General features: G+C 60.4%; 103 protein-coding genes, 1 tRNA gene and 1 riboswitch (1 of these 105 running past the window's edge). Of the genes, 49 read left to right on the top strand and 55 right to left on the bottom strand.

Going from position 1 to position 115,343, the window contains the following annotated elements:
• The 9 genes from hutU to ftsY form a co-directional block, all read right to left on the bottom strand.
• Positions 1-868, bottom strand: the 5' portion of a protein-coding gene (gene hutU / locus G5137_RS06105; RefSeq protein ID WP_216952737.1) for a urocanate hydratase. 842 nt of this gene lie to the left of the window's left edge; the window shows 868 of its 1,710 coding nt (coding positions 1-868); the start codon lies at positions 866-868; the stop codon falls past the left edge of the window.
• A gap of 53 nt (positions 869-921) precedes the next feature.
• Entirely contained in the window at positions 922-1,866 is a 945-nt protein-coding gene (hutG, locus tag G5137_RS06100; protein ID WP_216952736.1) for a formimidoylglutamase, read from the bottom strand.
• On the bottom strand, positions 1,859-3,094 hold the full coding sequence (gene hutI, locus G5137_RS06095; protein WP_254204238.1) for an imidazolonepropionase: 1,236 nt from the start codon (positions 3,092-3,094) through the stop codon (positions 1,859-1,861). The genes hutG and hutI overlap by 8 nt, the downstream gene beginning before the upstream one ends.
• Before the next feature lie 154 nt (positions 3,095-3,248).
• The gene (gene hutC, locus G5137_RS06090; protein WP_041202413.1) at positions 3,249-3,953 is read right to left on the bottom strand and encodes a histidine utilization repressor; all 705 of its coding nucleotides are present in this window, start codon (positions 3,951-3,953) and stop codon (positions 3,249-3,251) included.
• Between the two features lie 11 nt (positions 3,954-3,964).
• Positions 3,965-4,624: a carbonate dehydratase gene (gene can, locus G5137_RS06085; RefSeq protein WP_005339998.1), complete on the bottom strand. Its 660-nt coding sequence runs from the start codon at positions 4,622-4,624 to the stop codon at positions 3,965-3,967.
• 125 nt (positions 4,625-4,749) lie between these two features.
• Positions 4,750-5,604 carry an RNA polymerase sigma factor RpoH gene (gene rpoH / locus G5137_RS06080; RefSeq protein ID WP_005339997.1) on the bottom strand — a complete coding sequence of 285 codons (855 nt, stop codon included), beginning with the start codon at positions 5,602-5,604 and terminating at the stop codon, positions 4,750-4,752.
• A 451-nt stretch (positions 5,605-6,055) separates the two neighbouring features.
• Complete coding sequence (gene ftsX, locus G5137_RS06075; RefSeq protein ID WP_005342860.1) at positions 6,056-7,009, bottom strand: permease-like cell division protein FtsX; 954 nt, start codon at positions 7,007-7,009, stop codon at positions 6,056-6,058.
• Entirely contained in the window at positions 7,009-7,677 is a 669-nt protein-coding gene (ftsE, locus tag G5137_RS06070; RefSeq protein ID WP_005339995.1) for a cell division ATP-binding protein FtsE, read from the bottom strand. Before ftsE ends, ftsX begins: the two co-directional genes overlap by 1 nt.
• Before the next feature lie 58 nt (positions 7,678-7,735).
• The gene (ftsY, locus tag G5137_RS06065) at positions 7,736-9,466 is read right to left on the bottom strand and encodes a signal recognition particle-docking protein FtsY (protein WP_421255069.1); all 1,731 of its coding nucleotides are present in this window, start codon (positions 9,464-9,466) and stop codon (positions 7,736-7,738) included.
• A 110-nt stretch (positions 9,467-9,576) separates the two neighbouring features.
• Between ftsY and rsmD the strand changes: the two genes are divergently transcribed.
• Both rsmD and G5137_RS06055 read left to right on the top strand, forming a co-directional pair.
• The gene (gene rsmD, locus G5137_RS06060) at positions 9,577-10,206 is read left to right on the top strand and encodes a 16S rRNA (guanine(966)-N(2))-methyltransferase RsmD (protein WP_124930360.1); all 630 of its coding nucleotides are present in this window, start codon (positions 9,577-9,579) and stop codon (positions 10,204-10,206) included.
• Complete coding sequence (locus G5137_RS06055; protein WP_042052536.1) at positions 10,190-10,501, top strand: DUF1145 domain-containing protein; 312 nt, start codon at positions 10,190-10,192, stop codon at positions 10,499-10,501. Before rsmD ends, G5137_RS06055 begins: the two co-directional genes overlap by 17 nt.
• 853 nt (positions 10,502-11,354) lie before the next feature.
• Here G5137_RS06055 and G5137_RS06050 read toward each other — a convergent pair.
• The 5 genes from G5137_RS06050 to G5137_RS06030 all read right to left on the bottom strand — a co-directional run bounded on the left by G5137_RS06050 (position 11,355) and on the right by G5137_RS06030 (position 16,479).
• Positions 11,355-12,341: a helix-turn-helix transcriptional regulator gene (locus tag G5137_RS06050; protein ID WP_005339987.1), complete on the bottom strand. Its 987-nt coding sequence runs from the start codon at positions 12,339-12,341 to the stop codon at positions 11,355-11,357.
• Positions 12,342-12,631: 290 nt separating this feature from the next.
• Positions 12,632-13,018 (bottom strand): SirB2 family protein, encoded by a 387-nt coding sequence (locus tag G5137_RS06045; RefSeq protein WP_421255068.1) that lies wholly within the window; start codon positions 13,016-13,018, stop codon positions 12,632-12,634.
• Entirely contained in the window at positions 13,015-14,871 is a 1,857-nt protein-coding gene (locus G5137_RS06040; RefSeq protein ID WP_421255067.1) for a monovalent cation:proton antiporter-2 (CPA2) family protein, read from the bottom strand. Before G5137_RS06040 ends, G5137_RS06045 begins: the two co-directional genes overlap by 4 nt.
• Positions 14,872-14,938: 67 nt before the next feature.
• Complete coding sequence (locus G5137_RS06035) at positions 14,939-15,535, bottom strand: NAD(P)H-dependent oxidoreductase (RefSeq protein WP_149153744.1); 597 nt, start codon at positions 15,533-15,535, stop codon at positions 14,939-14,941.
• Positions 15,536-15,636: 101 nt separating this feature from the next.
• On the bottom strand, positions 15,637-16,479 hold the full coding sequence (locus G5137_RS06030; RefSeq protein WP_236302354.1) for a LysR family transcriptional regulator: 843 nt from the start codon (positions 16,477-16,479) through the stop codon (positions 15,637-15,639).
• 142 nt (positions 16,480-16,621) lie between these two features.
• Here G5137_RS06030 and G5137_RS06025 point away from each other — a divergent pair, with 142 nt between their 5' ends.
• The 4 genes from G5137_RS06025 to G5137_RS06010 all read left to right on the top strand — a co-directional run bounded on the left by G5137_RS06025 (position 16,622) and on the right by G5137_RS06010 (position 20,622).
• Entirely contained in the window at positions 16,622-17,344 is a 723-nt protein-coding gene (locus G5137_RS06025; protein ID WP_064337502.1) for an SDR family oxidoreductase, read from the top strand.
• 88 nt (positions 17,345-17,432) lie between these two features.
• Entirely contained in the window at positions 17,433-17,756 is a 324-nt protein-coding gene (locus G5137_RS06020) for a hypothetical protein (protein ID WP_005357652.1), read from the top strand.
• 46 nt (positions 17,757-17,802) lie between these two features.
• On the top strand, positions 17,803-18,234 hold the full coding sequence (locus G5137_RS06015; RefSeq protein WP_005348551.1) for a DUF411 domain-containing protein: 432 nt from the start codon (positions 17,803-17,805) through the stop codon (positions 18,232-18,234).
• A gap of 234 nt (positions 18,235-18,468) precedes the next feature.
• Positions 18,469-20,622, top strand: a complete 2,154-nt coding sequence (locus G5137_RS06010; protein WP_203119388.1) for a S9 family peptidase — start codon at positions 18,469-18,471, stop codon at positions 20,620-20,622.
• Positions 20,623-20,709: 87 nt separating this feature from the next.
• Here the strand turns inward: G5137_RS06010 and G5137_RS06005 are convergent, their stop codons facing one another.
• Entirely contained in the window at positions 20,710-20,985 is a 276-nt protein-coding gene (locus G5137_RS06005) for a hypothetical protein (protein ID WP_421244869.1), read from the bottom strand.
• Positions 20,986-21,034: 49 nt separating this feature from the next.
• Here G5137_RS06005 and G5137_RS06000 point away from each other — a divergent pair, with 49 nt between their 5' ends.
• Positions 21,035-22,006 (top strand): TAXI family TRAP transporter solute-binding subunit, encoded by a 972-nt coding sequence (locus G5137_RS06000; RefSeq protein ID WP_005339950.1) that lies wholly within the window; start codon positions 21,035-21,037, stop codon positions 22,004-22,006.
• 103 nt (positions 22,007-22,109) lie between these two features.
• A complete protein-coding gene (locus G5137_RS05995) occupies positions 22,110-24,665 on the top strand; it encodes a TRAP transporter permease (protein ID WP_151287165.1) in 2,556 nt (851 codons plus the stop codon).
• Positions 24,666-24,740: 75 nt separating this feature from the next.
• Here G5137_RS05995 and pmbA read toward each other — a convergent pair whose 3' ends face one another.
• Complete coding sequence (gene pmbA / locus G5137_RS05990) at positions 24,741-26,084, bottom strand: metalloprotease PmbA (protein ID WP_337073099.1); 1,344 nt, start codon at positions 26,082-26,084, stop codon at positions 24,741-24,743.
• Between the two features lie 114 nt (positions 26,085-26,198).
• On the opposite strand from pmbA, the gene yjgA reads away from it, so the two are divergent.
• Positions 26,199-26,723, top strand: a complete 525-nt coding sequence (yjgA, locus tag G5137_RS05985) for a ribosome biogenesis factor YjgA (protein ID WP_019444852.1) — start codon at positions 26,199-26,201, stop codon at positions 26,721-26,723.
• A gap of 394 nt (positions 26,724-27,117) precedes the next feature.
• Complete coding sequence (locus tag G5137_RS05980; RefSeq protein WP_005342837.1) at positions 27,118-27,894, top strand: gamma-glutamyl-gamma-aminobutyrate hydrolase family protein; 777 nt, start codon at positions 27,118-27,120, stop codon at positions 27,892-27,894.
• 3 nt (positions 27,895-27,897) lie between these two features.
• Here the strand turns inward: G5137_RS05980 and G5137_RS05975 are convergent, their stop codons facing one another.
• Positions 27,898-28,281 carry a hypothetical protein gene (locus tag G5137_RS05975; RefSeq protein ID WP_041234382.1) on the bottom strand — a complete coding sequence of 128 codons (384 nt, stop codon included), beginning with the start codon at positions 28,279-28,281 and terminating at the stop codon, positions 27,898-27,900.
• Between the two features lie 145 nt (positions 28,282-28,426).
• Between G5137_RS05975 and G5137_RS05970 the strand changes: the two genes are divergently transcribed.
• Both G5137_RS05970 and G5137_RS05965 read left to right on the top strand, forming a co-directional pair.
• Complete coding sequence (locus G5137_RS05970; RefSeq protein ID WP_421255099.1) at positions 28,427-29,953, top strand: cyclic nucleotide-binding domain-containing protein; 1,527 nt, start codon at positions 28,427-28,429, stop codon at positions 29,951-29,953.
• Between the two features lie 45 nt (positions 29,954-29,998).
• Positions 29,999-30,397, top strand: a complete 399-nt coding sequence (locus tag G5137_RS05965) for an STY0301 family protein (RefSeq protein WP_421255066.1) — start codon at positions 29,999-30,001, stop codon at positions 30,395-30,397.
• Positions 30,398-30,473: 76 nt separating this feature from the next.
• On the opposite strand, the gene G5137_RS05960 is transcribed toward G5137_RS05965, so the two are convergent.
• The 6 genes from G5137_RS05960 to lptM all read right to left on the bottom strand — a co-directional run bounded on the left by G5137_RS05960 (position 30,474) and on the right by lptM (position 35,324).
• The gene (locus G5137_RS05960) at positions 30,474-31,184 is read right to left on the bottom strand and encodes an HAD-IA family hydrolase (protein ID WP_421223073.1); all 711 of its coding nucleotides are present in this window, start codon (positions 31,182-31,184) and stop codon (positions 30,474-30,476) included.
• Between the two features lie 32 nt (positions 31,185-31,216).
• Positions 31,217-32,194, bottom strand: a complete 978-nt coding sequence (gene xerC / locus G5137_RS05955) for a tyrosine recombinase XerC (RefSeq protein WP_421205631.1) — start codon at positions 32,192-32,194, stop codon at positions 31,217-31,219.
• A complete protein-coding gene (locus tag G5137_RS05950; RefSeq protein WP_421255065.1) occupies positions 32,187-32,867 on the bottom strand; it encodes a DUF484 family protein in 681 nt (226 codons plus the stop codon). The genes xerC and G5137_RS05950 overlap by 8 nt, the downstream gene beginning before the upstream one ends.
• Before the next feature lie 91 nt (positions 32,868-32,958).
• Positions 32,959-33,789 (bottom strand): diaminopimelate epimerase, encoded by an 831-nt coding sequence (gene dapF / locus G5137_RS05945; RefSeq protein ID WP_005336371.1) that lies wholly within the window; start codon positions 33,787-33,789, stop codon positions 32,959-32,961.
• Positions 33,790-33,864: 75 nt separating this feature from the next.
• Entirely contained in the window at positions 33,865-35,115 is a 1,251-nt protein-coding gene (lysA, locus tag G5137_RS05940; protein WP_421205633.1) for a diaminopimelate decarboxylase, read from the bottom strand.
• Between the two features lie 32 nt (positions 35,116-35,147).
• Positions 35,148-35,324 carry an LPS translocon maturation chaperone LptM gene (lptM, locus tag G5137_RS05935; protein WP_019444858.1) on the bottom strand — a complete coding sequence of 59 codons (177 nt, stop codon included), beginning with the start codon at positions 35,322-35,324 and terminating at the stop codon, positions 35,148-35,150.
• Positions 35,325-35,397: 73 nt separating this feature from the next.
• On the opposite strand from lptM, the gene cyaY reads away from it, so the two are divergent.
• Positions 35,398-35,712, top strand: coding sequence for an iron donor protein CyaY (cyaY, locus tag G5137_RS05930; protein WP_019444859.1), 315 nt, complete (start codon positions 35,398-35,400; stop codon positions 35,710-35,712).
• Positions 35,709-36,362, top strand: a complete 654-nt coding sequence (locus G5137_RS05925; protein ID WP_421205636.1) for an alpha/beta hydrolase — start codon at positions 35,709-35,711, stop codon at positions 36,360-36,362. Before cyaY ends, G5137_RS05925 begins: the two co-directional genes overlap by 4 nt.
• Positions 36,363-36,425: 63 nt before the next feature.
• Here the strand turns inward: G5137_RS05925 and G5137_RS05920 are convergent, their stop codons facing one another.
• Positions 36,426-38,945, bottom strand: a complete 2,520-nt coding sequence (locus tag G5137_RS05920) for a class I adenylate cyclase (protein WP_421205638.1) — start codon at positions 38,943-38,945, stop codon at positions 36,426-36,428.
• Between the two features lie 323 nt (positions 38,946-39,268).
• Between G5137_RS05920 and hemC the strand changes: the two genes are divergently transcribed.
• The 4 genes from hemC to G5137_RS05900 are packed head-to-tail and all read left to right on the top strand — an operon-like array spanning position 39,269 to position 43,149.
• The gene (hemC, locus tag G5137_RS05915; RefSeq protein WP_279497729.1) at positions 39,269-40,198 is read left to right on the top strand and encodes a hydroxymethylbilane synthase; all 930 of its coding nucleotides are present in this window, start codon (positions 39,269-39,271) and stop codon (positions 40,196-40,198) included.
• Positions 40,195-40,929 (top strand): uroporphyrinogen-III synthase, encoded by a 735-nt coding sequence (locus G5137_RS05910; protein ID WP_421212210.1) that lies wholly within the window; start codon positions 40,195-40,197, stop codon positions 40,927-40,929. Before hemC ends, G5137_RS05910 begins: the two co-directional genes overlap by 4 nt.
• Entirely contained in the window at positions 40,926-41,975 is a 1,050-nt protein-coding gene (locus G5137_RS05905) for a uroporphyrinogen-III C-methyltransferase (RefSeq protein ID WP_005355191.1), read from the top strand. The genes G5137_RS05910 and G5137_RS05905 overlap by 4 nt, the downstream gene beginning before the upstream one ends.
• A gap of 10 nt (positions 41,976-41,985) precedes the next feature.
• Complete coding sequence (locus G5137_RS05900) at positions 41,986-43,149, top strand: heme biosynthesis HemY N-terminal domain-containing protein (protein ID WP_100646922.1); 1,164 nt, start codon at positions 41,986-41,988, stop codon at positions 43,147-43,149.
• A 70-nt stretch (positions 43,150-43,219) separates the two neighbouring features.
• Here the strand turns inward: G5137_RS05900 and G5137_RS05895 are convergent, their stop codons facing one another.
• Together G5137_RS05895 and glpX are read right to left on the bottom strand one after the other, a co-directional pair.
• A complete protein-coding gene (locus G5137_RS05895) occupies positions 43,220-43,471 on the bottom strand; it encodes a YkgJ family cysteine cluster protein (protein ID WP_005336384.1) in 252 nt (83 codons plus the stop codon).
• Between the two features lie 134 nt (positions 43,472-43,605).
• Complete coding sequence (gene glpX, locus G5137_RS05890; RefSeq protein WP_005336386.1) at positions 43,606-44,616, bottom strand: class II fructose-bisphosphatase; 1,011 nt, start codon at positions 44,614-44,616, stop codon at positions 43,606-43,608.
• Between the two features lie 218 nt (positions 44,617-44,834).
• Here glpX and G5137_RS05885 point away from each other — a divergent pair, with 218 nt between their 5' ends.
• The 8 genes from G5137_RS05885 (at position 44,835) to G5137_RS05850 (ending at position 55,203) form a co-directional block, all read left to right on the top strand.
• Positions 44,835-45,896 carry a porin gene (locus tag G5137_RS05885; protein WP_216952723.1) on the top strand — a complete coding sequence of 354 codons (1,062 nt, stop codon included), beginning with the start codon at positions 44,835-44,837 and terminating at the stop codon, positions 45,894-45,896.
• A gap of 119 nt (positions 45,897-46,015) precedes the next feature.
• Positions 46,016-46,936: an ABC transporter substrate-binding protein gene (locus G5137_RS05880; RefSeq protein ID WP_421255064.1), complete on the top strand. Its 921-nt coding sequence runs from the start codon at positions 46,016-46,018 to the stop codon at positions 46,934-46,936.
• 33 nt (positions 46,937-46,969) lie between these two features.
• Positions 46,970-47,848 (top strand): EamA family transporter, encoded by an 879-nt coding sequence (locus tag G5137_RS05875; protein WP_421255063.1) that lies wholly within the window; start codon positions 46,970-46,972, stop codon positions 47,846-47,848.
• 436 nt (positions 47,849-48,284) lie between these two features.
• Positions 48,285-49,751 (top strand): glutamate/gamma-aminobutyrate family transporter YjeM, encoded by a 1,467-nt coding sequence (yjeM, locus tag G5137_RS05870; RefSeq protein ID WP_421255062.1) that lies wholly within the window; start codon positions 48,285-48,287, stop codon positions 49,749-49,751.
• 259 nt (positions 49,752-50,010) lie between these two features.
• The gene (pbpG, locus tag G5137_RS05865; protein ID WP_042053464.1) at positions 50,011-50,922 is read left to right on the top strand and encodes a D-alanyl-D-alanine endopeptidase; all 912 of its coding nucleotides are present in this window, start codon (positions 50,011-50,013) and stop codon (positions 50,920-50,922) included.
• A 222-nt stretch (positions 50,923-51,144) separates the two neighbouring features.
• Entirely contained in the window at positions 51,145-52,182 is a 1,038-nt protein-coding gene (locus G5137_RS05860) for an acyltransferase (RefSeq protein WP_227341551.1), read from the top strand.
• A 291-nt stretch (positions 52,183-52,473) separates the two neighbouring features.
• Positions 52,474-54,516 (top strand): TonB-dependent receptor, encoded by a 2,043-nt coding sequence (locus G5137_RS05855; RefSeq protein ID WP_421255061.1) that lies wholly within the window; start codon positions 52,474-52,476, stop codon positions 54,514-54,516.
• 21 nt (positions 54,517-54,537) lie between these two features.
• Positions 54,538-55,203 (top strand): PepSY-associated TM helix domain-containing protein, encoded by a 666-nt coding sequence (locus G5137_RS05850; RefSeq protein ID WP_421255098.1) that lies wholly within the window; start codon positions 54,538-54,540, stop codon positions 55,201-55,203.
• Positions 55,204-55,443: 240 nt separating this feature from the next.
• Here G5137_RS05850 and G5137_RS05845 read toward each other — a convergent pair.
• Positions 55,444-55,529, bottom strand: a tRNA-Leu gene (locus G5137_RS05845).
• 143 nt (positions 55,530-55,672) lie between these two features.
• On the opposite strand from G5137_RS05845, the gene G5137_RS05840 reads away from it, so the two are divergent.
• On the top strand, positions 55,673-56,206 hold the full coding sequence (locus G5137_RS05840) for an RDD family protein (RefSeq protein WP_042053459.1): 534 nt from the start codon (positions 55,673-55,675) through the stop codon (positions 56,204-56,206).
• Between the two features lie 74 nt (positions 56,207-56,280).
• Here G5137_RS05840 and lptG read toward each other — a convergent pair whose 3' ends face one another.
• Both lptG and lptF read right to left on the bottom strand, forming a co-directional pair.
• The gene (gene lptG / locus G5137_RS05835) at positions 56,281-57,351 is read right to left on the bottom strand and encodes an LPS export ABC transporter permease LptG (RefSeq protein ID WP_421255060.1); all 1,071 of its coding nucleotides are present in this window, start codon (positions 57,349-57,351) and stop codon (positions 56,281-56,283) included.
• 25 nt (positions 57,352-57,376) lie between these two features.
• Positions 57,377-58,489, bottom strand: coding sequence for an LPS export ABC transporter permease LptF (gene lptF, locus G5137_RS05830; RefSeq protein ID WP_005356742.1), 1,113 nt, complete (start codon positions 58,487-58,489; stop codon positions 57,377-57,379).
• A 172-nt stretch (positions 58,490-58,661) separates the two neighbouring features.
• Here lptF and pepA point away from each other — a divergent pair, with 172 nt between their 5' ends.
• The 3 genes from pepA (at position 58,662) to G5137_RS05815 (ending at position 63,718) form a co-directional block, all read left to right on the top strand.
• Positions 58,662-60,170 (top strand): leucyl aminopeptidase, encoded by a 1,509-nt coding sequence (gene pepA, locus G5137_RS05825; RefSeq protein ID WP_005336423.1) that lies wholly within the window; start codon positions 58,662-58,664, stop codon positions 60,168-60,170.
• 174 nt (positions 60,171-60,344) lie between these two features.
• Complete coding sequence (locus tag G5137_RS05820) at positions 60,345-60,800, top strand: DNA polymerase III subunit chi (protein ID WP_040068777.1); 456 nt, start codon at positions 60,345-60,347, stop codon at positions 60,798-60,800.
• 65 nt (positions 60,801-60,865) lie between these two features.
• Positions 60,866-63,718, top strand: coding sequence for a valine--tRNA ligase (locus G5137_RS05815; RefSeq protein WP_421255059.1), 2,853 nt, complete (start codon positions 60,866-60,868; stop codon positions 63,716-63,718).
• A 67-nt stretch (positions 63,719-63,785) separates the two neighbouring features.
• Here G5137_RS05815 and G5137_RS05810 read toward each other — a convergent pair whose 3' ends face one another.
• Positions 63,786-64,772 (bottom strand): sodium:calcium antiporter, encoded by a 987-nt coding sequence (locus G5137_RS05810; protein WP_421255058.1) that lies wholly within the window; start codon positions 64,770-64,772, stop codon positions 63,786-63,788.
• Positions 64,773-64,860: 88 nt separating this feature from the next.
• A riboswitch (yybP-ykoY riboswitch) is annotated at positions 64,861-64,967 on the bottom strand.
• Positions 64,968-65,136: 169 nt separating this feature from the next.
• On the opposite strand from G5137_RS05810, the gene G5137_RS05805 reads away from it, so the two are divergent.
• Complete coding sequence (locus G5137_RS05805; protein ID WP_005336432.1) at positions 65,137-65,724, top strand: superinfection exclusion B family protein; 588 nt, start codon at positions 65,137-65,139, stop codon at positions 65,722-65,724.
• A 96-nt stretch (positions 65,725-65,820) separates the two neighbouring features.
• Here the strand turns inward: G5137_RS05805 and G5137_RS05800 are convergent, their stop codons facing one another.
• A complete protein-coding gene (locus tag G5137_RS05800) occupies positions 65,821-66,675 on the bottom strand; it encodes an AraC family transcriptional regulator (RefSeq protein WP_216954490.1) in 855 nt (284 codons plus the stop codon).
• Positions 66,676-66,679: 4 nt separating this feature from the next.
• Positions 66,680-67,177 carry a GNAT family N-acetyltransferase gene (locus G5137_RS05795; protein WP_216952700.1) on the bottom strand — a complete coding sequence of 166 codons (498 nt, stop codon included), beginning with the start codon at positions 67,175-67,177 and terminating at the stop codon, positions 66,680-66,682.
• Between the two features lie 644 nt (positions 67,178-67,821).
• Between G5137_RS05795 and G5137_RS05790 the strand changes: the two genes are divergently transcribed.
• Both G5137_RS05790 and G5137_RS05785 read left to right on the top strand, forming a co-directional pair.
• Positions 67,822-69,054, top strand: a complete 1,233-nt coding sequence (locus tag G5137_RS05790; protein ID WP_421255057.1) for a hypothetical protein — start codon at positions 67,822-67,824, stop codon at positions 69,052-69,054.
• 109 nt (positions 69,055-69,163) lie between these two features.
• On the top strand, positions 69,164-69,943 hold the full coding sequence (locus tag G5137_RS05785; protein ID WP_216952698.1) for a substrate-binding periplasmic protein: 780 nt from the start codon (positions 69,164-69,166) through the stop codon (positions 69,941-69,943).
• A gap of 7 nt (positions 69,944-69,950) precedes the next feature.
• Here the strand turns inward: G5137_RS05785 and G5137_RS05780 are convergent, their stop codons facing one another.
• Entirely contained in the window at positions 69,951-70,760 is an 810-nt protein-coding gene (locus tag G5137_RS05780) for a helix-turn-helix transcriptional regulator (protein ID WP_216952697.1), read from the bottom strand.
• Positions 70,761-70,905: 145 nt separating this feature from the next.
• Between G5137_RS05780 and tyrS the strand changes: the two genes are divergently transcribed.
• The 3 genes from tyrS (at position 70,906) to G5137_RS05765 (ending at position 73,988) form a co-directional block, all read left to right on the top strand.
• The gene (gene tyrS / locus G5137_RS05775) at positions 70,906-72,171 is read left to right on the top strand and encodes a tyrosine--tRNA ligase (RefSeq protein WP_421255056.1); all 1,266 of its coding nucleotides are present in this window, start codon (positions 70,906-70,908) and stop codon (positions 72,169-72,171) included.
• A gap of 168 nt (positions 72,172-72,339) precedes the next feature.
• A complete protein-coding gene (locus G5137_RS05770; RefSeq protein WP_216954489.1) occupies positions 72,340-73,251 on the top strand; it encodes a lipase family alpha/beta hydrolase in 912 nt (303 codons plus the stop codon).
• Positions 73,248-73,988 carry a lipase secretion chaperone gene (locus G5137_RS05765; RefSeq protein ID WP_216952695.1) on the top strand — a complete coding sequence of 247 codons (741 nt, stop codon included), beginning with the start codon at positions 73,248-73,250 and terminating at the stop codon, positions 73,986-73,988. Before G5137_RS05770 ends, G5137_RS05765 begins: the two co-directional genes overlap by 4 nt.
• 44 nt (positions 73,989-74,032) lie before the next feature.
• On the opposite strand, the gene G5137_RS05760 is transcribed toward G5137_RS05765, so the two are convergent.
• Genes G5137_RS05760 through sgrR form a run of 3 tightly spaced genes read right to left on the bottom strand, consistent with a single transcriptional unit; the run spans position 74,033 to position 76,941 of the window.
• A complete protein-coding gene (locus tag G5137_RS05760; protein WP_216954488.1) occupies positions 74,033-74,734 on the bottom strand; it encodes a hypothetical protein in 702 nt (233 codons plus the stop codon).
• A gap of 44 nt (positions 74,735-74,778) precedes the next feature.
• Entirely contained in the window at positions 74,779-75,174 is a 396-nt protein-coding gene (locus G5137_RS05755; RefSeq protein WP_216952694.1) for an acyl-CoA thioesterase, read from the bottom strand.
• Positions 75,175-75,222: 48 nt separating this feature from the next.
• The gene (gene sgrR, locus G5137_RS05750; protein ID WP_421208923.1) at positions 75,223-76,941 is read right to left on the bottom strand and encodes an HTH-type transcriptional regulator SgrR; all 1,719 of its coding nucleotides are present in this window, start codon (positions 76,939-76,941) and stop codon (positions 75,223-75,225) included.
• A gap of 100 nt (positions 76,942-77,041) precedes the next feature.
• On the opposite strand from sgrR, the gene G5137_RS05745 reads away from it, so the two are divergent.
• The 3 genes from G5137_RS05745 to G5137_RS05735 all read left to right on the top strand — a co-directional run bounded on the left by G5137_RS05745 (position 77,042) and on the right by G5137_RS05735 (position 79,374).
• Positions 77,042-77,218 (top strand): hypothetical protein, encoded by a 177-nt coding sequence (locus G5137_RS05745; RefSeq protein ID WP_216952692.1) that lies wholly within the window; start codon positions 77,042-77,044, stop codon positions 77,216-77,218.
• A 152-nt stretch (positions 77,219-77,370) separates the two neighbouring features.
• On the top strand, positions 77,371-78,639 hold the full coding sequence (locus G5137_RS05740) for an O-acetylhomoserine aminocarboxypropyltransferase/cysteine synthase family protein (protein ID WP_042081222.1): 1,269 nt from the start codon (positions 77,371-77,373) through the stop codon (positions 78,637-78,639).
• Positions 78,640-78,747: 108 nt separating this feature from the next.
• Complete coding sequence (locus G5137_RS05735; protein ID WP_421255055.1) at positions 78,748-79,374, top strand: glutathione S-transferase family protein; 627 nt, start codon at positions 78,748-78,750, stop codon at positions 79,372-79,374.
• Between the two features lie 64 nt (positions 79,375-79,438).
• Here G5137_RS05735 and G5137_RS05730 read toward each other — a convergent pair whose 3' ends face one another.
• Both G5137_RS05730 and G5137_RS05725 read right to left on the bottom strand, forming a co-directional pair.
• Entirely contained in the window at positions 79,439-80,338 is a 900-nt protein-coding gene (locus tag G5137_RS05730; protein ID WP_216952690.1) for a DMT family transporter, read from the bottom strand.
• Positions 80,339-80,410: 72 nt separating this feature from the next.
• On the bottom strand, positions 80,411-80,851 hold the full coding sequence (locus G5137_RS05725; protein ID WP_421205725.1) for a DUF2214 family protein: 441 nt from the start codon (positions 80,849-80,851) through the stop codon (positions 80,411-80,413).
• An 83-nt stretch (positions 80,852-80,934) separates the two neighbouring features.
• Here G5137_RS05725 and G5137_RS05720 point away from each other — a divergent pair, with 83 nt between their 5' ends.
• Positions 80,935-82,533, top strand: coding sequence for a sensor domain-containing diguanylate cyclase (locus tag G5137_RS05720; RefSeq protein WP_421205727.1), 1,599 nt, complete (start codon positions 80,935-80,937; stop codon positions 82,531-82,533).
• 133 nt (positions 82,534-82,666) lie between these two features.
• On the opposite strand, the gene G5137_RS05715 is transcribed toward G5137_RS05720, so the two are convergent.
• Genes G5137_RS05715 through G5137_RS05690 form a run of 6 tightly spaced genes read right to left on the bottom strand, consistent with a single transcriptional unit; the run spans position 82,667 to position 87,946 of the window.
• Positions 82,667-83,320 carry an HAD family hydrolase gene (locus tag G5137_RS05715; protein WP_421255054.1) on the bottom strand — a complete coding sequence of 218 codons (654 nt, stop codon included), beginning with the start codon at positions 83,318-83,320 and terminating at the stop codon, positions 82,667-82,669.
• A 39-nt stretch (positions 83,321-83,359) separates the two neighbouring features.
• Positions 83,360-84,367: an ABC transporter ATP-binding protein gene (locus tag G5137_RS05710; RefSeq protein WP_421255053.1), complete on the bottom strand. Its 1,008-nt coding sequence runs from the start codon at positions 84,365-84,367 to the stop codon at positions 83,360-83,362.
• Between the two features lie 6 nt (positions 84,368-84,373).
• Positions 84,374-85,150: an ABC transporter permease gene (locus G5137_RS05705; protein ID WP_005355251.1), complete on the bottom strand. Its 777-nt coding sequence runs from the start codon at positions 85,148-85,150 to the stop codon at positions 84,374-84,376.
• A complete protein-coding gene (locus G5137_RS05700) occupies positions 85,143-86,042 on the bottom strand; it encodes an ABC transporter permease (RefSeq protein WP_216979680.1) in 900 nt (299 codons plus the stop codon). Before G5137_RS05700 ends, G5137_RS05705 begins: the two co-directional genes overlap by 8 nt.
• A complete protein-coding gene (locus tag G5137_RS05695; protein WP_216976266.1) occupies positions 86,042-86,875 on the bottom strand; it encodes an alkaline phosphatase family protein in 834 nt (277 codons plus the stop codon). Before G5137_RS05695 ends, G5137_RS05700 begins: the two co-directional genes overlap by 1 nt.
• 9 nt (positions 86,876-86,884) lie before the next feature.
• On the bottom strand, positions 86,885-87,946 hold the full coding sequence (locus G5137_RS05690) for an ABC transporter substrate-binding protein (RefSeq protein ID WP_031227932.1): 1,062 nt from the start codon (positions 87,944-87,946) through the stop codon (positions 86,885-86,887).
• Positions 87,947-88,210: 264 nt separating this feature from the next.
• On the opposite strand from G5137_RS05690, the gene G5137_RS05685 reads away from it, so the two are divergent.
• Positions 88,211-88,975 (top strand): UTRA domain-containing protein, encoded by a 765-nt coding sequence (locus G5137_RS05685; protein WP_419762089.1) that lies wholly within the window; start codon positions 88,211-88,213, stop codon positions 88,973-88,975.
• Between the two features lie 49 nt (positions 88,976-89,024).
• On the opposite strand, the gene G5137_RS05680 is transcribed toward G5137_RS05685, so the two are convergent.
• Entirely contained in the window at positions 89,025-89,789 is a 765-nt protein-coding gene (locus tag G5137_RS05680) for a helix-turn-helix domain-containing protein (protein WP_005336490.1), read from the bottom strand.
• Positions 89,790-91,065: 1,276 nt separating this feature from the next.
• Between G5137_RS05680 and G5137_RS05675 the strand changes: the two genes are divergently transcribed.
• Positions 91,066-91,692, top strand: a complete 627-nt coding sequence (locus G5137_RS05675) for a porin family protein (RefSeq protein ID WP_421255052.1) — start codon at positions 91,066-91,068, stop codon at positions 91,690-91,692.
• 75 nt (positions 91,693-91,767) lie between these two features.
• Here G5137_RS05675 and G5137_RS05670 read toward each other — a convergent pair whose 3' ends face one another.
• The gene (locus G5137_RS05670; protein WP_216952682.1) at positions 91,768-92,766 is read right to left on the bottom strand and encodes a sensor domain-containing diguanylate cyclase; all 999 of its coding nucleotides are present in this window, start codon (positions 92,764-92,766) and stop codon (positions 91,768-91,770) included.
• Positions 92,767-92,956: 190 nt separating this feature from the next.
• Positions 92,957-93,847: an AraC family transcriptional regulator gene (locus G5137_RS05665; protein ID WP_421255051.1), complete on the bottom strand. Its 891-nt coding sequence runs from the start codon at positions 93,845-93,847 to the stop codon at positions 92,957-92,959.
• Between the two features lie 75 nt (positions 93,848-93,922).
• Between G5137_RS05665 and G5137_RS05660 the strand changes: the two genes are divergently transcribed.
• Together G5137_RS05660 and G5137_RS05655 are read left to right on the top strand one after the other, a co-directional pair.
• Positions 93,923-94,321 (top strand): VOC family protein, encoded by a 399-nt coding sequence (locus G5137_RS05660; protein ID WP_421205737.1) that lies wholly within the window; start codon positions 93,923-93,925, stop codon positions 94,319-94,321.
• Between the two features lie 332 nt (positions 94,322-94,653).
• A complete protein-coding gene (locus G5137_RS05655) occupies positions 94,654-95,823 on the top strand; it encodes a helix-turn-helix domain-containing protein (RefSeq protein WP_421255050.1) in 1,170 nt (389 codons plus the stop codon).
• A gap of 41 nt (positions 95,824-95,864) precedes the next feature.
• Here G5137_RS05655 and recD read toward each other — a convergent pair whose 3' ends face one another.
• The 6 genes from recD to G5137_RS05625 form a co-directional block, all read right to left on the bottom strand.
• The gene (gene recD / locus G5137_RS05650; protein ID WP_421255049.1) at positions 95,865-97,928 is read right to left on the bottom strand and encodes an exodeoxyribonuclease V subunit alpha; all 2,064 of its coding nucleotides are present in this window, start codon (positions 97,926-97,928) and stop codon (positions 95,865-95,867) included.
• Positions 97,925-101,533, bottom strand: coding sequence for an exodeoxyribonuclease V subunit beta (gene recB / locus G5137_RS05645; protein ID WP_421255048.1), 3,609 nt, complete (start codon positions 101,531-101,533; stop codon positions 97,925-97,927). The genes recD and recB overlap by 4 nt, the downstream gene beginning before the upstream one ends.
• Entirely contained in the window at positions 101,533-104,886 is a 3,354-nt protein-coding gene (gene recC, locus G5137_RS05640; protein ID WP_421255047.1) for an exodeoxyribonuclease V subunit gamma, read from the bottom strand. Before recC ends, recB begins: the two co-directional genes overlap by 1 nt.
• Positions 104,887-105,143: 257 nt before the next feature.
• Positions 105,144-105,536 (bottom strand): DoxX family protein, encoded by a 393-nt coding sequence (locus G5137_RS05635; protein ID WP_005336513.1) that lies wholly within the window; start codon positions 105,534-105,536, stop codon positions 105,144-105,146.
• Between the two features lie 39 nt (positions 105,537-105,575).
• The gene (locus G5137_RS05630) at positions 105,576-106,262 is read right to left on the bottom strand and encodes a pirin family protein (RefSeq protein ID WP_005336514.1); all 687 of its coding nucleotides are present in this window, start codon (positions 106,260-106,262) and stop codon (positions 105,576-105,578) included.
• Between the two features lie 30 nt (positions 106,263-106,292).
• The gene (locus tag G5137_RS05625) at positions 106,293-106,625 is read right to left on the bottom strand and encodes a hypothetical protein (protein WP_013723379.1); all 333 of its coding nucleotides are present in this window, start codon (positions 106,623-106,625) and stop codon (positions 106,293-106,295) included.
• Positions 106,626-106,883: 258 nt separating this feature from the next.
• Between G5137_RS05625 and G5137_RS05620 the strand changes: the two genes are divergently transcribed.
• Together G5137_RS05620 and G5137_RS05615 are read left to right on the top strand one after the other, a co-directional pair.
• Positions 106,884-107,798, top strand: a complete 915-nt coding sequence (locus G5137_RS05620; protein WP_005336524.1) for a LysR family transcriptional regulator — start codon at positions 106,884-106,886, stop codon at positions 107,796-107,798.
• A gap of 99 nt (positions 107,799-107,897) precedes the next feature.
• The gene (locus tag G5137_RS05615; protein ID WP_139406620.1) at positions 107,898-108,317 is read left to right on the top strand and encodes a hypothetical protein; all 420 of its coding nucleotides are present in this window, start codon (positions 107,898-107,900) and stop codon (positions 108,315-108,317) included.
• 177 nt (positions 108,318-108,494) lie between these two features.
• On the opposite strand, the gene G5137_RS05610 is transcribed toward G5137_RS05615, so the two are convergent.
• The gene (locus tag G5137_RS05610; RefSeq protein ID WP_421255046.1) at positions 108,495-108,845 is read right to left on the bottom strand and encodes a hypothetical protein; all 351 of its coding nucleotides are present in this window, start codon (positions 108,843-108,845) and stop codon (positions 108,495-108,497) included.
• Positions 108,846-109,044: 199 nt separating this feature from the next.
• Here G5137_RS05610 and G5137_RS05605 point away from each other — a divergent pair, with 199 nt between their 5' ends.
• The 3 genes from G5137_RS05605 to G5137_RS05595 all read left to right on the top strand — a co-directional run bounded on the left by G5137_RS05605 (position 109,045) and on the right by G5137_RS05595 (position 112,694).
• Positions 109,045-109,767 (top strand): response regulator, encoded by a 723-nt coding sequence (locus tag G5137_RS05605; protein WP_216979694.1) that lies wholly within the window; start codon positions 109,045-109,047, stop codon positions 109,765-109,767.
• A gap of 33 nt (positions 109,768-109,800) precedes the next feature.
• Positions 109,801-111,165 (top strand): ATP-binding protein, encoded by a 1,365-nt coding sequence (locus tag G5137_RS05600; protein ID WP_421172997.1) that lies wholly within the window; start codon positions 109,801-109,803, stop codon positions 111,163-111,165.
• Positions 111,166-111,305: 140 nt separating this feature from the next.
• The gene (locus G5137_RS05595; RefSeq protein ID WP_421205747.1) at positions 111,306-112,694 is read left to right on the top strand and encodes a diguanylate cyclase domain-containing protein; all 1,389 of its coding nucleotides are present in this window, start codon (positions 111,306-111,308) and stop codon (positions 112,692-112,694) included.
• A gap of 67 nt (positions 112,695-112,761) precedes the next feature.
• Here the strand turns inward: G5137_RS05595 and G5137_RS05590 are convergent, their stop codons facing one another.
• Positions 112,762-114,714, bottom strand: coding sequence for a ligand-gated channel protein (locus tag G5137_RS05590; RefSeq protein WP_421205749.1), 1,953 nt, complete (start codon positions 114,712-114,714; stop codon positions 112,762-112,764).
• Positions 114,715-115,343: the final 629 nt, after the last annotated feature.

Raw genomic sequence — 115,343 nt, 5'->3', positions numbered from 1 at the left:
CGCGCCACTTTGCCACGCTCCAACCCTGCGGCAGGTAGCCGTGAACCGGGTCGTGGGCGGAGGTCTGGTCGGTCACCACATCCGGGGTGATGCCACGAGCCACCAGTTCGGCGAACACGTCAGCGGCGTTGCCGAGCAGGCCGATGGAGATGGCGCTGCCGCTCTGTTTGGCCTCCTCGACCATGGCCAGCGCCTCATCCAGACTGTGGGCCTTCTTGTCCACATAACGGGTGCGCAGACGAAAATCGATGCGGGTTTCGTCGCACTCCACTGCGATCATCGAGAAGCCGGCCATGGTGGCGGCCAGCGGCTGGGCGCCGCCCATGCCGCCGAGACCACCGGTCAGGATCCAGCGCCCTTTGGGTTCGCCGTTGAAGTGCTGGTTGGCCACCGCAAAGAAGGTCTCGTAGGTGCCCTGCACGATCCCCTGGGTGCCGATGTAGATCCACGAACCCGCAGTCATCTGGCCGTACATCATCAAGCCCTTCTTATCGAGCTCGTTGAAGTGCTCCCAGTTGGCCCAGTGCGGCACCAGGTTGGAGTTGGCGATCAGCACCCGCGGCGCATCCTTGTGGGTCTGGAACACCCCGACCGGCTTGCCGGATTGCACCAGCAGGGTCTGATCCTCCTCGAGCCGGGTCAGCACCTCGACGATCTTGTCAAAGCAGGCCCAGTTGCGGGCGGCGCGACCGATGCCGCCATAGACCACCAGTGACTGGGGATGCTCGGCCACCTCGGGATCCAGGTTGTTCATCAGCATCCGCAGCGGAGCTTCGGTGAGCCAGCTCTTGGCGGTCAGTTCGGTGCCGCGCGGGGCACGGATCACGCGGTTCGGATCATGACGGGGATCCTGCTGTTGCACAGACATACACACTCCTTGTTGTATCAATAGGGTGCCTTCGGCGATGGGTGGCCAAAGGGTTAACGGGTCAACAGATGAACCAGTCGCGCGGCCACGCGGGCACTGCGATTGTCCTGATCCAGCGTCGGGTTGTACTCGGCCAGATCGGCAAGCCTGAGCTTGCCGCTGGCCCGGATATGGGCGATCAGTGGTTCGATCACCGCCAGCTCCACACCACGGGCGGCGGGAGCACTCACTCCCGGCATCAGGTTGCCGGGCAGCACGTCGAGATCGATGGTCAGATAGAGGTGATCACAATCGGCGATAAAGGTATCCAGCCCGCTTAGCAAGGTGGGCAGAGCACGCTCGCTCATGGCTTCATCTTTCACATACCAGACCCCCAACTCGTCGGCCCGTGCAAACAGCGCCTGGGTATTGGCGGTCTCGGCCACCCCGAGGCAGGCGTAGCGAAACGGTGTGCCCTGAGCGGCGCACTGCTCGGCGATCTGGAAGAAGGGGGTGCCGGAGCTGGCCTGCTCTTGCTTCATGCGCAGGTCAAAGTGAGCATCGAGGTTGATAATGCCGACCTTGCCACTGCCACCCAGATGACGGTTAAGGCCGCTCCAGCTGCCGAAAGCCACCTCGTGGCCGCCCCCCAGCACCAGCGGGAAGTGGCCCAAATCGAGCGCAGCGGCGACCCGCTCGGCCAGATGGCCGTGGGCGGCGTCGAGATTGCCATCGGTACAGCTCACATCCCCACCATCATAGACGGGGCGACTCAGATGCCAGGCGGTGTTGGCCAGCAGCTTGCGCACCGCTTGCGGCGCACCGGCGGCGCCGACACGCCCCTTGTTGCGGCGAACCCCTTCATCGCAGGCAAAACCGAGCAGTACCACACCGGCAGCGTCTTGTGCTCCGGCGGTCCAGGGCTGCACCTTGTCGTGCCAACGCAGGGCCAATTCGCCATCTTCCGGATCCTGCCGCCCTTGCCAGAGCGACATATCGATCGGGTTGAACTTATCCATGTAGGGTCTCCTCGCCGTTGAAGATGCGGCCTGCCAGCTGATCGACGCCGACCATGTAACTCAGCTCGGCCGGATGGACGCAGTGCCAGATCAGGAAATCGGCTGCCATGCCGACCCTGAGCTGACCAAGGCGATCCTGCTCGCCAAGCGCTTTGGCGGCGTGACGGGTCACCCCGACCATGGCCTCCAGCGGGGTCAGGCCAAACAGGGTGCAGGCCATGTTCATCGCCATCCGCAACGAGACGATGGGTGCGGTACCCGGGTTGATGTCGGAGGAGACCGCCATCGCCACCCCCGCCTTGCGCAAGGCGGCAACCGGCGGCAGCTTGGTCTCTTTGAGGAAGTAGAAGGCGGTGGGCAGCAGGGTGGCGACCACGCCACGGTGGGCCAGCGCCAGGATCCCTTCCGGATCCAGATACTCCAGATGATCCACCGAGAGGGCGCCAAAGTTGGCTGCGAGGGTGCTGCCACCGAGATTGGAGAGCTGATCCATATGCCCCTTCACCGGCAGGCCATATTGATCCGCCGCCAGATAGACCTGCTCGGTTTGGGCCAACGAGAAGCCGATGTGCTCGCAGAAGACATCCACCGCATCGGCCAGACCCGCCTCGGCGGCGGCCGGGATAATCTCCTGACAGATGGTCTCGACCCAGCTGTCGGGATCGTCGCGATATTCAGGCGGCACCGCATGGGCCGCCAGCAGAGTGGTCTTGACCCGGATCGGCAACGCCTCTCCCAGTCGGCGGGCCACCCGCAGCATCTTGAGTTCGTCATCCAGCGTCAGGCCATAGCCGGACTTGATCTCCACCGTGGTGACCCCTTCCCGGATCAGGGATTTCACCCTCGGCAGCGCCAGCTCAAAGAGCTGATCCTCGCAGGCCTCGCGGGTGGCGCGCACCGTGCTGATGATGCCGCCGCCCCGACGGGCGATCTCGGCATAGGGCACTCCCTGCTGGCGCAGTTCGAACTCCTCGGCACGGCTGCCAGCAAAGACCAGATGGGTGTGACAATCGATAAGGCCGGGGGTGACCAGCTTGCCCTGCATATCCTGCCAGTGAGCGGGATACGGCCCCTTCAACTCGGCCATCGGCACCAGCGCATGGATCTTGCCATCCTTTACGCCAATGGCATGGAGCGGCAGCAGACCGTAGTCGGCCAGCTCATCATTCAGGGTAGCGGGCGTCACGTTGAGCCAGACCCGCTCGCAGTTCAACAGTTCCTTGTTCATAGCGACCTCAAATGTATATACATATTCTTATAGTCGATCTCTATGACGAAAGGAAGAGCGAAGTTCACATCCTGATAACAGCATCAAACTTAGAGTTTAAGCACAAAAAAGCCCACCAGGAGGTGGGCTTTGCAAAATCGAGTTGTATAGACATTTACTCCAGCTGAGTCTTGGAGCTGAGCTTGTAACGGGAACCGGGGGAGAGCAAACGGGCATAGGAGACCAGATGCCCCTCCGACCAGGTGCGTCTGTGCAACAACAGGCAAGGGGAATCTACGCGGATCTGCAACAATCCCGCCTCACCGGCGCTCGGCAACACGGCTTCCACCACGTGCTCCATCTCGGAGAGGGGGCAGACATCCATCAGATAGCGGTTGGGGGTCTGTTGGGTAAAATCCTGCTCGCCATAGCCCGGCAAGCGCCCGGCATCGACGAAGCGCTCCTCCAGCTGCAACGGCTCACCATCAGCCTGATGGACGATCAGGCTGTGAAAGATAGGGGCACCTACCCGCAGCCCCAGTTGTACCGCCACCTTCTCGTCGGCGGCCAGCCGCTGCAGCCGGATCACCCGGGCACTGTACTCGCCGCCACGCTCGGCGATCTCGTCAGCGATGTTGCGAATGGCCAGCAACGGCGATTCGGTTCGCCTGTCCGCCACGAAGCTGCCGGAACCGGCGGTACGCACCAGCCACCCCTCAGCCACCAGTTCCCGCAACGCCCGGTTGACCGTCATCCGGCTCACGGTGAACTGCTCGCACAGGGCCGCTTCGGTCGGGATCCTGTCCCCCGCCTGATAGTGGCGTTCGCGGATCCCGTCCAGAATGTGCTGCTTGATCTGCAGATAGAGGGCTGGCGCCACCATGAAGCTCCCTAGCGCCGACGGTGGGGCGGACGCATATCCGGCCAGGCGCGGTAGACGTCGGGGATCTGATCCGGGCCGCTGATGCAGAGATCGAGATCGTGCAGCAGACCATCCTTGATCCCGTAGATCCAGCCATGCACCGCCAGTTCCTGCCCCTTGCGCCAGGCGTTCTGGATGATGGTGGTGTGGCAGACGTTGGCGACCTGTTCGGCCACGTTCAGCTCGCACAGGTAGTCGAAGCGCTCGTGCTCATCCTCGATGGCCTCGAGCTCTTCACCATATTTGAAGTAGACATCCTTGATGTTGCGCAGCCAGTTGTCGATGAGACCCAGCTCCTGATTCTGCATCGCGGCCTTGACGCCGCCGCAGCCATAGTGACCGCAGACGATGATGTGCTTCACCTTGAGCACTTCTACCGCGTATTGCAGCACGGAGAGGCAGTTGAAATCGGTATGTACAACCAGATTGGCGACGTTGCGGTGGACGAAGACATCCCCCGGCAGCAACCCCATCAGCTGGTTGGCGGGGACCCGGCTGTCGGAACAACCGATCCAGAGGTATTCGGGGGCCTGCTGGGCAGAAAGGGTGGCAAAGAAAGCGGGATCTTCGGCTTTGATCCGTTCGGCCCACTCACGGTTGTTGGTAAACAGGTCGTTCAACAGTTTCACTTCTGCTCTCCCTAATGTGGCAGTGGCGGCAACATAACACACTCAAGGGTAACCAAAGCAAGGCCGACCAGATCCTTGCGAAACAAAAACAGGGCCATCAGGCCCTGTTTTTATGAGAGGAAGCATCAGGCTTCCATGGCATCTTTCAGCTTCTTGAGTGCGTTTTTCTCAAGCTGACGCACACGCTCGGCAGAGACGCCGTAGGTATCGGCCAGCTCCTGCAGAGTGGTCTTGCTGTCATCATCGAGCCAGCGGGCGCGGATGATGTGCTGACTGCGCTCATCCAGGGTGGCGAGGGCAGAGCTCAGACGACGGGTGGCATGATCGTCCCAGTTGTCATTCTCGATGGTCGCGGCCAGATCGGAGGATTTATCCTCCAGATAGTGAACCGGAGCGAAACCGCCCTCTTCTTCATCATCACCAACCAGATCGAACGCCTGATCGTAGTTGGCCATCCGCGCTTCCATCTCGGTCACGTCAGCGGCAGAGACGCCGAGATCGGCCGCCACGGCCTGAACCTCTTCGTGGTTCAGCCAGCCCAGACGTTTTTTGGATTTGCGCAGGTTGAAGAAGAGCTTGCGCTGGGCCTTGGTGGTCGCCACCTTGACCATGCGCCAGTTGCGCAGGACATATTCGTGGATTTCGGCTTTGATCCAGTGCACTGCAAAGGAGACCAGACGCACGCCGACCGTCGGGTCGAAGCGCTTGACCGCCTTCATCAGGCCGATGTTGCCTTCCTGAACCAGATCGGCCTGAGGCAGGCCGTAACCGGCATAACTCTTGGCGACATGAACGACAAAGCGCAGGTGCGACATAACCAGCTGACGAGCAGCCTCGAGATCGCCATCCTGCTGCAAACGCTCAGCCAGTTCACGCTCTTCCTCTGCGCTCAGCACAGGAATAGAGTTTACTGCCTGGATATAGCCTTCCAGACTACCTTGCGGAATCAGAGCCATAGTGCGCTGCAATGAAGTTCCCATCTGTTACCTCTTACTTTTCAATCAAATCAGTCTAACACCCTGAGAGGGTCTGTCTACTGACCGGATGCCATTCTGCGGCGTGTATCAAAGAACATGCCCAGTTTTAGACCGGCTTATCTTAAGCCTGCAGGATGAATCATGAATGAACAGTCAAAAAAAGGGGGTCACAATGAAGGACCCCCGAAAAGTAGCATGCTAAGTCCATTGTTGCGGAGCTCGCAACCTTCACATGCTTGCCAAGTCTGACGAGCAAGGCAGAGGGGCCACACCCGTATAAATGCTTCAGCTTTAATAGACTGCTTATAAATCAGAAGGTTCACTGGATCTAGCGAAGATCCGGAAGATCATTGTTATTCAGAATACTCTGACTATGGGGGCCAAGCCAGAAACGGAGCCTCTTTTACTTGATCCACCTCTCAAAATCCAGCGATTTACTTTGATAATAAATTAATCAGGATGGCTCTATATCTCGAATGTGACGATGAACCGAAAACCAGGAAGCAATCAGCCCCAGCAAGGCCCCCAGCAGGATCAGGTTCACCCCATCTACCAGACCCATGCCAACCAGCCGGAAGTTACTGTTATACAAGCCCGCAAGCTCCTTCACCACCCCTTCGCTCCAGATCACCATCACCTCGGTCAGCCACCATGCCAGCATGCCGCCGATCACCCCGAACCAGATGCCGGTATAGAGGAAAGGGCGATGGATGAAGGCATCGGTTGCCCCCACCAGCTTGAGCACCTCGATCTCTGAACGCTGGTTGAGGATGTTGAGACGCAGGGTGTTGCCGACGATCAGCAGCACGGCGGAGAGCAGCAGCACGGCGATACCGGTAATGGTGTGACGCAGCAGGTTCATGATCCCCTGCAGGCGGGTCAGCCACTGCAGATCCAGCTTGCCCTGCTCGACCCCATCCTCATTGTTTAGCTTGCCGAGCAACTCGGCGGCCCCTTCCGGATTCTGCCAGCGCGGATCCGGAATGACGCTCAGCACCGGCGGTAGCGGGTTGCTGTCCAGATAATCGAGGGCATCGCCGAAACCGGAGATCTCGCGAAACTCCCGCAACGCATCGTCACGGCTCAGGTAGGTGACCGAATCCACCTCGGGATAGAGCAGGATCCTGTGCTGCAGATCGAGAATGCTCTGCTCCGGCAGATCCTTGCGCAGATAGAGGGAGATCTGGGAGCTGTTCTGCCAGCTCCCCTCCACCACCTCGGCGTTTTTCAACAATACGTGGAAGCAGGAGGGCAACGCCAGACTGACACCGAGCACCGCCAGCGTCATCAGGGAGGCGAGCGGATTTCGCCACAGCTCCCCGAGACTGGCAAACGCCTGCCGCACATGGTCAACCCCGTACATCATCAGACGACGCAGCGGCGGCTGCTTGTGACGAACGATAGCCATCAGAGCTCCTCCCCGGCCGAATACATGCGACCCGCCTTGAGGGTCAGGGTGCGATAGCGCATGCGGGCGATCAGCCCCAGATCGTGAGTAGCAATCAGTACAGAGACCCCAAAATTGTTGAACTCCTGAAATAGCCGCATGATATCCATGGAGAGCTGGGGATCCAGGTTGCCGGTCGGTTCATCCGCCAGCAGCAGCGGCGGCTTGTTGACGATGGCACGGGCGATGCCGACCCGCTGCTGTTCACCCCCGGAGAGCATCCGCGGCTGGTAACGCTCCTTGCCGAGCAACCCTACCTTGTCCAATGCCGCCGCCACCCGCTTGTTGATGTCCGCATGGCTGTAACCATCGATCACCAGCGGCAGCGCTACGTTGTCGAACACGGTGCGGTCCATCAGCAGGCGGTGATCCTGAAAGATCATCCCGATCTGGCGGCGAACATAGGGGATCTGGCTGCGCTGGATATGGCTGACATCATCACCATGAAAGAAGACGCGACCATCGGTCGGACGCTCCATCACGCTGATCAGTTTGAGGAGGGTACTCTTGCCCGCCCCCGAGTGCCCGGTCAGAAAGGCCATCTCTCCCTTGCGCAGGTGAAAGCTGACCTTTTGCAGCGCCTGATGGCCGCCGCTGTATACCTTGCTGACCTTGTCAAAACGAATCATAACGGTTCCCTGACATTGACAAACCCCGACCGAAGTCGGGGTATGGAACACTTAATCATCACGGCTGAGCTGACTCATCGCGGCTGAAGAGCGCCTCGATGAAATCGTTGGCAACGAAGGGACGCAGATCGTCGATCCCCTCGCCCACCCCGATATAGCGGATCGGGATCTGGAACTTGTCGGCCACCGCGAAGATGACGCCGCCCTTGGCGGTGCCATCCAGCTTGGTGAGGGTGATGCCGGTCAGGCCAACCGCCTCGCTGAACAGCTTGGCCTGGCTCAGGGCGTTCTGGCCGGTGCCGGCATCCAGCGTCAGCATGATCTCGTGGGGGGCCTCTTCATCCAGCTTCTTCATCACCCGTACTACCTTCTTGAGCTCTTCCATCAGGTTGCTCTTGTTCTGCAGGCGACCGGCTGTGTCGGCGATCAGCACGTCAGCCCCGCGGGAGCGGGCGGCCTCGATGGCGTCATAAATAACGGAGGCGGAGTCGGCACCGGTATGCTGGGCAATCACTGGAATGTTGTTGCGCTGGCCCCATACCTGCAGCTGCTCGACCGCAGCGGCACGGAAGGTGTCACCCGCTGCCAGCATCACGCTCTTGCCTTCAGCCTGGAACTGCTTGGCCAGCTTGCCGATGGTGGTAGTCTTGCCGACGCCATTCACGCCGACCATCAGGATCACGTAAGGCTTCTTGCTGGTGTCGATCATCAGCGGCTGCTCGACCTTGGCCAGCATCTCGCCCATATCCTGTTTGAGCAAACCGTAGAGCGCCTCGGCATCCTTGAGCTGCTTGCGATCCGCGTGCTGCACCAGCCCCTCGATGATACGAGTGGTGGTATCCACACCGAGATCGGCGGTCAGCAGCTGGGTTTCCAGCTCTTCAAACAGCTCATCGTCGATCTTCTTGCCACGGAACAGGCCGAAGAAACCGGAACCGATATTCTCCTTGGTGCGAACCAGACTGCGTTTGAGGCGAGCAAAGAAGCCCTCCCGCTGCGGTTTGTCCTGGGTGTCGTCGTCCACCTTGGCGGCCAACGGCAGGGCAGCCAGTGCGGCAGCCTCAGCCTCCATCGCGGCGACCAGGCGCATATCTTCCGCTCGCTGGGCCTCTTTGGCGATACGGGCTTCTTCCGCAGCCTGAGCTTCAGCGGCAATGCGAGCTTCTTCCGCGGCGCGAGCTTCAGCAGCAATGCGAGCTTCTTCCGCAGCACGGGCTTCGGCAGCAATACGAGCCTCTTCCGCAGCGCGAGCTTCAGCAGCAATACGAGCCTCTTCAGCCGCACGGGCTTCAGCGGCAATACGAGCCTCTTCCGCAGCACGGGCTTCGGCGGCAATACGAGCCTCCTCTGCAGCGCGAGCCTCGGCGGCAATGCGAGATTCTTCCGCGACGCGAGCCTCGGCGGCAATGCGAGATTCTTCTGCGGCGCGAGCTTCGGCGGCAGAGCGAGCGGCTTCAGCGGCACGCTCCTCTTCGGCGATCAGCGCTTCGTTGACGATCACCGGCTCCAAATCGGAAGCGCACTCCTCCACCACCAGTGGGCCGTGGTCGTCCAGCTCGGTCGGCAGGCAGCAATCATCTTGCAAAACGGAATTCTGTGCGCTGGCAGGCACTTCGGGGGCAACGGCCGGCGTACTATCGGAAACAGTGGTATCGGAAACGGGAGCGGGGGTAGCAGTGACCTCGGGCTCAACGGTAACGGGGGTGGCTTGGGGTGTCTGTGGTTGGACAGCCTCAGCCTCTTCTTTCTTGCGGCCGAAACCCAGCCAGGAAAACAAACCTTTTGCCATCTAAAAATACTCACATCAAAGGCTGACTGCTAAGATAGCCGTCCCTTGGCGGGTCGGCATAAAAATGAACCGCCTTATACTACCACTTTATTTTCTGACGATGAAACGCGATGCCCAGAGTGAAATCCAGCCGTAGCAACCCGAGCAAGAGTCCTGCCCCGCAAGGAAAATCGGGCTTTGTAAGAATCATCAGCGGCCAGTGGCGAGGCCGCAAATTGCCGGTCAAGGATGTGGAGGGGCTCAGACCCACCACGGATCGCGTCAAGGAAACCATCTTCAACTGGCTGGCCCCCCATATTCGCGGCACCCGCTGCCTGGATCTGTTTGCCGGCAGCGGCGGACTCGGACTGGAGGCGCTGTCGCGCTATGCCGAGCAGGTGACCCTGATCGAAATGGACAAAGGGGCCGCCGACCAGATCAAGAAGAACCTGACCGCTCTCGGCAGCAGTCAGGGTCAGGTGATCCAGTCAGATGCAGTGAGCTGGCTGCAAGGCCCGGCCACGCCGTTTGATCTGGTGTTCCTCGATCCGCCGTTTCGCCGCGAGCTGCTGCCGCAAGTGTGCGAACTGCTGGAGCAGCGCGGCTGGCTGGCAGCGGACGCCCTCATCTATCTGGAGCGGGAGAAGGAGATGGCCGATCTGGCGCTGCCCGCCAGCTGGCAACTACTCAAGGACAAACAAGCCGGTCAGGTCTGCTATCAACTCTATCTAAGGGAGGTAAACAATGAAGCGAGTCTTTAATCTGTTGGCGATGGGGCTGATATTGTTCTTCTGGTTTGGTGTGCTGATGAGCCTGATTGCCCCGCTGCCCGGCAAACTCAACGGCTTTCTGCCGGTCTGCGGCGTGATCGTCGCCCTGCTGCACTGGCTGCAGGCCAGCATGATCAAGGCAGCTTGCAAACGCTACTTCGCTGTCACCAAGGCCGAGTTTGTCACTGTGCTGATATTTGGCGTGTTTGGCATGGTCGACATTCGTCAGCGCCTGCAAGAGATCGTCAACGCCGCCCAGCGCGGCAATCTCTCGGACAAACCATAAAGAAAAGGGGACGGCGGTAGCCGTCCCCTAGAGTCGTGTCGTCCTGTCCGTAGAACTGCAATGCTCCCTGCAATCCCTGACGTTATCCTAATCCTTTGGAATATCCCCTTTCCAATCCGTTGGCGTGTCCTGCGGCGTTCCTGGCCTGGCAATTCATCCTGAACTGCTTCCCTGTCTCCATCCTGGAGGTGTCCATTACCACGTCCTGTGGGGTTCCTTGCGTCTTCCTGACAGATAACCATCCGGGTTATCTCACTTCATCCTGAAGTATTCCTCTCGCATCCGGCGAGGTCCTGTTCATCCTGAAGAACGAGGTTCCGTTCGTTCTACTCCCATCCCGAGAGTGTCCTGCCGCATCCCGCGGTGTTCCTTTATTCATCCGTAACGATAATCATCCTGATTATCGAGCTCATCCTGAGGTGTTCCTTGTCCACATCCTGCGGACTATTCCATCTTTATGCGCTGCCCTGCATCCTGCCGGACCAGCTCCGTCCTTGTGAGACCAATACTAAGGAAATGCGCCCCCCGAACAAGGGCCATCCGATGATAAAGATCCGATGCAGCTCTCATCCCAAAAAACAAACTTAAAAACTAACCCTTTAATATCAGTTATTTATTTAGTTTCACGGGAAAGTTCGATCATTCTGGCATGGCTTCGCGTACGGCTCAAAGCGCCAGCCTCTTACAGTCGCTATGGCAGATCTCTTACACGGGTTTCGCCCCCAAAAACGGGGCAGGAAAACGGTTCAATCCTGACGTTAAGACTTAAAAATTAGTTGAATAAATATGCTTAAAAAAACCGCAAAAAAAGAGCCGAGACCAGGCTCGACTCTTCAACATTCCAATTTTTTAATCAGCTCAAGCGGTTGGCCGGATTGAGATAGGCCTTGCGCAACGATTCCGGTGCCAGCACCTCCAGTTCACCGCCGATGTTGTTCAACCAGCTGCGAAACTCCGGGGTGTCCTGCACTTCGGTCTCCACCACCACGCTGCGCTTGTCATAGCGGGTCATGCGCGGATTGTTGCCGGGGATCTGGTTATCCACCAGCGACTGGCTGTTGGCATCGATCCGGCCGACGAAGCGGATCGGGCCGCTCACATCCTGATAGCCCTGATCGCGGATCAGCTTCTGGATATTGAAATCCTTCGGCTGGGTGGCGCTGAAGTTGGTCAGCTCCACGTTCTTGATATGGTCAAACGGGATGCCGTAAACCTTGGGATCCAGCTCGGATAGTGTGCAGAGCAGGATCGGCCCGTCCGGCTGATTGAGAATGCCGAGCGGGTTGATACGGTCGTAGCAGAGCCACACGGTGCGCTCTTTGATCACGCGCTGGATCTCGGCACTGAACTTGCGACCACGCCAGAGCGCATCGCGGATCAGGGTGCTGCGACGGATCTCCGGGTTGCCGGCAAACGGGCGCGGTGACTGGTGGACACTCTCCAGCCAGCGTTCGGCCAGTTCACTCTGGCTGTCGCGGATCACCTGGCTCGCCTTGTCGACCAGCGGATTCAATTCAGTCAGTACACTCGCCGGCAACAGTTGGCTCGCCTGATCACTCCAGGTTTTCAGGGCCACCGCCAGCGAGAGCGGCATGATATTGGCAAAGTCGTTGAGGCCGTGGCGCTCGAAGCACCAGCCATGGGGTTTGCTGCGCTCATCCGAGGTGAGGTCGAACAGTCCCATGCCGGACATCTCCTCCAGGTCCCGTTGCACGGTACGCAGACTGACATGGATGCCTTCCTCTTCCAGTTTTACCTGAAGTTGGCTGGCGGTCAGCTTGTAAGGGCGGTGCGGGATGCAACGCGCCAAGGTCAGTTGTCGTAACAGCTTCTTACTCATGGTGCATGCCTTCACTGGTTTAGCGTTGACTGTATGCTAGTCGCAACTTGCGACAGTCTATGTCGTAAGTTTTGTAGCGACAACTGTCGCCATTTTCATACAAAACTACGTATATATATGATTGATAAGAAAAAATATGGATAAACACAGCTAACTTGACGTTTTCAGACAAGCTAAGCGTATCGAAGAAAACTAAGTGGAGAGGCAGGCTAACATAGAGGGGCGTAGGATTTTTCTGAATCTATTCTTTTGAGATAGCCGGAGGGAGGCAATCCTCCCTCCCAGCCAAATCACGTCAGCCACGACCAGGCTGACTTGGTGATGGCCGCACCGACCATGTAGCCAAACACCGCCAGCGCCGCCACACCGGCCATCAGCTTCTGACCGCGGGCCGGCCGCTTGAGCGCCATGACACCCAGACCGATATAGAGCACCAGTGCAATCAGCTTGGCCATCAGCCAGGGTTGTTGACCCGGGCTCAACTGCAAGGCCACCGCCAGCAACACACCAAACAGCAGCAGGAAGGTGTCGTTGATATGGGGCAGGATCTTCAGCCACTTCTGCTGCAACCGATCGCTGCCGGCCAGCGCCAGACTCCAGCGATAGATAAAGAGCAGCAGACTGACCAGCGCCAGCGTCATATGCAGGTGTTTGAACATGGGGTAATAGGCAATCATTTTGCTTCCTTGTCGTCGTCGGGTAGCCCGCTATTCCAGTTGTGGGCATGGATACGCTCCTGCCCCTCCTCGTCGTCTTGCAACAGATCGGAGAGTATCTCCCGGTATTGCAGGCTCTTGTTGATATAAGTGTGTTCGTCGTCCAGATAGTTGACCTGCTCACGCAACAGCCAGTTATCGTGCTGCTTGAAGGTCTGCCCCGCCCGCCAGGCCTGGTTGGCCCTAAACCCAAGCTGGGTCAGGGCTTCCACCCCCAGATCGACTGCCGAGCCCAGGGTTTCCCGGTGCACGCTCTCGACCCCGTGGCGCAGGATCTCGTGGGCATGGGGTCGATCCAGCGCTCGCGCCAGGATCTTCAGGTGCGGGAAGTGCTTCTGCACCATCTCGATCACCGCCAGCGAGGTGGCCGGATCATTGATGGAGAGCACCAGCAGCTTCGCCTTGTGCGCCCCTGCGGCATGGAGCAGATCGATCCGGCTGGCATCGCCATAGAAGACCTGATAGCCATACTTGCGAAGGGTCTCTATCTGGCTGGCATCCTGCTCGAGGATGGTGGTGCCGATGCCGTGACCATGAAGCAGACGCCCCACGATCTGACCGAAGCGGCCGAAGCCTGCGATAATCACCGGATGCTCCACCAGCTCAGGTTGCTCATGCTGCGGTGCGTCGCTCTGGTTACGGTAATCGAACCAGGGCTGGATCACCCGATCGTTGAGGATCAGCAGCAGCGGGGTCAGCGCCATGGAGAGCGCCACCACCAGCGTCAGCAGCGAGATGGTCTCACCGGGCAGCACCCGGTTTTGCGCGGCAAACGAAAAGAGCACGAAGGCAAACTCGCCCCCCTGCGCCAACGCCAGTGCGAAGGTCCAGCGTTGACTCGGCGAGATGCGGATGATGAAGCCGAGCGCCATCAACACCAGCCATTTGAGCACCATCAGGCCAACCACCAGAGTGGGTATCAGGAAGGGGTGCTCGGCAAACAGCCCGAAGTCGATCCCCGCCCCCACCGACATAAAGAACAGGCCGAGCAGCAAGCCCTTGAACGGCTCTATGTCGGCCTCCAGCTCGTGGCGATATTCGCTGTCGGCCAGCACCACACCGGCGAGAAAAGAGCCAAGAGCGGGCGAGAGCCCCACCGACTCCATCAGCACAGCGATGGCGATCACTAGCAGCAGAGCGGCGGCGACGAAGATCTCCCGCATATGGGACTGGGCGATGGCACGAAATACCGGCCGCATAAGGTAATGACCGCCCAGAACGATACCAGAGATGGCCGCGACCACCAGCAGACCATGTTGCCACCCCGCCAGCTCGGAGCCGCCATTGCTGGCGACCGGCGCCATGGCCAGCAGCGGCAGCAGCGCCAGGATCGGAATGACCGCAATATCCTGAAACAGCAGCACCGCAAAGGCGGAGCGACCGCTCTCGCTCTGCATCAGCTTGCGCTCCTGCAGGCTCTGCAACACGATGGCGGTGGAGGAGAGCGCCAGAATGAGGCCGATGGCCAGCCCCTGTTGCAGCGGCAGACCGATCAGGTACGCCACGCCGGTCAGCACCGCCGTGGTGAGCAGCACCTGCAGGCCACCGGTGCCGAGGATCGGCCCTTTCAGCTGCCACAAGAGGGCCGGACGCAATTCAAGACCGACCAGAAACAGCATCAGTACCACGCCAAACTCGGCGAAGTGCATCACATCCTTCTGTTCCCCCACCAGCCCCAGCAGAAAGGGGCCTATGATGATCCCCGCCAGCAGGTAGCCGAGCACCGAGCCCAGCCCCCAGCGTTTGGCCAGCGGCACCGCGATAACGGCGGCGGAGAGATAGATAAAGGCATCAAACAGGATACCGTGGCCCATCAGTCGGCCCTCCGTGTGAACATCAGATCCGGCTCATAAGCTCGGCCAACAAGCTGCCCGTGTTTCATCAGAGCACCTCCAGCAAGTCGCGCAGATAAGGTTGCCCGGCCAATTGCTCCGGGGTCAGCTGATCGTCACGCAGGGCGCAAAGCAGCTGACGATAATCCTGACCGCAGCGGCGCAGGGCGGCGGGATCCTTGATCTTGTGAAAGGAGTGCAGCACGAAAGGGGGCAGCCAGTTCATGCCGCACAAGGTGGCCGCCTGCTGAAATGGCAGCAGAAAATCGAGCAGCGGTCGGCTGTTGTAACCCTCGCTGCAGTAGGACTCCGGCGCCCCGCCGGTGGTGATGGCGCTCAGCCACTGCTTGCCCTTGAGGGCGTGGGCTTCGGGGCCGTAGGCGTAGCCATACTCCAATACCAGATCCATCCACTCTTTCATGATGGCCGGGCAGGAGTACCAGTAAAACGGGTGCTGAAAGACGATGATGTCGTGCTCACAGAGCAGCGCCTGCTCCCGCTTCACATCGATGAACATGTCGGGATAGTGCTGATAGAGGTCGTGAACCGTGACCCCCTCCAGCCCCTCAATCGCCTGCAACAGCTGCTTGTTGGCCCGCGAGCTCTGCAGCGCGGGATGGGAAAAAATAACCAGAATGCGTTTCATGACCACATCACCCGAACAAAGCCTTGCGGTGCAAGGCGAGGTAAACAGAAAAGGGGAGTCTGGGGAGCTGCATCGTAAAGGTGCACAGGAGAGCGACCTTATCAGGAAGCGCCATAGCCTGCCAACTCGGGGATCAGCTCCCGCAGCGCCGGATTGAGGGTCTGGTGGGCGGGATAGCAGAGCCCGATCCGGCGAAACATCCGCGGCCCGCTCACCGGCAGGGTACAGAGCCCCGCCTCATCCTCGACCAGCCCGTCCGGCAGAAAACTGATGCCGACCCCCGCCAGCACCAGCGCCATCACCAGCCCCTTGCTCTCGGCCTTGGCCACCAGATTGAGGGTAAGCCGGTCACAGGCCAGCAGGCCGATAGTCTGCTGATGGGCTTCGCAGGGCGGGCACTCAATAAAATCATAATGTTGCAGCTCGGCCAGCTCGATCCTTTCGCGACTGGCAAGGGGATGGTCGACCGGCACGCAGAGCACGTAATCCTCCTCCCAGAGCGGCAGAAAGATCTCGTCCTCCCGGCGCAAGGCATCCAGCGTCAAGCGGCAGTCGGCGGGCGTAGTGTAGTCGGAGAGGGTGAGATCCAGCTGCGGCAGCACACTCTGTACTTGCTGCAACAGCCCGGCCACCCGACGGCGACTCAAGTCCGGCATGATGGCGATATTGAGCCTCGCACGCGTCGCTTTCTGGCGAAACAGCTCCGGCAGACGGCGCGCCTCCTCCACCAGCTTGACCGCGTGGGGATAGAGATAGTGGGCCGGATCTTTCGCCACCACCCCCTTCTTGCCCCGGACAAACAGGCTGTCACCGAGCGCCTCTTCCAGCTGGCGCAGTCCCGCCGAGAGGGAGGGCTGGCTGACGTGGCAACGCTCGGCCGCCGCCGTGATGTTCTTCTCTTCATAAATGGCGATGAAGAAACGCAGCAATCTCAAGTCCAGCATAAACCAACCATAGTTTTTTCAGATGATAACCAGCGGAAAACAATATTTATCACTTATAGATGCAGTGACTATAGTGATTGGGTTCCGTGCTGGCCAGCCACCTGTTTGCTCAAACCGACTCTTGAATCAGAAGGAAAGACCCATGTCCAAATCTCTCGTCGTGATCACCGGTGCCTCCGCCGGGATCGGTGCCGCCATCGCCCGTGCCTTCTCTGCCGCCGGTCATCCGCTGCTGCTGCTGGCCCGCCGGGTCGAGCCGATGCAGGCACTGAACCTGCCCGATACCCTCTGCATCGGGGTCGATGTGACCGACACCGCCGCCATGAAGGCCGCCGTCCAGCAGGCAGAAGCCAAATTTGGCCCGGTCGGCTGCATGGTCAACAACGCCGGTGTCATGCTGCTTGGTCAGGCCGATGTGCAGAATCCCGCCGAATGGCAGCAGATGCTCAACATCAACGTGATGGGGGTGCTGAACGGCGTCCACGCAGTGCTGGCAGGCATGAAGGAGCGCCGCAGCGGCACCATCATCAACATCAGCTCCATCGCCGGTCGCAAGACCTTCCCGAACCATGCTGCCTACTGTGCCACCAAGTTCGCCGTGCACGCCCTGACCGAAAACATCCGGGAAGAGGTGGCCGATGTCGGCGTGCGGATGGTGACCATCGCCCCGGGTGCGGTCGAGACCGAGCTGCTCAGCCATACCACTGACGAGAGCATCAAGGCCGGTTACCACGACTGGAAAGATCAGATGGGTGGCGTCATTGCGCCAGAAGTGATCGCCGATGCCGTGCTCTACGCCTGGAACCAGCCTGCCAACGTCTGCGTGCGCGAGATCGTGCTGGCGGCGACCCGTCAGCAACCTTAATCCTGGCTGACTGACACCATGGGGAGGGCTTGACCCTCCCCCGGGGCACAGGGTTACCATGTGCCCCTTGTTATTTTCGAGTCATTCCATGGTTCTCACCCGTCGCCAACTCGCTCACGCCCGTCGCTGGCTCCCCCTGTGGAGTCTGGTGCTGGTGTTGATGTCGTTTGGCAGCCGGGCCGCAACCGACCTCTGTACCCTGACTACCCACTGCAGCCAGAGCGAGCGCACCCTGGAAAAAGCGATGCCCTGCGGCAGCTTTACCACCGCCCTCTCGATGACGCTGGTAGGCAGCGACAGCCTGACGGTCGCCGTGCTGGAACCGGATACCCCCGACTTCGCCTCCCCCTCTCTCTTTATGCCGGACGCCCCGTGCGAGCGGCTCGAACGTCCCCCACGCATCCAGATCTGAAACGCATCCCGTATCGGGCATCTTTTCTTTCAATCTGAGGTGAGTGATGTACAAACCCCTGTTACTGGCCATGCTGGCCGGTACCGTTAGCTTTTCGGCTCTCGCGGCCGAGAAGATGACCGTCTACAAATCCAAATATTGTGGTTGCTGCCAAAGCTGGAACGAGCACATGGAGCAGAATGGCTTCGAACTGGACGTTATCGAAACCGAACAGCTCGGCGCAGTGAAGCAGCAATACGGTATCGCGCCGGAACTGGCCTCTTGCCATACCGGTATCGTAAATGGCTATGTGATCGAGGGGCATGTCCCGGCCGCCGATGTACAAAAGCTGCTCAGGGAAAAACCGGCGATCCGTGGCCTGACCATTCCGGGCATGCCCCAGAGTGCACCGGGCATGGATATTCCGGGCCATCCCTATGAGGTACTGAGTATCAGCAACGAGGGCGCGACCAACCGCTGGTCGAGCTACCCCGGCTGACGACAACTGGCCATGAACCGGCACTCCCATATCATGTGAGGCACACCTGAGCTGACTCTTGCCGCTCATGGCCAGAAAGAGGGCCGCTATCGCGAGATAGCGGCTTTTTTTGATTACATTTCCTGCAATAACAAGGGATTGCTTGCAACCACCGGCAACAAGGGGCAGATTTAACGCCAATTCATGGAGCCGATGCTCAGGTCTACCAACCCTTTCCAGCGCCAAGGATGCGACATGTTTACCTTTTCCCGAGGAGTTCTGCTGCTAGCCTTTCTGACAGTTCTCCCCCCCACTTATGCCAATGAAGAGCCCGCCATGCTGACAAGCGAACATCCAATCCAGCCGCCCGTGGCCGCCAAACATCCCCGCACTCTGAAAAAACACGGGGATACCCGCATCGACAACTACTACTGGCTGCGTGACGACGAGCGGCAGAAGCCCGAGGTGTTGGACTATCTCAAGGCCGAGAACGCCTATACCGAGGCCATGCTCAAGCCGACCCAGCCCCTGCGCGAACAGCTTTACAAAGAGATGGTCGCCCGCATCCCCCAGCAGGATGAGTCGGTACCCTATGTGAAGAATGGCTACCGCTACCAGACCCGCTATGAGCCGGGCAAGGAGTACGGGATCTACTCGCGCACCAAGCTCGGTGAAGAGCAGGCGAGTCTGTTGCTCGACAGCAACCAGCGGGCAGAAGGGCACGAGTTCTATGCCCTCGGCGCCCTTGAGGTGAGCCGCAACAACCGCTGGCTGGCGGTGGCGGAAGATTTCCTCTCCCGTCGTCAGTACCAAATCCAGTTCCTCGATCTGGAGAGCGGCCAGTGGGCCACCGACAAACTGGAAAATACCTCCGGCAATCTGGTGTGGGCCAACGACAACAAGACCGTCTTCTATGTGCGCAAGCACCCGCAGACCCTGCTTCCCTATCAGGTCTATCGCCATACGCTCGGGACGGATCCGGCCACGGACAAGCTGGTCTACGAGGAGAAGGATGACTCCTTCTACATCAGCCTCTACGCCACCACCTCGGAAGATTTCATCGTTATCGCCCTCTCCAGCACCACCACCGGCGAAGCGCGGCTGATCGATGCCAACCAGCCGGAGCACGCCCCCCGCCTGTTCCTGCCCCGTCAGGTGGATCACGAATACAGCCTGGATCACTACCGCGGCCGCTTCTATGTGCGTTCCAACAAGGATGGCAAGAACTTCGGCCTCTACGAGACCAAGGAGAGCCCGGTCGATCGCTGGAAGGCGGTGATTGCCCCCAATCCGGAGGTACTGCTGGAGAGCTACGCCCTGTTCAAGGATTGGCTGGTACTGGAAGAGCGCAACAAGGGGCTGACCCGACTGCGCCAGATCAACTGGCAGAGCGGTGACGAGAAGGAGATCGCCTTCGATGATCCCGCCTATGTCACCTGGCTCGCCTACAACCCGGAGCCGGATACCAGCGCCCTGCGTTATGGCTACTCCTCCATGACCACCCCCGCCTCCACCTATGAGCTGGATATGGCGAGCGGCAAGCGCACCCTGCTCAAGCAGCAGCCGGTGGCCGGCTTCAAGGCCGACCAGTACGCCAGCGAGCGGCTCTGGGTGACCGCCCGCGACGGTGTATCGGTGCCGGTGTCGCTGGTCTATCGCAAGGACAAGTTCAAGAAAGAGCAGGCCGATGCGCCCAAGAATCCGCTGCTGGTCTATGGCTATGGATCCTACGGCGCCAGTATGGATCCCGATTTCAGCAGCTCGCGCCTGAGCCTGCTGGACAGAGGCTTCGTCTACGCCATCGCCCATATCCGGGGTGGCGAAGAGCTGGGCCGTCACTGGTACGAAGATGGCAAGTTGCTGAAAAAGCAGAACACATTCAATGACTTCATTGATGTCACCAAGGCGCTGGTTGAGCAAGGCTACGGTGCCAGGGATCAGGTCTACGCCATGGGCGGCAGCGCCGGCGGCCTGCTGATGGGGGCCGTCATCAATCAGGCACCCGAACTCTATCGCGGCGTGGTGGCACAGGTGCCGTTCGTCGATGTGGTCACCACCATGCTTGACGAGTCGATCCCCCTCACCACCGGGGAGTATGACGAGTGGGGCAACCCGAACCAGAAGCGCTACTACGACTACATGAAGAGCTACAGCCCCTACGATCAGGTCAAGGCGCAAGCCTACCCCAACCTGCTGGTCACCACCGGGCTGCACGACTCGCAAGTGCAGTATTGGGAGCCCGCCAAGTGGGTCGCCAAGCTGCGCGAGCTGAAAACAGATGATAACAAGTTGTTACTGAACACCGACATGGACGCCGGCCACGGCGGCAAGTCGGGCCGCTTCAAAGCCTACGAGGATATCGCGCTGGAATACGCCTTTATCCTGGATCTGGCCACCCCGGCCAACTGATCTCTCATGACTCCGGCCCTTGTCACGCAAGGGCCGCATAAGAATCCTCTCGTAGTTTTTCCCTCTTCCATTTCCCTTCATATCAAATTAATCTTCGGCAAGAAAATGAATGATCAAGGTCATGTTTCTCAAGATTAAACTCCGTGATTTTGCCATTTCGTTTGATTTATGTTGGGTGAATGTGCTTAATCGGAGTGCTTGCAACTTTTTATTTGGCCCCTCAGGGGCCAATTTATCTTCGACCGACAGGAGGTCGGTAGCCTCACCACAGGATGGGGTGACTGCCGGAAAGGGGGTAATCAACACCCCCGCTTTCGCGCAACGAGAAGAGCGGGCAAGCCCGGCGCAGAACGGGATTGCCATCAATTTATCCGGGGATCGGATAAACAAAATCAAAGAAAAGGGAGAAAAAATGAAAGGATTAACTTTGGCATGCGCCCTGTCGGCGGCTCTGGTCGGTGTCTCATTCGGTGGTCCGGTACAAGCGCAGGAGCGCTTCGTGACTATAGGCACCGGCGGTCAGACCGGCGTCTACTATGTCGCTGGCCAGTCCATCTGCCGCTTCCTCAATCGCGGCGCCGCCGATCACCAGATCAAGTGCAACGCCCCGGCCAGTGGCGGCGGTGTTGCCAACGTCAACGGCATCCGCAGCGGTGAATTCAACTTCGGCATCATGCAATCCGACCACCAGTTCAAGGCGATGAAGGGGCTGCCGCCGTTCCAGGCCGAAGGGGCCATGGACGATATGCGCGCCGTCTTCTCCCTGCAGAGCGAGGTGTTCACCATCCTGGCTCGCCGCGATGCCAAGATCGCCAGCTTCGACGATCTGAAGGGCAAGCGCGTCAACATCGGCAACCCGGGCTCCGGCCAGCGTGACACCATGGAAGAGATCATGGCGGTCAAAGGCTGGAAGAAGGGTGACTTCGGTCTGGTCTCCGAGCTGAAACCGGCCGAACAAGCCTCCGCCCTCGGTGACAACAACATCGATGCCATGAGCTACTTCGTGGGTCACCCGAACGGCGCCATTCAGGAAGCCTCCACCACCACAGATGCAGTTCTGGTACCTGTGACTGGCGCCGACATCGACAAGCTGCTGGCTGAGAAGAGCTACTACAGCAAGGCCGAGATCCCGGGCGGCATCTACAAGGGCAGCGACAAGCCGACCCCCTCCATCGGTGGCAAAGCGGTGCTCTCCACCAGCGCCAAAACCGATCCGGAAGTGGTCTATCAGCTGGTCAAGTCGGTGTTCGACAACCTGGATCGCTTCAAGCGCCTGCACCCTGCCTTTGCCGACCTGAAAGAGGCCGACATGATCAAGGTGGGTCTCTCTGCACCGCTGCATGAAGGGGCTGCCCGCTACTACAAAGAGCGCGGCTGGCTCTGATTGAAGGCCCCGGGGCCTTTGTCACTCTCTTCGACACCCGTCTGCCGCCTGATTGCGGGGGCGGGTGTCGCTCTTGTTGTACTCGTTGGCACAAGTTAACCCTATGCAAGATAAACAACTCTCTACCGAGGAACTGATCGCCCAGGATGTGGGCGCTCGCCTGCCGCTGGGCATCATGGGCTGGCTCATCACAGCTCTGGCGCTGGCCTGGTCCCTGTTCCAGCTCTGGATCGCCTCGCCACTCCCCTTCATGGTGGGGTTTGGCGTACTCAATGACACCGAAACCCGCTCCATTCACCTCACCTTTGCCCTGTTGCTCGCTTTTCTAGTGTTCCCGGCGTTTCGCTCCTCGCCGCGGGATCGAGTTCCCCTCGGTGATATCGCCCTCGGTCTGATCGCCGCTGGCGCCGCGTCTTACCTGTTCGTGATGTATGAAGCGCTGGCGCTGCGCCCCGGCACCCTCACCACCGCCGATCTGGTGACCGCCTGCATCGGCATTCCGCTGCTGCTGGAAGCGGCGCGCCGCGCCCTGGGGCCGGCACTGGCGGTCATCGCCATCGTCTTTCTGGTCTACAGCCTGGCGGGCCCCTGGATGCCGGGCCTGCTGGCACACCGCGGAGTAGGCTTTACCGCGCTGGCCAACCACCAGTGGATCACCACCGAAGGGGTGTTCGGCATCGCCCTTGGCGTCTCCACCAGCTTCGTGTTCCTGTTCGTGCTGTTCGGCGCCCTGCTGGAGCGGGCCGGTGCCGGTCACTACTTTATCCAGCTCGCCTTCAGCCTGCTCGGTCACCTTCGTGGCGGCCCGGCCAAGGCGGCAGTGGTCGCCTCCGGCCTCACCGGTCTGATTTCCGGCTCGTCGATTGCCAACGTGGTGACCACCGGCACCTTCACCATCCCGATGATGAAGAAGGTGGGCTTCAGTTCAGAGAAAGCGGGGGCGGTGGAAGTGGCCTCCTCGGTCAACGGCCAGATCATGCCGCCGGTGATGGGGGCTGCGGCTTTCCTGATGGTCGAATACGTGGGCATCCCCTATGTGGAGATCATCAAGCACGCATTCCTGCCTGCCGCCATCTCCTACATAGCGCTGCTCTACATCGTCCATCTGGAGGCACTGAAACTGGGCATGCAGCCCATCGGCAACCATCAACCCAAACCCTGGCTGCGTCGCCTGACCGGTTTTGCCTTTGGCGCGGCCCTCATCAGCGGCCTGTCACTGGCGGTCTACTATGGCCTCGGCTGGCTCAAACCTGCACTGGGTGACTACGCCCTGCCGGGGATCTCGGTACTGCTGGCTGCCACCTATGTGGCTCTGTTGAAGATCGCCGCCAGCAATGAACCACTGCCTGCCGAAGATCCCGACAAGCCGCTCACCGAGTTGCCCAACACCCGCGCCGTGCTGCTCTCCGGCCTGCACTTCCTGCTGCCGGTGGTAGTACTGGTATGGTGCCTGATGGTGGAACGCCTCTCGCCGGGGCTATCGGCCTTCTGGGGGACCGTGATGCTGGTGATCATCCTGCTGACCCAGCGCCCGCTGCTCAACTGGCTGCGCAAGGACGGCAAGCACGACTACGGCACGGTCGCTGATGGCGTGGTGGATCTGCGGGAAGGGCTGGTTGCCGGTGCCCGCAACATGATCGGTATCGGCATTGCCACCGCCACCGCGGGGATTATCGTGGGTGCGGTCTCCCAGACCGGGGTCGGTCTGGTGCTGGCGGATCTGGTGGAGTTCCTCTCCATGGGCAACCTGCTGCTGATGCTGCTGCTCACCGCCCTGTTGAGCCTGATCCTCGGCATGGGGCTGCCGACCACTGCCAACTACATCGTGGTGTCCAGCCTGCTGGCGCCGGTGGTGGTGACGCTGGGGCAGCAAAACGGGCTGATCGTGCCGCTGATCGCGGTGCACCTGTTCGTATTCTACTTCGGCATCATGGCGGATGTGACGCCACCGGTGGGGCTGGCCTCCTTCGCGGCAGCCGCTGTCTCCAAGGGCGATCCCATCAAGACCGGGATCACCGCCTTCTACTACAGCCTGCGTACCGCAGCGCTGCCGTTCCTGTTTATCTTCAACACCGATCTGCTGCTGATCGACGTGGACTTCGCCCACGGCGTGCTGATCTTCATCGTGGCGACCATCGCCATGCTGATCTTCGCCGCCGCCACTCAGGGGTGGTTCCTGGTGAAGAGCCGCTGGTACGAGAGCGTGCTGCTGTTGCTGGTCGCCTTTACCCTGTTCCGCCCGGGTTTCTGGATGGACATGGTGCACGACCCCTATCGCGAGACCCCGCCTGCACAGCTGGCCCAAACCATGGGTGAAGTGGAAGCAGAGAGCACCCTGCGGCTGCGGATCCTCGGTGAAGATGCAGTGGGCAAGCCACGCAAGTTCACCCTGCTGGTCGCCGTACCGGATGGGGCGAATGGCGAAGAGCGGCTGGCCAATCTGGGGCTGAGCCTCTATGAGCAGGATGGCAAGACGCTGATCGACAACGTCGCCTTTGGTAGCCCGGCCGCCACCATGGGGCTGGAGTTCGATCAGGAGATCCTCACCGTCAAGGCGCCGACCGAGCGCTGGACCAAGGAGTGGATGTGGATCCCGGGCTTCCTGCTGTTCGGGGTGATCGTCTGGCTGCAGCGTCGCCGCAGCGTCAAGGCCGGTTAATCCGCCAGGCAAATAAGACAGAGGGCCACGATTGCGGCCCTCTTTTTATGGATATCGATCTCGCTGCAGCGGCGATCAGTGACCCGCCAGCTTCATATTCTCTACCAGCACCGAGCCGGTCTTGAGACTGGAGCGCTCATCCTCGTCACGGCCCACCGCCACGATGTGGCTGAACATCTCGGCCAGATTGCCGGCGATGGTGATCTCCTCGACCGGATAGGCTATCTCGCCATTCTCGACCCAGAAACCGGCGGCGCCGCGGGAGTAGTCGCCATTGACGATATTGACCCCCTGTCCCATCAGCTCGGTCACCAGCAGGCCGGTGCCCATCTCTTTGAGCATGCCTTGAAAATCCTGGCCGGTATTGGAAACCTGCCAGTTGTGGATACCTCCAGCATGCCCCGTGGTGGTCAACCCCAGCTTGCGCGCAGAGTAGGAGGTGAGCAGCCAGCTCATCAGCTCGCCGTTACGGATGATATCCATATCGCGGGTACGCACCCCTTCCCCATCAAACGGGGTACTGGCGAGCCCGCCCAGCAGGTGGGGGAACTCCTGAATGGTGAGCCACTCGGGCAGGATCTGCTTGCCCAATTTGTCGAGCAGGAAGCTCGACTTGCGATAGAGGTTGCCCCCGCTGATGGCCATCACCAAATGGCCCCACAGGCCGGAGGCAGTGTCCGGGTGGAACAGCACAGGCGCATGGCGGGTGGAGATCTTGCGGGCGCCGAGGCGGGAGACGGTACGCTCAACGGCTTCGTCCGCAATGCGCTGCGGGCTCCAGAGCCCGTCGAGAGTACGGCTGGAGGAGTAGCCGTAATCACGCTGCATGTCGCCATCCTGCTCGCCGATCAGCACACAGCTCAGGGAGTTGCGCGACGCCGCGTAGCCTTTGACGAAGCCGTGGCTGTTGCCATAGACCTTGATGCCGAGATGGCTGGAGAAACCGGCACCGTCGGAGTGCTTGATGCGGGCATCGCGACCAAGCGCCAGCCGCTCGCACTCGATGGCCAGCTCGATGCCGCGCCGGGGATCCAGCTCGATTTGGTGACACAGTTGCAGATCGGGGGCATCCCAGGCCAGCAGCTCGGCGTCCGCCAGACCGGCGCAATCATCGGCCGAGGTGTGGCGGGCAATCTCGATGGCCGCTTCAACTGCGGCACGAATGGCGGGTTTGCTCAGATCGGTGGTCGAAGAAGAGCCCTTGCAACCATCGCGATAGACGGCGATGCCGAGGGCGCCATCCTTATTGAATTCAATGCTTTCCAGTTCACAACCCCGGGTGTTCACCGACAACCCGGTCTGCTTGCTGATGGAGACTTCGGCCAGCGAGGCGCCCAGTCCTTTGGCTATCTCCAGGGCTTCGGCAACCACGGCCTCGAGATGGGCTTGATCCTGGCGGATTTGGTCTTGCTGATCCATAACTCACATCTGTATGAAAGAAGGAAAGGGGGGTAAGCATATCAGACCCCTGCGCCCAGCGGGAGAAGCTGGTAACATATCCACCAAACGTGAATGACAGGAATCAAGAGACCGATGAGTCAATATCAAGACGACAACGAGTTCGAAGACTGGGGCCCCAGTAAGAGCCAGCTCAAGCGCGATGCCGAAGCATTGCAGAAAATGGGGGAAGAGATCGTCTCCCTCAGCCACAGCGAGCTGGAAAAAATCCCGTTGGATGAAGAGCTTGCAGAAGCTGTCGAGCTGGGTCGCAAGCTCAAGCCGAAGAAGGATGAGTCCTTCCGTCGCCATCTGCAGTTCATCGGCCGCCTGATGCGCAGCCGCGATATCGAGCCGATTGCCGAAGCGCTCTCCATCATCAAGAACCGTCACTCCACCGTGAATGCCCGTCTGCACCGCCTGGAGCAGTGGCGCGAACGCCTGATCACCGAAGGTGACAGCGCCCTCAACGAGCTGATGTCCCAGTTCCACGAACTGGATCGCCAGAAGCTGCGCCAGCTGATCCGCAACGCCAACAAGGAGCGGGAGCTAAACAAGCCGCCGGTTGCCTATCGCGAGATGTACCAGTATCTGCGCGGCGAGATCGAAGACCTGTTGTGATCCCCGAAGCACGCCTCCCCTCGCGGAGGCGTGTTTATCTTGATGCATTTACGCCTTCCCACCTCCACCACCCTGCGCGTTTAATATATCCACCACCATGGTGCTCCTGCTGTACATCTCTATCCAGTTTCTCCAGTAAAATCGCCACTCAAGAATCATCACAAACAAAATCGTTAACAATTCAGCATCATTTTGTTTGACATATTGAACGGCCTTGGCAGACTGGGGAGAGGATCCAGGCTGTCGCTGCCCAAGATGACTGACGATTCTGCCACCCGGTACGACGCGGGATCCCATGACCATGCCTTGAGGCATGCCCTTGCCCAGCCGATGTGCAAGGGTCTGCCCAAGGTGCAGGATGAGACTTTAACGCCAGGGATAATCAGGGTGTCCTATGCCAAATTCCGTACTCGCCACCAGCCGTAAACCCGTCGTGCTGATGACCATGGGGGCCCAGCCCCGTAACGGCCACGCCTATCAGGTAATGACCCACAAATACATCATGCCGCTGGTAGAGATCAGCGGCTGCGTCCCGCTGCTGGTACCCACCTGCTGCGGCACCGCCGATCTGGAGCAATATCTGGATCTGGCTGACGGCATCTATCTGAGCGGCGCCGGCTCCAACATCGATCCGGCGCTTTACGGGCAGGAGAACCTCACCCCGGAGAAACAGCAGGACAGGGATCGCGACCTGTTCGATCTGCCCCTCATCAAGGGAGCGCTCGCCCGTGGCTTGCCGATCCTCGGGATCTGTCGCGGCATGCAGGAGATCAACGTGGCACTGGGCGGCGATATCCACCAGAAGGTCTACACCGAACCGGGTTATGACGATCATCGGGAAGATGCCGACGACCCGGTCGACGAACAGTATGGGCCAAGCCATCAGATTGAGCTGCTGCCAGGCAGCTGGTTTGCCGAACTGATGGGGGCTGAACAGATACCGGTCAACTCCCTGCATGGACAGGGGCTAAACCGTCTTGGTGCTGGCCTGGAGCCGCTGGCACATGCCGAAGATGGGCTGGTCGAGGCCATCCATGCCCCGACCCTCTCCCCTTTCCTGCTGGCAGTACAGTGGCACCCGGAGTGGAAAGCCAGCGAAAATCCTCACTCCATCAAGATCTTCCAGGCCTTTGGTGACGCCTGCCGACGCCGTCAGAGAGATAGCCATTAACGCTTATTCACCAAATCCTCGCGCCTTGAGCTTGGGTAATCCGCCCCGCTCGGGGCGCAGGGTACGGCAGATATCCATCCCCTTCAGTCCACGCTGGATATGGTCAGGCGAGTGACCAAACACCATGCCGTTGCTGCGGTAGAGGTTGTTGTCATCCAGTTCGAACTTCTCGCCTCCGATCAGCAACTGCTCCCGGCCATTGATCTTGTCACCCCGTTTGATGGGTACCTTCATATCGCTCAGCACCTCACCGGTGGCACACCCCTCGCGCCAGTGCGCCTCACTGGAGAAGGGGGTGATGACGATCTCGCGCCAGGACCCATCCCGGAATTCGACCCGGTACTTGTCGACCAGCAGATCGCAGCCCGCCAATGGCAACATAACCATCAAACAGATGATTTTCTTTGAAAATTTCACTTAATCGCACTCCTTTGCCCGGTTCTGCACAGGATAAATAAATTGCAGCCCCAACGCACCATTTCCCCGTGCCGGAACGGCTATGCTGGAAATAAAACCATCACAAGGGGCCGCCATGTTCAGCGACAACCTCACTGCGCTACCCACACTGATATGGATCCGCGAACACCCGTTCTGGACCCTGCTCACCCTCTCTCTGATGCTGCTTCACTTCTGGCGCCGCCCCGGGCAACGACGAGAGCTGCTCTCCGAGCTCAGCTTCGTGATGATAAGCACTGTCGTGATCCTGCTGATCCAGTTGGAAGGGGGCTGGTTCAAACTACCTCTGCCCCATCAATTGCTGATCGAGATCTCCACCCTGCTGGCCGGCCTGATATTGGTAAAAGTGTGGGGGATACTGCTGTTCGAATTTCTTCTGCCCCTCTGCCAGATCCGCATCCCGCGGATCATCGCCGACATCGTCATCACCATCGGCTATATCGGCTGGGGTCTGTTTCGCCTCTACGCCTCCGGCATGGCGCTCGGGGAGATAGTCACCACCTCGGCGGTGATCACCGCGGTCATCGCCTTCGCCATGCAGGATACTTTGGGCAATCTGCTGGCCGGGGTCTCCATTCAGCTCGACAACTCCATCGCCATCGGGGACTGGCTGCAAGTGGACACCACCCAGGGCCGGGTAGTGGAGATCAACTGGCGTGCCACCACCATCGAGACCCGCAACTGGGAAACTGTGGTCATCCCCAACAGTCATCTGCTCAAACAGCGCTTCACCGTGCTCGGGCGTCGCCGTGGCGAGCCGCTGCAGTGGCGACGCTGGGTCTGGTTCGATCTGACCCTGGATACCCTGCCGACCCAGATCATCGCCCTGATCGAGAAATCCCTGCGAGAGACCAAGCTCCCCTGCGTCGCCAAGCATCCGCAACCGGACTGCCTGCTGATGAACGTCGAAGGGGGCATCGCCCGCTATGCAGTGCGCTACTGGCTGACCGACCTGGCTCGCGACGATCCGACCGACTCCATGGTGCGCAGCCTGATCGATGCCGCCCTGCGCCGCAACGATCGCCGCCTCACCCCACCGATCTTCAACGTCTTTATGGCCAAGGAGAAGCAGCATCTGGATGCCCGCCACAAGCGCCACACCGCCGAACGAACCGATACCCTGCGCAAGCTGCCGCTGTTTGCCATGTTGCAGGAGAACGAGCTGCTCCAGCTGGCCGATCAGGTGAAGTTCGCCCCCTTCGTCAGCGGCGACATCATGCTGGAGCAGGGGGATGTCTCCAGCTGGCTGTTCGTGCTGGTCAAAGGGGAGGCCGAGATGGTGGTCAATGTCGAAGGGCGAGAGCTGAAACTCGGTACGCTCAACGCGGGAGACTTTTTTGGCGAACTGAGCCTGCTCACCGGCGAGCCCAGCTCCTTCACGGTGCGGGCGGTGGCCACCGTCGAAACCTATCGCATCAATCAGGCAATGTTTCAGGAGTTGGTGATGCAGCGCGAGTCGCTGGTCGAGCCCCTCTACCGGGTGCTGAGCGACCGCCAGCAGGAGCAGCGGGCCCTGCTGGAGCGGGAGGCGGAAGCCATGAAGCAACCACCACAACAGCTTGATCTGCTTGATAAACTGATGAAGCTGTTCGGGGGCAGATGACGTAGCATGGCATCTTGTTGAGGACGTGAAGAGAAAACAGCAGCCATGTTACTGACAACCCTGGCCCTTGCCGCCAGCCTGCAATTTGATTGTCCTGCCACCATCGAGGCTCGCCAGCAGCTGCTGACCCCGCAGCAGGGCTGGCAGGCCGTGACCCGCAACGACAACGGCAAACCTGGCGAGCGCCTCACCCATCGGCTGGATCGTCTCTCCCTGTTTGACGGAAATCCCGATGAGCGGGTCCAGCTCAAACCGGATAATGGCGACAGCGACGAGCTCCACTACTGGAGCCAGCTCGATAGCAGCCTGCGCCCGCTCTATCTGGTCTGCCGCTATCAGAACAGCGCCATCACCCTGCAGCAGGCGCTGCCCGTCGGCATCAGCTACTGCCGCGTCAACCAGCGCGATCGCAACACCCTGCTCGGGTTGATTTGTCGCAAATAGCGGGCGTAACCCCTTGCCATATATCGCTATTCGCTGACAGCCATTACCGCCTGAGCGTGGCCACCCGCCAGCGCCATCAGAGCAGCAGCTCGGCCAGCTCCTCCAGTGCCGTCAGCTCCACGTCCGGCAACAGTTGCAGCTGTTGCCACGGTTGCTGCCGTTCGTTGAGCCAGGCGGCGCGAAAGCCATGCAGACGGGCACCCAGTACATCGGTCTCGGGATGATCCCCCACATGGAGGATCCGCTGCGCAGGCAGCTTGAGGGCACTGCGGGTCTGCTCAAACATATCCGGCGCCGGTTTCATCCTGGCGCCCGCCCCCGCCTTGCAGACCAGCGTGAAGTAGCGATCCAGCCCGGCCTGAAGCAGATCCAGATTGCCGTTGGTGATGACCACCAGCGGGTAGCGTTCGGCCAATCTGGCCAGCAGCTGATGAGTGGACTCGCTCACATCGATCTTCGAGCGCTCTGCCAGAAACGCAGCAAAGACCTGCTCCGCCTCGCGACTGGCCTGCTGGTCGGCCATCCCCCCCTCGACCATGGCGGCGCGGATGGTCTGCTGGCGCGCCAGGCTGACATCGTGGCGCAGCCCGGGGTTGGCCAGCAACACAGCGCGTTTTAGCTCCAGCCAGCGTGGCTTGTCGAGCATGGCTGTCGCCAGATATTCGCTGCGCAGATGGCTCAACATCCACTGCTCGGCCCGCACGATGGCGGGGCCGTTGTCATAGAGGGTGTCATCGAGGTCAAACGAGATGGCAGCAACCGGCTGCCAGCGGCGATAGAAGTGCATGGACTATCCTCTGCAACGGGGCTCAGGGCCCGTTATTCATCGTCCTGCGCATCCGGGTCACGCTTGGCCCTGGGGTGGGCGCTGTCGTAAACCTTGGCCAGATGCTGGAAGTCGAGGTGGGTATAGATCTGGGTGGTGGAGAGGTCGGCATGTCCCAGCAGCTCCTGAACCGCCCGGAGATCGCCGGAAGACTCCAGCATATGGGTGGCGAAGCTGTGGCGCAGCTTGTGGGGATGGACGTGGGAGTTAAGCGCCTGCTTGTTGCCCCAGCCATCGAGGCGGGCCTGCACCGAGCGCGCCGACAGCCGCTGCTTGCGGTTGGAGACAAACAGCGCCTCGCTCTCATCCCCGGCCAGCAGCGGGCGCACCTTGAGCCACTTCTGCAGCCACTCGACCGCCATCCGGCCGATGGGCAGCACCCGCTCCCGCGAGCCCTTGCCGGTCACCTTGAGCTGGCGGTCGTCGAGCTTCAGATCCACCAGATTGATCCCCACCAGCTCGGCCAGACGCAGCCCTGAAGAGTACATCAGCTCCATGATGGCGCGATCCCGCACCGCCAGCGGATCCTGCTCGTCGGTAATGTTGAGCAGCTGGTGCATCTCGTCCACATCGAGGTTTTTCGGCAGCGGCCGCCCCTGTTTGGGGGTGACGATACCGCGAGCCGGATTGGCGGTGAGCCGCCCCTGCCGCACCTGCCAGTCGCAAAAGCTGCGCAGGGCCGAGACCTTGGTGGAAAGGGAACGAGGAGCAAGGCCCCCCTTGTGCATCCGGGTCACCAGAGTGCGCACCTGACTCGCCTCGAGCCGACCCCAATCAGTGAGCCCGAGGGCCACCAGCTCGGCGGTCATCGCCTCCAGATGGGCTTGATAGTTATTGCGGGTATGAGGGCTGAGCTGACGCTCGACCCTCAGGTATTCGATAAAGGCCGCCAGCTCGTCCGCCAGTGCCGCAGGCAGTGGCGGTGCGATGACGGGTGCTTTGGCAGGCGCCTTGGCCGGTGTTCTAGCCATGAGTCAACTCGGGCAGACGCAGTTGCAGCAGGCGCCCCAGTTGGCCCAGCAGCAGGGTGTCGTTGTGGGGAGTAAAGTGGCCGGGATCCGAGCTGGCGAAGGCCAGCACACCGAGATCGCCGAGCCGCATCAGGGCCACCGAGTTGACCAGCACATCATGGCCAAACAGCGCCTGCTTCTCGCTCTGGCTCAGGCGGCCAAAGTAGTAATCCTGCCCCGGCAGACGCTGACCCAGCAGGGATTCGAGCTGCTTGCCCTGCGCCAGAAAGCGCTGCTCGGGCCCGCTCAGGGCAAACTTCTTGGGATTGAGCCAGAGCCGCAGCCCGGTCAGGCGCAGCCGCTGGACAAAGGCCTTGCCCATCACGGCACTTACCTCGAACAGGGTCTGGCAGCCGTACAGCTCGCCGTAGAGATCGGCATAGACCCGGAAGATCCGCTCGTTTTCGCTGGCGATCCCCATCAATTCGGTGATCTCCTGCTCCAGCTGTTCGATCCGCTCGCGCTGACGCTCCAGCTGGCGCTCGACCAGCGAGACCGACCCTTTGCGTTCATGGGGAATGCGGATCCGGTCCAGCACGGCGGCATGGCGTTGGAAAAACTCGGGATAACGGGCCAGGTACTCCAGCACAGTGGCTTCATTCACCGATTGCTCCTGCCGTTTGAGTTCGCTCATAAATTGGTTGATCCATCAGAGAAATGGGGCTCGCTGCCCCGACATCATGGGCAAAGGGGGCCAGCGCCCCCCGTACCTGAACCTTTATCGGCTAAACCTCTATCTGGCCGTCAAACACATGCTCGGCGGGGCCTGTCATGTAGACCGGCTGGCCCGGCCCCTTCCAGGCGATGGTCAGCTTGCCGCCCGGCAGACTGACGGTGACCCGCTCCTTGAGCTTGCCCTGACTGATGCCAATCACCGCCGCCGCACAGGCACCGGTGCCGCAGGCCAGGGTCTCGCCACAGCCCCGCTCGAATACACGCAGTTTGATCTCGGTGGCGTTGACCATCTCCATGAAGCCGACGTTGACCCGCTCGGGAAAACGCTCGTGGCGCTCCATGATGGCACCCAGCGTTTCGACCGGCGCATCGGCGACCGAAGGCACTTCGATGACGCAGTGGGGATTGCCCATGGAGACCACGCCACACATCACGGTATGCTCCTGCGCCCGCAACAGATAGGTTTTCTCTGCCTTCTGGGCCCGGAACGGGATCTTGCCCGGCTCAAACTGGGGAACACCCATGTTGACCGTGACCTGGTTCTCCCCCTCCAGCTGCAACACGATGCGACCCCGGGCGGTGCTGACCGCGATGCGATCCCGGTTTATCAGCCCCTTGAGACGCACGAAACGGGCAAAACAGCGGGCACCGTTGCCACACTGCTCCACCTCGCTGCCATCGGCATTGAAAATGCGATAGTGAAAGTCGAGTTCAGGGTCATAGGGCGGCTCCACCAGCAGCAGCTGGTCAAAGCCGATCCCGAAGTGGCGATCTGCCAGCTTCTTGATGACGTCATTGCTGAAAAATACCTTCTGGGTGACGCCATCCACCACCATGAAGTCGTTGCCCAAGCCATGCATCTTGGAAAAATCTATCAACATCGTGCATTCCTGTGCTGTTAGGGCTGTAAAAACTCACCGTCAACCGTTATGAAATCATTGTCCCAGCCTGCGCCATCAGGGCAGCAGGTGCTCACCGCGCCAGAGATCGGCCAACTGCTCACGCTCGCGGATCAGGTGCGCCTTGGCACCATCCACCAGCACTTCGGCTGCGCGCGGACGGGTGTTGTAGTTGGATGACATGGTAAAGCCGTAGGCTCCGGCCGAACGCACCGCCAGCAGGGAGCCCTCGGCAATGGCCAGGGTGCGCTCCTTGCCGAGGAAGTCGCCGGTCTCGCACACCGGGCCCACCACGTCATAGAGCGCGGGAGCATGGCCGGCACGGCTATCCACCTCGATGATGTTCATCCAGGCGCCGTAGAGCGAAGGGCGCAGCATGTCGTTCATGCCGGCATCGATCAGCGCGAAGTTGCGGGTCTCGCCCGGCTTCAGGTACTCGACCCGGGTCAGCAGCACGCCGGCATTGGCGACGATGGCGCGGCCCGGCTCGAACAGCAGGGTCAGATCCCGGCCCGCCAGCTTCTGCTTCAGCGCTTCGGCGTACTCGGTCGGATGGGGCGGCTGCTCGGAACCGTAGTTGACCCCCAGACCCCCCCCCACGTCCAGATGATGGATATGAATGCCTTCCGCTGCCAGACCGTCGATCAGCCGCAGCAACTTGTCAGCCGCTTCCATAAAGGGATTCAATTCAGTGAGTTGCGAGCCGATATGGCAATCCACCCCGACGATCTCGATGTTCGCCATCGCGGCCGCCTTGCGATAGATGGCTGGCGCCAGCTCGATGGGAATGCCGAACTTGTTCTGCTTGAGGCCGGTGGATATATAGGGGTGAGTACCGGCATCGATATCCGGATTGACCCGCACCGAGACGCGAGCCTTCTTGCCCATGCTGCCCGCCACCCGATTGAGGCGCTCCAGCTCGGCTTCCGACTCCAGATTGAAGCAGAGGATCTCTTTATCCAGCGCGAGGCGCATCTCCGCTTCACTCTTGGCGACCCCGGAGAAGACCACTTTGGCCGGATCACCGCCCGCCGCCAGTACCCGCGACAGCTCGCCACCGGAGACGATGTCAAACCCCGAGCCCAGACGGGCCAGCAGGTTGAGCAGCGCCAGGTTAGAGTTGGCCTTCACCGCATAGCAGATCAGATGGGGAATATCGCCAGCGGCCTTGTCGAAGGCGTGCCAGTGGCGCTCGAGGGTCGCACGGGAGTAGACGTAAAGCGGGGTACCGTACTGCTCGGCAAGCTGTTGCAGCGGGGTTTGCTCGGCCTGAAGCTGGCCGTCGGCGTCGTAGTTAAAGTGATCCAAGGGGGCGGTTCCTTCCTAGAATGGGTGCGGCATTAGTGCGGCGCGGCCTCGGTGGCAGCCTCAGTGGTCGCAGGCGGCGCTGCTTGCGGTGTACTCTGGCTCTGTGGCTGCTCGGGGGGCGGCATATAGAGCGGCCCCTTCAGACCGCACGCGGCCAACCCGAGGGACAGAAGAGTGGCAAGCAGACACTTGGTGAACTGGGTGATCATAATGGTTCGCTGCGAAAAAATTTTTGGCCCTCTATAATCGCACTCACATTGTTAAAAGCAACAGGATAAACCGATGAAGGATCACGAGTATCACGCCCTGACCGACGCCTTTTTCCAATATGTGGAAGACACGCTCGACGAGGGGTATCCGGATATCGACTGCGAACGCAGCGGCGGCGTATTGACCCTCTCTTTCGAGAACAAGACCAAGGTCATCATCAACAAGCAGGAGCCACTGCACCAGATTTGGGTCGCCACCCGCGAGAACGGCTTCCACTTCGAACTGCAGGGTGACACCTGGATCGACAACCGCTTCGGCCACGAGCTCAAGGCGCTGTTAAGCCAATCCTGCACCGCCCAGGCGGGCGAAGAGGTAGTGTTCCCATGATCGACCTGCACCCGCAGGGCGCCCGTCATGCGGTGATCTGGCTGCATGGGCTGGGTGATTCCGGCGCCGGTCTCGCCCCGCTGGTGGAGGCGCTGGATCTGCCCGCCGAGCTACCGGTGCGTCACCTGCTGCCGGATGCCCCCGAGCGCCCCATCACTATCAACATGGGCTACAAGATGCGCGGCTGGTACGACATCAAGAGCTTCGAGGATCCCGCCGAGCGGGCAGTGGAGTCCCATGTCCGTGAATCAGCCGACCAGATTGCCGCATTGCTGGATCAGCTGGTGGCCGACGGGTTTGCCCCCGAGCATATCGTGCTGGCAGGTTTCTCTCAGGGCGGGGTAATTGCCTCCTTCACCGCGCTGCGCTATCAGGCAACGCTGGCGGGCCTGCTCTGCATGTCTACCTATCTGGCAGCTCCCGACAAATTGCTCGGCGAGATGAGCGAGGCTGCTCGCACCCTGCCCATCTGCTACATGCACGGCATCTATGACGATGTGGTGAGCCTGTCGCTCGGTTGGGATGCCAAGAACCGGCTTGAAGCTGCCGGGCTCGCCCCCGAGTGGCACGAGTACCCGATGCGTCACGAGATCTGCCGCCCGCAGCTCGGCGACATTCGCAGCTGGCTGCTGGCCCGCCTCGGCGCCTGAGCAACCGCAAAAGCAAACGGCCTGCATCTGCAGGCCGTTTTTATGGCGACTTACCCTCGCGGGTCACCCGACATCACGAGTGGGTGACACCTGCTCACGCGGAGCTCCCTGGCTGCGATAGGGGATCACTGCCAGCTCGCTCCCCTGCTGCACTATCTCGTAGTACTGGGGCAGGTTGAAGTTGATGAACTGACCATCATCGCTGAACCGCTCGTGGTTGGAGGTGTAGAAGCGGTTGACCCCCGCCACCAGCTCATCCTTGTTGCCGGCAAAGTGCTGGTAGATCTCCACCCGGTTCGCCTCATCGAGGATGTAGATGTTGGTGCCCGCATCCCGGGTATCGAAGAAGAACTGCACCAACCCTTCGCTGGCGTAGGCATCAACGATGCTCGGCAGATGCTGGCTGTGGGTCTTGTCGAGCCGCAGCGGCAGGTGATCCAGCTTGTTGTGGGAGATGTGACGGTAAAAATCGATGGCGTTCTCCAGCTTCTTCACCGACACCCCGCGCCGCTCGAAGAAGATGCCGTACTTCTCGCGGCCAAGGGCCATGGTCTTGACCAGCTGCTGCTTGTCGCGGGCAAGGCGCAGATCGATACACTCCGCCACCAGCTTCTGGAAACGGGAGCGCACCAGAGATCGGAAGTGCTGGCTATAGCAGAACACCTCGATCATCTCGGGGGCGGCGGCATCCTGATGCATCTTGCCGAGGATGGTGGTGAGGGCATCGACCACAGCTTCATCCCCCTGGAAGTGCAGAGTACGGATCTCGCTCCAGGAGTTGCGATAGACCAGATCCACCGAACCGACCAGACACTCCTGATTGCGACCGAACGAGAAGACATCCACTGTATTGGCGTCAAATTCGATCACCTGACCGACCCAGTGGCTGGTCGGGTCCATCTCCAGGTTGAGGAAGATGGAGAGCTGACGGATCTCGCACGGCCGACTGAGCGCCAGGTTGGTGGCCAGCGGGTACTTCTCGGGGAAGCAGCCGGAGAGATCGCGGCAGAACTGGTGCAGATTGTCGATGTGCAGATCCGAGCCCTGATTGAACAGGTGCACCCGCGACTGGGGGGTCAGCAGATCGTTGAAGTAGGCCCAGGAGACCAGCTTGCTGATGTAGCCGTTGAACTCGAGCGGCGCGCGACCAATGATGTCCACCGGCTCCAGCGAATGTTTGTAGAGATACCAGCCGGCGCGGTTGAGGCGACCGTGGGGCACCTGCACGAAGCTAAGGTCGGGCTCGCTCAGATCCGGCGCGATCTTGAGGTTCACCCGCTGCACCTTGCCCGGCAGGCTCTCGAACGCGGCGTATAGTTTACGCGACAGGATGCCGATATCTTCCGGGTTGATCGACTCGCTGATGTTGTTGCGACGGGCGAACTGGATCAGGTTGCGGTAGCTCTGCATCAGGGCCTCCAGCAACTCGGCATGGGCGATCTTCACCTCCTCGACCTTCCACTCGTGGCGATGATCGAGGTGGTACAGTTTATCCTGGCTCCAACCCCAGTAGGAGACCAGTTGGCTCATCTGCTCGCGGCGCCACTCGGGAGAGTGATCATCCTTGGGATGACTGAGGCCATCGCACACCTTGAGGTAGAAGCAGCGGCGCACCAGATCGAGTCGCGCCATGTCGCCGATGGACTTGAGGTAATTGGTCACCTTGTCCAGCATCAGACAATAGTTGTCGAGCCGGTAGTGCATCCCCTCGTTGTGCTGAAACCAGTCGCGGCTGATCATCGATAGCAACCGGGTGTTGGGGTACTCGTGGGAATAAGCCTCCATCAGCACCGACTTGAGCACCGCCTTATAGGGGGAATCGATCCCCTTGTAGAGCTGCCACAGGGCAGAGCCGAAATACTCCTCCGCCGGAATCCGGTCAAAACTGCCGAGATCGAGCCAGTCATCCTGCCTGAGCTTGCCACTCTCGAACAACCCGTTCACATAGTCGTCGTAGTGATCATCACACTCGACAGGAACCAGATACCAGATGAGTCGCTTACCGGCGATGCGCATGGCGCTGCGGTAGAACTCGTCAAGCAGCAGCAGGTGCTGGGCGCTGCCACAGCTCTCTCCCTGCATCTCGGCATCGTTGGTCTGGCGGAACTTGTCTTCCGGGATCAGGAAGAAGTTGAGGTCGACCCCGCGCTGCTCCGCCCACTTGGAGAGCAACCGGCACTTCTGCTCCAGCAGGGCGAGCCGCTCCTGCGACAAGCCAGCCACGTGGCAAACCCAGATATCGAGATCGGAGTGACAGCACTGGCCGATGGAGGAGGTGCTGCCCATGGAGTAGAGCCCCTGAATGGCTCGATCATGGGTTGCTAGGCCGCTCTGACAGTTGGCGTTGCGACAGAGGTCATCGATAAAGGCTTGCTGCTCGGCGCTGGCGCTGAAGCTCCAGATGCCATGAGGAACATCACCGGAGACATAACCGGGGAGCAGGGGGTGATTGAAGTGCAGCATGACGGGCAGCAGTTGGAATACCTGCTGCCCGTAGCGACTCATGAGACCTAACGCCCGTTGCGTCTTGAGACGGGTAATGTCGTCATAACGCGCAACCAGCGTATCGATGTGTTCCTGCAATGCCCTGCCTATCACCTAAGTGAAAATGACGCACCAAAAGAGGGATACGTCAAAAAAGTGTGATCATGTTAACAATGCAAACAGCGGTGGTAAACAAGCCTTCAGCTAAACGTCAGATTATTTCTGGTATGACCACATCAAGTATCAGGGGAAATCATTAAATTCCAATGCATTCAATGAATTAATCAAGGCCGCTTGCTTAATGAAAATCATTTTCAGCATGCATTTTTGAGCTTGGCCCCGCTTTTGCCGGCTCCGCCATGAAAGCCCGGGCAAAGGGTGGTAATATCGATTTCCTTCTAAAAATGAAACAACTGATTGATATGGCAGCCCGAACCCTGAAAATTGCCACTCGCAAGAGCCCTCTGGCCCTGTGGCAGGCCAACTTTGTCAAAGACCGGCTCGAAGCCCTGCACCCGCAGTTGCAGGTCGAACTGGTGCCCATGAGCACTCAGGGTGACAAGATCCTCGATACCCCGCTGGCCAAGGTCGGTGGCAAGGGGTTGTTCGTCAAGGAGCTGGAGACCGCCATGCTGGAAGGGCGGGCCGATATCGCCGTTCACTCCATGAAAGACGTGCCGGTGGAGTTCCCCGAGGGACTTGGTCTGCACACTATCTGCGAGCGGGAAGATCCCCGCGACGCCTTCGTTTCCAACCGTTTCAAGGCTATTGCCGAACTGCCGCAAGGGGCCGTGGTCGGCACCTCCAGCCTGCGCCGCCAGTGCCAGTTGCGCGCGGCGCGCCCGGATTTGGTGATCCGCGACCTACGTGGCAACGTCAACACCCGCCTCGCCAAGCTGGATGCCGGTGAGTACGACGCCATCATCCTCGCCGCCGCCGGTCTGAAACGACTGGAGATGGCGCACCGCATCACCGCCTTTATCGAGCCGGAGCAGAGCCTGCCCGCCAACGGTCAGGGTGCCGTCGGTATCGAATGTCGCCTCGACGATGTTGAGCTTCACACCCTGCTGGCGCCGCTGGAGCACGCCGAGACCCGCGCCCGGGTGCTGACCGAACGCGCCATGAATCGCGCCCTGCAAGGGGGATGTCAGGTGCCTATCGGTGCCTACGCACTGGTCGAAGGCGAGCAGATCTGGCTGCGCGGTCTGGTGGGTAGCCCGGATGGCAGCCAGGTAATCCGTGACGAGATCCGCGGCCCGCTGGCCGATGGTGAGGCCCTCGGCGAGCAACTGGCCCAGCGCCTGCTGGCCGCCGGTGCCGACGAGATCCTCGCCGAGGTCTACCGCGCATGACCCCGCTGGTGGTGCGTCCGGCCGCCCAGGCCGCCGAACTGGTGCAGTTGTTGCGCCAGCACGGCCATGCACCACTCTGCTGCCCGCTGCTGGAAACCGTGGCGGGCAGTGAACTCCCCCGCTTGCCCAACCTGTTGCACAGCGCCGATATCGTTATCGCGGTCAGCATCCATGCCGTTCATTTTGCACACGATTTTCTGTTGCAAACTGGTCAGACCTGGCCACATATTGAGTACTTTGCGGTGGGTCAGGCCAGCGCAGATGCGTTTGCCGCTATCGGCATCACAGCAAGCTGCCCGGATGACCCGCGCAGCGAAGGGCTGCTGGCCCTGCCCGCCCTGCAGCAGGTAGCAGGCAAACGGGTACTGATCTTGCGCGGTAATGGCGGGCGGGATCTCATCGCCAGCACGCTGGCCTCACGCGGTGCTCTGGTGCACTATTGTGCGGCCTATGAACGCCACTACCCCGAGCTAGACGGGGAGACATTGACCCGCCACTGGCAGGCAGCGGGGCTGGACAGCCTGCTCATTACCAGTGGTGAACTGCTGCAACGGCTGCTGGAGCTGGTTCCCGACCACCAGCGGCCCTGGCTTTTTGACCGCCTGCTGGTGGTCCCCAGCCCGCGAGTGGCCGAGATGGCCCACTCCGCGGGCTTTATCCATATCACGATTGCCCAAGGTGCATCCAACCAGGCCCTGACGGCCGCACTGGAACTGAGGAAGATGGAATGACAGAACAACAAGAATCCCAGGTAAAACCCCAGCCGACCGCTGCGGTCAATGGCAGCAAGAGCCGCTCCGGTGCCGTACTGGGAGGGGTCGCCATCCTGCTGGCCCTTGGCCTGACCGGCGGTCTCTATCTGCACGGTCACAAGAATGCCGTGGCCCAGCAAGCCGAACTGGCCCAGCTCAAGCAGCAGCTGGCGAGCGCCCTGAGCAAGATCGACCAGACCAGCAGCAAGGATGCCGAGCAGCTGGCCGCGCTGGATCAAACCCAGCAGCGGCTGCAAGGGGAGATGCAGGGTCTGCAGAACCGGGTACTGGATCTCAACGATAAACGCCCCAACGACTGGATGCTGGCCGAATCCGAGTATCTGGTTCGGATGGCGGGTCGCAAACTGTGGCTGGAGCATGACCTCGTCTCCGCCATCACATTGCTCGGCAATGCCGACGAGCGGATCGCCGCCCTCAACGACCCCAGCCTGATGCCGATCCGCAAGGCGCTGGCCGAGGATATCGCCAAGCTCAAGGGGATGCCGCGCATCGACCGCGAGGGGCTGACCCTCAAGCTGGCCGCGCTCTCAGATCAGATCGAGCTGCTGCCCCTCTCCACCGTCAGCATGCCGGAAGCCAAGGCCGAGCCGGATCAGGCGGTCAGCGCCAATCCCGACGAGTGGGAGAGCAACCTGAAGAAGAACTGGGTCAAGTTCACCGAGAACTTCGTCACCATCCGTCGCCGCGATGGCGCGGTCGAGGCGCTGCTCTCGCCGCAGCAGGAGATCTTCCTGCGTGAAAACCTCAAAACCAAGCTGTTGCAGGCCCAGCTCTCCGTCTATCGCGAGCAGCAGGCGCTCTACGAAGACAGCCTGGACAAGGCCCAGCGCTGGCTGACCCAGTATTTCGACACCGACAACAGCGCCACCCGCTACATGCAGGGCGAGATCGACAAGCTCAAGGGTGAGCAGATCCAGATCGACTATCCGGCCCAGTTCAAGACCCAGGCGATGCTGGAGCAGGTGCTGACCGAACGCCTGCAACGCATTCTGGCCAGCAGCTGAGGAGGGCACCATGATCCGTATAATCATTCTGGTTGCCGTGATGGTCGCAGGGCTGATCTTTGGCCCGCAAGCCTCCGGTAACAAGGGCTATGTGCTGATTGCCCTTGGCAATTACACCATCGAATCCTCCGTCACCAGCGCGGTGATCCTGGCCGTGCTGTTCTACGGAGCCCTGCTGATCGTCGAATGGCTGCTGGGTCGGGTATTCGGCCTGCGCCGCAAGACCCTCGGCTGGTACGGCTCGCGCCGCCGCCGCAAGGCCAATCAACAGACCGTCGCCGCCACCCTGGCGATGGCCGAAGGGCACTACAGTCAGGCTGAAAAACTGATGATCAAGGGGGCCAGCAACAGCGATACCCCGCTGCTCAACTACCTGAGCGCCGCCAAGGCGGCACAGGCCCGTGGTGACGACGCCCGCCGGGATCAATACCTGCAAAAAGCGCAGGAAGAGAATCCCAAAGCCGAGCTGGCGCTCACCCTGACCCAAACCCAATTGCAAATCGAGCAGGGCCAGTACGATACCGCGCTGGCGATGCTGGAGTCGGTCTACGCCCTCAACCCGCGCCACCCCATGGTGCTGGATCAGCTGCGTCAGGTGCATCTGGCCCGTCAGGACTGGAGCGCCCTGTGCGACCTGATCCCGGCGCTGCACAAGGTGGGCAAGCTGACCCCGAAACAGGAAGAAGATCTGCTGCAACAAGCCTGGTGTGGTCGCCTGCAACAGGCTGCCGGCAGCCTCGAGACCCTCAAGGCGGTGTGGCAGGATCTGCCGCGCAAACTGCGCCTCGAGCCAGAACTGCTGGCCTGCTACGGCGATCTGCTGCGCCAGCTGGGCGCCGATGGCGAGGCCGCCACCCTGTGGCAGGAGGCGCTGCGCAAACAGCCGATGCCGCAGCTGCTGGCTCGCCTGCCCAAGCTGAAACTCGACAGCTACCAGCCGCTGTTGGCACTGCTGCAAAAACAGCAGGGGCAACCGGAGGTGGACACCGCACTGGCCCAGCTCTATCTACTGGCCGGTCAGCTGGACGATGCCCAGAAGCTGCTGGAGCAGGAGGTGGAGCGGGCGCCGAGCGCCGCCGCCTACCATGCTCTCGGCCAGCTGATGGACAAGCGCCGCCTTACCAACAAGGCCAACGAGTACTATCGTCAGGCACTGGAGCTGGCGGGGATCTGATCCCCGGCGAATAGAAACGCGAGAGGCCGCATGATGCGGCCTCTTTTTTTATATCTTCGCCCTGCTCTCGTCAGGTGGTGAGCCGCTCCAGCTCGCCGATCAGCCAGATGGCCTCGGCGCGATGGCTGCCGCACACATCCATCATGGGGCGAAAACCGCCACACACCGCCGGCCGCTCCGGTTGACCGAAAATCTTGCAGCCAAGGGCGCTATCGAGCTGGATACAGGGGACGCCAGCCGGTTTGCCATCTGGCATACCGGGAATGGCACTGCTGATACTGGGGGCGATGCAACAGGCAGCGCAGCCGCTACGACACTCCATAGACTCCACTCCTTTGGGATGGTCTGAGCCACCATAGCCGAAGCGGCGGCACAAACGTAGCTGGCGCACAACAAAAAGCCCGACCGCACGGGCGATCGGGCTTCAAACAACACAGCCGGTTCAGCGAGCCATCATCACAGGATGATGTCACGTACCACGCTGTCTTTGCGCTCCAGGTAATGGATCGACTTGATACGACGAATGGTACGGGATTTACCACGGATCAACAGAGTCTCGGTGGTCGCCATCACGCCATCGCTGGTGATGCCATCCAGCAGATCACCCTTGGTGATGCCGGTGGCGGAGAAGATGACGTTGTCATTCTTCGCCATATCTTCCAGCTTGAGCACCTTGTTGACGTCGATGCCCAGCGCTTCGCAGCGGGCAATTTCCTGCTCGCCCAGCGCACGCACTTCCGGGCTGTCGCCCTTGACCCGGTGACGCGGCACCAGACGGGCCTGCATGTCGCCATCCAGCGCGCGGATCACCGCCGCGGAGATCACCCCTTCCGGTGCGCCGCCGATGCCATAAAGCATGTCGACTTCACTGTCCGGCAGACAGGTGAGGATGGAGGCGGCAACGTCACCATCAGGAATGGCGAACACCCGCACGCCCAGACCCTGCATCTCCTTGATTGCCTTGTCATGACGCGGCTTGGCCAGGGTAATGACAGTCAAACGGGAGAGCGGCTTGCCCAGCGCCTTGGCCACGGACTTCAGGTTCAGCTCGAGAGCCTGATCCAGGTCGATGGCGCCTTTGGCCTTGGGCCCGACGATCAGCTTTTCCATGTACATGTCAGGTGCTTTCAGGAAAGAACCCTTGTCGCCCACCGCCAGCACGGCCAGCGCGTTGGCCTGACCCATGGCGGTCATGCGGGTACCCTCGATGGGATCGACCGCGATATCCACCGCGTCGCCGTGTCCGGTACCGACCTTCTCGCCGATATAGAGCATCGGCGCTTCATCAATTTCACCTTCGCCGATCACAATCTCACCATCGATCTCGATCTGGTTGAGAATGTGGCGCATGGCCGCTACGGCCGCCCCATCAGCGATATTCTTGTCACCACGTCCGAGCCACTTGTAGCCAGCCAGTGCAGCCGCTTCCGTCACTCGGGAAAACTCGATTGCCAGTTCACGTCTCATCGCATATCCAACCTATGGAGCTCGAAAACGGGCGGCATTCTACCACAAGGGCAAACCTTTGCGCACAAAAGTAGCTGCCAGGTGCATAAATGTAGCCAATTCATCCAATTGCAACCCAATTGCCATCGACTCTTCATCCAGTTGTCACCCCGCTGTCATGCATCTTCCCTAGGATGGCCCCGTCTTCAAAACAAAAGCTTGCAACACAAGGGATTAAGATGAAAAAGCTGACTGTAGTGGCACTGGCTCTGACCGCCGCCTTCCAGGCGCAAGCCGTTGAGGTGTATAAAAATGATACCGCCATGCTGGACCTGTATGGCCGCATCTACGCCGGTCAATTCTTCGGCGACAAGAAAGAAAACGTCGATACCGCCAACCCGAATGGCACCAAGGATTACAGCGCCAAGCAAGGGGCTAACCAGTTTGTCCGCTTCGGTGCCAAGGCTGAAACCCAGATCCAGAGCGGTCTGAAGGCGCTGGCCCAGTACGAAGTGCAGATGTACATCAACGACAGCGAGAAGACCATCAGCGAGAGCTCCGACAACCTGCGTACCCGTCTGGCCTTTGCCGGTGTGGGCGCTGACTGGGGTACAGTGACCTTCGGTCGCCAGAAAGGTGCCCCGGGTTTCCTGGCGGACTGGACTGATGTCTCCCTCTCCGACGGCTACGGTAACGAAGCGCTGGGTGCAAAGACCGACACCTTCGCCACCAACCGCGCCGGTTCCGTACTGAAATACTCCGGCCTGTTCAATGGCTTCCAGCTCGACACCAGCTACAAGTTCGACGGTGGTGACACCGAAGAGACTACCAGCAAGGATAGCGACGCGGCCTACGGAGCAGCCGTGGCCTATACCTTCCCTTTCAACCTGTCGCTGGGTACTGCCTATAACGTCGGCCTGCGCGACAAGAGCGGTGAAGAAGATGCAAAACTGTGGCTGATCTCCGCCAAGTTTGACAACAAGGCCGCCTACGCCGCCCTCAGTTATGCCGATGGCAGCGACTTCCTGGCGACCGGCACCGATCACACCGGTTGGGAAGCCGCGCTGGGCTACAACTTCGAGAATGGCTTCGGTCTGATGGCGCTGTGGAACAAACAGGAGCAGGACAAGGCTGGCACCAAGAAAGACAATGTGGATTACTACACCCTGGGAGCCCAGTACAAGTTCAACAAGAACCTGCGGGTGATCGGCGAGTACCGCATCAACAATCTGGACAGCGTTGCCGGCAAAGCGACCGCCAACAAGGATGACTTCCAGCTGGCTGCTCGCTACGACTTCTAATCGAGGTTTTCTGATACCCAAAGCGCGATGGCTTGCCATCGCGCTTTTTCGTCGCTGTTGCTCAGAAAACCACAAACTGGCCTAGGCTCAAGAGTAGATGTATCGCCGGAGAGATGATCATGGTCAGGCTGCTTTTCGTCCTGCTCTTGCTGCTGGCTCTTCCCGCTCACGCCCTCAATATCGCCATGGTACTGTGGCGTGGCGAAACCGCCGCCGAGGCGGGCTTTCGGGCCGAACTGACCCGACTTGGCTATCAGACCACCATCACCGTCTACAATGCCAATCAGGATCGCACGGCGCTGGCGACCATGCTACGTCAGCAGATGCTGCCGAAACTGGCCGAATACGACTACATCTACACCTTCGGTACCACAGCCACCACCATGGCAAAGAGTTTGGTCGCCAATCGCAAGCCCATGATATTCAATGTGGTTTCAGATCCTGTCGGGGCAGGTTTTCTCTCTGAGGACAAGGCTCAGAACAGCATGGTCGCCGGGGTAAGCAATATGGTGCCGATGGCGCTGCAACTGGCCAATGCCAGCAAGTACCTCCCATCGGATAAGCGGCTGCTGCTACCCTTCAACCCGCGGGAGCAAAACACCCTGCTGGTGGCCGACATGCTGATCAACGCGGCCAAAGGTTACCAATGGCAAGTCGCAACCTGGCGTATAGCACCGGATCCAAAGCGACTGGAGAACGAGTTGAAGCGGCTGCAACAGGATGCCAAAAACGACATCGTCTTTCTGGCCGCAGACAGCTATCTGCTCTCCATCGCCCCCCGTTTGCTGAATGCACTCAACGCAGCTGCTATCCCTACCATCTGCAGTGCAGAGCTGTTCGTCGAGCACGGCTGCAGCGTTGGCACCATCAGCAGCTACGAGGCGCTGGGCAAGATGGCCGCAGTAATCATCCATCGCCACCAGCAGGGAACGCAGTTGCAGGATATTCCGCTGCAGACCGATCCCCACCCCAAACTGGTGCTGGGGCAACTGGGCAGCACCACCAAGCAGGAGAAGAACCCCGAAAAACCGAAGCCTTGATAAAGATCTCGGCCAATCAGGCTCCAGGCGGGTATGCTGTTGACCCCCATAGCCCGAGAGCCTTTTCCCATGAGCACCACCGTCTTTTTTGCCGTTCTGCTGGCAGCCCTGCTTCACGCCAGCTGGAATGCGCTGGTCAAAATTGGCGAAGAGCGGCTGGTGGGGGTGTCACTGGTGGCGATCTTTTCAGGGCTTATCGCCGCCGTGGCGCTGCTGCCCATGGGGCTTCCCTCTGCTGCCGAGCTGCCCTGGCTCGGCCTCTCAGTCCTGCTCCATATCGGTTACTGCCTGTTTCTCAGCCATGCCTACAATCAGGGCGATTTTGGCCAGATCTATCCGCTGGCCCGTGGCAGTGCCCCGCTGCTCGCCATGGCGTTAAGTGCCATATTGCTGGGGGACTACCCCGGTTACGGCGGCATCATCGGCGCCTGCGTGCTGATCATGGGGGTCTTGCTGATGGCCAGGCGAGGTGGGCAGCAGCGCCTTGACAGCAAAGCGGTTCGGGCAGCACTGATCACGGCCATGTTCACGGCGACCTATACCCTCTCGGATGGGGCCGGCGCCCGTGCAGGGGGTGAACCGGTACGCTACACCCTCTGGCTCTTTGCCTGTACCGGGCTGGCGATGCTGCTGGTGTTGCTCGTCCACCAAAAGCGCAACGCATGGCGCCAGATCCGTCGCCATGCGATGGCGGGAATTGCAGGAGGTGCCATGTCACTGCTCGCCTACGGGATTGTTATCTGGGCCATGACCCAAGCCCCCATTGGCGTGGTCGCGGCTCTGCGCGAAAGCAGTGTGCTGTTTGCCATGCTGCTCTCGGTCTGGCTGCTGAAAGAGCCGCTCGGGCGCATGCGGCTGACGGCGGCGGCCATTATCACCGGCGGCGTGCTGCTGACCCGGCTGGGAGGATAAGCGCTGTCGCCATTGGTGCAGATTTATCTGACAGGATGGCGTAATTCACTCCGCCAAATATGCCGAATACCAACTAATGGAAATAAGTGTCGGCCCGGGCGTAAATGTTTACATCCGCAACGTATCAATTAACTGGCAGGTCTGTTTATTTCAACCACAGCTTCATTCGGGAAACTTACCTGCCAAGCAGCATTAATGATAAAATCGTTCACAGTTAATTTTCGGCAACGCTGACCAATACTGCGCATGGCACAGACCATGCCGCTCCGCCCATACATTCATTGACCGCCTGACGGGTAAGCCAGCCCGGTCAGAGATGACCCGATCGCGCCCGCCACAGCAGGATGGCATGGCGCTACCGCGTTATTAATGGGTCCGGTTTCGTCTGTTTAATTTTTGATTATTTTAAATCCAGCACCATCAGGGAGTTTTTAATATGTCGGCAAAAAAGCTGAAGTTGGGCGCCTTTATATTGATGATATTAACATCGGTATTTGGCGTCACTAATATCGGGATCGGTTTTTACCGAATGGGATATGCCGCCATTCCGATGTTCGTGATCGGCGGTCTGTTTTTCTTCATCCCGTTCATTTTGATGATGATTGAGTTTGGTACCGGCTTTCGCAAAGAGGCGGGCGGCATCTTTACCTGGATGCGCCACTCGGTCTCGACCCGATTCGCCTTTATCGGTCTGACCATGTGGTTCGCCTCCTACGTCATCTGGATGTTTGGCAAGGCGCTCTCTATGTGGGTGCCCCTCTCCTTCATGCTGTTTGGCCGCGACATCACCGTCATCCCGGTCACCCTGGGCACCAGCATCGACTTCGGCCCCTTTATTCTGGGAGTGGTCGCCATCGCGCTGGTTGCCACCGTCACCAAGCTCATCACCCTGGGTAGCGCCCGCTTCGCCAAAGTGGCGGCCATCGGCGGTCTCTCCGTGGTGGCACTCAACGTGCTGCTGCTGGTCGGTGGCGTCTTCACCTTCGCGGTGAGCGGCATGACTCTGCAGGAGCCCTTCACCCAGGCATCGCTGACTGCCTCTCCCAATGCCGCTTTCAACGACATCATCCCCTTCCTCGGCTTTATGGTGTTCGCCATCTTCGCCTACGGCGGGGTCGAGGCGATGGCCGGGGTGGCTGACGAGCTGGAAGACCCCGAGCGTGACCTCAAGCGCGACATCTTCCTCTCCGGCGCCTTCATCGTACTCTGCTACATCATCGGCTTTCTGGCGGTCGGCTCAATCATGCGCTGGAGCGACTTCCCGGCCGAGGGGATCACCTCTCTCTCCGCCCTCTTCATCATCATGTTGGAGCTGGGGCGCCATCTCGGTGGCGAGTGGCTGGGACAGGTGTTCATGCGCTTTGCTGGCCTTGGCATGTTCCTGAGCTATCTGGGCGCCTTTATCGCCCTCTCATACGCGCCGCTGCGCCAGTTCATCACCGGCACCCCGAGCTACTTCTGGCCGGAGCGTTTCCAGCGCGAAAACGAGAATGGCGTGCGGATTGAAGCCCTCAAGGTGCAAGCCTGGGTGGTCTGTCTGTTCATTGCCGCCAAGTCCATCTTTACCCTGATCAACCCGGAAGGGGCCGCCGCCCTCTATGAGCTGATCATCACCATGACCAACGTCGGCATGACCCTGCCCTACATGTTCCTCATCTACGCCTGGTATCGCTATCGCAACAACCCGGCGCTGGGCAAGGATCTGATCTTCTTCAAGAGCGCGGGCTCGGTGCTGCTGGCTACCATCATCAGCCTGATCCTGGTCGCCTTCGGCAACGTCTTTACCGTGGTCGCCCCCTTTATCTCCGGCGATATCTCCACCGGCGTCTGGACCATCATTGGCCCGCTGCTGTTCGTGGTGATCGCCATGCGCTTCAAGATCAAGCAGGAAGATGCCCACTAAACGGTAAGCAATGCTCCATGCCAATCGGGACCGTTCTGGTCCCGATTTTTTTAGCGCCGGCTCCCGCTCGCCATCACGGCCAGCCCATAGTTTCAATGCAAAAAAAAACTCCATTGAGACCTCTTTTACGCTCTCCTCGCCGTCAGAGCGCGCTCAACGCCGTAAATTATCAATATCAAGGTGAGAATGATTGTGAAGCGCCAGTTCACGACATATAACTTAGCGAGATATCCCTGTATTTCGTCCGGTAGAGCTGATCATGATGATGCGTTCCCTCCTTCCCCTGTTGCTTGGCGCAGTAATGCTGCCGGCTACTATGGACAGTGCCCATGCCAACCCCTTTTCCGCCAGCAGCAAGAGCAGCAGCGGCTTTCTCGAGCGACGGGATGTGCCTAACCTCAGCTCGGCTGCCTTCGTGGTGGCCAACCACAGAACCGGCGAGGTGATCTCCGAGCGTAACGGCAACCGGGTAATGCCCATCGCCTCACTCACCAAGCTGATGACGGCGCTGGTAGTGCTGGATGCCAACCTGCGCCTGAATGAAATGCTCACGGTGACCAATGCCGACATCGACCGCATCAAGGGAACCGGCTCGCGCCTGGCCATCGGTTCCAGGCTCAGCCGCGCCGAAATGCTCCATATCGCCCTGATGTCCTCTGAAAACCGCGCCGCCTCGGCGCTGGCCCGCCACTATCCCGGCGGCCAGCGTGCCTTCGTCGAGGCGATGAACGCCAAAGCCCGCATGCTGGGGATGTGGAATACCCACTATGCAGACAGCACCGGGCTCAACCCGCGCAATGTCTCCACCGCGCAGGATCTCGCCAAGCTCGCCGCCGCAGCGGCCTCCTATCCGCTGATCCGCCAGTACTCCACCGACGAGCAGAGTTATGTGCGCACCAACAAGCGTCAGCTGCACTACCTCAACTCCAACCGGCTGATCCGCGAAGGGCAATGGGAGTTCACCCTCTCCAAGACCGGCTATATCCGTGAAGCGGGCCGCTGTCTGGTGCTGGGCACCAAGGTCAATCGTGAGCCGGTGATCATGGTGTTGCTCAATGCCGAGACCACCAACGATCGGGTCGCCGACGCCAAGCGGATCAAAACCTGGCTGGAGAGCTCGGGCAGAACCACCCTGGCCGCCAACCAGAGCAGCATGCTGACTCACCAGTAAGCTCGAGATCCCCAACCAAGCGAGGCGCCCGCCTCGCTTTTTTATCTGCATGAGCGCGCCCAAAAAACGGGAGCCCGCTCCCGTTACAGGTAACACCTTCCACCATCCCGTTACAAAATGTAACTACTCAACAGCGTAATTCACACTAATAGAATCAATTGGTTGTAACCTAGCAGCGAGAATTTTAGCGTGCCATCACAACCCCTGTAACGACGAGCCACCATGCGTATTTCCAGTATCGAGTGCGGGCGGGTACTGGCCATTCTGGCCGTGATGACCATTCACGTATCCCCCTTCGCCAATCCGTTCAATCCCGCCCTGTGGGGAAGTGGATCCTGGCTCTGGCTGAGCGGCACCATCAACCAGTTATGCCGCTTTGCCGTGCCGCTGTTTTTCCTCTGTGCCGGTTACTTTCTGCAGCCGAGACTGAGCCGCGAAGCGCCGCTGACCGTGGCCTGGCGCTACTGCCACCCCTTGCTGCTGCTCTGGCTGGTATGGAGTCTGGTCTACCTGCTGGTGCCGTTCAATCCGCTGGATGCCGTACAGCAAGGCTATCTGGCCTCCCTGCGCGGGCAGTGGCAATTCCAGCTCGGCGACCCCCTCAATGGCTGGCTGGTGGGCGGCATGATCCACCTCTGGTTCCTGCCAGCCCTGGTCATGGCGGTAGCCCTGCTGGCACTCTGTTACCGGCTTGGCAGACCATCGCTCGCCATCTGGCTGGGTCTTGGCCTCTACCTGCTGGCGCTGCTGGGGGGCTCCTATGCCAAGCCGCTGCTGGGCGCCGAGTGGCCACTGCTCACCCGTAACGGCCCCTTCTTCTCCCTGCTGTTTGTGGCGCTCGGGGCCCTGTTGCGCCAGCGTCAGTGGCAGCCCGATGCCCGCACCGGCTGGCAACTGCTGCTGGCGGGCGTGACGCTCTATGGCTGTGAAGCCTGGGCGCTGCAGCACTTTGCCGCAGTGCCGCTCACCCGCCACGACTTCCTGCTCGGCTCCCTTCCCTGGGCTCTCGGCCTGTTTGGACTGCTGCTGGCCAACCCCGAGTGGGGCAAGGGCAGCTGGCTTGAACGTCAGGCCCCCAAAGTGCTCGGGATCTACTGCCTGCACATGATGCTGGTGGTCTGGCTCTTCGTGTTTGGCCCGCAGGCCGCATCCATCCTGTGGGAGATCGCCAAGGTGCCGCTGCTGCTGGGATCGTCTCTGCTGGTCTATCGCCTGCTGGCGACTATCCCCCTCACCCGCCGACTGCTGAGCACTCGCTGAGTCCGATATCCGGCCCGTCCTATCGGGCTGGATATCGCTTCACATTTCGCACCTTTTTCTTCCGCTACGCCCTTTTCCCTCGCTTCGTTCTCGCGGTTTGCTGTAATGGCTCTGCTTTTCAGCCGAGCTCTGCCGACCACACAACACGCACCCAAAGCCCCCTCCATTTTCACCTTGCCAGACAAATGAAAATCAATATCATTGGCATCCCGCTTAAGCGGGTCAGGCTAATTATAATTAAATCAATATGTTCGAGCCGTCAGGTCGACATCCAAAGAGTCAATATTGAATATGCAGCACCCTCACTTTCGCAGAACGCTGGTCTCGCTGGCACTGCTGGGCACCGGCTTCACTGCCCAGGCCACCGATGAAACCATGACTGTGGTTGGCAAACGCTCCCAGCATCAGGAAGTTGCCACCGCAACCCGTACCAATACGCCAGCCAAGCTGGTTCCCCAGACCATCGACAGCGTCAAGGTCAGCGAGCTGACCGCCTTCGGCCAACCTACGCTGAGTGAAGCCCTGAGCGGCATTCCCGGGGTCAACGCAAGCGGTGATACCCGCTTCGACGGGGTCAATATCCGCGGCTTCAGCGCCAGCAACGACTTCTATCTCGACGGATTCCGCGACGACATGCAGTACACCCGGGATCTCGGCAACATCGAGCGGGTGGAAGTGCTCAAGGGCCCGGCTGCCGTGCTCTACGGCCGCGGTAGCACGGGGGGCATCGTCAACCGGGTCAGCAAGAAGCCGCAAAAAGGGCAGGAGTCCAGCGTCACCGCCCGGGTCGGCAGCTTTGACAGTCAGCGACTGGCCGCCGACCTCAATGGCGAGGCGAGTGAGCAGGTGCAACTGCGCCTCAACATGGCGCAAGAGGACAAAGATAGCTTCCGCAACGGCGTGAAGAGCAAGCGCACCCTGCTGGCCCCCTCCGCCAACTGGGAGATCAGCGACAACCTCAACTGGCTGGTGCAGTACGAGCGCAACGAACATGACCGCACCCCGGATCGCGGCATTCCCGGGGTCAATGGCCGTCCGGCCGATGTGCCGCGAGAGTATGTCTACAGCGATACCAGCCGCGACTTCATCGATGACGTGGCACAATCCACCCGCTCACGCCTCTCCTGGGATATCAACGATCAGTGGCAGTTGCGCCAGCAGCTCGGTTACTCCACCCTCGACAGCCAGTTTGACAACACCTATGTCACCAGCGTCAAAGGGGATCAGGTGACCCGCTCCCGCTGGCAGCAGGATCTGAAAGCGAAGAACCTGATCAGCAACACCGAGGCAGAAGGTCTGTTCCAGACCGGCCCGGTGGAACATCGCCTGCTGGCCGGCTTCGAGCAGAACTGGCAGGAGCGCACACCCAAGCTCTACCAGAACGCCACCGCCATCCCGTCCGGCAACCTCTACGACCCGGGCTCACTGCCTACCTACAATGGCGCCATGAAGCTCTCCAGCGACGCCAAACACAAGGTGCGCGGCAATGGCCTCTATCTGCAGGATCAGCTCAGCCTGGGTGACTGGCATCTGGTGGGCGGGCTGCGCCGTGACGACTTCACCGTCACCAGTCGCCGCTACGACCTCAACAAGGAGGAGAGCGTCTCGGTCAACAGCCTGAGCCCGCGCCTCGGTCTGGTGTGGAATCCCCTCGAGGATCACGCCTTCTACACCTCCTACAGCAAGACCTTCACTCCGGTGGGCGGCGAGCTGATCGGCATCACCCCGGGCGACAAAAACAACGGGCTGGAACCCCAGCACACCCGCCTCTACGAAGGTGGGGTGAAGAGTGACTGGCTGAACGGCAAGCTGGCGACCACTCTCTCCCTCTATCGACTGGAGATGTACAACAAGCGCACCAAGGATCCGCTGGATCCCACCAAGGTGATCCTCACCGGCCTGCAGCGTACCGAAGGGGTCGAACTGAGCGCCCGCGCCGAGCTGACCGACGAGATCTATCTGCGTGGCGGCTTCGCCATTCAGGATGCGGAGCAGGTCAAGGCGGATGCGGATCTGCAGGGCAAGCGCCCGATGAACGTCTCCCGCCAGAATGGCCAGTTCTATCTCGGCTACAAGAGTGGTGAGCAGGGCTGGTTCGGTGAAACCGGCGTGACGGCGGTGGGCGATCGCTTTGCCGACAACGCCAACACCACCACACTGCCCGGTTACGCCCGCTTCGATGCGCGCGCCGGTTATCGCTGGCAACAGTGGGAAGCCGAGCTGAGCGCCGAGAACCTGACCGACCACGAGTACTTCGTCAGCGCCACCAGTGCCAACCAGATCATGCCGGGTACACCCCGTCAGCTGAGCCTGACCGGTACCTACCGTTTCTGAACTTTGTGACAACCACCCCGACTGGCCAGCTCTTGCTGGCCAGTTTTTTATGAAGCAACCACGATGAAACGCAGAAGAGTTCCCCTTCACAACAACAAATGGGTACGCCGCCTCCATGCCTGGGCCGGCTTTTTTACCCTCGCCCTGATGCTGATGTACGGCATCACCGGTCTCTGGCTGCAACACCGTGCCGTGTTGCCCATTCCCGGCCCCCACACCGACAAATCGAGTGAAGAGATAGTGCTCAAGGCGCCGCTCGCCAGCCCGGAGCAGCTGAAAAGCCTGCTGCAACAGCGCTATCCCGATACCTTTGCCGACGGGCGAACCATGATCACCCCGGCCCAGACACTGCCCACCCCGAACGGCCAGCTCACCCTACCCGCCAAGTGGGAGATGCGCGGCGTCACCCTCAGCCAGAGCGTGGCCGCCAGCTATGTCGAGGGCACTCTGCTGGTACATACCGACCTGCAGCAAGCCAACTTTGCCGCCAGCCTCAACCGGCTGCACCGCGGCATGGGTACCGGCCTCGGCTGGCAGCTGTTTGGCGATATCGCCGCCCTGGCCCTGCTGCTGCTGGCCCTCACCAGCCTGTTTATGTGGACCAAGCTGCACGGCACACCTAGAGCCATCATAGCACTGACGCTCGCAGGTGCCCTCGGTACCCTGCTGTTTGCCCTGCTGGGATAGCACGGCAACCATGTTCTGATGCAGCAAGGTTTGGAAAAAAAACGCAATAGAAACAGACCGCTGGCGGTGATGCTGTCAGCGGCTATATCAAGGAAAGGAAATAACGGAGAGCGGGAAAAGAGAAGGGATACCAAGAGGTAACGGGAAGTACTGCCTGCTCAGCAGCAACGCTGCCAATGCGCAGAAACGCCAAAAAAACAAAAGGCCATCATTGCTGATGGCCTTTTGTCATGAATTTGATGGTGCCCGGGGTCGGACTCGAACCGACACGGTTATTCACCGGCGGATTTTGAATCCGCTGCGTCTACCGATTTCGCCACCCGGGCAACTGCGAGGGATTATACGAATGGCGCGATGCCATGCAAGGTGTTTTTCGATTGAACACTCCCGTTTGTTCATTTATTCAACGCCTTGCCGATGCGGGGCCAGTTACATAGAATGCCGCCATCATCTTAATGGAATAAAAACGATGGCCAAGCCTAAAAAAGTCCAACAAAAATCCCCCTCTCCCGCCACTCAGCCATACCCGTCAGCGGGTCTGATGCGTCGCCTCGGCGCCCTCATCTATGATGCGCTGGTGGTGACTTCGCTGCTGATCATCGCTGGCTTCATCGGCATGGGTGTCGCCAAGCTGTTGCTGGTCACCGGCATGGCCAGCGTACCAGCGGGTGAAGATACCGTCTGGTTGCTGACCCGCCACCACCTGAGCCTGATCTACACCCTGTGGCTTGCCTTCGTCATCTGCGGTTTCTACACCTGGTTCTGGACCCGTGCTGGCCAGACCGTCGGCATGCGCGCCTGGCGGCTGCGCATTCAGAACGAAGATGGCAGCCACATCCGCGTTACCCAGGCGTTGATCCGTCTCGCTACCGCCGCCTTTGGTCTGGGCAACCTGATGTGCCTGTTCAACCGCCAGCGCCCACGGGCGTTTCAGGATATCTGGGCCGAGTGCGAAGTGATCGTGCTGAGCAAGCAGGAAAATCTGGAATTGTTGAACAAGTAATCCCGGATCAATGCAGCAACGAAAGAGGGCACCAACAGGTGCCCTCTTTGCATTTCCTCATAATCTCGTGCGGATTACTGCTTGCGGCTGAGGATGTAGAAGGAGATGCCGCCAAACAGCAAGCTGGGCGCGATAGCCGCCAGAATCGGCGGTACCGCATAGACCAGACTGATGGGGCCAAACACCCGATCGCTCACATAGACGGCGAAGCCGGTCATGATCCCCATCAGCATCCGCGCCCCCATGCTCACCGAGCGTAGCGGGCCGAAGATGAAGGAGGATGCCAGCAGGATCATCGCCACCACCGAGAGCGGTGACAGCAGTTTGCGCCACATCTCCAACTTGTATCGACCGGCATCCTGCTTGTTGGCATCGAGATAGCCGATGTAGTCGAGCAGACCGGAGACCGAGAGGTTCTCGGGGTCGATACTCACCACCCCCAGCTGTTTGGGCGTCAACTCTGAGCTCCACTCCATCTTGTCGTGCTCTTCACTGCGGATCTGAGCCGGGTCGTCGAAGCGGGTAACCTGCGTCTGCTTGAGCAGCCAGTGATGCCTTTCAAATACCCCCTCCCGTGCCTGCACCACGTCGATCAGCTTGCGCTCGGGGGTGAAGCGATAGAGGGTGATGCCGGTGAGGGCGCCATCGTTACGCACCCCGTTGATATTGACGAAGTTATTGCCATCGCGAGCCCACACCCCGTAGGCGGAAACCGTCAGACGACCTTCGGACAGCGCCCCCGCCTTGATGTCATCTGCCATCCGCTTGGCGATGGGGGCCACATACTCCCCCATCAGCCCCACCATGATCATCAGCGGGATCGCCGTCTTGAGCGCCGCCATTACAATACTGATCTTGGAGCGACCCGCTGCCTGCATCACCACCAGCTCGGAGCTGGTCGCCAGCTGACCCAGACCAATCAGGCCACCCAGCAGCGCGGCCAGCGGGAAGAAGAGCACCGCCTCCTTGGGCATGGAGAGCAGCACATAGTAGAGGGCGTTGATCATGTCGTAATTGCCGTCACCGACCGACTTGAGCTGCTCCACATACTTGATGAGCGCCGCCAGGCCAACCAGCGTGATTTCACACAGCAGGATCGACATGAAAATGACCCTACCGATATATCTATCGAGAATGCCAAACATCAGCAGAAGTTCCTATGTTGCAGCATCATGCTGATTTTCTGTTGAAATAGCGCCCTTTCACCCCGTTCCACCAGCTGGTGCCCTGCAGATTGAGGGGCAGGCCGATAAACAGCAGGTAACCGAGCGGCACCAGGAACATCCCCGGCCAGTAGGGCAGCCGACCGCTGTCAATGGCCGAACGGGCGGCGCTGAGCAGCAGGAAGTAGGAGAGATAGAGCATGATGGCCGGCAACAGCTTGGCGTAGCGCCCCTGACGGGGATTGACCCGCGCCAGCGGTACCACCAGCAGGGTCAGCACCGGAATGGAGAGGGGCAGCGAGATACGCCACTGCAATTCCGCCATCATGGCGTTGTCCTGGGTACCGAACAGTTCCATGGTCGGCTTGGCCGCCGCCTTGCGGTTGGAACGCTCCATCTCCTGCTGGCGGATCACCAGACCATATTCGCGAAAATCGGAGATCTGGAACTGTTTGCCGGAGAAGTTCCCTTCGTAGCGGGAACCATCCATCAGAGTCAGCCACTGCAGGCCGTTCTCATCGACCGTCACCACCCCTTCGGTCGCCACCACCACCGAGGGAGGATTGTTCCCCTCCGCCCGCTGCAGCACGAAGATCTTTTGCAGTTTTGAACCGTTGTCGTTCAAATCCTGGATATAGGCAACCAGACGCCCCTTGTCGAGCTCCATAAAGCGGCCCGCCTGCAGGAAGGAGATACCCGGATCCGACTTGAACTCGTCGATCACCTGATACTCGCGCTCCTTGGCTTGCGGGGCGATCCAACCGGTGTTGAACGCCGCGACCACCGCCGTCAGCAAGGCCAGCAACATGGCGCTGCGCATCACGAAACGGTGGCTGAAGCCGACCGCATGCATCACCGTCATCTCGCTTTCGGCGTAGAGGCGACCATGGGCAAACAAAATGGCTAAAAAGAGACTGATAGGCAGCATCAACAACGCCATATTGGGCAAGTTGAGCAGCAGCAGGGTGGAGACCAGACGTGTCGGCACCTCGCCATCGGCGGCGTCACCGATGATCTTGATAAATTGTTGGCTGACAAAGATAAGCAGCAATACGAATAACACTGCCAGCTGGGTTTTCAGGGTTTCCCTGAACAAATATCGGAAAACGATCACAGTCATTCCCAAGTAAACTTGTGTTTTTAGTCGAATGCCTGAAAAATAGGGCCGTATATTGGATTTTTACCAGTTTGAACTGCGGAGCCTGTGGCTGTTCGCTCCGCCTCTGATACCCCAACAAGCACCGCATTATTCAATAAAAGGTGCCTTTTGTCTTTAGGATGTAGGAGATTCCATGGAGTTCAGTGTAAAGAGTGGCAGTCCAGAGAAGCAACGGAGCGCCTGCGTCGTAGTCGGCGTATTTGAGCCTCGTCGCCTCTCTCCGGTTGCCGAACAACTGGACAAGATCAGCGATGGCTATATCAGTTCGCTGCTGCGCCGTGGCGACCTGGAAGGGAAACCAGGCCAGATGCTGCTGCTGCATCAAGTACCGGGCGTGCTCAGCGAGCGCGTACTGCTGGTCGGATGCGGCAAGGAGCGGGAACTCGACGAACGCCAGTACAAGCAGATCATCAACAAGACCATCACCACCCTGAACGAAACCGGCTCCATGGAAGCGGTCTGCTTCCTCACCGAGCTGCACGTCAAGGGTCGGGATACCTATTGGAAGGTGCGCCAGGCGGTAGAAACCACCAAGGCGGGCCTCTACAGCTTCGATCAGTTCAAGACCAACAAGGCCGAGCCACGTCGCCCGCTGCGCAAGCTGGTATTCAACGTGCCGACGCGTCGGGAACTGACCATTGGTGAAAAAGCCATCGCTCACGGTCTGGCCGTGGCCAAGGGTGTGCGGGTCTGCCGCGACGTGGCGAACATGCCGCCCAACGTCTGCAACCCGGCCTATCTGGCTTCCCAGGCCCGTCGTCTGGCCGATGCCTACGACAACATCACCACCAAGGTGGTGGGCGAGCAGGAGATGGCCGAACTCGGCATGAACTCCTATCTGGCGGTGGCCCGCGGCTCCGATAACGAAGCCATGATGGCCATCATCGAATACAAGGGTCATCCGGATGCCAAGCCCATCGTGCTGGTCGGCAAGGGTCTGACCTTCGACTCCGGCGGCATCTCCATCAAGCCGGCTGACGGCATGGACGAGATGAAGTACGACATGGGTGGCGCCGCCTCCGTGCTCGGTACCATGCATGCGCTGGCACAGCTGCAACTGCCGATCAACGTCATCGGCGTACTGGCTGGCTGTGAAAACATGCCGGGTGGCAACGCCTATCGTCCGGGTGACATCCTCACCTCCATGTCCGGCCAGACCATCGAAGTGCTCAACACCGATGCGGAAGGTCGTCTGGTGCTGTGTGATGCGCTGACCTATGTGGACCGCTTCGATCCGGAAACCGTCATCGACGTGGCGACCCTGACCGGTGCCTGCGTCATCGCGTTGGGTCACCACACCTCGGGTCTGCTGGCCAACCACAACCCGCTGGCCCACGAGCTGCTCAACGCCTCCGAACAGGCGGGTGATCGCGCCTGGCGTCTGCCGCTGTTTGACGAGTATCAGGAGCAGATCGACAGCCCGTTCGCCGACATGGCCAACATCGGCGGTCGTCCGGCCGGCACCATCACCGCAGCCGCCTTCCTGTCACGCTTCACCAAGAAGTACAACTGGGCCCACCTGGATATCGCCGGGACTGCCTGGAAGAGTGGCAAGGACAAAGGCTCTACCGGTCGTCCGGTGCCCCTGCTGACCCAGTTCCTGCTGAACCGGGCTGGCGTGGATATCGAAGAGAAAGAGTAACTCTCCGGCCCCTGCCGATGGCTGCATCGGAAGGGTTGGCGTTACCCTGAACAACAAGGAAGAGGCCCGCCTCTTCCTTGTTTCATTCTTGAATCAGTGAGCTGCGGACGGGAAACGCCCCGTCAGCCTCATGAGGCGGTCAACAGTCCGTCACCGCAAAACGGGATCAACCTGATGAGCCAAGTGACCTTTTACCTGATGAGCGAACAGGATGACGCGCAGGCCTCTGCGGTCGAGCGACTGGCCTGCACTCTTGCGGCCGAGTCGTGGGGTGCGGGCCATATCTACCTGTTCTGCAACGATGAGGCCCAGGCTCTGCGTCTGGACGAGCTGTTGTGGCAACTGCCGCCGGAGCGCTTCGTGCCGCACCAGCTGCAAGGCGAAAGCGGCATGGCCCCGGTGGAGATCGGCTATCAGCCACCGAAACGGCGCTACGCCCGCCTCATCAATCTGGCCACTGCGACACCTTTGTTTGCAGGACACTTCGCTCAAGTGGTAGATTTTGTCCCCACTGACGAAACACAAAAGCAGCAAGCCCGCGAGCGCTACAAGCACTATCGCCAGGCAGGCCATACCCTCGAAATGAGGGATCAGCCCGTCCTTGCCGCACCGGATCCGGCGCAGCCCTGACTGCGCCGCCTGTGATCCACGACGAATCAACACCAGAATCCATCCATCCAGATTACGGCGAGACCATGGAAAAGACTTTTAATCACAACGCCATCGAACAGGCGCTCTATCAGCACTGGGAAGCCCAGGGTTACTTCAAGCCCCACGGCGACACCAGCAAAGACTCCTTCTGCATCATGATCCCGCCGCCGAACGTCACCGGCAGCCTGCACATGGGTCACGCCTTCCAGCAAACCCTGATGGATACCCTGATCCGCTACAACCGCATGCAGGGCAAGAACACCCTGTGGCAGGCAGGTACCGACCACGCCGGTATCGCCACCCAGATGGTGGTTGAGCGCAAGATCGCCGCAGAAGAGGGCAAGACTCGCCACGATTACGGCCGTGATGCCTTCATCGACAAGATTTGGCAGTGGAAGGAAGAGTCCGGTGGCACCATCACCCGCCAGATGCGCCGTCTGGGCGACTCCGTAGATTGGGAGCGCGAGCGCTTCACCATGGATGAGGGTCTCTCCGCCGCCGTGCAGGAAGTGTTCGTTCGTCTTTACGAAGATGGCCTGATGTACCGCGGCAAGCGTCTGGTGAACTGGGATCCGAAACTCAACACCGCCATCTCCGATCTGGAAGTGGAAAACCGCGAGATCAAGGGCCACATGTGGCACCTGCGCTATCCGCTTGCCAATGGAGCCAAGACTGCCGAAGGCAAGGATTACCTGATCGTCGCCACCACCCGTCCGGAGACCATGCTGGGCGATACCGCCGTGGCCGTGAACCCGGAAGACCCGCGCTACAAGGCGCTGATCGGCCAGCACATCCTGCTGCCGCTGGTGAACCGTCTGATCCCCATCGTTGCCGACGAACACGCCGACATGGAGAAGGGCACCGGTTGCGTGAAGATCACCCCTGCCCACGACTTCAACGATAACGAAGTGGGCAAGCGCCACAGCCTGCCGATGATCAACATCTTCACTCTGGACGCCCACGTGCGTGCCGAGGCCGAAGTGGTCGATACCCACGGCAACCCGAGCACCGCCTATGACGCTGCCCTGCCGGCCGAGTTCGCCGGTCTGGAGCGCTTCGCCGCCCGCAAGGCGATTCTGGCCAAGCTCGAAGAGCTGGGTCTGCTGGACGAGATCAAGGATCACATACTGCAACAGCCGTACGGCGATCGCGGTGGCGTGCCCATCGAGCCGATGCTGACCGACCAGTGGTACGTGCGCGTGGCTCCGATGGCCAAGACCGCCATCGAGGCGGTGGAAGATGGCCGCATCCAGTTCGTGCCGAAGCAGTACGAAAACATGTACTTCTCCTGGATGCGCGACATTCAGGACTGGTGCGTCTCCCGTCAGCTGTGGTGGGGTCACCGCATCCCGGCATGGTATGACGACGCCGGCAACGTCTACGTTGGCCGCAGCGAAGATGAAGTGCGCGCCAAGCACAGCATCCCGACCGTAACCGTACTGCGTCAGGACGAAGATGTGCTCGACACCTGGTTCAGCTCCGCTCTGTGGACCTTCTCCACCTTGGGCTGGCCGAACAACACCGAGGCACTCAAGACCTTCCACCCGACCGACGTGCTGATGAGCGGCTTCGACATCATCTTCTTCTGGATTGCCCGGATGATCATGATGACCATGCACTTCATCAAGGACGAAAACGGCCAGCCGCAAGTCCCGTTCAAGACCGTCTACATCACCGGCCTTATCCGTGACGAAGAAGGCCAGAAGATGTCCAAGTCCAAGGGCAACGTGCTGGACCCCCTCGACATGATCGATGGCATCTCGCTGGAAGATCTGCTGGAGAAGCGCACCGGCAACATGATGCAGCCGCAGATGGCCGAGAAGATTGCCAAGCGTACCGCCAAGCAGTTCCCGGAAGGGATCGATGCCCACGGTACCGACGCCCTGCGCTTCACGCTGGCAGCGCTGGCCTCTACCGGTCGTGACATCAACTGGGACATGAAGCGCCTGGATGGCTACAACAACTTCTGCAACAAGTTGTGGAACGCCTCCCGCTATGTGCTGATGAACACCGAAGATCAGGATTGCGGCTTCAACGGCGGCGAGATGCAGTTCAGTCTGGCGGACCGCTGGATCCAGTCCCAGCTGCAAGTGGCCATCCGTGACTTCCGCACCGCCCTCGATACCTATCGCTTCGATATCGCGGCTGGCGTGCTGTACGAATTTATCTGGAACCAGTTCTGTGACTGGTATCTGGAGCTGACTAAGCCAGTGCTGACCAAGGGTTCCGAGGCCGATCAACGCGCTGCACGCCACACCCTCGTCAGCGTCCTCGAGACCCTGCTGCGTCTGGCGCACCCGATCATCCCGTTCATCACCGAGACCATCTGGAAATCGGTCGCCCCGCTGGCCGGCGTACACGCCGACACCATCATGATTCAGGCCTTCCCGGAGTTCGACGCCGCCAAGGTGGACGAAGCCGCGATGGCGGATCAGGAGTGGGTGAAGGAGTTCATCGTCAGCATCCGCAACATCCGTGCCGAGATGAACGTGGCCCCGAGCGTGCCCCTCAACGTGCTGCTCCAGTGCGATGCCAAGGATGCCCAGCGCGCCGCTGACAATGAGGCCTTCCTCAAGTCGCTGGCCCGTCTGGAGTCCATCCGCGTACTGGCGGACGGTGAAACCGCCCCGCTGTCAGTGAAGAAGCTGATCGGTGCCACCGAGCTGATGATCCCGATGGCTGGTCTCATCGACAAGGATGCCGAGCTGGCCCGTCTGGCCAAAGAGGTTGCCCGCCTGGTGGGCGAGTGCGGCCGTATCGAAGGCAAGCTTGGCAACGAAGCCTTCGTCGCCAAGGCGCCGGAAGCGGTCATCGCCAAAGAGCGTGAGAAGCTGGAAGATTACCGTCTCCAGCTGACCAAGCTGGAAGCCCAGCAGGCCGAAATCGCCGCGCTGTAAGCACCGCCCCAACCGATACAACAAAGCCCCCTGCCAAGGGGGCTTTTTCATATCCGCGCTTCCCGTTTCAGCTCACCAGCAGCCAACTGCAAAAACCGAGATAGAGCAGACCGACCAGCGCCAGCCGTCCGGCGGTCATGGTTCCCTTTCTGAACCCCCACCAGAGCAACCCCACCGCCAACAGCGTCACCAGCGAGGAGGCCATCATTGCGCCATCCAGCAACCAAGGGGTAAAGAGCAAGCAGAACGCCTTGGGGATAGTGCCCTGGATCATCATGGCCCCGGAGATATTGGCCAGTGCCAGCCGGTTCTTGCCCTGCCGCACCCAGATCAGCACGTTCATCAGCTCCGGCATCTCGGTCGCCACCGGACTCAACAGCAGGGCCGCGAGCACCGGCGAGAGGCCAAAAAGCTCGCCCATGCTCTCCAGCTGATGGACAAACAGCTGGGCCGCCAGCGCCACCACCACCAGTGCAGCCAGTGTCTGCAGCAGCACCTTGCCAAGGGGCGGGATCCCGGCATTTGGAGCCAGCTTGAGGGGCTCCGGCAGCTCGACCTCATGGCTGTCACTCTGTTTCAGCTCGCGCCTTACATAGACGAGGTAGACCAGCAGGAAGAGCGGGGCCAGCCAGCTCTTGCCGGTGAAGGCGACCAGCCCCAGCGCGGTCGCCACCAGAAAGATCCCCATAAACCAGCGCTGATCCCGCCCAATCTCGCGCTGCACCTCGCCATCGATGGCCCGTTCGGTACGCCCCATGCAAAGCAGCAGGGTGAGGCCGACTGCCGCATAGCCGATGGTCGCCAACACCAGCGGCCCGCCAAGGGCGGCGCCAATGCCGATCTCCTGCTGGGCGGTTGTGTTGCCCATCAGCAGAGCTGTCAGGGTCACGATACACTCGGGCAGCGCCGTACCCAGTGCAGCCAGCAGGGAGCCGGTAGCGCTTTGGGAGAGTTTGAAGTGGTGGCCGGTCCACTCGATGCCGTTGACGAAGTATTCGCAGGCAAGGTAGATGGTGACCGCAGAGACGAGAAATAACAGCAGGGTAATCAACATAATAGATACCGCCAGGCGAGCAGAGTAAGCAATGGACCCGACATGGCTCGCCCGGCTGGCGTGCATATCGAGGCCAAAGGTCTTGCAGAGCGATAGTGCCTATCGCCGCCCATGCCATGGATACGAGGATCCAAGAGTGTTGACATGGGCCCGGCCCGGAATGCGGGCGGGTTGCTACTCCCCAATGACTGAGGGGACGTTTTAGCAACTCGACCGCCGCCTCACAAGGCAAATTACTGATAACTCATTCAATAAGTTGTAAGGAAATGTATCGCCAGCCTCCCCTCCCCGGCGCCATTACGCTGTTGGCACACCGATTGCTGTAGGTAGTTCACTATCCACAACAGTTTGGGAAGGATGAACAATGAAACGGTGGATCCAACATTTCTATCAACTGAACCGCCTCAATTGGCTAATGGTCTGGTTGTTGCTCTGTTGCAGCATCATTTTGCTGTTTCCGGCCGGGCTGATGAAAGGGGCCGTCAGCCAGTGGGCTGCGGATCATGCGGCCTGGCTGGGGGTCGGCATGCTGATCGCCATCTCCTACTTCTGCAGTCAAGGCTTCCTGATCGCCTGGGAGTGGGCGTGCGAAGAGTGGCAGGCGCGCCGTCAGCAGGACCAGCTGGCCCAGATGATCGGCTTCCTCGACTTCAACGAGAAGGCGGTGCTGCGCGAGTTCGTGCTGCAGCGTAAAAGCGTCATAAACTTGCCGATCACCGAGCCCGCCGTCAAAAACCTGATGGATGCCGGCGTCCTCACCTATGCCTACGGCAAGCCGACCCGGGAGAAGGATGACGAGAACCAGATCCGTGCCCTGATGATTGCCCTGCCCGCCCGGCCGCTGCTCACCTACAAGGTGCTCGGGTTGTCGCGTGGCAAGATGAGCGACGAACAGGTGGAGCAGATCATGAACGCCCGCCCCAAGTTCGCCCAGAAGGGGTTCCAGCGCTAACCGCCGCCCAACCGCCAGATGCAAAAGAGCCGGACACTGTCCGGCTCTCTAATTTCTGCGCGATGCTCTGTACCATCCCTTACGTCTTGTTGTGCCCTAACCCTTTAGGCTGGAGCAAAAGCTCACATCCGCAACCTTGGTCACCGGATCGAAGCTGTGATAGAGCTCGAAACAGGGTCGATCATCAAATTCGAAACCGGCCGCTACCACCTCACCGATATGTTGCTGCCAGAGTGCGGGGTACTGGGCCGGGTCGGTCACGGTAAAACGTGACTGGCCATAGCGGCCGCCCGCCAGCTGCTGGATCTCCACATTGCCACTTCCCCTGGTGCCCGCCGGCACGGTGACGCAAATATCGGTGCGGCACTGCTGGGGAGCCGTCACTTCGGGGTTGTCGTGGTAGATGAAGATCCACTCCCCTTCGGCCAAGCCCAACCCGACAGCCCATTGATAGAGCTGGTCACACACCGGCTCATAGCCTATGCCGTAAGGGCCGGTGACCCGGATATAGGCCAGAGTGCGCGCAGCCATCTGTTCGGTTTTCATCTGTAGCCTCCTTTCACTGGAACGGCCTTCAGCATAATCAGAGACCCGGGCAGCCGCGTGTCCATTCTTGCTCAGTTGCAAGAGTGACGGCTGGCGGCGCAACATCCCCGGTGCCATGGCAAACTGCTTGCGAAACGCCTTGGCAAAGGCCTGTGAGCTGGCAAAACCGGCCGAGAAGGCAATCTCGGTGATCGGGTCGCGACTGTAGCAGAGAGAGCGAGCAGCCCGCTCCAACCGCAGGCGGCGCTGCATCTCGGTCGGGGTTTCACCGGTGACGGCGGTAAAGACCCGATGAAAGTGATAGCTGGAGAGCGCCGCAAGACTGGCCGCCTCACTGAGGCAGAGCTCGGGATTCTGCTCCAGCGCCCGGATCACCGGGCGCAATCTGGCCTGATAATCGACCATGCCGTTAGCGACTGACGCCCCCCGCAACTCTGGCCATATAGAACACATCCACATAGCGCCCTTGCCGGAAGGCATAGTCACGAGCCAGCCCCTCCTGCGTGAAACCGAACTTGCGATAGAGCGCCTGTGCGGCCTCATTGTCGGTATAGACGGTCAGCTCAATCCGGTGCAGGTTGAGCCAGTTATCGGCCAGATCCAGCGCCGCAGCCATCAGGGCAGAGCCCACCCCCTTGCCTGCCCAGTCATCCCGTACCCCCATACCGATACAGGCCACATGCTTGCGTCTCGGATTGGGCTCAACCAGCAGCGAGAGCTGGCCTACCAGCAAGCCGTCAACATCGGCGACCAGTGCCACCACGCTGTCACTCTCCAACCGCTTCTGCCACTGGCTAAGGGGAGACATAGGCAAGTGCAAAGTGCCCGCCTGGGCATTGGGCATGGCATAGAGATCCCGCAAGGCGGGGGCATCGGCGGATTCGGCATGACGGATGGTAATCTGCATATGAGGCTCCTTCTCGAAACGTCCATCATGCATCATCCATCGCATCACTCCATACAACCGGCACGGTCAGAGTGATTTATTGTCGGCAGACAGGGCTGCACACTGAGCCATTCAGCCAGTTTCATAGGTGAAAAAAAACGGAGCAAACGCTCCGTTTTTCAATGCTTTATCAATCCCGGACGGAACGCGCTTCGCGCTCTTGCCGCTCCCTTGCCAACAGGCGTTTGTACCACCAGCTACTGCGACGACGTTGTGCATTGGAAGAGCGACGAGCCATTTCTTAGGTTCCAGCCAAGAGTAGAAAGGAGCTGCATTATGCGACAGGGATCACGTCCATGTCTTTAGCTGGATCAAGAAAAGCCTCACTGGCCCCCTGAAATCCTCTTCTGGTTTTGCTGCCATGTGGCCACTGGCAGCACCATCGCAGGGGAACGCCAGACTCTCAGGCCCACTCCAGCAATCAACCCGGCCCCGAGTTTACTTGACGGATAATCATACAGCCTGCTGGCATTGTGGAACCAATATGGTAGCCTGCCAGCGCCTGCGGGCAGTCTCTCGCTGCCACGCGCAAACTCCCGGTGAATTTGTCACGTCCTGACAAAATATAACCTTATTTATCAAATCGTTATTTGGATATTATCCCAATGCGTATCATGCCGTTGCTCAAGGCTGCCTGCCTGAGCCTGATGTTGTCCGCCTGCGTTGCTCCATTGCTGATGATGAGCCCCACCAGCCAGCTGATGTGGGCCCTGCTCAAGCCGCTGGTCGGCTTTGACCCGAACGAGGTCAATCTGTTCGAACAACCCCTGATCAAGGATCGGATGACCGCCATCCTTGGCCCCAATTACGACAGCACCATGCAGTTGCTCAAGACGGCCGACAAGTTACAGCAGGAGGGGCCGCTTTTCTATGTGGTCTCCGAGTATGCGCCCGTGCCGGATATCGCCAAGCAGGCGGGGATGGTGTGGAACTCGCAAACCAACCAGATGTCTGTATTGCTGCAAAAAGGGGATGGCACCACCCTGACCTTCGGCGAAAATCTGGCGGGCACGGCACCGACCTGGCCAACCGCCATGCAGGGCTGGCAGACCCCCACCAGCCAGCTCACCCCGGCGGCCAATGCCCTGACCGGGGCGGCGACCAGTCAGAGTGGCGCCTCCCCCTTCTCCCTTGGCAGCGCTCTGGGCACAGTGACCCGCGGCGTCACCGGCTCGCTGACCAACAGTGCAAGTCAGGCTATCAGCGGCGCAGCCGCCAACGCCACAGGGCAGGCCACCCAAGCGGTAAGCCAAAGCGCGACCGATCTGACCCGTAGTGCAACCACCGCAGTCACTGCACCCGCCAAACAGGCGGTGAGCAGCGCCACTGCGACCGCAACGCAAGAAGCCACCAAGGCCGTTGCCACTCCTGCCAAACAAGCCGTCAGCACCGCCGCCGCAACCGTGACGCAAGAAGCCACCAAGGCAGTTGCCGCTCCTGCCAAACAGGCCGTCAGCAGCGCCGCTGCGACCGCAACGCAAGAAGCCACCAAGGCCGTTGCCGTTCCTGCCAAACAAGCCGTCAGCAGCGCAGCTGCGACCGCGACGCAAGAAGCCACCAAGGCCGTTGCCGCTCCTGCCAAGCAAGCCGTCAGCAGCGCCGCTGCGACCGCGACGCAAGAGGCCACCAAGGCTGTTGTCGTTCCTGCCAAACAGGCAGTCAGCACCGCCGCAGCTACTGTGACACAGGAAGCCACCAAGGCTGTTGCCGCGCCAGCCAAACAGGCCGTCAGTGCCGCCCCCCATACGGCCGGAGAGAGCGCCACCGATGCCGCCATAGCAGCAGAAGCCGAGGCTCGCGCCAAGGCAGAGGCGGAGATGGAGGCCCTGCTAAAATAAACCGACAGGTCACCGCAAGGTGGCCTGTCGCGGTATCCGCGACCCGACTATGAACTTCCGGCCAAGGACACATAGACTGATAGGTAATTCCCTGCACAAGGAGTGCGCCATGCGATCCCTGCTCGCGGCCCTTATCGCCCTGCTCCTGCTGACCAGCTTCCCCGCACGGTCCGCCTTTATCTATTACTCGGAGCAGAACATGCCCCTCAACGGGCTGGACAAGGAGGGCAAGCCCATCGGGCTGGCAGTTGAGCTGCTGCGGCTGATGTGGCGCGAGCTGGGGGAGCCGGAGCAACCGATCCAATTTCTGCCATGGGCCCGCGGTTGGTATCTGCTGACCCAGCAACCGGAGGCCGTTCTTTTTACCACCGCCAGAACCAAAGAGCGTGATCCCCATTTCCTATGGGTTTGCCCCATCAGCCACTCGCGAGTGACGCTGGTCGGACGAAAACAGGATGCCCCCAGAGTGACCGGCAAGGGGGATCTGGCCAAACTGCAGGTAGGGGTAATGCAGGCTGACGTGGGGGAGCAGTTACTGCTCAACCGCGGCATCAGCCCGGGCAACATGATGGCGGTGGAGCGCATGGAGCAGGTGGTACGCCAGCTCATCATGGCCCGTACAGATCTGGTAGCAGGCAACGAGGTGATGTTATTCCATCAACTGAAAGCTCTGGGATTTGCCGCGGAAGATTTCATCTCTGTCGCAGTGCTGGAGGAACAGGACAACTGCTTTGCTTTCAACCCGCGGGCGGATCGGCAGCAGGTCGCCCGGTTGCAACAAGCCCTCGATCAGGTTCGTCTCGGTAGCGAATACCGGCAGTTGATGGAACGCTACCAGCGGCTCAGTAACCTTCCCCAAAGCGATAAGCCGCTACCGAAGATCGAGTAACCCCGGTTCATCCTCTTCCCTCTGTGGTGATCAGATGGTTGAGGAAGAGATGAAACAGCTCTGCCCGCGAGCCGAGCCGCAGCTTGCCATAGAGATGCTTGCGGTGATTCTTCACCGTACCGCTGCCAATCCCGAGCTCCGCGGCAATCGCCTCGGTATCCAGCCCCTGCAGCAACAACTCCGCCACCTGCCGCTCGCGCCGGGTGAGCAGATCCCCCCCGACACTCGCCATCGCCTGCTCCACCGCACTCCGGAGGCTGGCGCTGTCTGGCAGCGCAGTGCTCTGGGCCAACAGCGGCTGGCTCTGCCGCCACTGCTGACGACAGAGCGAATGCACCAGCGGGAACAGCTGCTCCAGCCTTGCCTGCTCGTCACGGCTGAGGGTACTGCGCTTGTCGAGTCGCCCGAGAAACAGCATCAGTGTCAGTCCGTCCCGCACCGGCAGGATCAGCCCCACCTCCTCCTGCCAGCCGGTGGCCTGATAGAAGTGGTGGCGATATTCGGGATCGAGCCGCCCTTGGGAGACCTGCGCCAGGGTCCAGACGCCGGCAGGCAAGCCCTGCTCCAGCGCCTGCATAAAGGGATCCTGACTGAAGTGGCTGGTGAGGTAGCGATCAAACAGCAGAGCCCGCTGATGGTTGAGGTTGTCGTAGAGGTAGACGGGCCGCTGCCCCACCCCGAGCAGCAGGGCACAATCAAACGCCACCTGCTGCTGGATCAGCCGCACCAGCGCCGCCGCAAAGGCGCTGCTGTGCAGGGCATCGACTACCTCGGTCATGCTGCGGGTCAAGGCATCTGTGGTGAATGGCTGGGTCATGGTGGCACGTTTCCGGTGACGGGGAGCGATTCCCCGCTATGGCTGAATGCTAGCACGAGAGTGGCAAAACTGTCCCTGAGGGGACATATCCGCCACCAGCCAGAACGGCGAGGATGACGGCTTTCCCCCTGCTGTTGGAGAACCCATGATCAACCCCCACCTGCTCGATGAGCTGACCGAGCGCGGCCTTGTGGCCCAGAATTCCGACCCGGCAGCCCTGGCCGATCATCTTGCCACCCCGCGCACCGTCTATTGCGGGTTCGATCCCACTGCCGGCAGCCTGCATATCGGCCATCTGGTGCCACTGCTGATGCTGCGCCGCTTCCAGCTGGCTGGGCACACCCCGGTGGCACTGGTGGGCGGGGCAACCGGCCTTATCGGCGATCCCAGCTTCAAGGCGACCGAGCGCAGCCTCAACAGTGCCGATAACGTGCAGGGTTGGGTCGCCAGCCTGTCGGCCCAAATCAGGGCGCTGCTGCCCGCCGATGATGGCCTGTCGGCCCCGCAACTGGTCAACAATGGCGACTGGATGGGGCAGATGTCCGCCCTCGATTTTCTGCGGGATATCGGCAAGCACTTCTCGGTCAACGCCATGCTGGCGCGGGAGTCGGTGCGTCAGCGGCTGGCTCGCCCGGATCAGGGCATCTCGTTCACCGAGTTCTCCTACGCTCTGCTGCAATCCTACGACTTTGCGGTGCTGCACCAGCGGCTCGGTTGCACCCTGCAGATTGGCGGCAACGACCAGTGGGGCAATATCACCAGCGGCATGGATCTGACCCGTCGCCTCCATCAGGCGCAGGTGCACGGCATGACCCTGCCCCTCATCACCAAGGCAGACGGCACCAAGTTCGGCAAGACCGAAGGGGGCGCGGTCTGGCTCGATCCGGCGCTCACCTCCCCTTACGCCTTCTACCAGTTCTGGCTCGGCACGGCGGACGAGGATGTCTACCGCTTCCTGCGCTACTACAGCTTTATGCCGCTGGCCGAGATTGAGGCGCTGGAGGCGGAAGACGCGAAGCGGCAGGGGCGCAAGCAGGCCCAGCAGGTGTTGGCGAACGAGCTGACCGAGCTGGTGCACGGCAAGGCGGCGCTGGCTGCGGTGCAGCGCATCAACGAGCTGCTGTTTAGCGGCGACGTGACCCGCCTCGGCGAGAGCGATCTGGCACAGCTGGCGCAGGATGGCATGCCGTGTAGCACCGTCAGCGGCGAGACGGATCTGGTCAGCCTGCTGGTCAGCTGCGGTCTGGCGAACTCCAGGCGTATCGCCCGTGAGCTGCTGGCGGCGGGCGCCATCAGTCTCAATGGTGTGCTCAAGCAAGATGATCAGCTGAGCGCCACTGATCGGCTGTTTGGTCGCTACTTGCTGCTGCGCCGGGGCAAGAAGCAGTATCACCTGGTGGAGTGGCAATAAGCCACAGGGCGGGGAGCACAGCCTCCCCGCCCGCACCCTGAATCCCTTTTGAATCCCGAGTTGCGATCCCCCTCACAGCCTCTCCCGTCAGCAGCCACCATACTGGCACCGGCGAACATGGAGTACGCCACACAATCTGTTCCTCACGATTCAACAAGGATGCTGATGATGAAGAGATGGCTTCTGGTGCTGCTCTGCACCCTGCCCATGCTGGCACACGCCAGCGGATACACCCAGACCCGCTACCCCATAGTGCTGGTGCACGGCCTGTTCGGCTTCGACAAGCTGCTCGGGGTCGATTACTTCTACGGCATTCCGCAAGCCCTGAGCCGCGATGGCGCCAAGGTCTACGTGGCTCAGGTATCTGCTACCGCCAGCTCCGAGCAGCGGGGGGAGCAGTTGCTCGCCCAGATTGAACTGCTGCTGGCCGCCACCGGCGCCGAGAAGGTCAACCTGATCGGCCACTCCCATGGCGGCCCGACCATCCGCTATGTCGCTTCGGTCGCCCCCGAGCTGGTCGCCTCCGCCACCAGCGTCGGCGGGGTCAACTACGGCTCCGAGATTGCCGATCTGGTGCGGGCCAATGCCGCCCCCGGCTCGGCCGCTGAGAAGCTGGCGGCCGCCGCAGCCCACGCCCTCTCCGACATGATTTCGCTGCTCTCGGGCGGGAGCCAGCTGCCGCAAGATCCGGTCGCCGCCCTCGATGCCCTCACTAGCAAGGGGGCCAGCCAGTTCAACCAGCGCTACCCGGAGGGGCTGCCCAGCCGCTATTGCGGCGAGGGGCCGATGCAGGCCAGCAACGGCGTCTACTACTTCTCCTGGAGCGGGCGCGGCAACCTGACCAATCTGCTGGATCCGGTGGATCCTGCGCTGGCGCTGACCGGCGCCTTCTTCAAGGAGCCCAATGACGGGCTGGTCGGAGTCTGCAGCAGTCACCTCGGCAAGGTGATCGGCACCGACTACCGGATGAACCATCTGGACGAAGTGAACCAGTCATTCGGCATCCACCATCTGTTCGAGACCGATCCGGTCACCCTCTATCGCCAGCATGCCAACCGTCTCAAGGAGCTGGGACTATGAAGATCGCCACCCTGCTCGTCGTGCCCTGCGCCATCACCCTGCTGCTTGGCGGGGTGTTGCTCTGGCCCACAGCACCGACGGCAGACTCATCACAGGCTCAAACCAATCAGCATGCACAGAGCCACCCGCACGATCCCGAGCAGGAGGCCGCCGATGCCCTGCAGGCGCGCTATCGCACCTTTGTCTCCGCCCAGAGCAGCCTGACGGTGCCCACCGAAATCTCCCTCGCCAGCTTGCAGATCCTGTTTGACGAGCGGGAGCAGCTGCGCCAGCAGAGCTTTACCCCGGCCGAGCAGGCCCAGCTGTTTGCCGAGGATCGACTGATGGAGCAGCTGACCCTGCGCCGCAGGGCGCTGGCGGAAGCAAGAGACAGCGACAAGTCGCAGCTGGCCAGCGAGCTGGATCTCTGGCTGGCGGAGCAACCGGGCTGGTTTCGCGAGGCGGAGGCCAACAGCCGCCTGCTTGAAGAGTTGCAAGAGCTGGCACAGATGGAGCCAGCCAAACGGGATGCCCTGCTGCTGGAGACGGGGGGGCCGGAAGCAGTGGATCGGATGCGCCAGCTGGAGCAGAACCGGCAAGGGTTCGAGGAGCAGCTCAGCGGCTTTCTGGCCGAACTCAGGCAACTGCCGAACGAGGCCCGGGCCGAACAGCAACAGGAGCTGCTGGCCCGCTGGTTCGAACCCGGACAGTGGCGCCGGGTCGAGGCGCTCACCCGGCTCAAGCTGGGGGAACAATGAGCCAATGACAAGGGGCCCACGATGGGCCCCTTGCTGTGGTGCACTTATTGCGGCTTGTTGGTTGCCGGTAAAGATTGCCAGGTGAGGCGGGTCACCTGAGTGCCCTGCACCTCGCACTTGAGGCTCAACTCCTGCCACCCCTTATCCTGACGCAGGGAGACCTCCCCCTCGATCCCCTGCTCGCCAATCTTCAGCTTATCCTGCTCGAAGATCACCTTGTCGCCATGGGCAAGATCCATCAGTTTGCCGTTGCAGAGCCAGTGAGCGAGATCCGCCCCCTTCAGCTTGACGCCACCCTTGGCCGCCCTCTGCTCGGCCGCGCTCGGCGCGAACAACTTGCTCAGCTCGGCGGCCCGCTTGGTGAGCCACTCCTGACGCTGCTGCATGCTCATCTTGCTGACAAACTCGGCGGGCTGGCCCTTCTCGTCCAGCCATTGGGTCAGCTTGCCGCTGTCGTCAAAGGCGAACTGGGCGGCGGGCTCTTTGACCCCGAACAGCTTGCCGCCCTTGAAGTAGTAGCGGCTCTCCCCTTCCAGCTTGCCCAGCTCGTTCATGATGGGCACGGCGATGATGACGGGGGCGCCATCGATCCAGGCCTTGATATCGACGCCGTCATGGCTGAATTGACGGATATCGAGGGCGCTCTCGGCCCCCTTCTCCATCAGGGTAAACTGCTCGGCGAGAGAAGCGGCCAGAGAAGGGAGGGAGCAGAATCCCAGGGTCAGCGCGATCGCTGTGTTGCGCATTGAGTTGTACATAACACTCCTGTGATGGGCCATCCGGCCCGTGGTTAACTCTCTGTCAGCCAGGCCCGCAGCCCTTCCCGGTGAACATCGCTCAGGGGCAGGGATTGGCGGGTCCGGTAGTCAAAATGGATCAGGGTCGTTTCGGCGGTGACGGCCAGTTCGCCGCCCTGCCAGGCCTCCTGCCAGACCGTAAATGAGCTGGTGCCGATGCGGCGCACGCCGGTCTTGATGGTGACCGGCTGGCCGTAGAACAGCTCCCGTTTGAACTGCACCGTATAGCCCGCGATGATCAGATGCCAGTTATGCACATCCAGATCGGGGGAAAAGATCCGGAACAGGGGATCCCGCGCCGATTCGAACCAGACCGCCGGCACCGTATTGTTGATATGGCCGAGGGCATCCGTCTCCTGAAAGCGGGGTTGGATCTGCATTTCCAGCATGGGTTGACTCCTTGTCATTGAACCGTGCTCAGGCTAACGCGCCCCGCATCAGGACTCAAGCCTCCCCGTCTTATCCCAAGTGCTGACAGCCAGTTCCGGCCGCAACCAGGCGCTGCGAAAATCGAACCAGCCGAGCGCCGTCATCCGCACCCCGTGCACGCCGACCCGGCTCTCCAGCTCCAGCCAGTGGTGGAACAGCGGCACAAACCAGCTCTGCTGCTGCACAGTTGCCAGCAGGGCGCGGGGGCCAGGCTCCTCACCGCTGGCGCGCCACTGCATCAACCCTTGCCACAACTCATGCTGACTGCTCCACACCTTGCGCAGTAACGGGGTGCCCTGCAACCAGGCGTAGGGGGCAAAGGGGCCGGCATGTTCGAGGTTGAGGGTGCCGAGCCAGAGATCCACGTCTTCATCCTCGCCACTCACCCAACGACCGTAATCGAGGGTGCGCACCTCGAGTCGGATCCCCTGTTCGGCCAGCAGGCTGCTCATGGCGTTGGCGCACTCGTTGAACTCCAGATGCTGGTTGAAACAGGCCAGCACCAAGGTCGTCGGCAACTGCGCCGGTGTGGGCAAGGGGGCGGGCAGTGCTTCGCGCCAGTGGGGCAGCAGACCGAGGGCGCTGGTCCAGCCCCGTTGCAACTCGGGGGCGACCCGCCCCATCAGGGCTACCGGATTGAGCAGCTGGCCGAGCCACTGGCGCAGCGAGGGATCCTGCAAGGATCCGGAACGATCGTCCTGCAGCAGGAAGTAGCAGCCCGACTCCAGCTCCGATTCGCCGCGCATGGTACCGAGCTCAGGGCTGTCGCGCCCCAGCTGCAGGTGGGTCTCCAGTCGCTCCGCAAGCTCAGGCAGCATCCAGATATCGATCTCGTCGAGCAGGGCGCGCAGGCCGAAGTAGTCGTCAAACGCCGCAAGGCAAAGATGCAGGGGATCGTTGGCGGCCACCCGGTATGGGCCTGTGCCCACCGGTTGCAGGGCAAAGCCCGCCTCCCCCTTGAGCTCCCGTGGCAAAATGGTCGCCACCGGCTCCGCCAGCAGGTGGGGCAGCCAGGGATCCGGGCTGTCGAGATAGAGATCCAGCGTGCGCGGCCAAGGGCTCTCCAGCCGATCCAGATGGGCGAACAGCGGGCGATCCCGCAGGGCCAGCAGACTCTCCATCACATCCTCCACCACCAGCTCGCGGCCGTGGTGAAAGCGCACCGCCGGGCGCAGATAGAAGCGCCAGTGACAGGGGCCCAGACACTCCCAGTGGTGGGCCAGATCCCCTTCGATTTCCCCATTTTCCTCATTTCGCCGGGTGAGGCCGTTGAAGATCTGGCGGCTCAGGTGAATTTCGGAGCGGCGCATCGGGCCGGTGGGCAGCAACTGCGGCAGCGGCCGGTAGTAGGGCACCCGCAGGATCTGGCGCCCCTCACGGGTGGCCTGACCGAGCTGTTCGATCAGCAGCGGGGTGAGCAGATCGAGGCGATCCTCGGCCAGCCGCACCGCCTGTGCCAGCTGGCCCTGACTGAGCAGATCTCGCAAGCGGCGCCGGGTCAGGCTCTCCTGACTATCGAGCAGGGTGAGCCGGGAGCGCCGCCCCCGCCCCGCTTCCGCCGACCAGCTGAGCCAGCCCTGATCCTGCATCCGCCGCAGCAGCAGGCGGGCGTTGCGCGGGGTGCAGCAGAGCAGATCCGCCACCTCGGCGAGGCTGATCTCCCGCTCGTCGCTGCCAAGCAGCTGGGCGAGTCGTTGAAATTGCTGGTAAAGGCGACCGGTCGGCATAAAAGAGGAAATCCTGTTGCTATAAGTCATCAGTTTTTACTTCCGCATTTTAGCTCAATACTGCTGATGAACGTGAGAACCACAGTAGAGGAGCACCATCATGAGCCACGCCAACCCCCTCAAACCGAACCGGGTCCAGCAGACCTTGCGCCGTTACTTCAAGCGGATCCTGCCGCGCCCGCTGGCGCTCATCGAGGATCCCATGCAGCAGCTCAACCGCCTGATGCAGTGGGATATGAACCAGATCGATGACAAGGAGTATCGCCGTCGCCTCTGAGCACGGCAGGCCTGCCCGCCACTCGGGACGCGCATCCCCTGCGGGCGACATTGCTTTGCCGGATCTTGCTGTTTACATCGGCCACGGGCCTGATAGATTGGACGTCTATCCATCTATAAATGCCATAAGCAACATCCAACAAGGAGTGTGTGATGAAAGATGCGACCCTGGCCCTGCACCACGGCTTTTCCAACGACCCCACCACCAAGGCGGTCGCCGTGCCCATCTACCAGACGGTGGCCTACGAGTTCGAGAGCGCCCAGCACGGGGCGGATCTGTTCAATCTGGCGGTGCCGGGCAATATCTACACCCGCATCATGAACCCCACCAATGATGTGCTGGAGCAGCGGATGGCCGCGCTGGAAGGGGGGATCGCCGCACTGGTGGTCTCGGCAGGTTCCGCCGCCATCACCTACGCCATTCAGGCGCTGACCGCAGCCGGTGACAACATCGTCTCCACGCCCCAGCTCTATGGCGGCACCTACACCTTGTTCGCCCACATGCTGCCGAGTTTCGGGGTCGAGGTGCGCTTCGCCAAGGATGACAGCGCCGAAGCCATCGCCGCCCTTATCGACGACAAGACCAAGGCGGTCTACTGCGAGAGCATCGGCAACCCGGCGGGCAACATCGTCGATCTGGCCGCGCTGGCCAAGGCAGCCCACGCCCGTGGCGTGCCGCTTATCGTCGACAACACGGTCGCCACCCCAGTGCTGTGCAAGCCCATCGAACACGGCGCTGACATCGTGGTGCACAGCCTGACCAAATATGTAGGCGGCCACGGCAACTCGCTGGGTGGCGTCATCGTCGACTCGGGCAAGTTCCCCTGGGCGGATCACGCCGAACGCTTCCCCCAGCTGACCAAACCCGAGCCCTCCTACCACGGGGTGGTCTACACCGAGGCCTTTGGCCCGGCTGCCTTTATCGGGCGGGTGCGTACCGTGCCGCTGCGCAATACCGGCGCGGCGCTGGCGCCGATGAACGCCTTCCTGCTGCTGCAGGGGCTGGAGACCCTGAGCCTGCGCATGGAGCGCCACGTCGACAACGCCCTGCGGGTCGCCAACCACCTCAAGCATCACCCCAAGGTGGCATGGGTCAGCTACGCCGGTCTGCCGGGTCACCCGCACTATCTGCTGGCAGAGAAGTACATGGCCGGTCGCCCCTCGGCGATTCTCTCGTTCGGGCTGAAAGATGGCTACGAGGCGGGCGTGCGTTTCTACGATGCGTTGAAGATCTTCAAGCGGCTGGTCAACATCGGCGATGCCAAGTCGCTGGCCTGCCACCCCGCCTCCACCACCCATCGCCAGTTGAGCGAGGAGGAGCAGGCCAAGGCTGGAGTCAAACCCGAGATGATCCGTCTGTCGGTCGGGATCGAGGCGATCGAGGACATTCTGGCGGATCTGGATCAGGCGCTGGAGGCATAAGTCAGTCAATGAGAGAGAGCGGGCATAAGCCCGCTCTTTTTTTACTGCCGGTGAACCACACCCCTCGCCCGCTCGTATACCCCACCCTGCCACCGAATCGAGGTCGTTATGATAGTCCTGCACCACCTGAACAAATCCCGCTCCCAACGCATCATCTGGCTGCTCGAAGAGCTGGGTCAGCCCTATGAAATCAAGGCGTATCAGCGCGATGCCACCACCTTTCTGGCACCGCCCGAGCTAAAAGCCATCCATCCACTCGGCAAGTCGCCGGTCATCGAGTTCGACGGCCGGGTGCTGGCAGAATCGGGCGCCATCACCGAGTACCTGATTGCCCGCTACGCCCCAGATCGGCTGGCACCGGCATCAGATAGCCCCGACTATCCCGAATACCTGCAGTGGCTTCACTTTGCCGAGAGCTCGGGCATCCTGCCGCTGCTGCTGGATATGTTTGTGCGCAAGGATGGCAGCCCGATGCGCTTCCTGCCGGACTACGCCAAAGCAGAGTGTGCCAAGGTGCTGGGCTACCTCAATGAGGTACTGGCGAGTCGCCACTATCTGGTGGGGGATCGCCTCTCCGGCGCCGACATCATGAACTCCTTCCTGGTGGATCTGCTGGCGCAAAGCGGTCAGCTGGCCCACTTCCCGCACCTGCAAGCCTATTGGGAACGCCTCAATACCCATCCGGCCCGTCAGAAGGCGGTAGAGCTGGAGCACGAGCTGGATCAGCGCCCCTGACCCAACAGCCGCCATGCAAAACGCCCCGATAGTCGGGGCGTTTTTGTTATGCAGCGAGCGCGGTTTACTTGGTCGCAGGCACCTTGTCCCGGCGCGACTTCCACCACCAGCGCAGCCGGATCTGGGAGATCAGCATCCCCGCCAGCATCAGGGCGCAACCGGCAATGGCACGCTCGTCCAGCGTTTCATCCAGCAGCAATACGCCCCCCACGGCGGCAAAGACGGTCTCCAGACTGAGGATGATGGCGGCGTGGGCCGGATGGGCGCCCCGCTGCCCCAGCACCTGCAGGGTATAACCCACCCCGACCGACACCAGCCCGGCATAGAGCAGCGCCTGCCAGCCAGCTACTGCGCCAGCCACGGTCGGAGTTTCGATGACAAAGGCGGTGGCGAGACTGAGCAGGCCGCACACCACAAACTGCACACAAGCCAGCTTGATGGGGGCCACCCGGTTGGAGTAGTGATCCACCAGCAGCAGATGGATCGCCCAGAACAGGGCGCCAATCACCTGCAGCAGATCGCCAAAACCGATGGTGAACTCGTCGGTCACGCTCAACACATAGAGCCCGCTCAGGGCAATGAGGGCTCCAATCCAGGTATTGGTACCCGTCTTGTGCCGCAGCAGCAGCCCCAGTACCGGCACCAGAATGATGTAGAGCCCGGTGATGAAACCGGCCTTGGCGGCAGTGGTATAGAGCAGCCCCACCTGCTGCAGGGATGCGGCACAGAACAGCACCAGTCCGGCCAGCACACCACCGGTCAGCAATTGGCGATGGTCGCCAGTGGCGACCACTGGTTGACGGGATTTGAGCCACCAGAGCAGCGGCAGCAGGGAGAAGGCACCGAGCAGAAAGCGCAGGCCATTGAAGGTATAGGGCCCCATATGATCCATCCCGAGGCGCTGGGCGACAAAGCCCATACCCCAGATGGTGGCAGCCATCAGCAACATCAGATTGGAGCGCATGGCGATTCTTCCTTAAATCGGCGCGTGACGGGTTATCCAATCCAAGATACCTGCCTCCCTACCCTCTTGTCTTTAGAGCGATAGCTGTTTTGTCAGCACGGCCAGCAGGGCGACCATTACCAGATTGCCCCGCAGGATCCACACCACCCGGAAGTACTGCTGGATCGAGATCATCGGCGCCTTGCCCAGACGCAGGGCACGACGCCAGCGATAGAAGAGGCGACTGGGATAGTCGAGGGAGCCGACAATCAGCAGAAACAACCCCACTTTGAGACCGTGGGCAGGATGAGCAAAGAGCTGCGCCACCGAGCTGGCGTGTTCGAGGGCCAGCAGGCAACCGCTGGCAAAGATGGAGAAGAGCGCCAGCGCCGCCACCCCATCTGCCAGCAGCAGACGGTGCACCCGCAACATATTCAGGCCGCGACGAAAGATCAGATACTCGACACAGAGCGCCAGGATCAACAGCATGATGCCGCCGTAGTGAGCCATCAGGAGCAACGTGGGGTTCAGCATTGAACGGATCTCATTTTCTGCCTTTAGACGGGCGGGACGGCATCATATATGCTGGTGACACCCGAGCTGAAAAGGATCTGTGCATGTCCCCCGCCAAGCCCAAGCACACTTGGTCTTTAATCACCCGCATGCGGCTGGGCCTCCTCCTGCTCTTTATTCCCGTAGTGTTGCTCGGCAGCATCTACTACCTGCATATGGAACGTACCCTGCGCCTCGAGCAGCAACAAAACCTGATTGCCCGCAACACCCAATATCTCCATACCCTGCTCGAACCCTATCTGGAGACCCTCAAACGCCAGTTTACGCTTATTTATCAGCAGGTAAATTATCAGGATTTCAGCAGCCCAGCGATCAGTAACGGCGAGCGCTACCTGCAACAGTGGCAGGCCTATCACGAGGTGATGGAGCTCGACTACGTCTATGTAGGAACCGAGCATCGCCAGATGCTGATCCACCCCACCTGGCAGGCGGACGAGAAGTTCGATCCCAGAACTCGCCCCTGGTATCTGCTGGCAGCCAGCCACCCGAACCGGATCGTCTGGACCGATCCCTATTACGACTACACCTTGGGTACCCTCACCATGGCGCTGGCTCGGGTAATTCAAGACCCTGACGGCAAGCGAGTGGGGGTGCTCTCCCTCGATACCCAGCTCACCCCGCTCGCCAACTGGCTCAACAACCGGCATGAACAGAGCCATCATCTGGGCAAGGGCTATCAGATCCTGATCAACCATGACGGGCTGGTGCTGGCTCACCCGGATCGCGAACAGGTATTCAAACCGCTCACCCACCCTGAATGGCTGACACACATGCAACAGCCGCAAGGTTTCTTCCTCGACGATGCCAGCGGCATGATGGTCTCCTACTACCGTGTCCCCGAGCAGCGCTGGTTCCTGCTCAGTGTCGAGCCCACCGCCAGCATGCAGCAGGTGATCGACAGCGTCTCCATCAACGTGCAGCTGATGATTGCCGTTGCCTGCTTTTTCTATCTGCTGCTAGCCCTGCTTTGGGCCCGCTACTTCCGCCGCATGCTGGGGGAGATTACCCTGCTGATCCGCACCAGCCGCTCTGGCGGGATTGCCTATCATGGCAGCCGCATGCTGGAGCTGGCCAAGGTCTATGAAGAGATGGATGCCGCCAGTCAGGACTTTGCCCAGATCCGCCAGCAAGCCAATCAGGACAAACTCACCGGTCTCTACAACCGCCGCTTCTTCGACGAGTGCCTGCAGAGACAGCTCAGCAGCGGTGCCCCCTTCCTAGTAGTGATGTTCGATCTCGATAACTTCAAACAGGTCAACGACACCTTTGGCCACCAAACAGGGGATATAGTGCTCAAACGGGTGAGCAAGCTGGGCATGAAAATGTTTGACCAGTGGGGCTGGCTCTGTCGTTACGGTGGCGAGGAGCTGGTGCTGATCTTGCGCCTGGAGATGCAAATGAGTGAGGCCACCTCGCTGCTGGAGAGCTTCAGACTTGCGGTCACTCAACTGGAGTGGCGAGAGCCGGAACTGACCATTACCCTCAGCGGCGGGGTGGCCTTGAGCCACTCCGGGCTCTCGACCAAGGAGCTGATAGAACTGGCCGACAGCGGGGTTTATCAGGCCAAGCGGGAGGGGAAAAATCGCATCTGCTTCCCCCAGCGTCGTGGCAACGGTCAGATGGAAGAGGCCTCCTCACCTTGAGCCAACTCGGCGGTCATCGTGGCGGGAGACAGAATGAACGCAACCAGGAAAGGAAGACAGGAGAGAGGCAACGGCCTCTCTGTTGTTTATATCGCTATTTTTGCCGTGTATTGAGCCTGTTTAAGCGCACAACTCAGCGCTGCCACACCCACACCGGCCAGCCCAGCTCCTCGGCCTGCTGACGCAGCGCGGGGGCCGGATTGACCGCATGGGGATGGCTCACCGCCCGCAGCATGGGCAGATCGTTGTGAGAGTCGCTATAACCAAAGCTCCCCTGCCAGAGATGGTCCCTGCCGGCAAAGAGCTGGTTGATGCGGGCCACCTTGCCTTCGCGAAAACTCAGGGTGCCGCGGGTCTGGCCGGTCAGCATGCCGGCTTCCTCGTCGAGCAGGATGGCCACGCAGTGATCCATCCCCAGCATCTGCGCCATGGGGGCCACCAGATGCTCGCCGGAGGCGGAGATGAGCACCAGCTCGTCGCCACGCTGGCGGTGCCACTCGATGCGGGCCAGCCCCTCCGGGTAGAGGCGCTCCCGCAGCACCTGTTCGGCAAAGCGGGTGCAGAGGGAGTCGAGCCACTGGCGCGTCTTGCCCACCAGCGGTTGCAGGGTGAAAGCCATGTACTGGTGCATATCCATCTTGCCCTGATGGTAGAGGGACATCATCGCCTGCTCCTCGGCGATCATGCTGGCAGGGGCCAGCTCCTCGGCCACCATGTACTCCAGCCAGAGGCTGGCGGAATCCCCGGCAATCAGGGTCTCGTCCAGATCAAACAGTGCCAGTGCCATGAGGGCTCCTTGCGGTAACAACGAAAATGAAACGAGGCGTCATGCTACCTCACAGAGTTGATCCCGGGCCACCGCCAGGGTCACGGCACTGCCGGTGGCCAGCAGATCGCCAACCGAGCGGTTGAGGCAATCCACCGTCAACAGCCCCGCCTCGCACTCCACCTGATAGCGGATCACGTTGCCGAGCAGCTGTTGCTGGCGAACGATGCCGGGCAGGCTGGGTTCGCTGCTGGTCGCCCCGGCGGGCAGCAGGGTGATGGACTCCGGCCGCAGCGCCAGCTTGCCCTGAAAACGGGGGCCGAACAGCGACTTGCCCTGCTCGGCGCCGAGCAGGTTGTAGTTGCCGATAAAGCCCGCCACAAACTCGCTGGCGGGGCGGGTATAGATCTCCTCCGGCGTACCGCTCTGGACGATGGATCCCTTGTTCATCAGGAAGATCCGATCCGACATGGTGAGCGCCTCCTCCTGATCGTGGGTCACGAAGATGGTGGTGAGCTCGAGGCGCTGCTGGATCTCGCGGATCTGCTGGCGCAGGCTGCGGCGGATGCGGGCATCCAGCGCCGAGAGCGGCTCGTCCAGCAGCAGGATCCGCGGCTGCACCACCAGTGCCCGGGCCAGCGCCACCCGCTGGCGCTGGCCGCCGGAGAGCTCGGCCGGATAGCGGCGCTCGAAACCGGTCAGCTCCACCAGCGCCAGCGCCTCTTTCACGCTGGCCGCCAGCTCCCGCCCCGGCTGGGGTTTCATCTTGAGGCCGAAGGCGACGTTGTCCCACACCGTCATGTTGGGGAACAGCGCATAACTCTGGAACACCATGCCAATGCCCCGCTTCTGGGGTTCCTGCCAGGTGATATCTTCACCGGCCACCCGCACCTGACCGCCATCCACCGGAGTGAGCCCGGCCAGCGCCCTCAGCAAGGTGGACTTGCCACAGCCGGAGGGGCCGAGCAGGGTCACCAGCTCCCCCTTGCGAATGCCGAATTCGATCCCCTCGAACACCGGCGTATCGCCGTAGGATTTGTGCAACTGATTGACTTCTAAATGAAACATCTTGGATCACCGATGAAATCTGTTGGCCGCCCAGGTGAGCAGCAGGGTCAGCAGGAAGTAGCTCATCACCAGCGCACTGGTGAAGTGGCCAGAAGTGGCGCGCATGTTGTAGAGGTAGACCTGCAGGGTCTCGTAACGGGTGCCAACCAGCATGTTGGCAAACACGAACTCGCCGAGCAGGAAGGAGAGGGAGAGAAACAGGGCAGCCAGCAGCCCCTTGCGCAGACAAGGGATCACCACCAACAGAAAGGCGCGCCGACTACTTGCCCCCAGCAGATGGGCAGCATCCATCAAATCCCTGAGCGGTACCCCTTGCAGGCTGTTGGCCAGCGCCCGATACATAAAGGGGAGCACCACGGTGAACCAGGTGCCGATCAGGATCCACGGCGTGCCGATAATCGGCAGGACACCATCGGCGTAGATCTGCAGCAGCCCCACTGACGAGACCACAGGTGGCACCGCGAAGGGGAGCAGGATCAGCAGGTTCATCCAGGGATCCAGCTTTGGGAAGTAGTAGGCCACCACCAGCACGGTCGGCACCAGCACCAGCGTCCCCAGCAGCAGAGTGGCGAAGCAGACCAGGAGGCTGCGGCCAAACGCCGCCAGAAAGCGCGGATCGCCCCACAGCTTGAGATACCAGTCGAGGGTGAAGCCATCCGGCAGCAGGGTCGCCCCCCAGCGGGTGGAGATGGAGTAGAGAAACGTGGCCAACAGCGGCAGCAGCAGGGTGGCGACCAGCCCACCCAGCACCCACTTGGGCCAGCGCGGCGTCAAATCATGCATGGGATTGCCCCTTGTTCACATAGCTCTTTTTCAGCAACCACTGGTTGGCAGCCGTCACCACTCCCAGCAGCACCATCAGGATCACCGCCAGCGCCGCCGCCATATTGGGTTCGAGGAAGATATCGCCGGAGACCAGACTGGCCACCCGGATGGTCACCAGATTGAAGTTGCCGGTGGTGAGGGCGTAGGCGGAGGCATAAGCCCCCACCGCGTTGGCAAACAGGATGATCAGGGTGCCGAGCAGCGCAGGTGTCAGCACCGGCAGTGCCACGTGCCACACATATTGTCCCTTGCTCGCGCCGAGCAGCGCGGCAGCCTGTGGCCACTCATCCTGCAGCGCATCGAACGCCGGATAGAGCAGTAGCAGAGCGAGCGGGATCTGGAAGTAGGTGTAGATGAGGATAAGGCCGCTACCCGAGTAGAGGTTGAAGCCGTCGATCAATCCCCAGGATTTCAGCAGCAGGGTCACCGCACCGTTGATGCCGAGAATGATGATAAAGGCGAATGCCAGCGGCACCCCGCTGAAGTTGCCAGTCATGGTGACGAAGGCCAACAGTACCCGCTTGACCCGCTCGCCGCTGTGGCGCAGCGCCGCCGCCCCGAGGGTGCCGATGGCAAGCCCCGCCAGACTGGCGATACCGGCAATGCGCAACGAGTTGCCGAACGATTGCAGGTAGAAGGGGGAGCTCAAAATCTCCCGGTAGTAGTCAAGGCCCCAACCATCTGGGGTCTGAAAGCTGCCCACCAGCACCCACACCATGGGAGCGAGCTGGAACAGGATCATCAAGAGGATAAACGGCAGCAGCACCAGCGCGGGCAGCCAGTGGCGGCGCACCTTCTGCTTGGTTGCCACAGGTTGATCCGCGAGGATCTCGGTGGTTGCAGGCATCATCAGTGCACCTCACGCATAAAGGCCGCCTTGAGCAGCGGTGGCGCTGCCGGCTTGTCGTGGGAAACCCCCAGCAGATCGGCCATCAGGGCGCAGAGCTGGGTCTGGGCGATCACCACCCCATCCGGCCAGCGCTCGATAAAGGCATCGCCAAACAGCCAGAGTGGCACGGTGCGCTCTTCCGGCAGGGTGCCGCCGTGGCTCAGATCGTTGTTCATGCCGTGATCCGAGGTGATCACCACCTGATATCCCTCAGCCAGCCACTGGGGCAGCAGATCGGCCAGCAGGCTGTCCATGCGGCGCGCCTGATTGCGGTACTGGCGGGAATCGAGGCCAAACTTGTGGCCCGCATCGTCCACCCCCATCGGGTGGATCAGCAGAAAATCGGGATCGTACTGGCTGCGCAGCCATTCCCCATCCATCAGCAGATGGCTGTCGGGATAGTTGTCATCCCAGTAGAAGCAGCCGTGCTGGATGGGCAACTGCTCGTCATGAGTAAAGCGATCACGGGCAGCCAGCCAGGGGCTGCGGTTGTAGAGTTCGCTCACCCAATGGTAGGCCGCCGCTGCGGTGCGTTTACCCGCGGCGCGGGCCAGATGGAAGATGGAGTCATGCAGACTGAGGCGACTCACCCCGTTGTGGGTGATGCCGCTCACCACCGGCGGCACGCCGGTCAGGATGCACTCGTAGAGAGGCCGAGAGAGAGACGGCAGGGCAGCATTCAGGGTCGTATGCAGGCCCCGCCCCGCCTCCACCATGCCACCGAGGTAGCCCATGGTGTGGGCTACCTCGGCTGCCAGACCATCCACAAGTACCACTATCACCTTGTGTTGCACTGGATTCCCTTACTGCATGTTGATCATGACGGTTTCTTGCCACTGGCGCGGCAGGGCTTTGGAGCTCTGCTCCCAGGCGGCGTGATCCTGCACCGGCTTGGCATTGGCGTACTGCTCGGCTGGCAGCAGCTTGGCCTTCACATCATCCGGCAGGGTCACGTTGCTGCGGATCGGGCGGGCGTAGCCGCGGGCCAGATTGATTTGACCGGCATCGGAGAGGATGTATTCACGGGCCAGCTTGGCGGCGTTGGGGTTCTTGGCCCACTTGTTGATGATGGTGGTGTAACCGGCGATGACGGAGCCGTCGCTCGGGATCACCACCTCAAACTTCTTGGGGTCGATCTGGTCGCGGTAGTTGAGGGCGTTGAAGTCCCACAGCACACCCACTTCCACCTCACCCTTCTCGATGTTGGCGATGGTGGGATCGTTCAGGGAGAGACGACCCTGCTTGGCCAGCTGACCGAACAGCTCCAGTGCAGGTTTCAGATTCTTCTCGCTGCCGCCGGTGGCATAGGCCGCCGCCAGCACGCCGTTGTTGGCCTGGGAGGCAACGCCCACATCACCCAGGGTCACCTTGTAGTCGCCACCCAGCAGGGATTGCCAGCTGGTGGGGGCGGCCTTGACCAGATCCTTGTTGATAAGGAAGGCGATGGTGCCGGTATAGGCCAGCATCCAGTGACCGTCGGCGTCCTTGGCCCAGTTGGGAATATCGGCCCAGGTGGAGGGTTTGTAGGGTTGGGTAACACCCTGCTTGACCGCAACCGGACCGAAGGCGCCGCCCACGTCACCGATATCGGCGGTGGCATTGGCCTTCTCGGCGGCGAACTTGGCGATCTCCTGCGCCGAGCTCATGTCGGTATCCTGGTGCTTGATGCCGTAGATGCTGCCCAGCTGCTGCCAGGTATCCTTCCAGTTGGCCCAGCTGTCGGGCATGCCGATGCTGTGGAGCTGGCCTTCGCCACGGGCGGCCTTTTCGAGATCCGCGATATTTTCGGCTGCATAGCTATTTGTGGCAAACAACGGTTGGCTGATGGCCACCATGGCCAGTGCACTTGCGATCACGCTTTTCATCATCCCATCCCTCTGGACTAGGTCAGTTAAGGTTCGAGAGGGATGCTAGAGGGGAATTGTGACGGTGGCGGGGCGCTTTAATGGCAGTTTGATGACAATCACCCTGTCATGGCGCTGTCATCCACAGCAGTTACAACTCTGAACCCGAGTGAGGCTGGACTATTCCAGTAAGGGATTGGCCAGCCACCCGCCTTCTGAATAAGCAACAGGGACAAGAGTGTGACCGAGCCGAGATTGAGCGAGCAGAGAGTGAACGAACAGAGCATGGCCGATGGCCGCGTCTCCTCCAAGTGCGAACAGATTTGCCAGACTCTGCGCCGCTATATCGGCAGCGGCCAGTTGGGGGCCGGGCAGCAGCTACCCGCCGAGCGGGCCCTGAGCGAGCGCTTTGCCACCACCCGCATCACCATCAAGGAGGCGCTCTCCAGCCTCGAAGCAGACGGCCTTATCTACCGGGCCGAGCGGCGCGGCTGGTTTGTGGCGCCACCCCGCCTCACCTACGATCCCGCCATCCACACCCACTTTCACCAGTGGATCGGCGAGCAGCAACGCACCGCCGAAACCCGGGTGCTGGCCCACGGCAGCGAGCTTGCCAGCAGCGAGCTGTGCCGCTGGATGGGGTTGGAACCCTTCACTCCACTTTATGAGATCCGCCGCCAGCGGCTGATCGACGGCCGCCCGGTGCTGCATGTCAGCCACCACCTGCTGGCGAGCCGCTTTCCCGATATCGCCAGCGCGCCGCTGGCCAGCTCCCTCACCGAGCTCTATCAGCAGCGCTATGGCATAGGCCAGGGTGGGGCGAGTCTCGAGATCACCCCCTCGGCGGCGCGCGGCGCCATCGCCCGCGCCCTCAATCTGGCAGAGGGGAGCGCGGTGCTGCGGCTGGTGCGGGTCAATTACGACGAGCGGGGCGGTCTGGTGGATTGCGATATCGAGCACTGGCGGCAGGATGCCATTCGTATCTGTCTCGATACCCGGGCGCTGCAACCCATGATTGCCAAAGCGCAGCCCATGCAACTGGCAGAGTAACCACTCTCAGACTCACGAGCAGACACGGATCCCGCAGGATCCGCCGGGATCAGTTGTCGATATTGGGGATCATGTCGTCAAAGCTCTGGTAGCCGCAGTCGGCCAGTTGCAGCGACATGGTGTAGGTCTTGGCATGCTCCTGCTGCCCGATGGCGGGGCGGTTGAGCTTGATCTCCTGATGCCAGTACTCCTTCATCCGGTCGATCAGCGCCATCGCCTCCCCCTCGTTGAGGTGCAGCTGACAGAGCGCCATATAGTTGTTCGACTTGTGCATGTTCTCCACCAGATACTCCCCCAGCACCGACATCGCCTGCCGCGCCTGCTGGCGGGCGAAACGGCTGTGCTGCTCGAAGCTGATCCGCTCGCTGATGAGGAAGTGGTAGCTGTTGTCGATACCAAGCTGCAAAATGCCGAGCTTCTCCAGCTTGCGCAGATAGAGGTAGCAGGAGGCATCGGTCAGGCCGTACTCCCGCTTGAGATCGATCAGCGTCTTGTCGCGCCAGAAGATATTGGCGAGAAAGGCGTAGAGCCCCGGCTCGTTGTGAAACGCCTCATCCTGCTCCTGAGTGAAGACGGCGCGGCGGCTCTGGGCGTCCTGAGTGCGATCCAGCAACTCCTCGAACGAGAGCCCCACCAAATGGCAGATCTCCAGCAGAGTATCGAACGGCAGCGAGGGCTTGTTCATCATCCGTTTCACGGTCGCGATGGAGACACCCATGGCTTCTGCCAGGGTCTGATAGCGGATCCCCTTGTCGGTCAGGGTCTTCTTCAGGGTGTCGAGAATATTGTTGGCCAGGGTCTGGCTGTAGGTCATGCCACTCTTCCTTGTTATCGCACTTTCATTGCATGGTTATGCCGAGTCAGCTTCTGACCTGTTTTTACCTTCAAGGCTCAGATATTGACACCGAAAAAACAGCCCAGAGAAAAAATCGCCTATAACACCCATCAGGACAGACCAGTTGAACGATGAGGTCGCAAAATCTGACACCAGACAGTGCATATCTTTCAACCCGCAAACATTTTGCTAGTGCTGCATAGAACATCGCGCATAATCGAAACGTATCGAATTCAAGACCCTTCCTGGTTGAGAAATCGATTGTTTGCTTCCAAATTTTTATCTTTTAAACCGTAAGGTTTTTTCTCTTTCCTGGCATTGGGCGGCGCTGATAGCACCGCCCTTTTCTTTTCCCTGAATTCGCAGGTCAGGTCAAGGGCCCCGGCAAGGGGAAGTGTCACAGGCCACCCGCCGCCCACTGATGCGCCAGCCACTACGACCTCTCTGGCAAGGTATCCTAAACGATCCTTAATACCGTCTCATTGCCATTAAATATATTTAAATGGCTTACTTGGAAAGCTTCACTCAATATAAAAACAAATATAATCAAGTAATTTAAAACATCAAAAACTTATCTTTTAAATGGCTTGCATATATAAGCAAACAAAATTAATCGGGCCGCACGCCCCATATCTGCTTATCACACCCCATGCCCACCCCAACAACTGCTACCGGGTGAAGAGAAAAGCCACCCACAAGCGCCCATTCGCGTATCTGGTGGGTAGCATAGCTCACGCAAAAACAGCCTCAAAAGACCACCAAAAGTTACAATGGGAACAATCCCAAACCTCAAAAAGAGCAAAAAACAGGCAAAGAGAGAAATTTTTTTCTCACGGTTTCACCTTGTGATGCGTTCAAAAAATCATCGAAAAGAACCTGATGCCAATCAGTGACATCTGAGATGCCAATTTTTAGACGGCTCATCATGGCCACGCTCGAATGAAAATTCAATGCTGATAAAAATCAATCACATAGAATCAAAATAGAACTCGCAGCCGGTCATTTGCCTCACCAGTTAATTATTTAAACCTCAATAAAGCTAAAACTCTAATAACACCATTTATTAAACAAAATGGCCCTGCTTGCAGCCAGTCATATTTATAATGATGGGGAAACCACTCTCTTGTTATTCAGAAATGTGCTGACTATACTGCGGCCCCTCTGTGAAAGCAGAGCGATGACGGAAATATAAAAAGCTTCATGGATTGAGCAATATAAATTACACGCAGTTCACGCAACACAAGGTTATTTATCCATGAACAAGTTTAATAAAATTGCCGCTTTCTCCCTGCTTGCTCTGGCCATGAATGGCGGCGCCCATGCCGAAGGCTGGTATGCAGGTCTGGATCTGACCACCTCCAAGATGGATCTCGACGGTGACCTCCAGCGCGCCTATAACGCCAAAGTGATCGACGACCAGCTCGACGGCGGCAGCCTGATCGTCGGTTACAGCTTCAAACCCTGGCTGGCCATTGAAGGTGGCCTGCACGCCCAACAGATGGAGCAGCTGATCTGGGTGACCTCTCAGGGGGCAACCGGCTTTGCCGACACCACCATCGACACCCGCAGCATCAGCCTGGCCGCCAAGCTGAGCCATCCGCTGGCCTGGGGCTTCAGCGCCTATGCCAAACCGGGTATCGCTTACACTCGCACCGAAGTGGAAGTTGTCGGCAATGCCACCATCCTCGGTATGAGCGGTCAGGTAAGTGGCAGCGAAACCAAGAGCAAGGTACACCCCAATCTGGAAGTGGGTCTGGACTACGCCTTCAACGACAGCTTCTCTGCCGGTATCGGTTACGAGCGCCAGTTCAACGCCCTGAGCCTGGGTGATGAGCACTACTCTCTGGATACCCTCAAGCTGGGTCTGCGCTACCACTTCTAAGTCGCGCCGCGTCAGTAACAATGCAAAAGGGCCACAGGTTTCACGCCTGCGGCCCTTCTATTGGCTGATGTGCCATCAGCAGATCTGATTCTTGCCCTGCTGCTTGGCCTGATAGAGCGCCCGATCGGCACGCACCATCAGACTCTCCTTCTGCTCACCCTGCTGATACTCCGCCACTCCGAAGCTCATGGTGGTAACACCGCGGGGACAGATGGGGTTCGTCACCATCAACGCCTGAAACTTGTTCGCCACCACCAACGCATCTTCACGGCCGGTATTGGGCAGCAGCACCATAAACTCGTCGCCACCCCAACGAGCCAGCAGATCAATCTCGCGGATATGGTCGCGCACCAGCGCCACTATGTTGATCAGGGTCTGATCCCCGATATTGTGGCCATAGCTGTCATTGATCTGCTTGAAGTTGTCCACATCCATGGCAATCACGGTAAAAGGCAAGTGAAAGCGGCGCGCCCGTTCGCACTCCAGCTGCAACGCCCGCTCCAGCCGATAGCGGCTGGCGGCACCGGTCAGGGCATCAGTCTCCGCCAGCTGACGATTCTCCTCCACCCTCTGTTGCAGTGCCTCGTTGACTCGCACCAGCTCGGCGGTGCGCTCCGCCACCAGTTGCTCCAGCGACTGATTGCGCAGCTCCAGCTGCTCCAGCAGCAACTTGCTGGCGTGGATATTGCGATGGGCGCCGATCATCCGCGCCACAGACCCATCGGGATTGCGCTCTATGATGCGGCCGCAATCCTCGATCCAGATATAGTCTCCGCCGCGACTGCGGCAGCGATACTCGACACGGTAGTCGGGGGCGGCGCCGCTCAGATAGGCATCGAAGCTCGCCATCACCCGATCCATGTCGTCGGGGTGGATCACACTCTCCCAGGTGAAGACATTGTTGCCTAGAGTATGGGGCTCGTAGCCCAGCATCCGGTACCAGCCCGGGTTGCGATAGACGAAACCGGTGTTGGCATTCCAGTCCCAGATGCCATCGCTGATCACCTCGAGAATGCCATGTACCACGGCTTCGCTGACATCCGAGATCCTGATCGTGTCGCTGTCCTGCAGCATGGGAGACCATCCTTGTATTGCCGCCCCGCTGGGGCGCGGGGCATTCCAGCCTGATGTTGAGAAATGATAGCGGCAGACGGCTGCACAGTCCGCTATCCGTTGATCGATGAAAACCGCCACTACTTGTTCCGGTTATCGGCCGCCATCGGGTTCGTCTGAATAACATTAGCAACCAGTGTGGCTCAATATTTCACCCTTGTCCGGTTTTAAAGGCAGGATGATGCAGGTTGCGATAGTGGCTGGGCGCCAGGCCATGCTGGCGTTTGAAGGCGGTGGAGAAGTGGTACTCGTTCTTGAAGCCGCACTGCTCGGCCAGCAGCTTCACCGGGTCGGCCCGGCTGGCCAGCAAGAGCGCCGCCCGCTGCAGCCGCAGCCGTTGCAGCAGCGCCATGGGCGCCAGCGCGAAGTGCTGCTGGCAGAGCCGGTAGAGCTGGCGCTCGGAGAGATGCAGGGCGCCAGCCATGCGCGCTATGTCCCACGGCTCGGTCAGCGCCTCTTTGAGCAGCAATTCGAGGCGCAGCGCCAGCCGCTCGCCACGCCGCTGCCCCTTTTGCAACAGACGGCGCAGGTAAAAGCCGAGCTGCTCAACCAGCAGGGCGCTGAGCAGCGGGTCCTGATGGCGCTCCTGCTCCGCATAGAGGTTCTCGAGCGTGCGCAGCACGGTAGCCTGCTGGGAGGTACAACCGAGCCGGGGGTGGCTGGCGAAGGCATCCCAGGGGGAATCCTTGTGCAGCAGCAGCCACACCAGCTCCCACTCACTCCCCTTATTCACCTGCTGGTTCAACGGCTCACTCAACTGATAGCAGAGTGGCTCCCCGGCTGGGATCAGCGCCCACTCCCCGGCCTGCAACCGCTCGCGGCGATCGCCCACCTGCACCTCCCCCTCACCGCCCAGGGTCAGCAGAAAACAGTGCATATCGGCAAAGCGGCGCGCGATGCGGTAGCGGGTCTTGAGACGGGAATAGCCCGCCAGCCACACCTGCTCCTGTGCGAGGGCCGGCAGCAGACTGTCGCAACAGATCTGCTCGCGGCAGTCGGGGGAGACATCGATAATCTCGGTGTTGGCAGTTTCAGACATCATCAGGACGGGCTCAGCCATGTCGAAGGGACAGGCCCCAGCATAGCATTAAGGGCATCGAGTCACAGGAGACCAGCCATGCATATCCATCACGTCGCCATCTGGGCGCAGGATCTGGAGGCACTCAAGGCATTCTACTGCACCCTGTTTGGCGGGCAGGCCAATGAGCGCTATCACAACCCGAGCAAACAGTTCAGCTCTTACTTCGTGCGTTTCGAAGGGGGCGCCAGCCTGGAGCTGATGCACATCCCCATACTGTTTCCGGCAGATCTCACTCTGCCACACCCGTTGCAGGGGCTGGCCCACCTCGCCTTCTCCCTCGGCAGCGTGGAGGAAGTGGACAAGATGACCGCCCGCCTCAAGCTGCTCAAGGGCGCCGAAGTGAAACACCTGGACGGCCCCCGCTGGACCGGCGACGGCTATTACGAGAGCACCTTCCTCGACCCGGAAGGCAACCGGCTGGAGCTGACCATCTAATACCTGAATGCTCCCCTCACCCTGGCCCTCTCGTAAGTTCGATTAGCGAAGCGTAATCGGACAACGGTAACGGCATTGCTCCCTTCTCCCGTTTATTAAAAAAGGAGGAGAAGGGCTGGGGATAAGGGAAAGGAAAAAGAGATTTCGCGGTAAACGTTGGGCTTCGCTACGCTCGCCACAACCTACACGATCGGTAGTTTGGTGCTGAGCCTGCGAAGCCCAACATGCGAGTTCAGCTTATAAGCATGTAAATAGTTCCATTGCGACCATATTTGAAGGTAAACTGACGACAATTACAAAATACAATTTACATTACTTCATGGTTTTATTTAATGAACAGCATCATTAATGACTTACTCTCAAAAGGTAAAGAAGGTCTCTGGTGGGACTTCAAACAAAAATTCCACAACAATATTGTTGCAATGGTCCATGATATTCTATGTATGGCTAATGTAATTCACAATGGGAATAGATACATAGCTTTCGGAATATCTGATTCATTAGAAGTAGTTGGATTAAACGAGAGTGATAAAAAATATACTCAAGCAGATATTATAACTGCGCTTAGAAGACTACGTTTTAGTGAAGATAACATCCCAAACATTCAGCTTGATTTTTTACAATTTAATGAAGCCAAGTTAGCAATCCTAACAATATTTAATGAGCCTTTAAAACCATATTACCTGACAAAAGAATACAGTTATCAAGGTAAATCCATACGAGCTGGTGTTGTTTATTCACGGACAAATGATGCTAATACACCATTAGATTCATGTGCCAATCCAATTGATGTCAGAACGATGTGGAGTGAAAGATTCGGCCTCAACCTAAAAGTCCCTGATAGATTCTCCATTCTTTTAGAAGATGCCAAATGTTGGGACTATGACGGTATTAGCCAAGCCTTCTATTCTAATGATCCTGATTTCACTATTGAGATTGGAAGTGTAGAACATGAGGGGGGTAATTACTGGTGGCAAAACTTATATTTTGAGAATGCAAGACAGTTTGACTACCACTTAAAATATAAGAACAGAATTATTAAAACCTTGCCTGTTGTTAATTACTACAACGAGGGTTTGACTATACCATTCCCAAACATTGAGTTTATTACCTATCCAGAAGCTCAAGATGGGTCAAATGCAGAATTTTACTGTGAGATTTACTATTATAAAAAAGGAACTATTGAATATAGTTTATTTCAACACATAAGAAAAATTGAAGTGCATTGTGATACATATCAAACACTGTCTACACCAATCACAACTCAACTGAAACCACCCATAATAAAATTGCCATTTCTTATAATTAACAGTGACAGTGAACTAAATGAACTGTCCAAGAAATTCATGGAAAAATATCATGAGTTTAATTCCTGTAAGTCAGATTTGATGAGAAAACGTTACCCTGACGAAAATTATAATAGATGGGATGTTGAAAAAGTTTTTTCGGAGTGGGTTTTTGAGCAAATAAATCCTCCCTCTGAATTTTCAATTAGTGAATGACATTAAAACGGCGGCAAATCCCTTTACCGCCATCCAATCAATCACTCCCCCAACCTCTGTGCCAATCCGGAATAACGCTCGGTCTTTTTCCGCACCGCCTGTGCCAGCAGGGCGCGATCGCCGTAGAGATCGAGCCGTGCCTTGGCGCGGGTGATGCCGGTATAGACCAGCTCGCGGGTCAGCAGCGGGCTGGGGCTGTCGGGCAGCACCAGCACGGTATGGGCAAACTCGGAGCCCTGGGATTTGTGGATGGTCATGGCGTAGACGGTCTCGTGGGGCGGCAGCCGGCTGGGCAGCAGAGCGCGCAAGGTGCCGTCCGGCTGCTCAAACCATACCTTGAGGCGGCCAGTTTCATCGGGCAGGCAGAGCCCCATATCGCCGTTGTAGAGGCCGACGCCGTGGTCGTTGCGCACCACCATCACCGGGCGACCGGCATACCAGTCGCCATCGCGGGCGATCAGGCCAGCCCGTGACAGGGCCAGTTCGAGCCGCTCGTTTAGCCCCAGCACCCCGAACGGGCCATCGCGCAGGGCGCAGAGGATTTGGAAGCTGTTGAATGCCTTGAACACGGCGGCGGGCGCCTCCCCGGCGCGGGCCGCCTTCAGATAGCTGCCGTAACCGGCCACCCCTTGTGCAATCAGGGCGTCGTAGGCCTCCCCAGCCCAGGGGTGCAAGCTGATATCGGCGAATCCTGCGCCCCAGACTGATTCCACCGCCGTGGCATCGCCGCTGTTGCAGGCGCGTGCCAACTGGCCGATGCCCGAATGCTGATCAAAGCGCCAGCTCTTGGCCAGCAAACAGAGGCTGTCGCGCACCGGCGCCCCCGCGGGCGTACCCTGCAAACGGTAGCTGGTCTGGCGGGAGAGCCAATCCGCCTGCTCCGGGCTGATGCCCTGTTCGATAAAGCTGCAGATATCGCCGAGCACGGCACCCGCCTCTACCGAGGCGAGCTGATCCTTGTCGCCTAGCAGGATCAGGCGGGCGTGGCTTGGCAACGCATCGAGCAGCCGCGCCATCATCGGCAAGTCGACCATGGAGGCCTCATCCACCACCAGCAGGTCGAGGTGCAGCGGGTTGCCCGCGTGGTGGCGGAACTGACTGCGCCCCGGAATGACCCCGAGCAGTCGATGCAGGGTGCCCGCCTCGGTGGGGATCGCCTCCACCCACTCGGGGGGCAGATCGAGGGCCTGCAGGGCAGAGCCGATACTCTCGGTCAGGCGCGCCGCCGCCTTGCCGGTGGGGGCCACCAGCCGGATCGCCGGGGCCTTGCCCGCTTGCAGGCCGGTCTCCACCAGAATGGCGAGCAGTTTCGCCACAGTCGTGGTCTTGCCGGTGCCGGGGCCGCCGGAGATCACCGCAAAGGGGCGCGCCGCCGCGGTGGCCGCCGCCAGCTTCTGGCCGTTGCAGCAGAGCGCCTCGGGCACCAGCGCATCCAGCTTGCTCAAATCGCTCGCCGCCTGGGCGCTGGCGAGCAGCCCTTCGATGGCGGGCCAATCCACTTCATTGGGGAACACCAGATCGAGATACTTCAGGGTAAAGTGGCGGGCAGAGAAGTCAGGGGCTAGGCGGGCCTTGAGCAGCGCCGCGAACACCAGCCCGTAGTCGCGGGCAAACAGCCGCGACAGGGCCGGGGCGATCTCCGGCCATTCGGCACGCTCGCTCAGGGCGCGCAGATGGCGGGCCACCCCCAGTTCAAAATCGTGGTAGCGGGTGAGGTAGAGCCGCCCGTGCCACAGCCGCAGCGGCCAGCGCGGGGTTAGCCCGTCATCCTGCTCGGTTCCAACCAAGGGACTCTCTGCAAACAGGGCGGGCCAGCGGGCAGGATCAGCCAGATCCAGCAGCAGATCCCGGCTCTGCTGGGGATCCAGCCCGAACGGCCGTAAAGCTCCACTCGCCAACATATCAAGGGGCAGACAGACATGGCCGCGCCCCAGCTCGAAGCAGGTGAGCGCCGCCCCCAGCACCAGCTCGGGGTTGCCGCCAAGGTCAGCCACCAGCCGGGCGAATTGCAGATCCAGCTGGCGGATGCGGCCAGCCAGCGCCAGTGTTTTCAACCGTTCAACCATCATTGCGCTGGTCGCGGTGCTGATCATGGTGCCGCTCATGCCTCTACCTCGTTCAATGCTTGGGATCCCGCTGCTGGCAGCTCACTGCCTTCGCGAAACAACTTATCCAGCCCCAGCACCAGTTCACGGCTCGGGCGGGTATGGAAAATGCCCCCCTGCGGCATGCCGCGCAGGAACAGATAGAAGACCCCGCCAAAGTGCTGCTCGAAGTCGTAGCCCGGCAGGCGCAGGGTGAGCAGCCGGTGCAGCGCCAGCGAGTAGAGCTGGTATTGCAGGTCGTAGCGGTGCTCGGCCATCGCCCGCTCCAGCGCCGGACGGCTGTAATCGGCGGGGCTCATGCCGAGGTGGTTCGATTTGTAGTCGAGCAGATACCAGCGCCCCTGCCACTCGAACACCAGATCGATAAAGCCCTTGAGCATCCCCTGCACCGTGGCAAAGCTGAGCGGCTTGTTGCCCCGCGACAGCGGGTCGTGCTGCTGGCAGAGCGCAGTCAGCGCCGATGCCGTCACCCGCCCCATGGGCAGGAAGAACTCCAGCTCCACCTGCTTGCGCTCGGGCGCCAGATCCCGCAGCCGCACCGGCTCGCCAAAGCCTGTCTCCAGCGGGGTATCCAGCACCGCCTCCACCTGCTGTTGCAGCACCGGGGCCCAGCTCTCGTCGAAACCATCCTGCGCCAACAGGGTGGCGATATGCTCTGCCAACGGCTCGCCCGCGGCGCTTTGAAAATCGATGGTCTCGAACAGGCTGTGCAGCAAGGTGCCGGGGCGCGCCCCTTTCGGGAAGGTGAAGATGGAGGGCTGGGGCGCCTCGTCCGGTTGTTCCGCAGCCAGCGCGGCCGCCTCGGTGACGACCTCGTCATCGAAGCCGGGATTGGCGAGTACACCCTTGCTGTGACCGTGACCCTGCGCCGCCAGCCCCGAGTAGGAGCTGATCCACCAGTCCCGCTCAAGGGAACCTGTAAAGTGGCGCACCTGCGGCTCGCCCAACTGCTCCTCCTCTGGCGGCAGCGGGGTCGGACGGGTGAGCGAGGGCTCACCGACAGCCACCCCGGGCAGCGCCTGTGCCAGCTCGGTCAGCGCGGTCGCCAGCGTCTGCGCATCCCCCTCTTCACCCTTTTGCAGCAGGTAGCCGATGGCGGTGTGGTGCAGGTCGGTCTTCTCCGACTTGCCCGCTCCCGCCCGCACCGGCGCCAGCCCCAGCCAGGTGGCGTAGACGCCCCGGGTCAGCGCCACATAGAGCAGCCGCAAATCTTCGGCAAGCCGCTCCCTGTCCGCTTCGGCGAGCGACGAGTCGGCGCCGGTCAGATCGAGAATGGTGCGATTGCCCGACTCATCCGCCTCGTGATAGAGCGGGGTCTCGGCGGTTCTGTGGCTGCAGATAAAGGGCAGGAACACCAGCGGGTACTCCAGCCCCTTGGATTTGTGGATGGTGACGATCTGCACCAGCTTGCGCTCGGATTCGAGGCGTAGTACCTGCTCAGCATCCTGCCCGTTGGGGCGACTCACCGCCTCCCCCAGCCAGCGCAGCAGGGCGTACTCCCCGTCCAGCTCGCTGCTCACCTGTTGCAGCAGCTCGCCGAGATGGAGGAAGTTGGTCAGCCGCCGCTCGCCATAGGGGCTCGCCAAAAGCGAAGAGGCGAGATTGCGCCGGTGCAGCAGGGCCCGCAGCATCGCCAGCACGCCACGGCGGTGCCAGATCTTGCGGTACTCCATAAACTCCTGCACCGCGCTCTCCCACGCCCGCTCGTCGCTGGCCAGTCCATCGAGCGCCTTGGCGTCGAGATCAAACAGGCCGGTGGCGAGCGCCGCCCGCAGGCTGCGCTCTTCGCTCGGGTTCTGGCAGGCGTGCAAAATCAGCAGGATCTCCCGCGCCTCCGTCTGCTCCAGCACGCTCTCGCGGTTCGACAGATAGACGGAGGCGATGGCGAGGCGCGCCAGCTCCTGCTGCACCAGCTTGCCCTCGGCGCCGGTGCGCACCAGCACGGCGATATCCCCGGCCTTCACCGCCTTGTCACCGATCAATGCCTTGCCCTCGCGAGCCAGGGTCAGCAGTCGGTGGATCTCGGCGGCGGTGGCGCGGGCCATCTTGCTCTGGTAATCCCCCCGGTTGAAGGTGGGCTGACCGCTCAGCTGCCAGCAGTGGAGCACGGGCGCGGTGGCGCCATCGAGCAGCAGCGCCTTGCTCTTGCCCTGCGCCTCCACCGGCAGGAAGGGGATATCCGCCTCGTAGATAAAGGGATCCTTGGCTCGCTCGAACAGGCCGTTGACCGCCCCCACCAGCGCACTGCTGGAGCGCCAGTTGCGCCCGAGGGTGTAGTGGGCGCTCACATTTCGCCGCGCCTGAATGTAGGTAAAGATGTCGGCGCCGCGAAAGCCGTAGATGGCCTGCTTGGGGTCACCGATCATCAACAGCGCCGTGTCGCTATGGCCGCCGTAGAGGCGATGGAAGATGCGGTACTGCTGGGGATCGGTATCCTGAAATTCGTCGATCATCGCCACCCGATAGGTGGCGCGAATGCGCTCGCAGAGCCTCTCGCCAAGGCTGGAGCCAAGCGCCCCATCGAGGTCTTTCAGCAGGTCATCGAACGAGAGCTGATGGGCTTGGCGCTTGCTGGCCTGCATCCGGCTGCGCACCACTTTGGCCGCCCGTTGCAGGATCAGATCCCGAATGCCGGGGCGGCTCGCCAGCAGCTGGTCGATCTGGCTGAACAGCGGCAGGGTCGGCACGGCGCCCCCCTTCTTGAGGTTCTCCTCCAGCACCGTCTGGCCGAAGCGCTCCAGCTCCTTGGGGATGGCGTAGCCACTGCTCTCGTCCTGCGCCCAGTCGGCTATCTTGGCAAGCCACCCTTCGTAGTTCTTGCCGGTGTAGCGGCTGATCTGGCCGTCTGTCTGGCGGCGGATCTCGTCCACCTGCGCCAGCCATTCACTCTTCACCGCCGCGATGCGGCTCATGGCCGCCTGATGGCGGGTGGCGAGGGTCTCGTCCCCCAGCGCGGGGTGGATCTCCAGCTCGCTGTTGTCGAGCCAGCTGCCCATCTCCCGCAGCAGGGCGGCGGGGCTTGGCCAGAGCGCGCGCACGGCGCTGGCGAGGGCTTTATCCACCGGATAGAACTCGGCTCGCCAGTAGTCGCTCACCGCCTGCAACCTGAGCTGGCTATCGTCGGTAAGAAATTCGGTTTCAAAGAGGGCGCCCGACTCGAAGGCGTTCTGCTTGAGCATCCGCTGGCAGAAGCCGTGGATGGTAAAGACCGCCGCCTCGTCCATCTGCCGCTCGGCGGCCAGCAGGCGACGGGCCGCCAGCTCGTGATCCTCCACCTCGGCCAGCAGCATGTTCAACAGAGCGTCACGGCTATGGCCGCGCATAAAGGCGAGGCGCGCCTCGTGGATGCGGCCACGGATCCGTCCGCGCAGCTCGGCGGTGGCCGCTTCGGTAAAGGTCACCACCAGAATTTCGGTCACCGAGAGCGGCCGCTCGTGGGCGCTCGGCTGACCAGAATCGGCCCCCTCTTCGATGAGCGGGCCGTGGCCCAGCAGCAGGCGCAGGTAGAGACCAGCGATGGTGTAGGTCTTGCCGGTACCGGCGGAGGCTTCGATCAGTCGTTCACCATGGAGGGGAAAACGCAATGTATTGAGCGGGTTAGCCATTATTTCAGCTCCTCCAGGGTCTTGAGCAGCGGGGTCAGGTGTTCACGGGCCAGCGCCTGCAACTGCCCCAGCACCTCGTCATCGAGTTCGGGGAAGCAGCGGGCGACGTAAACGTCCTGCCCCTCCCCGTTGATCATCCAGCCGCCGTTGAAACGGGTGAGGGCCGCCTTGTCGGCCGCCTCCGGCTTGTCGGGATCCTTCTCGATCGCCTTGAGCCAATCCCATGCGGTGTTGGGGAAGAACGGCAGCGGCCGCTTCATCCCCTGCGCCCAGCACGCCACCAGCGCCGCCAGCTTGGGGCGCGCCTCGTCGGCAGCAAGAGCAGGCAGTCGCAGACTCTGTTTGGCATCGAACAACAGGGTGTCGCCGGGGGCGCCACTCAATGAGAGGCAGAGGTGCTGGATCCAGCCCAGCAGCAGATCCTTGCCGTTGAAGCTGCCGGGTTTGACCACCAGCAAGCGCCCCTTCTGAGTGTCGATCCACCCTTGCAGCTGGCCCTGAGTGAGGGAGATATCGATCTCCACCGCCTGTTTTTCTGACTCATTGGCCGCAACCCATGGCCGCAGCCGATCCGCCAGCTTGCCCATCTCGGCATCCAGATCGTCCAGCAGCAGGCTGCCGAACCACCCTTGCGGCAGCAGGCCGGTGAGCTGCAACCGCTCGCGACGCTCGGTACTTTCACCTTCCGCCAGATGGGCATCGAGCAGCAGATCTTTCAGCTGATAATGTTGCAGGCCATCCAGCTCGAACGGCTCGCTGTCCTCGATGTTGGCTTCGTTCAGCTCAAACCACACCTTGAGGCGACGGTTGAGGAAATATTTGGTGGGCTGGCGATAGAAGCGCAGCAGCTCCGCCAGCTCCAGCCCCTGCTCCTTGCCCCATTCGGGGGGCAAAGGCAGCTCGCCGCTCTGGAAGTTGGCCGCGCCGCGCACCGGATTGAGGGCGGGCAACCAGTCGGCGGCATAGGTAAAGAGGCGTGAACCAGGCTCCGGATAGAAGTAGTTGCGGCTGTAGGGGGTGAGCGGGTGCGCCACCATCAGGTGGTTGAGCAGCCGCTTGCCGGAGGTTTCGTCATCGAGATCCTCATCCCCCGCCAGCACAAAGCCCTGCCGCACATAGTCGATCAGCTCCGCCAGCAGCACCGACGGCACCTTGTCGCTGTTGTCCTGCGCGCTGAAGCCCTGATAGCTGATATAGAGCCCCTGCTGGGCGCTGAGCAGCGCCTCGAGGAAGAGGTAGCGGTCATCATCGCGACGGGAGCGATCCCCACGCCGCGACGCTACCGCCATCAGGTCGAACCCCATGGGGGCCAGGGTGCGCGGGTAGACGCCATCGTTCATGCCGAGCAGACAGACCTGCTTGAAGGGGATGGAGCGCATCGGCATCAGGGTGCAGAAGTTGACCTGACCGGCGAGGAAGCGCTGGCTGGAGCGGGACTCCCCCAGCACGCTGCCGAGGTAATCCTGCAACAAGTCGGCGGTAATGGGCTGCTCGAAACGGGCCTCGCCGAGCCGGGTCTGCCACTCGACCAGCTGGCTGCGAATCAGCTGGAGTTGACGCTCTTCATCCTCGTCGGCCAGATAGAAGCGCTCCAGCAGCGCCAGCAGGCAGGCGTTCCACTCGGCCAGCGGCTGCGCCTGTTGCAGGCGGGGCAAAAACTCGGCCAGCGAGTCGACAAACCAGGCGAGCTTGCCAAGTGCCAGCCCCTGCTGACCCTCGATATCGGCGTAAGGCAGAATGCCCGCCACCGGCTCACCGTCGCCCATGGCAAAACCGAGCAGCATGCGGCGCAGGCCGAACAGCCAGCTGTTGCCGGACATGGGCGGCAGATCGAAACGGACGGGGTAACCGTCATCCAACCCCCAGCGGATGCCGGTCTCCTGCACCCAGACCCGCAGCTGGTTGAACTCGTCGTCATCCAATTCGAAACGGCGCAGCACGGCGGGCACCTCGAGAATGGCGAGCAGCTCCCCCGCCCCGAAGCGGGCGTTGGGCAGCCTGAGCAGGGCGAGGAAGCTTTGCAGCAGCGGGCTCTCCTGACTCGCCGCCCGATCCGAGACCGCAAACGGGATCTGACCGCGCGCGCCAAACACCGCCTGAATGTAGGGGCCATAGCTGTTCACATCCGGCATCATCACCACCACATCTTTCGGGGTGAGGGTCGGGTCCTGCTCGAACAGCGCCAGCAGCCGGTCGTGCAGCACCTCGAGTTCGCGCATCGGGCCATGGCAGGCGTGGATCTGCAAGGATCCATCCGCCGGATCGATCGGGCTCTTGTGATGGCTGCTGTCGAGATCGAACTGACCGGCGCCCCGTTCTGCCAGCTCCAGCACATCCTTCTGGATGGCGCGCAGCAGGCTGACATTGCCCTTGCCATCCACTTCGTCGATATCGACGAAAGCCTCGATTTGCGGCACCTCCAGCTCCATCAGCTGATGCAGGTAGTCGCGCCCCAGCTTGCCCATGGAGGCGAGCAGCGGGTTGGCGGGGCCTTGCAATGTCTCGATGTCGGTACCGGGTTTGAGCTTGTTCTCCAGCCGAGCCAGGGTCTTGCGATCCAGCAGATCCCCCCAGTAGTAACGGCAGGGGTTGGTGACGAACAGGTGCACCTCCACCTCCGGTCGGCTACCGAGGGCCAGCAGCGCCTCCACATAGCGCGGCGGCAGCGCCGAGATGCCGAACACGAAGACCCGTTGCGGCAGCTTGCCCGGCAGATCGGCGGTGCGCGCCAGCTCGTGGATAAACTCCTCGTAGAGGTTGGCGCGGTGGTAGCCGCTCGGAGAGAGCGCCAGGGTGCGGGCCACCAGCTCGCGCCACAGCTCGGGCTGCCAATCCTGACCGCTCACCCCGGCCAGCTCCTGACTCAATCCTTCCCCCTCTTCCCAGCGGGCGATCCAGTCCGGCCGGTAGACCAGATACTGGTCAAACAGATCCGCCACCTTCTGGCAGAGCTGCCACAGCCGCACCTGCTCGGGATCCTGGGCGGGATCCTCGTCCTCTCCACCGCCCAGATAGGCGGCGAGCGGGGCAAAGGCGGGGCGATCCAGCAAGGCAGGCATAATGGTCATCAGTTGCCAGCTCATGGATCCCTTGTTGTAGGGGCTCTGGCGCGGCACATCTGCCAGCACCCGGGTGAACATCTCCCAGATAAAGCTGGCGGGCAGCGGAAAGTCGATATTGGCGGCAATGCCAAACGCTTTGGCTAGCTCCAGCTTGAGCCACTGGGCCATGCCCGGACTCTGCACCAAGATCTGCTCCCGATCGAAGGGGTGAGAGAGGGGGGCCTGCCGGATGCGGCTCACCAGCAGCTCTTTGAGCAGATCCAGCTGATTGGAGTGGTAGAGGGTAAACATGAGCAATTCCCGCCTGTGGATGAGAGGGGGCGAGGGAAAAGGCGAGCCATTTCCGTCACTTCACAAGAGAGGGAATTGTCGGGGATCGGGGGATAAGATGCAAAAGGCACTTGTGGCCAGCAGGCGGGCAAACCGCTGAACCATGAGGGGGACCGCAGATTTGTGCAGCTGCCTCATCGCCCCGGAAAACGCAGACAGAAAAAAGCCGGTGCAGGGCACCGGCCAAAAGGCATTGGAAAACTTGACTCTTCAGGGCATTACCAGTTTTTGCCGAGACGGGCATCCACACTGAAAGCCCCTGCTCCGGCCGCCGCCAGCGCCAGGAAACCACCGGCGACGGAGACGTTCTTCATAAACATCAGCATCTGCATCTGTTCGGCAGGCTGGTAGTGGAAAATAAAGGCAGCCATCAGGGTGAAACCGGCCAGCAGCACGGAGAGGCTGCGGGTAAAGAGACCGAGCACGACGGCAAGGCCACCACCCAGCTCAAGCAGGATCACCAGCGGCAACATAAAGCCGGGTACACCCATCGCCTCCATATAGCCCTGAGTACCGGCATAGCCGCCGATCTTGCTCCAGCCCGCCATTACGAACATCAGCGCCAGCAGTACACGACCCGCCAGCAGCGCTACATCTTTCATCTTGTCCATTTCATATTCCTCGTTTGTGTCACATCACCGCTGACTGCTTCAGGGTAGGTCAAATAACAGAGCTTGGCTGGCACTGGTCGCAACCAGCTCCCACCGGTATTCATCACGACTGAGTACCCCGTCGCCGGGTCGGGCAGCCAGACCGTTGGCGGTCAGCTCCCCTGAAATCATCTGCAGGTAACCGTGTCGGCCAGCCAGTGCCCATTCGAGCGTCTCGCCCGGGGCCAGTTCCAGCCGCCATACGCGGGCCTGTTGGCGGATCCGCAGCGATCCCGCCTCGCCATCCGGTGACGCCACCAGCGTCATGCCCGGTCTGGACTCGATCTTCTTCTGCTGATATCCGGGTGGCGTGCCGAACTCGTTCGGCTCGATCCAGATCTGCAACAGGGAGAGAGGATCCGTCTGCGAGGGGTTGTACTCGCTGTGGCGGATCCCGCTGCCTGCGCTCATCAGCTGGAAATCCCCTGCCGGGATCTGCTCGGCATGGCCGAGGCTGTCCTTGTGCTCTATGGTGCCTTGCAGCACGCAGGTGAGGATCTCCATGTTGGCGTGAGGGTGGGTGGCGAATCCGCCACCCGGCGCAACCAGATCCTGATTGATCACCCGCAGTACCGAGTGCCCCATCCACTCCGGGTCATAGTAGTGACCGAAGGAGAAACTGTGGCGCGCGTCCAGCCAGCCAAAGTTGGCCTTGCCCCGCGCTTCTGCGGCTCTCAATTGCATCATGGTCTGCTCCTCACCTACCGGGACGGTTGATTAACGCTGTTTGCCGCTACCGATGCCGAACGGAATACGGTATTCGCTGCTCTGGTCAGCCAGGCTGACAGTCAGGTTGCCCTGGGTACGGCTTGGGATCCGTACCTGCTGGGTGCCAGTCAGGTTGGCGTGGACTGATGCCAGCAGATCGCCAGACTCGTCACGCACTTCCAGCATCGGATTGGCTTTGCCATCCATTGCGGCAGTGGCGTTCCAGTTCACAAACAGCACGCCGGGCATGGCATTGAAGTCAGCCGGTACGGAAGCTTGGGCGAAACCTGTGGTCATCAGGCCTGCAACGGCCAGCATCTTGATTACGTTTTTCATGTTCATTCACTCTCTTGTTTTATATGTCATTGCCAAGGCCTTTTCGGCCAGAATCAATGCATCCATGCAAGAGGTTATTCAAATAGTGTGTTGTTCTTTCACCGACATCAGACAGACCGATTTGGTGTGTCACAGTGCGGAACTACCCGCATATTTGGCCGCTCGACGTTCCTGCCTAAGCGTTGATTGAATATTAAAGTGACATGACCTAACTTGTTAGCGAGATAAACTGGCAAACATATTCAAAAAAATTGAAGGTGAGGAATGGCCAAGGAATCGAACAAGGAGCGGGCGCTGACCCTGGAGGCAATCCGGGTGCTGGATGCCATCGACCGCCGCGGCAGCTTTGCGGCGGCGGCCGACGAGCTGGGCAAGGTGCCCTCGGCATTGAGCTATACGGTGCAGAAGCTGGAAGACGAACTGGATGCCATGCTGTTTGACCGCAGCGGCCACCGCACCAAGTTCACCCCGGCGGGGCGCATGCTGCTGGAGCGCGGCCGGGTGCTGCTGGAGGCAGCCGAACATCTGGTAGGCGAAACTCGGGCGCTGGCCCGTGGCTGGGAGACCGACATCACAGTCGCCGTCGATGCGCTGGTCCCGGTGCAGGCCCTCTACCCATTGGTGGAGAAACTGGCCGAGCAGACCGATACCCGACTGCGGCTGCGGGCCGAGGTGCTGGCGGGTAGCTGGGAGTGTCTGGAAGATGGCCGCGCCGACCTGCTTATCTCCTCCATCAATCCGGACATCATGATGACCGGCATCAAGCATCAGGTGATCAAGGACGAGGTGATGCTCTACGTCGCCCATCCCGATCATCCGCTACATCAGGAGCCAGAACCCTTGGCCGACGAGACCCTGCGCCGCTACCGCGCCATCGCGGTCGCCGATACCGCGCTGCGCAAGCCGGTGCTCACCTACCGCCTGCTGGACAAGCAGCCGCGCCTCACCGTCAGCACCATGACGGAGAAACGGGATGCCCTGCTGGCAGGGATCGGGGTCGGCACCATGCCACAGAGCTGGATTGAGGAGGACATCCGGGCCGGACGACTCAAGGTGATCAGCCCCGAATATCGCCATCAGATCCAGGTCGTGCTGGCCTGGCGGCGAGACACCATGGGCAAGGCCAAAAGCTGGCTGGTGCGGGAGATCCCAAAACTGTTTGCAGCTGGTGAGAAATGAGATCCAGTTAACAGAAATGTTAATTTCATGCCTCACTTGACGCCCACTATCTTTGCTGATTTCATAGCCGCCTCATTGAACCCATGGAAGCTGTAGAAAATGAAAAAGAGTTTGCTGGTTGCCCTCACCACCCTGCCCCTGTTTGCCAATGCCGGCCTGATGGATTCGCTGACCGACAGCGTCACCAGCAGCGTCAAGGATGCGGCCAGCACTGCCGTATCCGGTGCCATGGACAGCGCATCCAACGAAGCCATCAAAAAGGCGCTGGATATCAAAGAAGGCGGCTCCAACAAGCAGGCAGTCAAAGAGAAACTGGGCGCTCCTGCCTCTACCAAGACCGAGGCCGGTCTGGAAGTGTGGACCTATGACCTGGATGCCCTGAAGAAGGCCTCTCCGCTGCTGGCAGAAACCACCAAAACCCTGCTGAAAGATACCGACGCAGCCAAGAAAAACGTGGTCATCAAGTTCGAAGGCGAAACCGTCAAGAAAGTAGACCTGACCGACAAGGCTCAGGGCTAAGTTCGCTCGTCCGGTGAAGTCGGTTGCACACCCGCACCGGCACAGATAGCAAGAGGGGGAGCATCAGGCTCCCCTCTTTTATTGGCTATCACCAGCGTTTAACCAATCTGCTACTCAACGCAGTAAACACAAAAAGGGTGGCCTCGGCCACCCTTGGGTTGATAACAGCTGGCGCTGTTACTGGTTCGCTTCGGCGAACTGCTTCATCGCTTCGGCGTGCTTGGTCATACCGGCGGCACGCTCGTTGAGCTTCTTGATAAACTCCGCCTTCTTGGCCGGATCTTCAACGCGGTCATAACGTTGCTGCAGGTTGGCCTGGATCTGCTCCGGGGTCATGTTCTGCATGCGGGCCATCTTGTCGTGGCGACCACCGTGGTGTTTGCCACCCATCATGCCACCACCGTCCATCGGGCAATCCACCATGGCACCGGGCTGGCCAGTGGGGGCTGCTTCACTGGCTGCATAGGCACCCAGCGGCAGGCCAAGGATCAGGGTGGCGGTCAGCAGGGTTTTGGTCAGCTTTTTCATGGTCTATCTCCTGTAGGGATGATTCTGGTTCGGCGCTCTTGCCTTGCCCTCAAGTAAACACCCTATCGGTGTCTGAACTTTGCCAGCATCGCCCTTTTTTGTAGCAGAGTGTGGCATCGTGCGGATCTGGCACACTTTGACACAAACCGCCGTCCGGATTTTCGTATACTCGGGCCAACGCCAAGAAGGGGAGGTATTCATGAACCAGGGCAACACCCACATTCTGGTGGTCGACGACCACAGCGAGATCCGCGATCTCTTGAAACGCTTTCTGGAACAGCACGGCCTGCGGGTCAGCTGCGCCCGGGATGGCAAGGAGATGAAGCGACTGCTGGAGGAGCGGGAGTTCGACCTGCTGGTGCTGGATCTGATGATGCCGGGTGAAGATGGTCTGACCCTCTGCCGCGAGCTGCGGGTCAAATCGAACCTGCCCATCATCATGCTCACTGCCATGGGGGAAGAGACCGACCGCATCATCGGATTGGAGATGGGGGCCGATGACTATCTGGCCAAGCCCTTCAACCCGCGCGAGCTGCTGGCGCGGATCAAGGCGGTGATGCGCCGCACCCAAGCCGAGACACAACCTGCCGCTGACACCCTGACCCGGGATCTGCGCTTCGATCGCTGGCTGCTCGACGTCAATCGCCGGGAGCTGGTCGATGAGGATGGGGTGGGCCTCAGCCTCTCCACCGCCGAATTCGATCTGCTCAAGGTGTTTCTCGAACGCCCGCAACGGGTGCTGAGCCGGGATCAACTGCTGGATCTGGCCCGTGGCCGCGAGGCGGTGGCCTTCGATCGCGCCATCGATACTCTGGTGAGTCGACTGCGCCGCAAGCTGGAGCGGGATCCCAAGAATCCGGAGCTGATCAAGACCATCTGGGGTGGCGGCTATATGTTCTCCGCCGACGTGACGCAGGCATAAGCGGTGACCTTTTTGAAACGACTGTGGGCAAAAATATGGCCCAAGGGGCTGACAGGCCAGATCATTCTGGTGGCGCTGGCGGGGCTGATCCTGATCCAGCTGCTCAGCATCCAGATCTACCGCTCGGATCGGGAGGAGGCGCTTGGCTTCGTCAACAGCCGCAACGCCATGCAGCGGATCATCTCGGTGGTCAGGCTGCTCTCTCTATCACCCCCATCTCTCTATGACGAGATCCTCAAGGCGAGCCGCAGCGAAACCCTGCTGCTGCGCCTCTCAGACGAACCACTGCAACCGGATAATCGCAGCCCCCGCTTCGAGCAGCTGGTGCGCTCTCGGCTCGGCTACCCGCAGGGTCTCACCATAGAGATCAGCGCCGAGCTGAAAGAGGATGCCCAGCGCAGCAAAGCCTGGGAGCATCACGCCCGCATGATGCGGGATCGCAAGGGGCCACCGCCCCCATCACGCGACATGCGGCTCTATGGCTCCATCGAACTGCCGCAGGGAGGTTGGCTGCAGTTCAGCTCACTGGTCGACAAGGAGGCGGGCAGCTGGTCGTGGCAAACCACCCTCAATCTTATGCTGGTCGCCAGTCTGGTGATCGGGCTGATGGTGCTGCTGTTTCGCCGTGCCACTCGCCCGCTCAAGCAGCTGGCAGGCAACGCAGATCGGCTCGGACGGGGCGAGGATATCGAGCCCTTGAAAGAGGAGGGGCCGACCGAGATCCGCGAATCGATTCAGGCCTTCAACCGGATGCACACCCGGCTCGACCGCTTCGTGCAGGACAGAACCCGAATGCTGGCGGCCATCTCCCACGATCTGCGCACCCCCATCACCAGCCTGCGGCTGCGTACCGAATTTCTGGCCGATAGCGAGGACAAGGAGCGGATCCAGCAGACCCTGCAACAGATGGAGCAGATGCTGGCGGCGACCCTCAGCTTTGCCCGCGAGGAGGGACAGCAGGAGGCTACCCGCGAGCTGGATCTGGTCAGCCTGTTGGTCAGCCTGTGCGATGACTACGCTGATACCGGCCAGCCGGTCACCTGTCTGGCGGAGGGCAAAGAGGTCTACGCCTGCCGGGCCAACACCCTGCGCCGGGTGCTGCAGAACCTGATCGGCAACGCCATCAAATATGCCGGCAGCGCCGAAGTGTCGCTGGAGCGCTGCAAGGAGGAGCTGTTGATCCGGGTCTGTGACAACGGGCCGGGAATCGATCCTGCGCGGCTGGAGGATGTATTCAAACCCTTTGTGCGGCTCGATGAAGCGCGCAATACCGAGTCCGGCAGTGTCGGGTTGGGGCTCTCCATTGCCCGTACCCTGGTGCATCAGCACGGCGGCGAACTGACCCTGCTCAATCGGCCACAAGGTGGGCTGGAGGCGCGGATCAGCCTGCCGCTGTAAGTAGTCACTCTATCCGCCGACCTTGTCATGGCGCCGTTTACATCATGCAAACTTCATCATTTGAGCGCTTGTTCTTCGATCAGAAAGACGGTGATAATCTGTGACCACGGGACGGTATACGGCAACGGATTGGAGCAAGGATGGCCTCTTCCAGGACAGGAGTCATAGTCAGTATCGGATGGGGGCTCCTGCTGCTCGCCCTTGCCCTGCCTGCCTGGACCAAAGCCCCGGAAGAGCCGATCATCATTACCAACTCCAAAGCCTGGCAGCCCTTCTCCTATATCAATGAGTCGGGCCAGCCGGATGGCCTGCTGATCGATTTGTGGCGTGAATATGCCAGGGTCACCGGCCAGAAGATCGAGTTCAGGCTGGTCGACTGGCAAGGCTCTCTCGACCTGCTCCATGAGGGGAAAGCGGATGTTCACGCCGGACTGCTCTGGTCACCGGAGCGGGACAAACTGTTCGACTATGGCCGGCCTCTCGCCCAGCTCGACTCCCAACTCTTCTTCTCGAGCGAACTGCGCGGCACCGATGTCCACTACTACCTGCTCCATGAAACGGTCGGTGTGGTAGCCGGTGGCTACGAGGAGTATTACGCCAGACGCTACTTCCCCGGCACCCAACTGCAGACCTTCGACGACAATGACACCCTGCTGGCGGCGGCCTTTCGGGGCGACATTAAGGCCTTTATCGCCGATCTGCAGGTCGCCAACTTCTACATCTATACCTCGGACGATCCCACCCGCTTTATTCCGGTTCGCCACCTCTATACTGACCAGATCCGCTTTGCGGTGAGAAAGGGCGACCTTGCCCTGTTAAACCGGCTGGAAGAGGGGTTCGCCAAGCTCAAAGAGAGCGATCGGGAGCGGATCATCCGCAAGTGGATGCATGTCGAAACCGTCTACCCCATCCATCTCGGTCCCTGGCTACTGCTTGCTGGGGCATTGATCATGGTGGCCTACATAGTGCAATTGCGCCGCGCCGTTGCCAGCCGCACCACCGAGTTGAGCCGCGCCAACGCCAGACTGGAGAAACAAGCCAGTACCGACCCCCTGACCGGCCTGCTCAACCGACGGGCATTCATGCCTGCCATGGAGCAACAGCTGGCAAGTGGGGATCCCTGTGCTCTGCTGCTGTTCGATGTGGATCACTTCAAGGAGACCAATGACCGCTTTGGTCATGGCATCGGGGATCTGTTGCTGGAAAAGCTGGCCACGACTGTGACCAACCTGTTGCCCGAAGAGGCTCTGCTGGCCCGCATCGGCGGCGAGGAGTTTTGCCTGCTGCTGCCGCTGGCCACGCTGGCAGAGACAGAGCAGTGGGCCAAACGCCTCTGTCAGGAGTGCAATCAACAAACTCTGTACACCGACAATAGTGCAGTGACACTATCCATCAGCACCGGGGCAGTCTGGGTAGCCGCAGAGAGAGAGGCTGATGCCGACCAGCTACTACGGCAGGCTGATGCCCTCATGTATCAGGCCAAGGGACGGGGGCGCAATACCTGGCAAGCCGCCTCCTATCAGGCATAGCACCCTGACGGACGCGCAATAAAAACGGCCACCATCAGAAGATGGCGGCCGCATGACAGGTTCCCTATCAGAAGTTGTAGGTCACGCCCAGGTTGTAGCGGCGACCATCCAGTACAGTGCCATAGCTGCTGTAATCCACCATCTTGTCGAACAGGTTATAGACCCCGGCGGTCAGATCCAGATGCTTGTTGGCCTTGTAGACCAGGCCCATGTCAAAGAAGGTGTAGGAAGGAGTCCCCTCCGCCATCTTGACCCGGCTCAGGTACTCGGAGGTCTCGCCACGGAAGTTTACCCGTGACCAGAGGCTGAGATCCTCGGTGGTTTGCCAGTCAACACTGCCGTTGAACATGTGACGGGGCATCTGGTTGAGGGCATGACCCGCCAGTGGACCACTCTTCTGCTCGGACTGGGTAAAGGTGTAGCTGGAGCTGACCGACCAATCCTCATTGATGGCCCAATCCATCATCCCCTCGACACCGCGCATGTTCGCCTTGTCGACGTTGACCCGATCACTGATGAAGTCATAACTGTGACCATTGAGGGTACAGGCGGGATCACTCTTGCTGGTGCAGCGACGCACTTCGGAGATCTTGTTCTTGAAGTCGGTGTTGAACAGGGTAACCCCGGCGTTGAAGCCCTGATGACCGTTCCACAGCAGGCCGATCTCTTCACTCACGCTAGTCTCGGGTTTGAGGTCCGGGTTACCGACCAGCATACCATCCAGGCTGCCACCACCGGTGACCTGACCCCAGTTGGCCGCCGACATTCGCAAGTCAGGAGAGCGGTAACCGGTCGATACGCCTCCTTTCAGGGTCCAGCTATCATCCAGATGCCAAACGCCGTAGAGACGCGGGCTCCAGTGAGAACCGTAGTTCTGGTCCCGATCCATGCGGGCGCCACCGGTCAGGGCAAAGCTGTCAGTGAGTGACCACTCATCCTCGACAAACATCGCCCAGCTCCAGCGGGTCAGCTGCTCGGCAGGGTTGGCCACTTTCAGGGTATTGCCCTGATCGTGCAGATCCTCATAACGATACTGCCCACCGACGCTCAGGTAGTGATCCCCCAGAATGAACTGGGTGTGGGTATCGGCGATGGTGTTGGTGAGCTCCATCTGGCGGCCGGGATTGGTGTTGGTCTCCTGCTGCAGATAGCTGCTGGAAGAGCCGAAATCATACTGACCATCATGGGTCAGCGCATAGTTGGTGCGCTCGTATCGGTTAAGGCTATCTTTCGCCTTGGCAGCCAGCGAATTGCCGGCCGTGCGATCCCGATCCTGCAGACTACGACTGGCTTCCAGATCGAAGCGGTTATGGTCATCAGGCTTGAAGCTGAGCACCGCCGTGCCACTGCGAGTCTCTTGCTCGGCAAAACCCTGGGTAAATTTGTCTTCACCACGATGAGCAAGCTGACCGTGGAAACGCAGCCCCAACACGCCATCGATCAGTGAACCTGCGGTATAGGCATCGGTCTGGAAGCTATTGCCGGCATCCTTGTTCTCCTGGAAGGTCGAATCAGCGTGAACCGAGCCCTGCCAAGCCAGACCGGTGGTCTTGCGGGTAATGACGTTAATCACGCCCCCCATGGCATCGGAACCATAACGGGATGACATGGGACCACGGACGACCTCAATGCGCTCAATCGCCTGCAGTGGCGGCAGCCAGCCCTGCTCGATACCCGGACCATCGCTGTTCGGGCGAGTGCCACGGCTATCCACCTTCTTGCCATCAACCAGCATCAGGGTGTATTTCGAGCCCATACCGCGAATGCTGATATCACTGCTGCTGCCACCACCGGTCACCACCACACCGGGAACATCCTTCAGGGCGTCAGTCACATCGCGATAGGCCCGCTTTTCCAGCTGCTCACGGGTAATCACGGAGATGGAGGCGGCAGAGTCTTCAATCTTCTGCTGGAAGCCGGAAGCGGTGACGACCATCACCTCTTGTTCGGCAGCATAGGCCTGGGTCGCAAGAAGGGAGCAGATCAACAAGGCAAGCTTGTTCGGTTTCACTGTTGTCATGTTTTAGCCTGAACATTATTAGTAGGAAGGTGACGTATTCCCTTATTTCACTCATTACAACGCCCTAGCATCCGGCCAGACGCAGCATTAGAAAAGGCTCATTTGAAAAGCACTTTATTAATCAGCCCGCATTGTAACGACCTCGCCAGAATCATTCAAACAATAATCATTATCATTTGATTCATGTGGTATTCCTGCAGCAGAATCGCTCATTCTTGATAAGAGACTGTTTTAATGGAATAAATCCATAAGTAAAAAAGGGGATTACACAAACAAGTGGAAGCGATGACGTACCGTTGCAAGATGGCCTGATTTAATCGTCATGCAGGTGGGGTGTGATGCGATACAGAGCTGGAAACAGTAGCAAGAGCGCCAACAGGGGGAAGGTATTGCCATCGCGGTGGGATGTCGGCAGCTCACCAGCAGGCTAAAAACATCAAAACCCAGTCGTCAGACTGGGCTTTGTGTTGGTTCTGGTGTGCAAACCCGTGGGACTTATGGGCAAAAACCGCCCATAGCAAAAAGGCCTTCCCATCAGGGAAGGCCTTCAAATTAGTGGCGGAGCGGACGGGACTCGAACCCGCGACCCCCGGCGTGACAGGCCGGTATTCTAACCGACTGAACTACCG

The organism is Aeromonas sp. 600282 (assembly GCF_049175755.1).
GTDB lineage: Bacteria > Pseudomonadota > Gammaproteobacteria > Enterobacterales > Aeromonadaceae > Aeromonas > Aeromonas veronii_A.
Note: the sequence above shows the minus strand (reverse complement) of the source record. Positions and strands in the feature narration are given on the sequence as shown.

Coding starts and splice junctions, on each gene's coding strand:
- hutG (WP_216952736.1), bottom strand. CDS start 1,866: ATGGATAAGTTCAACCCGATCGATATGTCGCTCTGGCAAGGGCGGCAG.
- hutI (WP_254204238.1), bottom strand. CDS start 3,094: ATGAACAAGGAACTGTTGAACTGCGAGCGGGTCTGGCTCAACGTGACG.
- rpoH (WP_005339997.1), bottom strand. CDS start 5,604: ATGGGAACTTCATTGCAGCGCACTATGGCTCTGATTCCGCAAGGTAGT.
- ftsX (WP_005342860.1), bottom strand. CDS start 7,009: ATGGCTATCGTTCGTCACAAGCAGCCGCCGCTGCGTCGTCTGATGATG.
- ftsE (WP_005339995.1), bottom strand. CDS start 7,677: ATGATTCGTTTTGACAAGGTCAGCAAGGTATACAGCGGCGGCCATCAG.
- ftsY (WP_421255069.1), bottom strand. CDS start 9,466: ATGGCAAAAGGTTTGTTTTCCTGGCTGGGTTTCGGCCGCAAGAAAGAA.
- rsmD (WP_124930360.1), top strand. CDS start 9,577: ATGCCCAGAGTGAAATCCAGCCGTAGCAACCCGAGCAAGAGTCCTGCC.
- G5137_RS06055 (WP_042052536.1), top strand. CDS start 10,190: ATGAAGCGAGTCTTTAATCTGTTGGCGATGGGGCTGATATTGTTCTTC.
- G5137_RS06050 (WP_005339987.1), bottom strand. CDS start 12,341: ATGAGTAAGAAGCTGTTACGACAACTGACCTTGGCGCGTTGCATCCCG.
- G5137_RS06045 (WP_421255068.1), bottom strand. CDS start 13,018: ATGATTGCCTATTACCCCATGTTCAAACACCTGCATATGACGCTGGCG.
- G5137_RS06040 (WP_421255067.1), bottom strand. CDS start 14,871: ATGGGCCACGGTATCCTGTTTGATGCCTTTATCTATCTCTCCGCCGCC.
- G5137_RS06035 (WP_149153744.1), bottom strand. CDS start 15,535: ATGAAACGCATTCTGGTTATTTTTTCCCATCCCGCGCTGCAGAGCTCG.
- G5137_RS06030 (WP_236302354.1), bottom strand. CDS start 16,479: ATGCTGGACTTGAGATTGCTGCGTTTCTTCATCGCCATTTATGAAGAG.
- G5137_RS06025 (WP_064337502.1), top strand. CDS start 16,622: ATGTCCAAATCTCTCGTCGTGATCACCGGTGCCTCCGCCGGGATCGGT.
- G5137_RS06020 (WP_005357652.1), top strand. CDS start 17,433: ATGGTTCTCACCCGTCGCCAACTCGCTCACGCCCGTCGCTGGCTCCCC.
- G5137_RS06015 (WP_005348551.1), top strand. CDS start 17,803: ATGTACAAACCCCTGTTACTGGCCATGCTGGCCGGTACCGTTAGCTTT.
- G5137_RS06010 (WP_203119388.1), top strand. CDS start 18,469: ATGTTTACCTTTTCCCGAGGAGTTCTGCTGCTAGCCTTTCTGACAGTT.
- G5137_RS06005 (WP_421244869.1), bottom strand. CDS start 20,985: ATGGCAATCCCGTTCTGCGCCGGGCTTGCCCGCTCTTCTCGTTGCGCG.
- G5137_RS06000 (WP_005339950.1), top strand. CDS start 21,035: ATGAAAGGATTAACTTTGGCATGCGCCCTGTCGGCGGCTCTGGTCGGT.
- G5137_RS05995 (WP_151287165.1), top strand. CDS start 22,110: ATGCAAGATAAACAACTCTCTACCGAGGAACTGATCGCCCAGGATGTG.
- pmbA (WP_337073099.1), bottom strand. CDS start 26,084: ATGGATCAGCAAGACCAAATCCGCCAGGATCAAGCCCATCTCGAGGCC.
- yjgA (WP_019444852.1), top strand. CDS start 26,199: ATGAGTCAATATCAAGACGACAACGAGTTCGAAGACTGGGGCCCCAGT.
- G5137_RS05980 (WP_005342837.1), top strand. CDS start 27,118: ATGCCAAATTCCGTACTCGCCACCAGCCGTAAACCCGTCGTGCTGATG.
- G5137_RS05975 (WP_041234382.1), bottom strand. CDS start 28,281: ATGGTTATGTTGCCATTGGCGGGCTGCGATCTGCTGGTCGACAAGTAC.
- G5137_RS05970 (WP_421255099.1), top strand. CDS start 28,427: ATGTTCAGCGACAACCTCACTGCGCTACCCACACTGATATGGATCCGC.
- G5137_RS05965 (WP_421255066.1), top strand. CDS start 29,999: ATGTTACTGACAACCCTGGCCCTTGCCGCCAGCCTGCAATTTGATTGT.
- G5137_RS05960 (WP_421223073.1), bottom strand. CDS start 31,184: ATGCACTTCTATCGCCGCTGGCAGCCGGTTGCTGCCATCTCGTTTGAC.
- xerC (WP_421205631.1), bottom strand. CDS start 32,194: ATGGCTAGAACACCGGCCAAGGCGCCTGCCAAAGCACCCGTCATCGCA.
- G5137_RS05950 (WP_421255065.1), bottom strand. CDS start 32,867: ATGAGCGAACTCAAACGGCAGGAGCAATCGGTGAATGAAGCCACTGTG.
- dapF (WP_005336371.1), bottom strand. CDS start 33,789: ATGTTGATAGATTTTTCCAAGATGCATGGCTTGGGCAACGACTTCATG.
- lptM (WP_019444858.1), bottom strand. CDS start 35,324: ATGATCACCCAGTTCACCAAGTGTCTGCTTGCCACTCTTCTGTCCCTC.
- cyaY (WP_019444859.1), top strand. CDS start 35,398: ATGAAGGATCACGAGTATCACGCCCTGACCGACGCCTTTTTCCAATAT.
- G5137_RS05925 (WP_421205636.1), top strand. CDS start 35,709: ATGATCGACCTGCACCCGCAGGGCGCCCGTCATGCGGTGATCTGGCTG.
- hemC (WP_279497729.1), top strand. CDS start 39,269: ATGGCAGCCCGAACCCTGAAAATTGCCACTCGCAAGAGCCCTCTGGCC.
- G5137_RS05910 (WP_421212210.1), top strand. CDS start 40,195: ATGACCCCGCTGGTGGTGCGTCCGGCCGCCCAGGCCGCCGAACTGGTG.
- G5137_RS05905 (WP_005355191.1), top strand. CDS start 40,926: ATGACAGAACAACAAGAATCCCAGGTAAAACCCCAGCCGACCGCTGCG.
- G5137_RS05900 (WP_100646922.1), top strand. CDS start 41,986: ATGATCCGTATAATCATTCTGGTTGCCGTGATGGTCGCAGGGCTGATC.
- G5137_RS05895 (WP_005336384.1), bottom strand. CDS start 43,471: ATGGAGTGTCGTAGCGGCTGCGCTGCCTGTTGCATCGCCCCCAGTATC.
- glpX (WP_005336386.1), bottom strand. CDS start 44,616: ATGAGACGTGAACTGGCAATCGAGTTTTCCCGAGTGACGGAAGCGGCT.
- G5137_RS05885 (WP_216952723.1), top strand. CDS start 44,835: ATGAAAAAGCTGACTGTAGTGGCACTGGCTCTGACCGCCGCCTTCCAG.
- G5137_RS05880 (WP_421255064.1), top strand. CDS start 46,016: ATGGTCAGGCTGCTTTTCGTCCTGCTCTTGCTGCTGGCTCTTCCCGCT.
- G5137_RS05875 (WP_421255063.1), top strand. CDS start 46,970: ATGCTGTTGACCCCCATAGCCCGAGAGCCTTTTCCCATGAGCACCACC.
- yjeM (WP_421255062.1), top strand. CDS start 48,285: ATGTCGGCAAAAAAGCTGAAGTTGGGCGCCTTTATATTGATGATATTA.
- pbpG (WP_042053464.1), top strand. CDS start 50,011: ATGATGATGCGTTCCCTCCTTCCCCTGTTGCTTGGCGCAGTAATGCTG.
- G5137_RS05860 (WP_227341551.1), top strand. CDS start 51,145: ATGCGTATTTCCAGTATCGAGTGCGGGCGGGTACTGGCCATTCTGGCC.
- G5137_RS05855 (WP_421255061.1), top strand. CDS start 52,474: ATGCAGCACCCTCACTTTCGCAGAACGCTGGTCTCGCTGGCACTGCTG.
- G5137_RS05840 (WP_042053459.1), top strand. CDS start 55,673: ATGGCCAAGCCTAAAAAAGTCCAACAAAAATCCCCCTCTCCCGCCACT.
- lptG (WP_421255060.1), bottom strand. CDS start 57,351: ATGTTTGGCATTCTCGATAGATATATCGGTAGGGTCATTTTCATGTCG.
- lptF (WP_005356742.1), bottom strand. CDS start 58,489: ATGACTGTGATCGTTTTCCGATATTTGTTCAGGGAAACCCTGAAAACC.
- pepA (WP_005336423.1), top strand. CDS start 58,662: ATGGAGTTCAGTGTAAAGAGTGGCAGTCCAGAGAAGCAACGGAGCGCC.
- G5137_RS05820 (WP_040068777.1), top strand. CDS start 60,345: ATGAGCCAAGTGACCTTTTACCTGATGAGCGAACAGGATGACGCGCAG.
- G5137_RS05815 (WP_421255059.1), top strand. CDS start 60,866: ATGGAAAAGACTTTTAATCACAACGCCATCGAACAGGCGCTCTATCAG.
- G5137_RS05810 (WP_421255058.1), bottom strand. CDS start 64,772: ATGTTGATTACCCTGCTGTTATTTCTCGTCTCTGCGGTCACCATCTAC.
- G5137_RS05805 (WP_005336432.1), top strand. CDS start 65,137: ATGAAACGGTGGATCCAACATTTCTATCAACTGAACCGCCTCAATTGG.
- G5137_RS05800 (WP_216954490.1), bottom strand. CDS start 66,675: ATGGTCGATTATCAGGCCAGATTGCGCCCGGTGATCCGGGCGCTGGAG.
- G5137_RS05795 (WP_216952700.1), bottom strand. CDS start 67,177: ATGCAGATTACCATCCGTCATGCCGAATCCGCCGATGCCCCCGCCTTG.
- G5137_RS05790 (WP_421255057.1), top strand. CDS start 67,822: ATGCGTATCATGCCGTTGCTCAAGGCTGCCTGCCTGAGCCTGATGTTG.
- G5137_RS05785 (WP_216952698.1), top strand. CDS start 69,164: ATGCGATCCCTGCTCGCGGCCCTTATCGCCCTGCTCCTGCTGACCAGC.
- G5137_RS05780 (WP_216952697.1), bottom strand. CDS start 70,760: ATGACCCAGCCATTCACCACAGATGCCTTGACCCGCAGCATGACCGAG.
- tyrS (WP_421255056.1), top strand. CDS start 70,906: ATGATCAACCCCCACCTGCTCGATGAGCTGACCGAGCGCGGCCTTGTG.
- G5137_RS05770 (WP_216954489.1), top strand. CDS start 72,340: ATGAAGAGATGGCTTCTGGTGCTGCTCTGCACCCTGCCCATGCTGGCA.
- G5137_RS05765 (WP_216952695.1), top strand. CDS start 73,248: ATGAAGATCGCCACCCTGCTCGTCGTGCCCTGCGCCATCACCCTGCTG.
- G5137_RS05760 (WP_216954488.1), bottom strand. CDS start 74,734: ATGCGCAACACAGCGATCGCGCTGACCCTGGGATTCTGCTCCCTCCCT.
- G5137_RS05755 (WP_216952694.1), bottom strand. CDS start 75,174: ATGCTGGAAATGCAGATCCAACCCCGCTTTCAGGAGACGGATGCCCTC.
- sgrR (WP_421208923.1), bottom strand. CDS start 76,941: ATGCCGACCGGTCGCCTTTACCAGCAATTTCAACGACTCGCCCAGCTG.
- G5137_RS05745 (WP_216952692.1), top strand. CDS start 77,042: ATGAGCCACGCCAACCCCCTCAAACCGAACCGGGTCCAGCAGACCTTG.
- G5137_RS05740 (WP_042081222.1), top strand. CDS start 77,371: ATGAAAGATGCGACCCTGGCCCTGCACCACGGCTTTTCCAACGACCCC.
- G5137_RS05735 (WP_421255055.1), top strand. CDS start 78,748: ATGATAGTCCTGCACCACCTGAACAAATCCCGCTCCCAACGCATCATC.
- G5137_RS05730 (WP_216952690.1), bottom strand. CDS start 80,338: ATGCGCTCCAATCTGATGTTGCTGATGGCTGCCACCATCTGGGGTATG.
- G5137_RS05725 (WP_421205725.1), bottom strand. CDS start 80,851: ATGCTGAACCCCACGTTGCTCCTGATGGCTCACTACGGCGGCATCATG.
- G5137_RS05720 (WP_421205727.1), top strand. CDS start 80,935: ATGTCCCCCGCCAAGCCCAAGCACACTTGGTCTTTAATCACCCGCATG.
- G5137_RS05715 (WP_421255054.1), bottom strand. CDS start 83,320: ATGGCACTGGCACTGTTTGATCTGGACGAGACCCTGATTGCCGGGGAT.
- G5137_RS05710 (WP_421255053.1), bottom strand. CDS start 84,367: ATGTTTCATTTAGAAGTCAATCAGTTGCACAAATCCTACGGCGATACG.
- G5137_RS05705 (WP_005355251.1), bottom strand. CDS start 85,150: ATGCATGATTTGACGCCGCGCTGGCCCAAGTGGGTGCTGGGTGGGCTG.
- G5137_RS05700 (WP_216979680.1), bottom strand. CDS start 86,042: ATGATGCCTGCAACCACCGAGATCCTCGCGGATCAACCTGTGGCAACC.
- G5137_RS05690 (WP_031227932.1), bottom strand. CDS start 87,946: ATGAAAAGCGTGATCGCAAGTGCACTGGCCATGGTGGCCATCAGCCAA.
- G5137_RS05685 (WP_419762089.1), top strand. CDS start 88,211: ATGGCCGATGGCCGCGTCTCCTCCAAGTGCGAACAGATTTGCCAGACT.
- G5137_RS05680 (WP_005336490.1), bottom strand. CDS start 89,789: ATGACCTACAGCCAGACCCTGGCCAACAATATTCTCGACACCCTGAAG.
- G5137_RS05675 (WP_421255052.1), top strand. CDS start 91,066: ATGAACAAGTTTAATAAAATTGCCGCTTTCTCCCTGCTTGCTCTGGCC.
- G5137_RS05670 (WP_216952682.1), bottom strand. CDS start 92,766: ATGCTGCAGGACAGCGACACGATCAGGATCTCGGATGTCAGCGAAGCC.
- G5137_RS05665 (WP_421255051.1), bottom strand. CDS start 93,847: ATGATGTCTGAAACTGCCAACACCGAGATTATCGATGTCTCCCCCGAC.
- G5137_RS05660 (WP_421205737.1), top strand. CDS start 93,923: ATGCATATCCATCACGTCGCCATCTGGGCGCAGGATCTGGAGGCACTC.
- G5137_RS05655 (WP_421255050.1), top strand. CDS start 94,654: ATGAACAGCATCATTAATGACTTACTCTCAAAAGGTAAAGAAGGTCTC.
- recD (WP_421255049.1), bottom strand. CDS start 97,928: ATGAGCGGCACCATGATCAGCACCGCGACCAGCGCAATGATGGTTGAA.
- recB (WP_421255048.1), bottom strand. CDS start 101,533: ATGGCTAACCCGCTCAATACATTGCGTTTTCCCCTCCATGGTGAACGA.
- recC (WP_421255047.1), bottom strand. CDS start 104,886: ATGTTTACCCTCTACCACTCCAATCAGCTGGATCTGCTCAAAGAGCTG.
- G5137_RS05635 (WP_005336513.1), bottom strand. CDS start 105,536: ATGGACAAGATGAAAGATGTAGCGCTGCTGGCGGGTCGTGTACTGCTG.
- G5137_RS05630 (WP_005336514.1), bottom strand. CDS start 106,262: ATGATGCAATTGAGAGCCGCAGAAGCGCGGGGCAAGGCCAACTTTGGC.
- G5137_RS05625 (WP_013723379.1), bottom strand. CDS start 106,625: ATGAACATGAAAAACGTAATCAAGATGCTGGCCGTTGCAGGCCTGATG.
- G5137_RS05620 (WP_005336524.1), top strand. CDS start 106,884: ATGGCCAAGGAATCGAACAAGGAGCGGGCGCTGACCCTGGAGGCAATC.
- G5137_RS05615 (WP_139406620.1), top strand. CDS start 107,898: ATGAAAAAGAGTTTGCTGGTTGCCCTCACCACCCTGCCCCTGTTTGCC.
- G5137_RS05610 (WP_421255046.1), bottom strand. CDS start 108,845: ATGAAAAAGCTGACCAAAACCCTGCTGACCGCCACCCTGATCCTTGGC.
- G5137_RS05605 (WP_216979694.1), top strand. CDS start 109,045: ATGAACCAGGGCAACACCCACATTCTGGTGGTCGACGACCACAGCGAG.
- G5137_RS05595 (WP_421205747.1), top strand. CDS start 111,306: ATGGCCTCTTCCAGGACAGGAGTCATAGTCAGTATCGGATGGGGGCTC.
- G5137_RS05590 (WP_421205749.1), bottom strand. CDS start 114,714: ATGACAACAGTGAAACCGAACAAGCTTGCCTTGTTGATCTGCTCCCTT.